Genomic DNA, 115,343 nt, shown 5'->3' on the forward strand with positions numbered 1-115,343 from the left:
ATCTTCTTGGCTTTACCACCTATCCACTTTGTGCCCCTGTGCCTTTGTCACATTTCATCTTCTTGGCTTTACCACCTATCCACTTTGAGCCTCTGTGCTTTTGTCACATTTCATCTTCTTGGCTTTACCACCTATCCACTTTGAGCCTCTGTGCCTCTGTCACTTTGTGCCTACTTTATTACATTCTGTGGCGTTCCGTTCATAAAACCTTGGATATTTGTTTTCAACATTGCTACAATTCGCTGGCGTGCCTCAAAGCTGATCCACGCATTATGAGGGGTGATTAGGCAGTTTGGAGCAGAGAGTAAAGGATTACTTTCGGTAGGGGGTTCTTGTGAAAGTACATCAAGTGCTGCACCAGCTAATATTCCTTCCTTTAACACCTCTGCTAAATCTTTTTCATGAATAAGTTGCCCTCTCGAAGCATTTACTAAATAGGCTGTTCGTTTCATTTTTGCCAGTAATTCTTTGTTGACAAAGCCTATATTTTCGGGTGTTGATGGACAACACAAGGCAATAAAATCGCTCTCTGAAAATAGCGTTTCGAGTGGTACGGCTGAATAAGGCAATTCCTCTTTTACGGTTCTTGAAGCATAACAAACCTTCATTCCAAACGCTTCTGCAATCTTCGCGGTTTGTTGTCCAATTCTTCCCATTCCAACAATTCCTAAGGTTTTTCCTGCTAATTCAATGATTGGAGACAATGAAAAACACCAGTCTTGTGCTGAAGTCCAAGCGCCATTTGCCACCGCCTGACTATTTTTTCCAACATGATTACTCAGTTCTAATATGAGTGCAAAGATATGTTGAGCTACCGAGGCAGTTCCGTAGGCAGGAATATTACTTACTACAATACCTTGAGCAGTGGTGGCTTGTGTGTCGATGATATTGTAACCTGTAGCTGCTACCGCAATCATTTTTAATTGGGGTAAAGCTGCGATAGTTTCGGCAGAAAAAGGCGTTTTATTGGTAATAACTATATCTGCTTCTTTACAACGCTCTACAATGTCAGCAATGGGCGTTCTTTCATAAAAAGTCACTTTACCAAGACTGTTGAAACAATCCCAAGCAAGGTCGCTGCCATGCAAAGTAAAACCATCAGTAATAACAATATTCATAGAAATAGGAACGATATAAGAATGAGTGTTTGTGAGTGCTGAATTGAGAGTGTTGAATTGTGAATTTTTAATGTAAAAACATTGATTATCAGTATTTTAGGTTGTCTGTTCTGCTGAACGCTCATAGCAGATTGCTGAAAGCTTAAAAATACCCACTAACCTATTTCAACTTCTCATTTTCATGATGTCGTGTGGCATCTCTTTGTGTTTTCTTTGCAAGGTTTTTATCTAACGCTGCTGTCAAATCAACACCTGTTTGGTTGGCTAAGCAAATCAATACAAATAATACATCCGCCATTTCGTCGCCAAGGTCTTTATTTTTATCTGACTCTTTTTCAGACTGTTCGCCATAACGACGCGCAATGATACGGGCTACTTCGCCAACTTCTTCTGTTAGCATCGCCATATTTGTCAATTCATTAAAATATCTAACGCCAATGGTTTTAATCCATTGGTCTACGGTTTCTTGAGCTTCTTTGATGGTCATTTTGATAAGGATTTTATTATCTAAACTCCAACGTTTATTGTTTGTTTTTGGAATCAATTACAATAGTCACAGGACCATCGTTGATAAGTGCTACTTTCATATCTGCGCCAAACTCACCTGTTTGGATAGATTTTCCCAATTCTTTTTCAAGTTGAGCAATCATACTTTCATAAAGCGGGATAGCAATATCAGGCTTGGCTGCTTCTATAAAACTGGGTCTATTTCCTTTTTTCGTGGAGGCATGTAAAGTAAACTGACTAATTAATAAAATATCACCTTCAATAGCCTTCAGGTCGAGGTTCATTTTACCTTCTTCGTCAGAAAAAATACGCATACCAACGATTTTTTTAGATAACCATTCTACATCTTCTTGGGTATCGGTATGAGTAATGCCCAGTAAAATCATAAAGCCAGCGCCGATAGAACCTTTTACGTGGTTGTCAATCGTTACGGATGCTTCGGATACTCGTTGTATAACTGCAATCATGAATTTTTAGAAATAGGGATTTAATTAATTGGCTTTAGGCAATAGGCACTAGGCAACAGGCACAAGGCAAAGAGTGTTAAAATGTTTTTTAGTCAGGATAGATATGTTTTTGCCGAATGCCCAAAGCTGAAAGCCGAAGGCTCAAAAATTAGATTTTATTGTACGTACTAACTTAAAAGGTCTTTATATTTTCATAAAAAACACCTTATCTCATTAGCTTAGGGCTTTCAGGCATGGGCTTCTGAAAAAAGTACGTCTGCGGTTGTTAATTTTTTACACTCTTTGCCTAGTTCCTAATGCCTGATAACTTAAGTAATCGTGCACAATTAGATTTAACTTATGAGTTTAGGCACTAGGCAACAGGCACAAGGCAAAGAGTGTTAAAATGTTTTTTAGTCAGGATAGATATGTTTTTGCCGAATGCCCAAAGCTGAAAGCCGAAGGCTCAAAAATTAAATTTTATTTTGCCCACCAACTTATATAAGCATATAAACAATCAGGAAGTACACTCCATAACCTAATAAGTCATTGGTAGTTGTAATAAATGGGCCTGAGGCTACGGCAGGGTTAATGTCAAATTGGTTGAGTACCAAAGGCGTAATTGTTCCCATAAAAGAAGCAAGCATTACAATCGAGAAAATCGAAAGTGACATAACCAATGAAATGGTATTTTCATGTTCTAAAACTAAAGTACCCAAAAACGCAAATGTCGCAGCGATAAGTCCGTTGAGAAGAGATACTAATAAAACCTTTTTTAAGCGCTCTGTCAGCGAGGTATCTATACCTGATTTATCGGCCAAACTTTGTACAATCAATGCCGATGACTGAATCCCAACATTTCCACCCGTTGAACCAATCAAAGGAATGAATGCGGCTAGGGCAGGAGTTCTTGCTACTTCGCCATCAAAAACACCAATGATTTTTGCTGCCAAAAAGCTTCCTGTCATACCTATCAACAACCAAGGCAATCTCGAACGTACCAACTTCCATACCGAGTCATCTTCTTCCACGTCCTCCGATATACCCGCCATGGCTTGTACATCTTCATGCGCTTGTTCAGTAATAAAATCCACCACGTCATCAATCGTAATACGACCAAGCAAGCGTCCTTGAATATTGACAACAGGCACGGCATCCAAATCGTATTTTTGCATAATATCTGCTACTTCTTCGCCCGTAGCCGTCGTTTTTACCGATACAATATCATCGGTAAAAATATCGGCAATTTTAGAACCACGTTTTGCCAAAATGATTTTTTTGAGCGAAGCTCTTCCTAAAAGTGTTCCTTCGTCATCTACCACATATACCGAATACACATTTTCGACATCCTCTGCCTGACGACGAATTTCTTCTACACATTCAGTTACACTTTGTTTTACGTTGATTTTTACCAGCTCTTTTTGCATCAAACCTCCTGCACAATCTTCATCGTAGTGTAAAAGGTCAATAATAAAGCGAGCTTGCTCTCGGTCGCTAACCAAGGCTATTACCTCTTCACGAACATTCACAGGCTGTTCGTTGAGGATATCCACCGCATCATCTGAGTCGAGCAAGTCGACGTATTCCGCAATTTGCTGTGAGGTAAAGTTTTTGAGGAATTTCTTGCGGTCATCTGGGTCGAGATTAATGATAATTTCGGCAGCCAGTTTGGTATCGAGTAGTGTAACCAGATAATGAGCTTCTTCTCCTTCAAGCTCATATAAAATATTGGTAATATCAGCAGGAAATAGCTCTTCCATTTCGGTACGGATAAACTCGTTATTCTGTTCCGAAATGGCTGCCTGTATCTTTTCTAGGTACTCTTTCGTTAGCTCAAAAGGCAGATGTTGATTCGTTAATTCCATTGCTGAAGTGATAAAATGTTTAAATTAAGGGATAAAGAGAACAGATACAAAGAGACAAAGTGGAGGTTTGGGCTATGTATGGGCATTCGGCACTTGGCTATGGGCACTCGGCATAATGTTGCTAAGCTGTTTAGCCTAGCTCATAATGCTTCATGTAGAGCAGATTTGGGCTGTACGAAAGAAAGATATTAGGTTACCCGCGATAGGCATTAGGCTATATGCCATAAGCTAAGAGTATTTCTAATAAAATCATTAATACATCTTTTGCCTAAAGCCTATTGCTTATGACCTAAAGCGTATTAATGCAATTTTGTTTTCAAGACAAAACTAATTTTTCGTACAAGATTAATAGCAGAAATTCCGAAATCAGGAATCTCAAATCCACAATTCTACATTAAGTCCTCGGGGTTATTTTCATCCTTACCTTGAAATTCTTTTCTATAATAAGTACTCAATAAAAGAAAAAGAGAAAAAAGGATTGGCCCAAATATAAGTCCTGTAAAACCCCAGAGTTGTACCCCGACGATTACCCCAAAAAGCGTAATCAAAGGGTGAGTATCGCCTAATTTGTTTTGTAACCAGATTCTAAAAATATTATCTACCGAACCTATAACAAAAAAACCGTAAAGTAGCATAATGAAACCTCTTACATTTTCGTGGCTAGCAAACAATAAGATAGATACTGGAATATAGGCCAATGCTGACCCCAAAATAGGAATCATTGAAACGATACATGTCACCAAAAACCATAAAACTGCATTGGGAACACCCAAAATTAAATAAATCAACAAACCTGTAACGCCTTGAACTATCCCAATCACTGGAATACCGATGGCGTTAGAAAATACCAGTTTGTTGACTTCGCCTAAAAGCTGTTCAGAGTTTTCTTGGTTGAGCGGAAAAATCTTGACAAGTGTTTTATCTAGTAATTCTCTTTCACGCAACATGAAATACAAGATGAGATAACTCAAGAAAATACCCGTTATGCCATTAACAGCCCCATTGAGAAGCTGTGTAGCGCTTTGTGTAAGCCATGAAAAGACTTTGTCGAGCGACTTTTCATCCAATAAGTTCACCTGATATTTGACTTCAATTTGTTCGACAAAACCTTTTACAGCTTTGAAAAACGAACTGTATTGATCCAAAGCAAGTGTATGACTATGGAATAAAACTTGTCCAACAAAGTACAGAGGAAGTAAAAACATCAAGAAAGAACCAAGCATCACAATAACAATGGCGATGATTCTTGAGAGTTTCCATTTTTCCTCCATTTTTTTACCCAACCTCCTAATAAAATATAAAGCGTGTACGCTCCCAACAGCGCTGGAATAAAGCTACCGAGGTGCGTAAACAATAAGCCTCCGAGTAACAAAATACTCAAGATGAGGGCGATTTGTCTTAATAGGGTGTTGGATAAAACGTCAAATTTCATAATTATTCTTGCTCTTCTTCGCCAGATTCTTCTGTTTCAGGACTTTCAATAACCTTTGTGCCAATCATGTTGGTAAGTTCCACAAACTCGGCTACACCCAATTGTTCTGCACGTTTGTTCAATAAAGGGTGGTCAGCGATTTGCATAGCACGCAAGGCATTACGCAAAGTTTTACGACGCTGATTAAAGCCCATTTTTACAACGGCAAAAAACTTTTTCTCATCACAGCCTAAGTCTGTAACGCCATTGCGGCGCAAACGAATTACGCCCGAGTTTACTTTTGGAGGCGGGTCAAAAGCCCCTGGTCCTAAAGAGAAACTGTACTCGATGTCATAAAAAGCCTGAAGCAATACGCTCAAAATACCGTAGTCTTTATTGCCAGGTTTTGACGCAATACGCACAGCTACTTCTTTTTGGAGCATTCCCACAATCTCAGGAATCATATCTTTATTTTCTAAAACCTTGAAAAAGATTTGAGAAGAGATATTGTATGGGAAGTTTCCCACGATTCCAAAAATTTCATTGCCCATAAGTTCGTTCAAATTCAAACGCAAAAAGTCAGCAGAATGAATTCTTGGAGTCAATTCAGGATAATGCACCTTAAGATACTCTACAGATTCTCTGTCAAGTTCGACAACAGATGTTTCGTATTCTTTATGTGTTAGTAAATATTGTGTTAAAACTCCCATGCCCGGGCCAATCTCAAGGACTTTTTTGTATCCTCCGTGGCAAGACATCAGCTCTACGATACGTTGAGCCGCCGATAGGTCGCGCAAGAAATGCTGACCTAGGTTCTTTTTTGCTTTTACCTTGTCCAAATTATATGAGTATCTTTTGGTTGCAGAGAGTGTCTCAAGTACACTACAAGATGCAACTGTAAATTTATTCCATAAAATTACGGCGAATTTTGTACTTTTAAGGTATAATGATACCGAGAAAATCATTTGATTGAATACTTTCCAATCACAATCTCCTAATCTCTAGTCTGATTAATTATGCGTTGGTCTCACAAAACAAAAGAAGAACTCATTTTAGAAATTCGTCATCTCAAAAAAGAACTACACGTTTTAGAGAGTAACGAAAAAGCAAATTCGGCTGCAGGTAATACCGTTTTTGATTTACGAAAAACCGTCGATAGTATGAACCTCTTCGGGATGATTCTGGAAGAAGATGGTACTATTGTTTTTTGTAATAGCTATGCGACCAAATTATTAGGTTATACATCTGAAGAATTAGTTGGGGAAAATTTCTTTGAATTTTTGGTGTCCGAAGGCGAGCGTAATGCTCGTATTTTGGCTTTTGGTACTGCCATGGAAAATGGAGGGGTATTTGACCAAAAAGAAAGAACGATGCTTGCCAAAAACGGGCAAATGCGTCATGTGGAGCTCAACTCCGTGATATTTAATGATTTTGACGAAGCAAAATATCTCACCATCATTGGCGAGGATATTACTGAGCGCAAAAAGGTAGCAGAGGCGCTTTCTCGCTCCAACTCTCAGTTGCAAGATTTGGTAAATAATACCTCCGATTTAATTCAAATCATCAGCATATCGGGTCGTTTCTTGTATGTCAATAAGTCATGGCAAGAAAAAATGGGTTACGAGTCTGACGAGCTGGCGAGTCTCAATCTGCGTGATGTATTGCACCCAGATTTTGCAGACGAAACGCTCAAGAAATTTGAACGAATCAAGAACGGGGAAAAAATTGCCGATTTCGAAACCGTTTTCCGTCGCAAAGATGGTCGCCGTTTGTATTTGTCTGGTTCGGTTAACTGTCGTTTTGAAGGTGATAAAGCTACGGCGTTTCGTTGTATTTTTCACAACTCAACTGCCAAAGTTCGTGCCGAGCGTGCATCCAAACTGTATGCAAGTATTGCTCAAGCTGCGATCAATTCGACCAATTTGGATGATTTGTATTCAAATATTCATAAAGAACTAGGCGAAGTAATTGATGTAAAAAACTTCTTTATTGCTCAATACGACCCACAGCAAAGCTATTTATATTTTCCTTATTATGTTGATGAGTATTTCGACAATCGTGTACATTTTACCAAGCGTAAATTAGGCAATGGTCTGACGGAATATGCGATTGCTGCCAATCGCCCATTGATGTTGTACGACGAGCAAATCGAGGAGCTAGGGCGTTCGAAACAGATTTACCTGTACGGAACAGTGCCGAAGGTCATGCTTTGCGTACCGCTCAAAATTGGTGACAGAACTACGGGTATCATTGGAGTGAAGTCCTATGAGCGCCAAAATAAATATGAGCAACGAGATTTGGAATTGCTCGACTTTATTTCGGGGCAGGTGGCGTTGGCAATTGCCCGTAAACAAGCAGAAGATGCCTTAGCACGCGAAACGGCTCGTTTGAATGCCATTTTTGAAGGTAGTTCGCACTTAATGTGGTCGGTCAATCGCAAAATGTTGCTGACATCTTTCAATCAAGAATATTCTCGTTTGCTTGAAAATCGTATCAAAATTCGCCCTCAATTAACTTTGAGTACCGAAAAATTAGGTTTTCAAATGGTGACCAAAGAAGACCGTAAAATACTGGAAGATAGATATAAAGAAGCTTTTAGAGGCGAGAAACAACATTTTGAGATTCAGCTCGAAACCGTCGAAGGCGAAGAGAAATGGGTAGAAATTTACCTGAATCCGATTTTGCTTAAAAACGGCATGATTGAAGAAGTATCAGGTATTGGACGTGATATTACCGACCTCAAAAAGTATCAAGAAGACATCGTAAAAGCCAAGGATGAAGCCGAGCGTTCCTTGAAGGTTAAAGAACGTTTCTTGGCGAACATGAGCCACGAAATCCGCACACCTATGAACGGTGTCATCGGTATGATTGACTTGCTCAACGACACCTCGCTTGACGAAGAACAAAAGGATTATGTATTGACCATCAAAAAATCATCCGAAACGCTATTACATATCTTAAATGATATTTTGGATTTGGCAAAAATCGAGGCAGGTAAAATGGTCTTGCATGAAGCGCCTATTGTTTTTCGAGATGTATTTGATAGATTATTGGCCTTATTCTCTCAAATCGCAGCTAATAAAGGTAACCGAATTCATTGTAATTTTGGATCAAATATCCCTGAATATGTCATTGCCGACGAAACTCGTTTACTACAGATTTTGTCAAACCTTACTTCGAACGCCTTGAAATTTACCGAAAATGGTACGGTAGATATCAATGTGAGTTTACTTGAAAAACGAGGTAAATTCAATAGGATAAAGGTTGAGGTAAAAGACTCAGGAATTGGTATTACCCAAGAAAACCTTAAAATGCTTTTCAATGCCTTCCAGCAGGTAGATAACTCTACCAAGAAATCATTTGGAGGAACTGGTTTGGGATTGGCTATTTCAAAAGAGCTTTGTCGCTTGATGAAAGGGGATATTGGCGTTATGTCTGATTGGGGACATGGTAGTACTTTTTGGTTTATTATCGAAATTAAGCAGACAGATATTAGTCCTGTTTCGGTGAAAAAGAAAGAAGAGCAATTCCAAGTAGTAAATCATTTTAAAGAATACCATCCTCACTTGTTGTTGGTCGATGACAATGCCACAAACCGTAAAGTAGCCAGTGAAATTTTACGCAAATCAGGTTGTGAAGTGATTACGGCCGATAGCGGTACACGAGCCATACAGTTGGTAGAAGCCTCACACCTCGACCGTGCGTACGATATGATTTTTATGGATATTCAAATGCCAGAAATGGATGGTGTCGAAACTACCCAGCATTTGAGAAAATTATCTATAGATTTACCACCAATCATTGCCATGACAGCTTACGCCATGAAAGAAGACCGTGATCGCTTCTTGGCAGCAGGGATGAATGACTATGTGGCAAAACCCATCAGAGCAGAAATTTTGGTCAGAAAAGTACAAGAATGGATAGACCGAAATGCAAGTAAACGCCCACAACAGCCTAAGGTAATAGAAATAAAACCAGAGCCTGCGGAGGCAAAAGTAGAAGTTCCTGTAATAATTGAGACACCAGCAGCGGAGCATCCCAAAGCAGAAGATGCAACCGTTTCCTTGATTTCAGATTTTCATGTATCAGATATTTTTCCTGTGATAGATACTGAAATCATTAAACAATTGTCTGATAGTGTGGGTGGAGATATGGAATTTGTCGCTTCGATTTTGGAAGGATTTGAAGCTGAAGCTGAAGAACAAATCCAAAATGCGATAGAGGGATATTATGAAAATAACTGCAAAAAAGTACAAGGCGAACTTCATACGCTCAAGGGTAACTCTGGAACACTCGGTGCTTCGCGCTTGCATGAAATAACAAGGCATATTGAAGTCAAAGCTAAAGTTTGTGATTTCCAATATTTTGAGTCAGAAATGAAAATTTTACAAACCGAATTTGAGCATTTCAAAGAAGCCTACAAAAAGCTCAGCTAACAATTATCAAAACTGCACAAGAGCTTAAAGACTTGTGCAGTTTTTTTATTTGAAGCATTGATTATCAAAAGAAGAGTGATTATTCACCCCATAAACCCCAAATTCATCCCAAACCCTATCCTGCCTATGCCTTTGAGGGGCTGGCTGGCGTTATATTTAGAGATAAATCAATTTATCGACTATTCACTTTTATCTCTTGTATAATCATGTGCTTTTCTAATACTCCAATCACTTTTTGCTCAACGCTTTTCAATAATCTTTGCTGCTCTCCAACTATTGAGCTAGTCATTTTACCATCCAACGAGCATTTATTGGCATACATCATTTAATTGTATAACAGTCTTTGAGCAAGGCCTAATTTAGACCTATATAACGGGGCTTGTATTCTTCTGACATTCAACCAATTTTCTGAAGTAACAAACGTTATACTATCGCCAACTATCCATCTTTTTCTAAAGGAAATAAAATAGTGTTTTTTGTCCCAAATCGGAGACTTAACTCTTTGACCTTGAGTGACTCCTGATGACAATATAGCTATTGGTGGATAGCATCTTTTCAATCAAACAAAATAAACTTGGTTCACTTTGTAATAGGTGAAATGTTAAAATTCAAACAGTCAAAATTTATGGGAAATCAAAGAATCACTGCGTCTGATTTATTCTTGGGAGCTTTAGCACTTCTATTGGTAAGTGTAAGTTTTTATCAAACTTGGCAAGGATTAGAGCAGATTTTTGGTCATGCGGCTATCGTTATTTCGCTTGCATTGTCCCTGTTGTTACTTTACTTATGTTGGTTGCTTCGTGAAGCTAAACTTACGGGTCGCCCAACAGGCAAATTGATGGCAGTGTATTCGTTTATTGCGCTATTTTGTTTTATGGCAAACTTCAATGCTTTGTACACACGTTTTATGCGTACCGATATTTATACCGCCGAATTACGTGATATTAATGCTCGTTTCGACAAGCTAGAAGCGGATGTGAATGCCAAATTCAACTATAAATATGATAAAGCGACTGCTCAGAATGTAGAAACTAAGAAAAAGCAATTGATGGAGCAGATTCAGGATAAAGGAAATCCTGGCATGGGAAATCGTGCTCGAATGTTGATAAAGGATTTGGAAAAATTATTGGGTCAAAAAGTTGATATTCTTCGTCCTGTGGGTAATGACTATGCCGATTTGGCCGACCGTATGGGCCGACAAATAGATGGTATCGTTTCTGACCTTTCGCCAGAGGAAGCTAAGTTAAAAACAGATTTGAGTGCAGCTACTAAGAAATGGAGCGATAAGATTCAGGAGATATTACTGTTACCTAAAAAGGACAAAGACGAACAAGCGCAAGGTGTTATTGACCAGTCTTTGGCAGAATACAATAAGCTTGGACAAAAAGCTACGAATATTTTAGGAGAAGAAAAATTCAAATTCGAGCCTAAAGAATCAAATACCCAAGATATTGGTAAAATCGGCTATGCCTTCGACCATGCCGTTCAAAACTTTGGCGTATATCAGTTGGTCGTGTTGTTGGGTTGTATTCTTCTCGATTTTATCATTCCTATTATTTTGCTATTGGTTACCAAACCAGGCGATAATAATAACAATGGCGGAAGTGTATTTACCCACAAAAGAAGTGGAAATGTACTGATTCCGAATAACTAAAATTGCATTCGTCTGCTTTAGGCAATAAGCCGTAGGCATTAGGCAAACCTTCTATTCATGAGAAATACTTTTTGCCGAATGCCCAAAGCTGAAAGCCGAAAGCTAATAGGGGCTATTGCAAATGATTTTAACTTAATTTTTCTCCATGAATAACGATAAAAAAATATTAACTCCCATCAGTACAAAATCGCCAATGGATAACGACAGCGATTTTGTACCTATGGCTCAAACTACTTCTCCTTCTATACAAATGCAGGATAGTAATTTTGTGTTTTTCTTTGGTACTGCCGAAAGTGGGAAGTCGGTGATTTTGTCTTCGATGTTGTATTATTTAAGTTCGCAGGCTGGTGTTTTACGTCCCAAACTTGATACGCCCAATAGCAAAGAAGCAGAGGTTTTACTTTTTGATTTTTTGGATAATATCCGAAAAGGAGTTTTACCCAATCGTACCACCCGTGACCGTGTGACACGTATTGATTTGATTTTTGAACCTAATAATAAATCCAAAAAAGTACCGCCTATCAAGCTAACTTTTTTGGAAACTTCTGGCGAAAATCACTACGAAATTCGTCGTGGAGGCAATTACCATAGCAGTATCGACGAATACTTGAATGCCAATATTCCTCTTAATTTTATTTTGGTAACAGACTACGACACTGCACACAATGACGATGCCTTGATGATGAGCTTTTTGAACGAACTCGAAAGAAAAGGAAAAAGTCTGAAATCAGTCAATGCTATTCTAGTAGTATCCAAATGGGATAAGTCGGGCTCGATGGGTGTGTCGAGTGTCGAACAGCTCGATAATTTTATTCGTGACCGTATGCCTATGACTAGCCAACGAATGGATACTTATGGCTTAAATAAATCTTTTTACACAATCGGACATATCGAGAAGAACTCGATAGGCGAGGAGCGACTTACTAAGTTGAACCTCCAAACCGCAAAAGTATTGTCCGAATGGTTGTATCGTAGCATTGTGGGTGTCGATATCAACTATGAAGGTACATTCTGGGAAAGATTTTTTGGCAAATAAACCACTTGACTATGTCCACTTCGATTGATTTATTGGCATTTGGTACCTTTGGAATTCCTAACGGATTTAAGCAAACCTTCTTTTTAAATAACCCGAATTCTCGCTATTTGAAGTCATTTGACCTCAATACCAATGCGATTACAATTTACCCTCAGGCAAATTTGTATTCGATTAGAAAAGAAGTTGCCAACGGTGCCAAGGCTTTGTCTTATACTCAATATTCGTTTGCACGCGAACAGCACTCCGATAGAGGAGGCACTTTTATTGGGTCGAGTATTACTTTTTTCAACACCAATTGTGAAGAGCCCTTGGTGATTTCATGTCTTGACGAGTTTCATGCTGATATTATCGCCGAACAGCGTAATATTATCAATCATGTGCTTCAAGTAAAGCATTCCGACGAATTGATTGTTCGTGAACCCAAAGACCTCAACAAGCTTGACTTGAATTTTAAAGCTTTAGATGTCACTTTATTTCAAAAAACAAGACATAATTTTCTGGTAGTTTATTGTGATTTGTCCTCAGAATTAAATCTGTTTTTACAGAAAAGTGGCTATTTACTAAGCGATTTTGATACTATTTATTTCACCGACTCGGTCGATATTGCCAATTACGTAATTGAAAAAGGCTTATATACTTTTATCAATTCTGAGCAATTTTTAGCAGAAATAGAAAAACGAAAAGCAGCGAAGGATATAGAGCGTTTTGAACAACAAAAAAGTAAAAACCCTTCTTTTCAGAAAAATAAAAGTACTTTACCTGAGAAGAATACTCCCGAAGAAATCACCCCAAGAAATTGGGATATATCTTTTTTAAAGAAACAAAGCAATCAAAATAAGCTCATTGCCGAACACAATGACTTGGTCAAGAAGTATAATGAGTTAAAAGCACAACTCAAACAATTATCCAACAGTAAGCCCAAAACGGATAATCCCTTCGAATCACCCGATATCAGTTATCCTGAGGAGGAGGATTCCTCCATACTAAGCTCATATCAATTTTGGAGAGGCTTGTCCATCATTTTGTTGCTTACCTGTGCATATGCGGGCTATCGAGAATATGAGCGATACAATGCCGTATCAACGGCTCCAACTATAGCAGTAACACCAGTACTCCCAGCGCCCATTCCGGTAGCGCCTCCAAAGGTAGAAATTCCACCTTTGAATCCTTTGCCGAAATCAGTTTTGAAAGAAAAAGATATAGCCTATACTTTCAAAAATAGTACGATTCAGAATCAAACGGCAGATAGCGTGGTGAATTTGATTTTTGCCAAAAATAAAACAGATATTACTAGCATATACGGGAATCAAAAGCCAGCTTACAAAGCCGAACTTATCAAAAGAAACCCTGAATGTTTTAAGGATGATAAAGTGATTTGTACTTCTTTAAAGAATATTCCGTCTGCTCAATAGGGGAGATTTCCACATCAGATTACGGGTGAATAAATTCACCCGCTAATTGGAAGTATTAAGCGTAACTAGTCCAAGTCCTCAGACTTGGACTTTCTTTTTTATGAGTTTTCAAACTCATAGACCTTCTATCGTTATACATTTCCATGATTCCTGTCTTGTATTCTCCAAATCCATATAAATAAATCGTGCTCAAATCGTATATTTGAAGAATTAGGAGAAACGTGCTCGTACGAGTGTACACCCAATGCCGTCTCCTCTATCCAACAAAAACTATAAAAAAATAACAATGCGTACTACTACAAAAATTCAATTGATGGTTATGATGTTCCTGATGTTTTTTACATGGGGAGCATGGTATGGTCAAATGGGTAAATACCTAATCGTTGGACTTGGTGCTAGCGGTGACCAGACAGGGAATGCCTATGCCACTTTTTCAATTGCCTCTATTATTGCCCCATTTTTTGTGGGAATGATTTCTGACCGTTATTTCTCGGCACAGAAAGTAATGGGTGTACTTAATATCATCGGCGCAGGGATACTTTATTTCTTGATTCAGACAAAAGATCCAGATGCGTTTTTCTGGTACATTTTGGCTTATACCTTGTCTTTTGCACCCAACTTGGCGCTTTCGAGCTCAATTGCCATGAACCAAATGCAAAATCCTGAGAAAGAATTTCCATCGATTCGTGTATTGGGTACGATTGCTTGGATTGCGGTAACCAATATTGTTGGGTATTATGCCATTGGTGACAAGGTTACTATCTTCCAAATTTCAATGTTTACCTCTTTAGCTTTAGGTATTTTTGCTTTCTTTTTACCAGATACTCCTCCAAAAGCAACAGCCAAAGCCTCTTCTTTAGGGGAAATTTTAGGTACAGAGGCATTCGTTTTATTCAAAGACCGTTCGTATGCTATTTTCTTTATTGCATCGGTATTAGTTTGTATTCCATTGTCATTCTATTACGCTCATGCCAACCTTTCGTTGACAGAATCGCACATGAGTAGCGTTGAAAACAAAATGTCCTTAGGGCAAGTATCAGAGGTATTTTTCATGTTGTTGATTCCATTTGCTTTGTCAAAATTTGGTATCAAAAAAATGCTTATTGTTGGATTAGTAGCATGGATTATTCGTTTTGTTTGTTTCGGATATGGCGACGGTATTAGCTCAGAATGGATTTTATATTTAGCTATCGTATTGCATGGTGTATGTTATGATTTCTTCTTCGTAACAGGTCAAATCTATACAGATAACAAAGCAGGCGATAAAATCAAAAACTCAGCACAAGGGTTAATTACCTTGGCAACTTATGGTATTGGTATGGGGATTGGTTCAAAAATCTCAGGTATCGTATTGGATAAATTCTCTACAACAGATGCCTCTGGTGCAGTTACGCACGATTGGACTTCGGTTTGGATGGTTCCTGCAGGAATTGCGGCAGTTGTTTTGGTGTTGTTTATTGTGTTCTTTAGTGAAAACAAAACTAAGGCAGCCTAAAACTTAGTAAGATATAGCAGAAAGCCCTCAGAATCAATGTATTCTGAGGGCTTTTGTTTTGATATTAATCAGCAAAACTACCAATGCTTATCATATTGATTCTCAGTTTTTTGGGTAAAATTTGTTAAGGGAAAAGGAAATAGGAAAGCTTAAAGATTGAGGTGATTTTCTTAATCCAACAAAAGAAACCAAACCGTAACAAAACAAAACACAATACAGCTATGAAAAAGATTCTTGTGCCAACCGACCTTAGTGAAATTTCTTTAAAAGCATTAGATGTCGCTGCCGATTTGGCAAGAAACAATGGTGCTGAGATTACCTTGTTACAAGTCAAAATATTTCCTTCAGCAAGTTTAGGAACGTATTATTCGATGGGTGTGGCGGTTCCTTTTGATACAGCTTGGAAAGGTGTTTTGGACGATGCTCAAAAAGAATTAGATGGACTAATTACTAACCCTAAGTTTTTGGGCTTGAAAATTAAAGCGGTAGTAGAAGAAAGTGTTGAAAACTTCGAATCGACTTTACTTAAGCATCACGCAGATTTGATTGTGATGGGTTCTACAGGCGCTACAGGCATTAAAGAAATGTTTGGGGGCTCACATGCTGAATCTGTCGTGCGTCATGCTAATTGCCCAGTATTGGTCATCAAAGGAAATCAAGAGGAATACCATATTCAAAAAGTATTAGTAGCAACCGATATGGAAAATACTGACTTTATGAAAAAAGCTTTTAAATGGTTGAATATGCCCGAAATAGAGTATCATTTTGTATATGTCGACACCGCCATGCGACAAATCAATTATGATGCACTGAAGGAGGATATGAAGAAGGTAGCTTCGAAACTCAAATTAAAAAATTACCATTTTGAGATTTGGGATGGTGCCAATGTCGAAGAAGGAATTTTGGATAGTGCGCATCAAATCAAAGCAGATTTAATCCTTATGTACACACACGGACGCACTGGTTTGGCACATTGGTTTAAAGGAAGTATTGCCGAGGATGTAGTCAATCACTCTGATATACCAATCATGACGCTTTCATAATCAGTCTAATAACCCTTAGAATACCCATTATACCATTTCCACTATTATTTAAAATTGCTAAAACGGTTTTGAGAAACTAGTTTCTCAAAACCGTTTTTTATTAATTCATTAATTAACAAATGATAAAGCATCGCTTTGCCTGATTTTGTCAATGTATTCTTGTATTTTTAAAAACTCTTAGAATTGTATAAAAATATATGTAATTACATATATCCTTTTTTGTTAAGCAAGTCTCGCTTGATAATATTTTTTTTTATATTTGTGTTCGCCAACGTATGAAAAATACAAGCTACTTTTCCCTAAGACTAATTAGGTAAATAGTTCAAATGGGAGATTGAGATATTAAGAGATAACAATACGTAACTGATTATTTTTCACCACTAATAAAATAGTCATTCTTTAATTCCGAATTCTTATTATACTTATCTTAAAACTTTATTAATGAAAACACACAACGCACTATGAAACGAGTTGAAGATAGAATCAGGGTACTAATCGCTGAGAGGGGGATGACTCTTCTTCAATTAGCTATTCAATCTAATATTACAGAGGCAACACTTCATGCCATTCTCAATCGAAACGATGCAAAATACTCACAATTAATACGCATGGCACGTACTCTAAACGTGACTGTAGCTTATTTGATGGGTGAATCTGAAATCCAAAATATTTCTGACGTACAAGAAACACAGGCAGGATATGTTGTGTTGAAAACCGAAGAGGTTTTGGATATGCAACGCAAGATTATAGAATTGCAAGCCAAGTTATTAGCTAAGTTGACCGAAAGCGAGGTTTAATCCAAGCAATTTTTCTTCATAAGAAAGAAAACCTTCGGTTACTGCCATATTAGAAAGAAAGCTGCTTAAAAGACGTATATCCTTGTAAGTCAGCCAATCATATAAAAAGCCAAACAATATACATTGTTTGGCTTTTTGTGGTTTTAGACAAAATAGCAAATTGGGTGTTAGTTGTAAAAACGGAAAATGCTATTAGTTTTGAGTAAAAAGAAGTTATTCGTTAACTGTATATCTGTTATCAAAATAAACTCATAATCTGAAGTATACTATCACTATACCGCAGATATATTATCAATTTTATTTTTCTTACTACTTCAATTAGTATGCAAAATAAAATTTAAGGTTTTAGCTTTCGGCAAAAAGATATCTGTAGTTAAAAAAACACGTTAAACTCTTTGCCTAGTGCCTGTTGCCTAAAGCACACTTAACACTTAACTGAGGTTAAATTAATAATGTATCTGTCGGTATGTTGTTGATTATAAGAACTTTCAAATAACGAATATACCATTAACCGTTAACGTTTTTTAACCTATTACCAATAAATCGGGCCTGAACCAAGATACTTTTCTGCAATTGGCAAATAGTATTCTTTCATTTCGTCAAGGTTATAGATTTTTGGACATTTAGTATATAAGTCGTACTGATTGAAATCCTTAATCCATTCTTTGTATTGCTCGTCTTTTTTACTTAGTAGTTTTGTATAACTACCTCCTGTATGCCAAGGATAAAACGAGTGGTAACGTACCATTGCCATACCTGCCTCTGGGATCGTATTGTCTTTATGGTTTTGCAAAACTTGAAACAAATACTCATCGTGTCCCCACGCCAAATGTAAGTTGTCAAGCCCACAACCTTCTTCATATACACCTAACTCAGTATTATATCTTTCGTCGTGCATGTCTGGATTCAATTCGTTGAACTCAGGATAAACACAAGAATCAGGGAAGCGACAGCCTACTACAAAAACATCACCAACCAAGCCCCATTGTTCTGCTTGTGAAGTACCATCTTCGTCTGAGCCCCAAAGGTACATAGCTTTGCCAAGGTCATGAATCAAACCAACCAACTGCATCCAGTCTGGGCGACCTTCAGCACGCATACCTTCTGCCGATTGAAGCAAATGTTGTACGTTAGGTAAATTCAAATCTGGGTCACTTACGTCAATCAAGGCATTCAACTTTTCCATAGCTTCCCACAAGTGCATAGGCTTGTCGAAAGTAAGGTATTTCTTTTTCATTGCCTGTACGTAATCGTAAGTTTGTCTGGTGCGCATTTTGCGATAGTGCTCTTTTACGGCAGCAGTAATGTCGCCTTGGTCGTAGTTACGAAACTCAGATTTTTCTTTCACTAATACATCTTCCATGGTATGATATTTTTCTTGTTTATTTACCTATTTTTCATCGAAAAGGAATATTTGATACTAAGCTACTGAAGAAATTTTGAAAAATCATGAAATATTTCGTGAAATCGATTTCAAAATAAAGTACAAATAAAAAGCCCCAAACCATACTTGATTTGAGGCTTTTCTTAGAAAAATACCATGAAATTGGATTACACGTTGATTTCGCCAACCATGTTTTCAGGTTTTACCCACTGGTCAAATTCTTCAGCAGTTAGGTAACCTAAAGCAATAGCCGTTTCTTTCAAAGTTGAACCGTTTTTGTGAGCTGTTTGAGCAATCTCAGCAGCTTTGTAATAACCAATCTTTGTGTTCAAAGCAGTTACCAACATCAACGAGTTGTTTACGTGTTTTTTGATATTTTCGTGTAATGGCTCAATACCCAAAGCACACTTGTCATTGAAGGCAACACAAACATCACCAATCAAACGAGCTGAGTGCAAGAAGTTATAAATCATTACTGGTTTGAATACGTTCAATTCAAAATGACCCATTGAACCACCAATGTTGATAGCTACGTCGTTACCCATTACCTGAGCAGCCACCATTGTCATAGCTTCGCATTGAGTAGGGTTTACTTTTCCTGGCATAATTGAAGAACCTGGCTCGTTGTCTGGGATGTAGATTTCGCCAATACCCGAACGAGGCCCCGAAGACAACATACGAATATCGTTACCAATTTTCATCAAGCTAGCTGCTACAGTTTTCAAAGCACCATGTGCTTCAACGATAGCATCGTGAGCTGCCAAAGCTTCGAATTTATTTTCAGCAGTCACAAATGGCAAACCTGTTAGGTCAGCAATGTGTTTAGCTACGTTTACATCATAACCTTTTGGTGTATTGATACCTGTACCAACGGCAGTACCACCCAAAGCCAACTCTGATAAGTGAGCCAAAGTGTTGTTGATAGCACGCAAGCCATGATCTAACTGAGATACATAACCAGAAAACTCTTGACCTAAAGTCAAAGGAGTTGCGTCCATGAAGTGAGTACGACCAATTTTTACAACATCTTTGAAAGCCTTAGCTTTAGCATCTAGTGTATCGCGAAGTGTTTTGATACCCGGAATGGTTACTTCCAACAAGATTTTGTAAGCTGCAATGTGCATTGCAGTTGGGAAAGTATCATTTGAAGATTGTGACTTGTTTACATCGTCGTTCGGATGAACAAATTTTTGTTCGTCAAGCAATGAACCACCATTTACTACGTGAGCACGGTAAGCGATTACCTCGTTGCAGTTCATGTTTGATTGAGTACCCGAACCAGTTTGCCAAACCACTAATGGGAATTGGTCATCTAATTTACCTTCAAGAATCTCATCACATACTTGAGCGATAAGGTTTTTTTTCTCTTCAGGCAATACACCAGCGTCGAAGTTAGCAAACGCTGCTGCTTTTTTTAGGTATGCAAAAGCCTTGATGATTTCCTTCGGCATCTTGTTGATGTCCTGAGCAATCGGGAAATTCATGATTGAACGTTGGGTCTGAGCTCCCCAGTAAACGTTGGCAGGCACTTGCACCTTACCCATCGTGTCTTTTTCTATTCTATATTCCATTGTCAAATTGAGAATTGGTAATTGGTTTCGCTAAACTTGCGTTATAGGAAGAATAAATCACGCAAAGGTACACTACAAATGAGTTGAATGAGAATGATTTTTATTTTTTTGTGGTAAAAATCGATAGGTACGACAAGAGGGGTGTTTTTCGGGATGTTTTACAAAAAAACTACTTATCAAATGTTTTTACTTAGTAGAAAATCCCTATATTTGAATAAACAAAAATCCCAGGTAACCATATATTTACCTGGGATTATAACTCTTGCTTAATTAAAAACAAGAGAGTGGTGTTCCACTTTTTTCACCTTAACTAAATTAGTTCTTCTGATCTCGAGTTTGCTCGAGGTTCAATATCTTTGAGCGTTGTTGGTTGATTTGTTGCTGCAAATCAGCCACTTTAGCTTTGTTTTCTTCTATTGATTTCTTGTCAGCATCTACTTGTTCTTGCGATTTGGCAATGCTTCGCAATGAACGCTCAATGCGTTTTTCAAGTTTTGTGTTTGCGATTAGGAGTTTGTTGAGACTTTTCTGACTTTTATCTAAAGACTTACTGTCTTCTTGCAAAAGACCAGAAAGGTAATTGTACTGGTAGCGTGATAAGAAGTTTTCTAAATTGCTTGAAAGCTTCAAAACTTCCTCTGGAGTATAGGTTTGACTCGAGGTTTTTTCACTTACTGAGTTTGTATACAAATATACATTAAATATTCCTTTCTCCACTCTACTTTCTTCAACATATAATATACTATTTACAGTAGCAGTAGTAATATCACTAAAAACAACGTTGTCGGCGATAACTTTATTGCTTCTGCGCTTAGTTTTTGCATGATAACTATTTTCTAAATACTCGCACCATGCTTTTAAAAGGCTTTTTTTATCACCTTTTGTACTCGAAGTAAGTACGGGCTTTCCCTCATACATACTTTCGGTCACTTTTTGACTAAAACTTAGATTACTGATAGATATTCCTATAAATAGGACACAAGCAAAGACTGTTCGTTTAATATTCATAAGCTTAAATTTTAATATATTTTAAGTAAAGAATAGTAAACGCTTCAATCATAGGCAATTGTGTTTATTTGTAAAAGTGTAATCGTTTTAAAAACTACTCTAAATTTAGAAGTTTAGACAATAGTTTTTTTCATTACAAACTTACAAGCCAAGTATCAGCAAATCATTAGTAAAAGATTAGAAATTTATTAGAATTGTATAGCACTGTAGCTTTAAGGGGATTCTAATACCTATGTAAGCTGAATGTAATGTAAAATCGACATTTTGAGGAAACAGTTTTATGTCACTTAAAATGAATGATTTATGAAAAATATAAGTGTGATCATTCCTGCGTGGAATGAGGAGGTAACTATTTCGGAGGTAATAAGAAAAGCCTTTAACTCTAAATTAACAAAAGAAGTATTGGTAATTGATGATGATTCAACTGATAATACAGTTTCTGTAGCATTGTTATCTGGTGCCTGCGTGATTGGGAGTGCAGAAAAGGGAAAAGGAATATCTATGCAAGAGGGAGTCAGGTTGGCTACAGGTGATTATTTGGTTTTTCTCGACGCCGATATTCCAACCTATCCTGAAGATATCGTTGATTTGATGGCGAATCCTCTGATGGAAGGAAATATTGATTTTGTGAAATCATGCTTTGATAGGCAGGCTGGCCGTGTAACCGAGTTGCTGGCAAAGCCCTTATTAGATATTTATTTTCCAGAGTTAAATCAATTTTCGCAACCACTCAGTGGGATAGTTTCAGGGAAAAGAAGCTTTTTGGAAAATATTGTTTTTGAAAATGATTATGGTGTAGATATTGGCTTGCTCATAGATATGTACCAAGCTAATGCCAGAATTGCCGAGGTAAATATTGGCTATGTCGAAAATAAAATGAAGCCATTGCAATCCTTAGGAAATATGGCCAAAGAAGTCACCCGTGCTATTATGAACCGTGCCGAAGCAGATACGACTTATCATGCCGTTCCACATCAGTCGGTAATTGGTGGGCTTCGAGCAGAGCTGAATCCCGCACTCAAGCATAAGGTGGTGGTATTTGACATGGATAGGACCATTTTATCGGATAGTTTTATTCAAACTGCGGCACGCCATTTTGGTTTTGAAAAAGCCCTTCGGAAAATTGCCCTTGAGTATGTCAACCCTGTCATTAGAACCAAGGAGATTGCCAAATTGATGAAAGGACATACGATTGCTGAAATTATCGAGGTGTTAGACATGATTCCGATAACGCCAGATTTTGAACAAACAGTGCAGGCATTGAAACAAAGAGGTTGTATAATCGGGATTGTGAGTGACAGTTATAGTTTGGTAACGAATCACCTAATGCACCGATTTCAATTGGATTTTACGATGGCCAATGATCTAGAGTTTTGGAGAGGGAATACGACTGGTGAAGTTAAAATTCCTTCGGCTTTTTTCAGACACCACGAAGCCAAGTGTAAACACGATTATTGCAAAAGCCATGTAATTTCTTACGTGTCAGCTGCTTTGGGATTGACGCTCGATGAAATAATGGTGATTGGAGATGGCGAGAACGATATGTGTATGGTTCAAAAGGCAGGCTTAGGGTTTTCATTTTGTGCCAGCCATCCTGCGTTAGAATTAGTAGCCGATGTGGTGCTTCGAGAAAGAAGTTTTGAACCTATGCTCGCGTATGTAGAGTAGATTATGAACTATTGTGGATTTAGGATTGCTGATTTCGGAAGTGTAATCTTTTATGTTTTGTAAAAAATAGAGGTATTTTACTTTATTTCCGAAATCAAAAATCCCAAATTGCTTACAATCCTTCGTGCAGTACTATCATAAACAAGAAATGCTCCCCAAAGCGGGGAGCACTCTATATTTAGTGGAAGGTAATAAATCGTTCTAGTAATGAATTTTGAGTGCGGAGTTTGGATAACAGTATTTTTCCATATCTCCGAAAACCTCAATCTTCAATCCACAATCGTAAAGCTTCTTCTATTCCTCATTCACTACCATTTCTTGTGGTGTTTTCATAATCATCGTTCTAATTGGGAATGGAATTTCTATAGCTTCTTCTCTGAATTTCTTATGAATATCTTTTATAAACTCATGTTTGATTAGGAACTGGTCGCTGAAAGTTTTGGCTCTCATAATCACGGTCATTTTAATCGATGAATCATCAAAAGAATTAAATCTTACTATTGGAGTAAAATTCTCTACTGCTCCTTCCAATCGACTCATGGTGGCTTGTGCGACTTCGATGGCAATTTTTTCTACATATTCCAAATCAGAATCGTATGAGATGCCAATGCTGACTGTTGCGGGAGTTTCGGTATCAGGGAAATTATAATTTTTGAGAGCATTGGTCGAAATCTTCGAATTGGGAACAATCACAATATGGTTAGAGATTGTTCTAATGGTGGTATTTCGCCAAGTAATATCTTCAATAAAGCCTTCTTCGCCTGTCGAAAGCTGTACATAATCTTGCGGACGAATCTTCTTTGACACTAATAACTGCAAACCTGCAAAAAGGTTTGATAAGGTGTCTTGTAGCGCCAAGGCTACAGCCAATCCACTGACTCCCAGTGCGGTAAGTGCTGGTGCGACTGATACGCCAACGCTTTGTAAAATCATTACTAATGCACCAATATAAATGGCTACTCGAATGATATTAGTAATGATAGAGGACGTTGGCACAGACCCATTTACTTGAGGCATTTTTTGATTCGCCAAGCTGGTGAAAAAATTGGCACAGGCTTTGGCAATACTAAAAATTAAAAAAATATGAGCTATTCTGCCTGCATAGATTTGATAATGTCCTAACTCCGTGTTGTAATATTCCACACCCATTTCCAAGAAAATAGCTGCAAGTAAGGGCACAATATTGTTGTGGATACTTACCAATAAAATATCATTGAAACTCGCCTCTGAGTGAATAGTATCAAAGTTGCCATAAGCTGCCTTTACACGTCCTCGCCAAATGGTCTGAACTGCTTTGGCAATACCCACACCAGCACAAATCCAGCCTAAAAGAAATACTATTATAATCCAGTTTGATTGTATCATCATGTTAAAAATTGTTCGCTTGAGTAGAAAAGCGATAGATTGAAGAATAAAAAATTAGACTCAAGTATTTACCTGAGATAAAATATATACGATAAAATAGTGGAAAAGTTTTTTAATAAGTAGGAGTGATTGGTTTTGAATGCTGTCTTTTGAATTGAACATCATTTTTTGTGATGAATAAAGCTTTTTACACCGAAATAAGCTTCGAAATATGTATTGTTATCAAGTTTATGGTAAACTTGTTCTAAAAATACTAGACACTACTTAGCGTTATACTTCTTTACGTTTGATGATACAAAGGAAATACGCCAGACTTAAAGTCCAATTAATAAATAATTAGAATCGAATTAGATTGTCTAATGATAGAAAACCTTCAGGGCTTTATTTAAAAAAGCCCCAAATCAATAATTTAGCGCATTTTTATACAATTGTAGATTTGGGATTGCTGATTATGGAAATAAACTAAAATGCCTTTATTTGTCATAAAAATAGAAGCTTACACTTCCGAAATCCAACGAATAGGACTTTTGGTCAGATGTGGAATTTGAAATACCTTTGCTTGAATGTATTGTGGTGTAAATAGTTGTTTTTGAGTTGCTTACGATTTGGAAATGGGTTTCCGATAGCCGACACTAAGGTGCGGATAAGTTCCAAAGGTTGAGGTTTATTTCGTTCGCCCCACTTGCCACAACCCCATGTTGGTAGCCGTTATTCTTCTTCGTCCTCTTCGTCAGTTAGTTGAATAAAGTCAATAATTAGTTTTATTGGTTGTCCGTTTTTGTCAAGTCCAACGTACCGAGAATATAAACCGTCTCCCCAACCAGAACCAAACATTATTATGTTGGCATTTGCATTTGACGGTGTGTAATTTATCCAGTCTTCTCCTCTTGAACTCGCTGGTATATTTGCATTTTCTTTAAAATGACTTTCCAAGACATCCCTGTAAAAATTACCTTCCTTGTTTTTTGTGTCAAAATCAGCAATTTCTTGATTGTATAACTTCCAAGTTTCGTAGTCTGCAAAACAGCCAAGTCCGTTTTCAACTGGAAACATTCCATTCATTTTTTTCTCAAAATCGTCTGCTAATAAAGTTTCCGAGATTAGTGACAGTTCCCAAGAAACTGGAATTTCGTCTTTGAAGTTTAGTTCTGCATAAGCAACTCGTCCGCTATAACCCTCATAACCATCATCAATTCCAATGTAAAGGTAAACGGGATATTCGTCTGGCTTTACTGTCCAAGATTGAGGAAGTCCTAATTCTCGAAACACTGGGTCAGCGGAAATGATTTGTCCACTTGTTAATTTAAGATTTCCAGCGAAAAATCTATCATAATTTTTGTTGGTTTTTAGATTTTCAAAGTCTGAATAGTCAAACTCTATTTCTTCGTCAAAAATTGTTTGTTTGACTTTCTTATTCTGTACATCATGTTCGGTCCTCCCGAAAAATTTGTCAAGTAGTCCCATTGGTAATTATTAAGTCAGTTTGTCGATAGTTTCGGTTTTATCTAATGGCTGCCCACATCCCACATCCGAAATGGTTGTTTCTTGATTCCCTAAATCCAGTGTTTGCGTTTAAAAAACCACAGTACTGCGGTAGATGAAAGCATCATTAAAATCAATGCCAAATAAAAACCATAGGGATGCAAAATGGTTGGCATGACTTGATAATTCATTCCGAAAATCCCAGCGATGAGCGTAGGAGGGAGGAAAACGATGGTTACAACTGTAAAGATTTTAATAATCTGGTTTTGTTCGAGGTTGATCAAACCTGTAAATGTATCTTGAAGATACTCCAAACGCTCAAAATTGAAAGTGGTATATTCCGTCAAGGAACTAATATCTTTCAACACAATCCTTAATCTTTCACGGTAACTTTCTGGAAATAATCTACTTCGTTGAATACTCGACAATACACGCTGTTTGTCGATAATACTTTCACGAAGCATCATAGAGTTTTCTTGTAAAGTGTTGATTTTGAGTAGTATTTCTTGTTTTGGCTTTTTTTCGTTGGAAAGTGATTTACTGATATTGGTAATTTCTCGTGACATATTTTCCAGCAAATCGGCATCGGCTTCGATGCGTGTTTCGAGCAATAACAAGAAAATATCAATACCAGTCTCAAAAGGTTCTACATATACACGCATCTTTTTTACAGTATCAGCAAAAGTTTTTGAATCGCCCTGACGATAGGTAAATAAAGTAGTATTTTTTATCAAAAACGAAACAGGATAACTATGATAGCCATGCTGGTCTATTTTAGAAAAATTGGAGTTGGCTACCATCATATCGCCCTGTTCAAAAAACGGGCACTACTTTCAATCTCCACAATTTCTTGCGGAGTCTGAAAACTAACTTGGCATTTGCTTTCTATCCATTCTTCCTCTTCGGGACTTGGCGATTGCAAGTCCACCCAAATCACATTCGGAATTTGCGAGAGCATTCTCACGTCGTTTTCCTTTCTGATTTGTTTTTTCTCCTTATAAAAGATTCTTACCATGTCAGTAGTTGTTTTGGCGTTGGAGTCATATCCAAGACTTGTTCAACACTCGTTGCATTTAGACAACCGAGATATAGTTTATGATTTAGGTTAGCTACTAATGAGCTTCTGAAAATATAAAACATCCTACATTAATACAAGCAATATACGGGTTTTTGGAGGGTACTGTAGGGTATCAACTCAGAAAAATCCTATCTTTTTAAAACTTCACAAAGCTTCATTTTGTGGTAAGTTATTGTGTGTTAGTTGATTATAAAAAATGGTATTGCGCTTAATTTATATATACCATTCACTCAACTTTTGGGCTATTCTCTTTTTGAAGAGAATTTAGTAAATTTCTTTTTCATGTGTAAAACAACAAGTCAAAACCTCGGAGTATGGAGAATCCAAAACTTTTTGAGCTCTTCGGTAAGATAAGACTGGTTATACTTTACCTAAACCAAACTAAATTAACCCTAGTACTCGTCGTACGCTCATCCTCAAACTATGTCTGCAAAGAATAAATTAAATCTGTTTGATACCACCATGCTGGTGGTAAGTCTCATTATTGGAATGGGAATTTTCCGTAATCCAGTCGAAGTAGCCAAATCTGCACAAAGCCCTACAATCTTTTTTCTAGCTTGGATACTGGGCGGAGTCGTTAGCTTTTTCGGAGGACTTACCTATGCCGAAATTGGGTCGAGATATGCCGTAAAAGGCGGTTTTTACAAAATATTTTCGTATTGCTATCACCCAGCTTTTGCCTTTATGGTCAACTGGATGTTAGTAATTTCCAATGCGGGCGCAACCTCTATTGTTGCTATTGTGGGGGCTGAGTACATCAATCCTATCATTATGCCAGCCTCGCTTCAGAATCCGATGGGAATAAAAATCACTTCGATCTCAACGATTGTCATTTTGTATATCATCAATTTTGTGGGCATTAGACTTTCTGCTCAAACGCAAAATCTATTGTCGATGATCAAAATGGTACTTATGGCATTATTAATCCTGACTATTTTTGCTGGTCACCCTGCTCCTGTAAGTCACACTAATTTTGCTATTAGCCAAGAGGCTTGGCAGTTTACCGATTATCTCAAAGCCTTGGCAGTGAGCTTTATTCCTATCTTTTTTACCTACGGAGGTTATCAACAAACTATCAACTTTGGTACTGACATCGAAAATCCTGTACGTAATACACCTAAGGGAATTTTTATTGGTTGTAGCTTGGTCATGTTTTTGTATTTGGCTATCAACTTTGCCTATTACAAAGTTTTAGGAATAGAAGGTATTGCGCAGTCAAAATCATTAACGGCTGATTTGGCGAAGGTTTTCTTTGGGGAAATAGGCTTCAAATTTACTTCGGTATTGCTTTTTATTTCGGTGCTAACTTTTGTAAACTCTGCTATGCTGACTAATCCAAGGGTGTATTTTGCGATGGCAGAAGATGGCGTTTTGCCGCAGGCTTTCAAAAAACAAAATGATAAATCACAAGTACAGGAATTTGCTTTGACAGTTTTTGCTTCGTTTTTGGTGCTATTCCTCTTTTTTGCAGATTCCTTTAAAGAATTATTAAACTATGTAATGTTTTGCGACTCTGTAGGTATGATTACCTCGGCAGCAACAATTTTTTTACTAAGAAAAAAGAGCAAAGAAATACTAGGCGAAACCTATACGATTGGTTTTGGGAAAGTCCTTTTTCCTGTCATTTTTATTATGATATATACCATCGTGGCAATCAGTTCATTGGTCGAGAATAAGGAGAATTTACCAACAGCTATCGGTCTATTTTTAGGTGGGTTACCGCTGTATTATATTCTGAAAAAAGCAATGGATAATTTGAAGATGTAGCGTACAAGGCACAAAGGCACAAAGGCACAAAGGCACAAAGGCACAAAGGCACAAAGGCACAAAGGCACAAAGGCACAAAAATGATATAAAGAGTAAAGTTATCATTAAAAGCGGGGATATTCATGATGTGACAAGTGCCTCAAAAACAAAACTTATGGAAGACATTTCTTTAATTATCAACCAACTTGGCGAGGAGCGTGATTTGTATTATCAGGCTGTTTCTCCGCCAATTATGCAAACCTCTAATTTTGCGTTTAAGGATTTTGCTAGTATGCGCTCAACTTTTGAAGACGAATATGCTGGCGATTATATTTATACTAAAGCCAAAAATCCTACGGTAGATATGCTCAGGCTCAAATTAGCTGCCTTGCAAGGTGCTGAAGATGCGCTGGTGACTAACTCTGGGAGTTCGGCTATTTTTTGTTCGATTTTGGCAAATGTCAAAGCTGGAGATCACATTATTTCGGTTCGCCAGCCCTATTCTTGGGCTCGAAATATGTTTGAGGTTGTATTGCCAAAATTCAATATCACACATACCTATGTAGACGGTAGAGATATCTGCAATTTTGAAGAGGCTTTGCAAGAAAACACCACCCTGATTTATCTCGAATCACCTAATTCGTTTAGTTTTGAGTTGCAGGATTTAGAGGCGGTTGGGAACTTTGCTCGTGCCAGAGGCATTACTACTATTATAGACAACAGTTATTGTACACCGCTTTTTCAGAATCCTCATGCTTACGGGATTGACTTGTGTTTGCATTCGGCAACTAAGTATATATCAGGGCATTCGGATACTGTTGCGGGTGTAATTACTGGCTCGAAGGTTCGGTTGAAAAAGATATTTGATTCAGAACTTTCCAATTCAGGAACAAGTCTTTCTCCATTTAATGCTTGGCTTTTGTTGCGTGGCTTGCGAACTTTGCCTATCCGTTTGAAGCATATTACTGAAAGCACGATGGCTTTGTTGCCATTTTTGAAAAATCACCCGAAAATCGCAAAAGTGATATTTCCTTTCGATACCGATTTTCCTCAGTACGAATTGGCTCGTAAACAAATGACTGGTGCTTGCGGGTTACTAACTATTGTGCTGCCACCTGTATCGTATGAGCAAATTGAGCAATTTGCGACAGGACTCAAACATTTTTTGTTGGCTGTTAGCTGGGGTGGACATGAATCTTTAGTGATGCCCAAGGCAGCAGGAATTCGTCCAGAAAATTATGATTCAAACAATGAGGAGCATCGTATGGTGCGCTTGTATATTGGCTTAGAAAGTGTTGAGGAGCTTCAGGAGGATTTAAACCAAGCCTTAGAGGTGATAAGCTAGTACACAAAAAAATAATTATTGAGCCTCAGGCTTTCAGGTATAGGTTTTCGGCTGTGGGCTTTGGAAAAAAGCTTATTGTTAAAAAACATGTTGAAACTCTTTACCTAACTCCTAAAGCCACAACTTAAATCTAACTGTGTGCAATTACTGATTCACGCTTAAAAACTATTTTTCAATAATGGATAATGCTTTGCTACGACAAACTTATCCCTATCTCTATGAGTACACAAATTGCATTTATTTTTGACATGGACGGGGTTTTAGTTGATAACCTTGAGTTTCATGTAACAGCATGGTTGGAGTTTTGTGCCGATAAAAACATTCCTTTAAATCGTGAGGAGTTTTTTCAAAATTTGAATGGTAAAAACGCACAAGATACCATGAACTATTTCTTCAAACGTGAGGTAGAACCAGAATTGGCACATGCCCTAAACGAAGAAAAAGAAGTCATTTATCGCTCAATTTATTTGCCACATATCAAACCTGCTAATGGCTTGGTGGAGCTTTTGGAATCATTGAAAGCTAAAGGTGTGAAATTGGCTGTTGGTACTTCTGCTCCTCCTGCCAATGTCGATTTTACCTTAGATAACGCAGGCATTCGTCATTATTTTGATGAAATTGTGGATGCTTCGATGGTAAAACATGGCAAACCAGCGCCAGATATTTATTTGAAAGCAGCCGAAAAATTAGGTGTACCAATCGAACATTGTGTAGTAGCAGAAGACGCTATGCAAGGAATCCAAGCTGGTTTGAGTGCGGGAATGAAAGTAATCGGTATCACAACCTCACATACCGCTGAAGAGCTAGCTCATACGCACCTACAAGCACCGGATTTTACGACCATCAGCTACGATACTTTAGTGGAGTTGTTGGGTGTGGAATAATTCTAGATTTGAAAATTTGAAAGTTCTAGGATTGGAGAATCAGACGATTTAGAATTTTGAAAATCTAATAATTGGTTAGCGTTAAAGATAATAACATAACCAGCCCTCGACCAACAATTCCACTTAGTGGGTGAATTTATTCACCCATGACGAAAATGTTGAAATGGCTTTAATCAAAACAGGCGGTTAAAAACGAAGTTTTACCGCCTGTTTTTAATAAGCAGAAGGTTGTAGTCATTGAAATAAAATTATTGTAGTCGCAATCCTTGCGGTTGCCATTTTGATCGCGGCAACTCTTTCAAACTATCCCATCATTAATTCCATTCCCAAATCTTCAAATTTCCAAATCTTCAAATTAACTTCCCTTTTTCCAGTAAAAATAAAAAGGCAGACCAGTTGCCATAAGTCCTAGACCGATTAAGGCTTCGCTTGGGCGCTCCATCAAGGTATTTACCAACAGAACAATACAAAAAAGTATAAAAATCGCAGGGACAAATGGATAGGCGATTACTTTGTATGGACGTGGAGCATCTGGCATTTTTTTACGTAAAATAAAAACCCCAAATGTTGTAGCGCCATAAAAAATAAAGGCGGCAAAAATCAACATATCTGTCAGTTGGTCGAAAGTGCCCGAAAGTACCAATAGCGATGCCCAAACTGCTTGTAATGTCAAGGCTTTTGATGGAGTATTGTATTTTGGATGAATATAGTCCACTTGTTTGAAGAACATTTTTTCGTGTGCCATGGCATAAAAAAGACGCGAAGCCAACAAAATTGTGCTACTCGTACAATTGAAGGTAGTTACCAAAATTAAACACGAAATCAAGACGCCTCCCCATGAGCCAAGAAAATGCGTAACCACCGCCACAGCACCAATGCCGTTTTTGGTCTCGTGAATTTTGATAAACTCGTCAATTGGTAAAATATAGAGGTACACAAAATTCATCATCATATACATTGCAATAATGATAATCATCCCAATGGTCAGTGCCAAGGGAAGATTCCTTTGTGGATTTTTGATTTCGCCACCAATATAGCCCACACTATTCCAGCCTTCATACCCCCAAAATGCACTCAAACATGCCAATGCCAAGGCTTTGAACAAGGTACCGCCTTGCATTTCTTCTGGATTGAATTTGACGCTATTTTGTTTGAGATATTCCCAGTTGCCTACACTCGAAGTAAAACCTAAAATGATAATGCCAATCATAACGATAATCATCAGCGTCACGAGAGTATTACTGAGTTTTTCGCCCAACTTTAAGCCTTTGGTATTAAAATAGGTTAGAAATATGATTAGGGCAATGGCGATAAACTTGATGCCTAAATTATCCAGAAAATGCAGTCCTAAAAAACTCATTTCGCTCATTTCGGGCGACGAGTTAGGAATAGGAACTAAGCTATTCAAAGATTGTGCAAACACATAAGCAATGGACGCAATGGAGGCTGTACGAATCACAGCAAAGTTGGTCCAGCCGAAAAGAAAAGCAAAAAAGCGATTGTAAATTTTACGATAGTACACAAAATCTCCTCCCGAATCTGCCAACATACTTGCTACTTCGGCATTGCTGAGCGTACCTGCTAAGCTAATTAATCCCGCAACCAACCATGCGGTAAGGACAAGTCCTGGCGACTGTAGTTCGGCCGACATAGGGGCAATTTTTTTGAATACTCCAGTGCCGATTACAGAACTGATTACGAGTACAATAGCGGAGGTGAGTCCAATAGAACGTACTAATTTTCCTTGATTATCGGAGGGGTTTTGCATAGTGTGGTTTTGGGGTATTAAGAGGATAAGATTTTGTTTTTAGTGAAAAAAGATTTTTTGATTCTTCAAAAAAGGATACTTCTGCCCGTTTTCCAAAGAACAAGTTTATACAAATTAGTCAATAAGCCTTTTAGTTCCAAATTCTATAGAATACGAGCTACTTTGGTAAGTGCTTTGCTAGAGAAAAACCAAGAGACATTTGTCATTAAATGATTGAAAGGTAAAAACAATCTTGAAATTGTGGAGGTGATTCGAAAAAGCTGGCTTAATTTTGAGGCGTTTACTATGTATTACTACTGATTAAATGATGGATAAGTGAAGAATTATATTTGGAAAAGTGTTTATTTAAATGTTTTTCATTCGAGCTTTAAGTACTTATCCTATGAGTAATTCCCTCATAGAGCATCACACATGTATCGTAGATTTCTGAGTAATTATTTTACCTTTGCTAGATTACCTTAACATTTAACAACAGCTAAACTGTGAAGAAAACGTTACTACTTCTTACTATTCTTTTCATCAACATTTTATCGGCACAAGCCCAAAAAATCAACGAGTCTACTCAATATCATATCAAGCCTGCAACAGGGAAAATCAATATTGATGGTAACCTTGAAGACCCTGCTTGGAAAGATACTGAGTTAGGTGGAGATTTTTGGATGATTACGCCTACCGATACCGCAAAAGCAAAAGGCAAAACTGAATTTCGTTTTACTTACGACGAGAATTTTTTGTACGTGGCCGCTATTTGCCACGAATCCATCAAAAACAAATCCTATATCGTAGAGTCCCTAAAGCGAGATTTTAGCTTTGGAAATAACGACAACCTCTGGTTGATTTTAGAGCCTTTCAATGACCTTACAAATGGGTTTGTGTTTGGTACAAATGCGGCTGGAGCACAATTTGACGGGATTATTTCGGAAGGAACCAATCTCAATGCCAACTGGGATAATAAATGGTATTCATCAACCAAATATATGGGTGACCATTGGGTAATGGAAGCCGCGATTCCTTTCAAAACACTTCGTTACAAAGCTGGCGAAACGCGTTGGGGAATGAACTTTAGTCGTTTGGATTTAAAATCTAATGAAAAATCGTGTTGGGCTCGTATTCCTAAGCAGTTCTTTAGTATTACTTTGGCGTATACAGGTTCATTGGTATGGGATACTCCACCACCAACGCCCAAAAACAATTTCTCGATTATTCCGTATGCCTTGACGGGTGTAAACAAAGACTACGCCAAGGGAACTGATGCGACGATCAGAAAAGACGTTGGAGTAGATGCCAAAATCGCAGTATCTTCGGCACTGAATTTAGACTTGACGGTAAACCCTGATTTCTCACAGGTAGATGTCGACCAGCAAGTAACAAATCTAGATCGTTTTGAGTTGTTTTTTCCTGAAAGAAGACAGTTTTTCTTAGAAAATTCTGACTTGTTTAACAATTTTGGTTTCAAATCTATTCGTCCATTTTTCTCCAGAAGGATAGGTTTAGGTTCACCGATTCAATTTGGGGCTCGTTTGAGTGGAAAACTCAATAATAACTTGCGTATTGGTTTGATGAATATGCAAACCGACCCTAATAGTGCGTTGGGAAAACCTACACAAAACTTTTCGACCTTGGTTCTTCAACAAAAAATATTTTCAAGGTCAAATATTGGTTTGATGTTTTTGAATAAAGAAGCGCTCAATTTTGACGAAAATAAAAATGTAGGATATACCAAATACAACCGTAACCTTGGTTTTGAATATAATCTAGCTTCTGCCAGTAATTTGTGGACAGGTAAGTTTTTGGTGCTAAAATCATTTACGCCAAAAGCTACTAGCATCACGAATACAACTTCGGGTGATGACTTCGTGCAAGCAACTAGCCTCTCGCATAACGGCACACACTGGGTGATACAATGGCAACATGAATACGTAGGCAAAAACTACAATGCCGAAGTAGGATATGTACCTCGTGTGGGTTATTTCAAAATAGACCCAGCTTTGACCTACTTACTATATCCAAAAAGTCCTACAAGTAAGGTATTTGTTCATGGCCCGACTGTAGAATCTGTCAATTACTGGAATACCAGTAGTAAGTTGACAGACTATACCAATATATTTGCTTATGGTATTCAGATGAAAAATAGAAGTGCTTTAACCCTCTGGACTGCTAAAGATTATGTAAAGTTACAATTCAAATTTAATCCATTAAATCCTTATACCTCTGAGTATTACGTCGCCAATCAAAGTGAACACTCGTGGCATTCGGCAGGATTTGATTATGTGTCAACGTCTAAGCGTCTGTTGACTTATACGCTATCTACGCGTGTGGGCGGTTATTATGGCGATGGTACACGTGTGGGTATTACGGGCTTGGTTGGGTATCGTTTTCAACCGTACGTGAGCTTTTCGGTAGGAGCAGATTATAACGATATTCGCAATGTATCTGTAGCAAATAGTGCCAATGATATTATATCTAAACAGTCAGCGAAGTTTTTCTTGATTCGTTCAAAGGTAGATATTACGTTTACTAATAATTTGTATTGGACAACGTATTTTCAATACAACGAACAGCAAAAAAATGTAAACCTCAATACCCGTATTCAATGGCGATATAAACCAGCATCGGATATTTTCTTGGTATATACCGACAACTATGTGCCTAATTCGTTCGGTATCAAAGACCGAGCAATTGTTTTGAAAATGACGTATTGGTGGAATGTGTGATGCCTGCAACAGGCACAAAGGCACAAAGGCAACAGGGGTAAGTGAAAAGTGTATAGTTATAACCAAGGACAGAAAACAATTCCCTTTGTGCCTCTGTGCCTTATGCCTGATCCCTATTAAAAACTAAAATGACAACAATCCGAACAAAACCTCGTTTGTCGATAGAGTATTGTCCGAAATGCAACTGGTTGATGCGTTCGGCTTGGATGGCTCAGGAGTTACTGACTACCTTTGAGGAGGATTTGGGCGAAGTGGCGCTTATCCCTTCCGAAATTGCAGGGCGATTTACTATTATGGTCGAAGATGAAATTCTTTTTGACCGAAAAAGAGAAGGACGTTTTCCCGAAATCAAAGAATTAAAGCAACTGGTGCGCGATAAAGTTTGTCCAGAAAAAAGCCTTGGGCATTCGGATAAAAATAAAAGCTAAAGTAAATAATGGTTCTGTCAGAAGAACGTTAGCAATTGCTGATTTGGGATTGCGGATTTCAGAAATGCTTGAAATACAGTTTCTGAAAATAAGAAAGTAGTTTGTAATTCCGAAATTCAACATCCGAAACCCGCAATCCAATAATTCATCACTTATAAAGAAACTTCCATGAAAAAACTTGTTTTGGGATTTTGCGCACTTGGTCTCTTAGTGGCTTGTTCAGCCAAAAAAGCAGATAAAGAGGAAAAAGAAGAGGTTAAAGGTGAAAGTATTCCCTACAACTTAAACAAACCTGTACAAAAGTATCTATTACCTAGAGCACTCGACGAAATTTCGGGTTTGTCCTTTTATAAGAAAAACCAATTGGCTTGTGTCAACGACGAAGAAGGAACGCTATTCATTTATGATTTTGTCAAAAAAGAAATTGTCAAAAAAGTCGATTTTGGTAAGTCGGGAGACTATGAGGGTGTAGAGGTTGTAGGCGACGAAATATTTGTCATGAAAAGCAATGGTAAAATCCATAGTTTTAAAATAGAAGAACCGTTTGAAAGAGACCTCGATTGTTCGCACAAAGACGTCAAAGAATACGAAGGTTTGAGCTATGATCCTAAAAAGAATTATTTGTTATTGGCTGCCAAGCAAAGAAGCAAAGACAAAGACGATGTAAAGATGATTTATGCCTATAATCTCAACAATCAATCTTTGTTCAAATACATTGGTATCCCCGAAGCTCAAGTAAAAACCGATAAAGGTGGCAAAGAATTTCGTCCTTCAGGGATTGCCATTCATCCTTTGACGGGTGATATGTACATCATAGCCTCACAAGGCAAAAAACTGCTGGTGTTGGCCGAAGATGGTCACAAAAAAGCCATTGTAGATTTAGACCCAAGCTTATACACACAACCAGAAGGAATATGCTTTACGCCTCAGGGTGAGTTATTTATTTCGTCGGAAGGAAATGGGAAGTCGGGTTATATCTTACAATTTTCTCCGAAAAGCGTGAAATAGGTGTTGTTCAGGGAAAAAATCAAAAACTCAGTAAGTTTTTAAAGAACTTTCGACGCAAATTTCGTTAATACCTTAAATGAAATAGCATATTGTACTTTCAATCAAAACCATTTTCCAAAATGAAAAAATTACTTTTCTTATCCTTATTAACTCTTATTGCTTTTGTAGGTAAAGCACAACATGGCGCAGGTGACAAAGCTAAAAGACCATCACCTCCAGCAACTGCTACAGCTACAGTAAACGGCGCTACAATCAAAATCGACTATAGCCAACCATCGGTAAAAGGTCGTAACGTATGGGCTGGTGACTTGGCTCCTTATGGCAAAGTATGGCGTACAGGTGCAAACGAAGCTACTGTTTTTGAAGTTTCGAAAGACGTAACAGTTGAAGGAAAAGCACTGAAAGCAGGTAAATACGCATTGTTCTCTATCCCTGGTGAAAAAGAATGGGTGATTATTTTCAACAAAAAATCAAACCAATGGGGTGCGTATGACTACAAAGAGTCAGACGATGCTTTGCGTGTAACAGTACCAGCAAAAGCAGGTGCTATGACAGAGAAATTCACAATTACTGCTGAAAACTCAGGAAAAGTAACTTTGGCTTGGGATAAAGCTGCAGTAGCTTTTAACGTAAAATAAGAAATCAAGTATCTTGAGAGATAAGCAAAGTCTTTTGTCTGTTTGGCAAAAGACTTTGTTTTTATAGGCTATACCCAAAAATATTTTCAATATTCTACGCTTTACTGTAATTTTGAATAACCTAACTACGACTTGTAGATTTGTTATGCGTTATATAGCCTTTATTTTATATTTCCTTTTTCTTTCAACGTCCGCTTTTGCGCAAACTTTTATGTCGCAAGTGGATCCTCCAACTATTGGCAAAGTTTGCCCCGACTTTGGGGTATCTGTCATTACTCCGACAGGAAATGAGAAAGTAATCAACCTTCATGAACTTCGTGGAAAAGTTGTTATTCTGGAGTTTTGGGCTACCTATTGTGCTCCTTGTATCCCTTCTTTGAGTCATTTTGAACGAATCAAAAAACAATATGGCAATGCTGTCGAAATTATAGCTATTTCGGACGAAAACCGTGATAAGGTAGATGCTTTTATTGCCAAACGCAATATTCATAATGTCCTTTTTGGGATGGACTGGGGGCATAAACTCAACGAACTCTTTTTTCACCATTTTATTCCGCATACAGTTGTAATAGATAAAAATGGTATCGTAAAAGCATTTACTGCTCCTGATGAAATCGATGCTGAAATCGTGGGAAAGTTGATTCGTAATCAAAAAGTGGAGATAGTAATGAAACAGGAGTTTCAAAATACCAACTCGATTGCTTCTGCTACAAGTAATACGAATTTAAACAAGGTTGCTACCGTTTTTTCAAATATTAAAAATACACCCGATGCCAACGAGTTACGCATCAGTTTGAGTCCATACGCTGAAGGGAAATCCACCGAATTTATCAAAGAATCCGAAAAGCATTGGGTATTTACCAATTGTACCTTGCCTTTGATGTATCAGATACTATACGATCAAAAAGAAAGTAGGGTTAAATTAGAAGTGCCTGACGAAAACAAATACGCTTCTGACCCCAATAATCAATATTGTTTGACAGTTCATATACCAGAGAGCATGGATAAAAACGTTCCTGAGTTAGCTTTGAACCAACTTGCGCAATTGTTTCCACTCAAGGCAAAATTTGAGTCAAGAAATCAAATGGTTTTCGTTTTGGAAAAAGCAGATTCGAGCGTTGTTGTAAGTACTAGTGATAGCACGGGAATTATTCAGAAAGGACTTACAATCAAAGATTTAGTGAGCTATTTGGAAAGTAACCCCCACTTAGTCAATAATTTGGCAGTATTAAACCAAACAGGACTTCCTGATACTACGCTGATAGATTTGGACTGGTTTCAAAACTACAACGATGTGGTACCTAATAAGCTGAAAACCTTGGGATTGAAAGGAACTGAGCGAACAGTAGATTTGAACTGTTTGATTTTATACGAAGAAAAAAAGATAACTAAGGACGCACCATAACGGAAAGTTCCTAAATCTTTATTAAATTGGTCAACATTTGGATAAATCTTTACCACAAAAAGAAGTATTCAAAAGCAGCTAAATTCTCTTAAATGGTGTAGCAAATTGCATTTAATTCAAGATAATTTGTCTCAAAAATTGATAGAGAGTTGCATAATAATAAGTATTTTTACATAAATTAAGTCTTTTATAGACAAAAGGAGTAAAATTTCAATTTTGAAGTCGTAATATCTTTACCCCGAAAATAATCAAATATTTATCATAAAAATATGAAGAAAGTCCTCATCGCTGAAGATAGCTCAGTCATTCAAAACCTTGCTAAGAAGATTTTGGAATTCCAAAACTTTGAAATCCATTCTGTGAAAAATGGCCAACAGGTATTAGATGCAATGGAAAAAGAAGATTTTGATATTTTATTGCTAGACATCAACATGCCAGTTATGGACGGAATGGACTGTGCCAGAGCTGTACGTGGGTTGGCAGATGCTGAAAAAGCCAATATCCCAATTATCGCGATTACAGGAAATGCTCGTAATTATACGATGGATGACTTTAAATCTGCGGGATTCAACGATATGTTGGCTAAGCCATTAAACTTCGACGCGCTAGTAGCTCAAGTGAAGGCTCTTACAGAGAAATAATACCAGTTTTTGTAAATAAACAAAACCTCGGTTTTGTCATTATTTACCTAAAATGTTCTGATAAAAAGATGTCCCAAAGGATTGGTTTTCTTGACTAGTCCTTTGGTATTTTTGTTTGATACGGGTTGGTTTTGCCAACTTCCCAACGCTATTCTACATGAAAATTACCTTTCTTGGTACAGGTACCTCACAGGGCGTTCCGGTCATAGCCTGCAATTGTGAAGTGTGTCAATCATTGGACTATCGTGATAAACGTCTTCGCACTGCGATCCATATTGAGGTTGATGGAAAAAGTTTTGTGATTGATGCTGGACCGGATTTTCGTCAGCAGATGTTAAGGGAACGTATCCATAAGCTCGATGCCGTGATTTTTACGCATGAGCACAAAGACCATACCGCCGGACTCGATGACGTGCGGGCATATAATTTTTTCCAAAAAAGAGATATGCCAGTCTACGGTCGTGAGCAGGTATTGGAACAAATCAAAAGAGAGTTTGCTTACGCTTTTGCCGAAATACGCTATCCCGGTATTCCTCAAATTAATTTGTGTCCCATCGAAAATCAACCTTTTGAAATAGAAGGTGTGAATTTTTTACCCATCGAGGTATTACATTACAAACTTCCCGTTTTTGGCTATCGCATTGGTGATTTTGCCTACATTACCGACGTCAATTATATTTCAGCACATGAATTGGCGAAAGTTAAAGGCGTGAAGGTACTGGTATTGGGTGCCCTTCGTAGAGAAAAACATCTTTCACATTTTTCATTATCTGAAGCTATTGAGGTTTTTGAAAAAGTAAAACCAGAGATGGGTTATATTACGCATATCAGTCACCAAATGGGTATGCACTCTGATGTAGAAGAAGAATTGCCTACTAATATTCGATTGGCTTATGATGGGTTATCTCTTGTTCTGTAAACTCAGAAAGTTAAAATATCGGAACACCATTTGATAATCCAAAGAAATTGCTTAACTTTTGTTAATGACTGATTTTACAGTTGTTAACAAACTAATTTGATAGCGATACAGAATGGTTTAATTGTGATATAGACCTTCTAAAATGCAACCAATAATTTATTGTAAGAAATTACTCAAAGCTCTTCCTTGTGAAGGGCTTTTTTTATTCCGAAATGATGGCTCAAAAAGAAATCCTACCGCCAAAGGCAGTAGGATTTACAGTTATTAACAAACTAAAATTGGCAATTGAATAGAACAACTCTTGTTGTTCATGGGGATATTCTCGACCTCAAGCTATTACAATTATCCCTTGTAAAACACCCATTTTGTGATTTCTTTCCAACTTGGTTTTTTACCATACATCAAGATACCTACACGGTACACCTTACCAGCGAGCCAAGTGGTTCCAATAAATCCAAGTATTAAGAGTGTTAGTGATAAGGCTATTTCCCAGTTTGACACACCGAATGGTAAACGCACCATCATGTCGATTGGGGAAGTTAGTGGAATGATAGAAGCCCAGAAGGCAATAGGACTGTCGGGCTTTTGTAAAATAAATTGTGCTAATATAAAAGATAAAATGATAGGAATCGTAACCGGAAACATAAATTGTTGCGCTTCGGACGGGCTTTCGACGGCCGAACCGATTGCCGCAAATAGCGAGCTATACAATAAATAGCCTCCTAAGTAGTAGAGGATGAAGCAGAAAATCATTTTTCCTAAAGATACATTTTCGATAGCATCGCTGATACTATTCAATGGATTTTCAGATTTTACGCTTGCTTCAAACTTCTTGATTTCGTCTTTGCTAAGACCTGCTTTTACTTTGGCTTGTACTTTCTCCTCAATTTTACCCGACATGATGGAAGAGGTAACCGTTGAAGCCGTGAAGGTCAAAACTCCCCACAGCAAAAACTGCGTAAGACCAACCATACCGACACCGATGATTTTGCCAAGCATTAATTGGAATGGTCTTACCGAAGATACTACCACCTCGATGATACGGTTGCTTTTTTCTTCAATAACGCCATTCATTACCTGCGAACCATACAAGAAGGCAGAGAGATAAAGAAGGAATCCAAAGATACCTCCCAAAATCATAGCACCACCCGAATTACTCGATTTTTCGCCGCCATCTTCATTGAGTGTATAAGTTTGAGCATCGACATTGATTTTGTTGTCTTCAAGGACTTTTAGGTCAATCCCTGCATTTTTGAGCTTGATATTTCTTAGCTCATTCTGAATTTTGCCCTGAATGGCATGCTGTGTGCCAATTCCAACGGTTTTTTTACCAAGAATTTGTACACCTTTAGGATTCATCAAAATATCTTTTTCGATATGAACAACAATATCATCATTGCTTTTTTTCAAATCCTTTTTGGCTTCCTCCAAGGTTTTTTCACTGTAGATATAAGTATAATCGCCCTCCGAATTAAGCTTGCCTTTGAACAATTTGCTGTCGTCCAATACGATAACGTTTCTGGAATCATCAGAGTTGACAAATAACAATACTGGAATAGTATATACTGCTGCGATCAGAAAAGGAACCAAAATCGAGGCAATCCAGAACGATTTTTTCTTTACTCTGGTAATATATTCCCGTTGTATGATGAGTAAAATCTTATTCATGATAGTTGAGGTTTAAAATTGTTGTAGGTATAACTGATGGACTATAAAATGGTATTGGCATCTTCGCCCACAACTTTGATGAATATTTCGTTAAAAGAAGGAATATTTTCGTTGAAAGCTTTTAAGTCTACTTGCTGAATCGCTTGACCAAGAAATTGATTGGCATTGGTGCCATCCAATAAGCGCACTTTTGCTTTGGTAATACCTTCTACATTTTTGGCGCTAAGAATCTCAAAAACTCCTTCAATAGGAGCAAGCGCTCCCGAATATTCAAGGTTGAAGGTATTGTCTCTAAAACGATTTTTTACCTCTTTCTTTTCGCCACTCAATACCACTTTAGATTTGTTGATCAAAGCAATATTGTCGCATAGTTCCTCGACAGACTCCATACGGTGCGTTGAAAAAATGATGGTAGTTCCTTTTTCTTTCAAAGCCAAAATCTCATCTTTTAGCAAATTAGCATTGATAGGGTCGAAGCCTGAGAACGGCTCGTCAAGGATAACCAGTTTTGGCTCGTGAACAATGGTAGCAATAAACTGCGTTTTTTGTTGCATACCTTTCGACAAATCCTCAACGTTTTTGTCCCACCAACCTTTAATATCGAATTTGATAAACCAAGCTTTGAGTTTTTCAACCGCCTCAGCTTTAGGCATACCTTTAAGTTGGGCAAGGTACAAAAGTTGCTCGCCTACTTTCATCTTTTTGTAAAGACCACGTTCTTCTGGAAGATAGCCAATTACTTCGATATGTTTGGGTTGGAGTCTTTCACCGTCCAAGATAATTTGACCTTCATCTGGACCAGTAATTTGATTGATAATTCGAATAAGAGAAGTTTTGCCAGCGCCATTAGGACCCAATAGACCAAAGATTGAACCTTGAGGTACCTGAATCGAAACGCCACTGAGAGCAGTATGTCCAGCATAACGCTTAACTACATTTTGCGCTTCAAGTATAATTGACATAAGCTAGGAGGGTTTAGTTTTGGAATAAATGTAGGTTTGAACGAAATTTTCTTTTATCGTTATCCCTATTAGGATACAAAAGAAAAAGAGTTTGTCAAAAGTCGTAATTCTTTTTGACAAACTCTTCGATTCCTGTGATAAAAGGTATTTGTTTCAGTATTATTCTGCTGATTCTGAAGATAGAGCTTCTTCTACGGCTGGAGTTGATGATTTTTTGCTAGAAGATTTTTTGGCAGGAGCTTCAGTTGCTTCTGAGCCTGTAACAAGAGCGATTTTTGCATCAAATGCTGCTTTTTCTGCTTCTTTAGCTTTAGCTTTTGCTACTTTTTTAGATTGTTCTTTAATTTTTTCTGCTGCTTTTTTCTCAGCTTTTTCTTTGGCTTCTTCTTCATCTTTTTGAAGTTTCGCATATTTCTTAGCGATTTCTTCAGAAGCCTTGTCTACAGTTTTTACTAATTTCTTAGCACTTTTTTCATTAAGGCCTTTGAGGTTAGACAAAATCAAAGCCGATATTTCGTCAACGAGTTGCTTTTTATCAGATTTCATGACAGGTTAATATTAAGATATTGTTAAATAATTATTAATAAATCGAAAGTATGAAAATGCCCAAAGCGAAAAAAGTAATTTGTATTAAGTTTTCACTTTGGGCTCAAAATTTAACATTAAAATATTATATTTCTTGGAAATTATTGAACAATAGAGGGTTTTGGCAAGAAAGGTATTTACAAAATCTGTTTTAATAAACGTTTGTAGATATTTTGTAAAAAACTCAAAAATCAACATTCTGAACTCTACACTTATTGAATTCCTGCTACATAATGCCAACAAATAATGCCTGCTGTTACCGAAATGTTTAAGGAATGTTTAGTCCCATATTGAGGAATCTCTAAACAATAATTCGCATTTTTTACGGCTGTTTCGTTCACACCAAAAACCTCATTTCCGAAGATAAAAGCATATTTTTCGGTCTTTTTCGGCTGAAAATCTAACAAGGAGGTACTACCTTCTACTTGTTCAATGGCAATGACTGTATAGCCCTCTGCTTGTAACTTTTCGATTAACTCAACCACATCTGGAGCGTGTTCCCAATCAACGGTTTCGTCGGCACCAAGCGCTGTTTTCTGGATTTCTCTATGAGGAGGTGTTGCTGTAATACCGCATAGATAGATTTTTTCAGCTTTGAAAGCATCGGCTGTTCTAAACACAGAACCTACGTTGTTCATACTTCTGATATCATCCAAAATCAAAATATAAGGCAATTTTTCGATAGCTCTAAACTCTTCGGCAGACAAGCGATTGAGCTCATCCATGGATAATTTACGCATTTTTTTCGATTTAAAATATTATTGCTGGTTCGTAAATTTTTAAAAGGGATTAAGTGAAAAAGCACATAGGCGCAAAGTGAGAAGTTAGCTTAAATTTTGCGTCCGATTGTGCAACAACAATTCATCTTCTTTCTCTTATAAAAATCAACCAGCCATGTATCTGTTTCGTTGTAAAAGCAAAGTTACGACAAGGATATGAAAACCAAAGATTTTTGAACTTCAAGCAAAGATATATTCAAGCTAAAGGAGTTGCTTGCTTGGGCTTGGTTATCCTAATCAGTTTTGCATATGATAAAAATCATTCTGAAGACTTTCGATTCATTTTAGTTTTGAGAGAAAATCATGTAATCAATATTATGACAACGATTAGTCTTATCCAAAAATATAATGTTCCTGGTCCACGCTACACAAGTTATCCTACGGTTCCGTTCTGGAAGGTAGAACAGTTTACAGAAAAAGCTTGGATAGAAAGCTTGCAAAAAAGTTTTGCCGAAAGCAATCATCAAGGAATCAGTCTTTATATTCACCTGCCATATTGCGAAAGCCTTTGTACTTTTTGTGGTTGTAATAAACGTATCACTAAAAACCACTCGGTAGAAGAACCCTATATCGACGCCCTTTTGAAGGAATGGGATATGTACACCGCTTTATTATCCGAAACTCCACGAATCGCCGAAATACACTTTGGAGGTGGTACACCAAGTTTTTTCAAACCAAACAATCTTGCTCGTTTGGTAAAAGGCATTTTAGCAAAAGCTACATTAGCAGATGAAATAGAATTTGGTTTTGAAGGACACCCAGGCAATACCACAGCCGAACATTTGGAGGTATTGCATCAATTAGGTTTTACGCGTGTAAGTTACGGCGTGCAAGATTATGACTTGCGAGTTCAAACGGCAATTCACCGTTTTCAGCCTTTTGAACAGGTAAAACAAGTGACAGAATTGAGCCGAAAATTAGGATATTCCTCTATCAGCCATGATTTGGTATTTGGATTACCCTTCCAGACTTTAGCCAGTATTGAGGATACCATTCAAAAAACAATTGCGCTTAAGCCCGACCGTATTGCGTTTTACTCGTATGCGCATGTGCCTTGGATTAAAGGCAATGGTCAAAGAGGATTTAAGGATGAAGACCTCCCAAGTCCTGCCTTGAAACGTCAGTTATATGAAAAGGGTAGAGCGATGTTGGAGGCAAATGGTTATTTTGAAATAGGTATGGACCACTTTGCATTGTCTAGTGATTCGATGTATGTAGCTCGACAAAATGGTACGCTCAACCGTAATTTTATGGGTTATACCACCACGCAGACCAAAGTGATGATTGGTTTGGGAGTATCTTCTATCAGTGATTCATGGACAGCTTTTGCTCAAAATGTAAAAGAAATTGAGACCTACATGGATAGCATCAATCAAAATAAACTACCGCTTCACCGTGGGCATATTTTGAACCAAGAAGACCTCAAAATTCGTGAGCAAATCCTCAATTTGATTTGCCGTTTCAAAACATCTTGGGATACCGATACTTGGACTTTTGAAGAAAAAGAAGCGCTTTTCGAAAGACTTCAACCATTTATAGAAGACGATTTAATTGTTTTACACGACAACGGCGTAGAGGTTTTGGAAGCTGGTAAAACCTTTATCCGTAATATCTGTATGGCATTTGATATGCGCATGATTAGAGAAAATCCCCAGCACAGACTTTTTTCGCAGACGATATGAGGAGGGACAAAGGGAACAGACACAAAGGCACAAAGTGGAAGAGGGGATAGGGGTTAGGCAAAGAGGCAAAGAGAGAGGGAGTAGAGAGAATGGGCACAAAGGCAAAATAGGGGGTAGAGTGAACAGGTACAAAGGCACAAAGTGAATAAAATCTCCACTTTGTGCCTTTGTGCCTTTTTTCCTCTGTGCCTCTCTAAGTCCTTGTAATATAAGCTATAACTATAGTTTAAAAATAAATTATAGTTTAAATTTATAATTATATATAAAATATCAATTTGATTTATAATTCTCGCATCAGCAATTTTGTCATGTAAACATAACACAACAGTTATTAACAAACACATGAATAAATCCATAAAAATTGCTGCTCTGGCGCTATTATCATCGACTGTAGCAGTTGCCCAAACTCCCCTAACTACTAACAATGGTTCTCCTGTTGGAGATAATCAAAACTCTAAAACAATCGGTCAAAATGGACAAGTGTTGCTAGAAGATATCCATTTGATTGAAAAACTAGCCTCGTTCGACCGTGAGCGTATTCCTGAGCGTGTGGTACATGCACGTGGCGCTGGGGCTTATGGTGAATTTGTCTCAGAAGGCGAATTTTCAAAATATACCAAAGCGGCTTTGTTTGCGGCTAAAGGTAAAAAACACCAGTTTTTGTTCGTTTTTCTACCGTAGTTCATGGAAATGGTTCACCAGAAACCTTGCGTGACCCACGTGGTTTTGCTACTAAGTTTTATACCGAGCAAGGCAATTATGATATCGTTGGTAATAACCTTCCTGTATTTTTTATTCGCGATGCCATCAAGTTTCCAGATATGGTGCACGCATTCAAACCGTCGCCTATTTACAATAAGCAAGACCCCAACCGTGTGTTTGATTTCTTCTCACATATTCCAGAAGGTACGCACATGTTGACACGTGTGTATTCGGACTTTGGTATCCCTGCTAATTATCGTCAAATGGATGGGTCCAGTGTTCATGCTTTCAAGTGGGTAAACGAGGCTGGCGAAGTGAGTTATGTAAAGTATACTTGGAAAACGAATCAGGGTGTGAAAAACCTTACTGCTGATGAAGCTGCCAAAGTACAAGCCCAAGATTTCCAGCATGCTACGGTAGATTTATACGATAATATTAAAAAAGGAAACTTCCCTTCTTGGGATTTATTTGTACAAATCTTAAAGCCAGAAGATTTAGATAAATTCGATTTTAATCCACTAGATGTTACAAAAGTTTGGCCAGAGTCAATTGCTCCGTTGACAAAGGTTGGTAAAATGACTTTAAACCGTGTACCTGATAATTTCTTTGAAGAAGTTGAGCAGTCTGCTTTTGCGCCTGCCAATTTGGTGCCAGGCATAGAGCCATCTGAAGACAAACTTTTGCAAGGTCGCTTATTTTCTTACACCGATACGCAACGTCACCGCATCGGAGGCAATTTTCAACAGCTTCCTATTAATGCACCAAAAGCGGCTGTGAATACATACAACCAAGACGGTGCTTTTAGCAATCGCCACAAAACTTCTGATGTAAACTATCAACCAAGTGTTGCGGCTGATGCTTTAACTGACAATGCACAATATAAATACTCAGTTTCGAAGTTTACCAATGTGACTACAGTTCAGCAAAAAATCACAAAGCCTAATGATTTTAAGCAAGCAGGTGATTTTTACCGCTCTTTGTCCGAAACAGATAAAGCAAGTTTGATTAAAAACTTATCTGGTGATTTGGCGGCTGTCAAAAACAAAGATGTAGCTCGCAAAATGGTTGGCTATTTCTACCTAGCTGATGCTGATTACGGTACTCGTTTGGCTAAAGCTCTCAACTTTAGCCGTGAGGAAGTTGAAGCGTTGTTTAGAAAATAAGTTACAGTAAGTAGGAAAACGTTATTAGTTAACAGTATATTGGTTATCTGAAGGTGCTCATAATCTGAAGGTTATAGTCAAATTTTTCCTCAGTTATACTATTAATTTAATTTTTCCTACTTACTTAATTAGGCCAAAAGGCAATAGGAATTAGTCATCATTTTATTGATAGCTCTTGATTTGCTTTTCTTTATATCAAACCCAATCGGGCAGGATTTAGGAGCGTATTTTGAAAAGTAAAACAATACTGTCAACGAATGTTTAAGCTAATACCTATTGCCTAACCACTAATATAAAAATGATCCATCAAACCATGCCATCTATCAAAGTCATATCGCTTTCATATAAAACTGCTGATGTTGCAGTTCGTGGACAATTACAGTTCTCGGAGGAGGAGGTGCAAACCTTTTTGGCAAATTTTCAAGCTCATGAAGACGTCAAATCCTTGATGCTTCTGTCAACTTGTAACCGAACTGAATTGTATTTCGAGTCTGAAACTACTTCAGCTAAAGACATGATTGAACAGATGTTGACTTTCAAGAATGTATGGATTGGTGGACATTTGCTTAAAGTTATTGAAACTACTCAAGAGTCAGCTCAGTATATGATGGAGGTGGCTACGGGATTACATTCAATGGTTTTGGGCGACAAACAAATTATTCAGCAAGTCAAAAGTGCTTATTTACAGAGTCAAAGCATGGGGCTTATTTCGGGTGCATTTGAGCGTTTGTTTCAACAAGTTTTTCGTTCATTTAAGCGAATTAGTAATGAAACCGCCTTTTTGAAAGGCTCTCAATCTACGAGTTATTTGGCAGTGGAGCACGCCAGAAGACTCGTTGGTAAACAAGCAAAAGTATTGTTATTGGGAGCTGGAGAAATCGCTAAAGATGTGGTCAAATATTTGGTTTCACAAGGTTTTGAAAATGTGGTAATTGCCAATCGCACTCTCGAAAAAGCCCAAGCACTTGCTAAATCGAGAGATTCTTACTTTTACCTTCCTTTTTCGGAAATACCTCAATACTTTTCTGATTTTGATGTGGTTATTTCAAGTATTGGCGTAAAAGATTTAATTCAAGATACCTTTTTCCGTAAATCTACTTTTCCTAAAGTATTGGTTGATTTAGCTGTTCCAGCAAGTATTTCTATATCTGAAGAAACAAAGCAGTCGGTTCAGTTAATCAATATTGATACTTTGGTTGAAAAAATTCAAGTGAACAAGACCGAAAGCCAAGCAGCAGTAAACGAAGTTCAAACGATTATTGAGCAAGAGTTAGCACAATTTATGAAATGGCATGATTCATTACCTATCAATCAGTTTTTAGCTTCACTGAAACAACATTATAAATCTACCATTCAAGAAAAATTACAACAACATAAGCAAGAGCTACCAGACGGAGTTATTGATTCTATCGTGGCTTCTTTGCTCAAAACACCAGCTGTAAGTCTGAAGAATATGAATTTACCAGAATCTGTTTCATCGGTTCAACAGCTCAATAATATTTACCACTTTTAGGCTTTTATTACTATGAAGAATATACTTTTTATATTGTGTTTCACTCTCATCATACATACAGCACAGGCACAACAATCTATTTGGAATGCTTGTCGTGAAGGCGATAAAACAACCGTAGAATCTTTGTTAAAACAAAGGGTTTCTATTGACGCTCAAGACCATAAAGGCTTTACACCCTTAATCTTGGCAGTGTATAACCAACAAACAGATTTAGTAAAATATTTATTAGAGAAAGGTGCAAATCCTGATATTGCAGATACCTCTGGCAATACGGCCTTGATGGGAGCTAGTTTTAAAGGATATACCGAAATCGCACAATTATTATTAGAAAAAAAGGCGAATCCTAATATTCAAAATGGTAATGGCGCTACAGCTCTGAGTTTTGCAGCTACTTTTGGGCATCTTTCTTTAGTCAAAGTATTATTGCAGGCAGGAGCCAACAAGCATCTCCAAGATCGTTTTGGGAACACCCCTCTCAAAAATGCATTGATGCAGGAAAATGCCGAAATAGCAGAGCTTTTGAAGTAAAATAGAGTTTAACACACATGAGTCATTATTGTGAAAATTTGTATGCCTTCAGTAGAGACACAATACTTTGCGTCTAAGGCTGAGTCACATATCAAAAAAAGGGGTCGGAAAATAAATTCCAACCCCTTTTTTGATACTATATTTCAGAAGGATACCTCTCAAGACGCAATCATTGCGTCTCTAATGATGGAATTCGATTTTTACAATCACTCAATTTATACCTTCATCGTTCTCCAGCGACCTTTTTTGAAGAAATAAATGCCCATCAGTGCCAAAATAGATTCGGCAATGGCGATGGATAAGAATACCCCAAGTGGTCCCCAATGCCAGTATTGTGCCATCAGATAAGCCAAAGGTATTTCGATAAGCCAGAAACAAATAAAGTTCATAATCGTTGGCGTGCGAGTATCGCCAGCACCATTGAGTGCTTGTCCGATGACCATTCCGTAGCCGAAAAAGAGATAGCCCGCACTCATGATTTGCAAACATAACACACCTACTTCTACGACTTTGGGATTATTGTTGAAAATTGAAATGAAGTTCTCCGCAAAACCTAAAAACAATAAGCCTACCAACAATAGAAATATCATATTGTAAAAAGCGGTTCTCCAAACAGATTTCTCAGCTCGGTCAGGCTGATTAGCCCCTAAATTTTGTCCCATCAAGGTGGCGGCGGCATTCGCCATACCCCATGCTGGCAAAATCGTAAACACGATAATTCTGATAGCAATGGTATAACCTGCCACGGCGTCGCTTCCGAAACTTGAGATAATACGCGTTAAGAAAATCCAGCTTGCCGACTGAATCAAGAACTGCCCTGTACCACCCGAACCAATGGTAATCAAGTTTTTGAGGACAGCCCAGTCTGGTTTGAGTAATCTCAATTCTAAGCGAAGGTTGCCTTGCCCTTTTTGTAAAGACCATAATTGGTACAAAACACCAATGGTTCTGCCTGTGGTAGTGGCAATGGCAGCGCCTTCGACCCCGAATTTTAATCCCATAATCAAGAGGGCATCGAGTGCCATATTGATTATATTGGCCAAAATAATCGAACGCATTGCCGTAGAGGCATCTCCTGCACCACGCAATGCACCGCTGAGTGTGTAAAGTAAAATGATGGAAGGACTACTAATAAACATCAAGCGAGTAAACAAGGCTCCTTGTTCAATCAAATGAGGTTCGCCTCCCATAAGTGCGAGAATTTGTTCAGCAAAAATAGCCCCAGGAATTCCCACGAGAGCCGATAAAACCAAGGAAATAAGAATAACCTGAGATACGGCATGAGCGGCCGCTTCGGGGTTTCCTTCGCCTGTTCGGCGCGAAACAATGGCAGTAGCTGCCGAGCTAAGACCAATAGCAACCGAATAAATCAGGGTAAGTACCGATTCGGTCAACCCAACGGTAGCGATGGCTTCTATGCTAATTTTAGATACAAAAAAGGCATCAACAATCGCGAAGAGGGATTCTCCAATCATTTCTAATATCATAGGAATAGATAAAAGAAAAATCGCTCGATTAATGCTCATTTGCGTATAATTCTGTTCTTCTCCACGAATAGCTTCGAGGAATAGTTCAATGTATTTTTTCATTGAGAATTGCGATACGATAAGATAATGGTAAAATAATATAGCTTTTTATAAAGCAGAAAAGCCTAGTTTTTGACTAGGAAAATAAGAGGGGAAAATAAAGTACCACGTAGGGACTAAAAATTACAAAATCATGGGCATTTACGGCTTAAAGCCTGTTTGAGGTTGGTGTTGCAAAGGTAATAAGATTTAGGACTTTTTATAGAATGTTCTAAAAAATCTTTTCAGAGAAATAAAGAGTATTTTGTCTTTCTCTACACAGCTAAATGATTTGAAATAAAGGATTTACAACCTAAAACAAGTCAAGATAGTGAAGAGTTTCCTTGAAAAATGGCGTTTAAATAAAATTTAGCAGGATTTTAATAAAAAATTAAACATTCAGGAGTACTTTATACATCCAATCTATTCGATATGGCGTAAGTTTGGTACGAACGAAAAATCCTCAGTATTTATACCTATAGATATTTAGCGAAATTTCGCTTAGAATTAATATTCCGCCATCTTACTTTTGTATCAAGATTTGTCACAAATCTTTTCTTATAACAAAACAAACCTTGAAACGAGTAAATCATGATACAAGAATCTATTTATGAGCAAGAACTGAGTCATTGGATTGAAGATGAAAAAGCAGCGCTGGAATTGGTAAATGTGGTAGGTAAACTTTGGTTTGAAAAATCGGTAGAATTGCTACTTTTTAGAAACCAAATGTTTGATGTGAGTTCTTCGGGCTTGTTAAGTTTACATGATTACGCACAGAATTTTATTGGTCAACCTATTACAGTACAAGTAACATTAGAATTAGCACAAGCTATTCATGAAATAGAGATTTCGCCATCACGAATAGATATGGGACGTTTGGGAAGTGAGTGGTTGCAAGAATCTGTATTATACGATAATGCCAAGCAATTTGTCGTAACTAAGTTGGGCGATTTTATTGGAAAAGATAGACTTTGTTTGACGCCCAAAGATGTGGTTTTATATGGTTTTGGACGTATCGGACGTTTGGCGGCACGTATGTTGGTAAGTATGGCAGGAAAAGGTGAACAATTACGTTTGAGAGCCATCGTAACCCGTGACCGTTCGGCAGAAGATATTTACAAACGTGCTGATTTGCTCAGAAATGACTCTATTTATGGTCCATTTGCTGGAACAGTTGCCGTTGACGAAGAAAATAGATGCTTGATTATCAATGGACAACGTGTACAAATGATTAACGCCTCTTCGCCTGAGTCGATTGATTATACACAATATGATATTGATGATGCTTTGGTGATTGATAATACGGGTGTAAAACGAGACCGAGAGGGGTTGAGTAAACACCTTCTGGCAAAAGGAGTTAGCAAAGTATTATTGACAGCTCCAGGCAAAGGCGATATTCCGAATATTGTAGCTGGGGTCAATAATTTGGCGTATGAAGAAGGTGAAAATATATTTTCGGCTGCTTCATGTACCACAAATGCCATCGTTCCGATTTTGTCGGTTATTCATCAAGAATTAGGGATAGAAAGAGGACATATCGAAACGGTTCACTCTTACACTAATGACCAAAACTTGTTGGATAATTATCATCCAAAATCAAGAAGAGGTCGTTCGGCAGCACAAAATTTGGTCATTACCGAAACAGGTGCCGACAAAGCAGTTGCCAAAGTAATTCCTGAGTTAGCTGGCAAATTGACTGGAAATGCTATTCGAGTGCCAACGCCTAATGGTTCTTTGGCCGTATTGAACCTACAAATAGGACGCACGGTAACAAAAGAGGAGGTAAATGAAGTAATTCGTAAGGCTTCACTCAAGGGAGATTTAGTTGAGCAGATTCAGTACTCTATGTCCGAAGAATTAGTTTCTTCTGATATTATCGGAAGCCCAAGTCCTTCAGTATATGATAGTCAAGCGACGATTGTGTCAAAAGATGGGAAAAGCGTTGTGCTATATGTTTGGTACGACAACGAATATGGTTATACAAGACAAACTTTGAAAGTTGCTAAGAATATTTCTGGTGTTTTAAGGTTAATGTATTATTGAGTTAGTTTGATGGTTTAGGTTGCTACAATGAGACCTGTATCATTTGTTTAAGTAAAAAGGGATAGATAAGTAAAAAGCCTTCAAGATATTTCTTGAGGGCTTTTTTGTGGGAAATATCAGACAAAAGAACAGTAGAAGGAGGTGGCCAAACCAATGCTTAAAACCCTCGCTCCCCCTAAAGTCTCCATTTTTCCCAATTTATATGAATTTTCTCTTTACTGGACAAAATTGAAGTTTCTAGTCGTTCCTAGTTCAAGACTTAGTCTTGGACTCACCTTTTAAACAGTTTAAAACTGTTTTCATAAAATTCAGTGGTGAAGTCCAAACATCTGAATGTCCCTTACTCATTTTGTCCTATAATCAGATAAATCACACATTTTCTCAACCACCAATTCACTCAATACCTTTAGTAACCAGGGTTTTGTTTGTATAGCCCATTGGTAAAGGTAATTTCTGCTTGTGGAATAGGTAAGTACTCATCACGACCTGCGGTAAATTTGGCAGTATTCAAGAAGGTACGTCTGGTTTTTTCCTTATTGATATAGGCATTCAACGTAGGTTCGGCAATACCCCAACGAACTAAGTCAAAGAAGCGAGGACCTTCAGTAGCAAACTCCATACGACGTTCCCACTGTAAAGCTTTGCGTGCATAAGCTTGTGTCCAGCCTGTGGTGGTGTATTCTTTTACCAAATACTTCGAAGCAAAAGTTCCATCAGCCTTTTTCAGTCTACCAGTACTTTCTGCGGCACGTTTTCTTACTATATTGATAAGAGGCAATGCGCTTGCTTGTTGTCCCAATTCGATATAGGCTTCTGCTTGCATTAACAAAATATCGTCGTAGCGCAAAATATCGTAGTTTTTAGCAGTTCCCATAAATGGCCCAAGTTTGAAATACGAGGAACTACTTGCCAACTGTTGAGCACGCATCGAGTGAAAATTTCCGTAAACCCCTGCATCACGCACCCAACTATTACTAAATGGCTTGGTGTTATCGTATTTGTACGGGTGACCATCGATACCTACGGTGTGGTCAAGACGAGGGTCGACTGTAGCGGTGGTCAAGTCAATATTCGAATCGTTGAAAGTATCAAACTTTGGCAAACCATTTTCGTCTGTGGCATGGGCATTTACCAAGTTTTGACTTGGCGCATGGAATCCGCAACAGCCATACTGAGGTGCTCCGTGAGGATAATTTAACCCATCTTCAAAATTCAAGCGTCCAGAAGTCGTACCGTCATTTATCGTAAACTGAATAGCAAAAATCGATTCAGAACCATTTTCGGTTTCTGCCAAAAAGTTATCAGCAATATCTTTATTCAAACTGTATTTACCTGAAGAAATTACTGCTTGTGTTAAAGTAACCACTTCTTGCAAACGAGTTTTATTGATGTTTACAACTTGGTGATTTTCATTTTGTTCATAAGCTTGGTACAAACGCAATTTTGCCAAATAGGCCTGAGCCGCCACTTTATTGGCACGACCCAATTCTGGCTGAGAGCTTGGAAGGTTATCAATGGCAAACTGAAAATCTGCCGCAATTTTATTCCATGATTCCTCATTACTTAGGTTATTTGAAACCTTTAAGATTTCTTCTGCTGAAGCATTTTCGTCAAAAATGGGAATATTTTTATACAAAAGCTTCATTGTAAAATAGCTATGTGCACGTAAGAAACGAAGTTCGGCCAAGCGAGTCTTTTTGTTAGGATAGCTAGCTTCGCTAAGTGAGTTTACCGCACGCAATGCCACATTACATCTTGAAATCGACTTAAATAGATTTTGCCAAGTACGAGTTACAAAAGCATTGATAGAAGGCGTAACGAGATTATAATGCTCAATGGCATCGATTTCGCCAACGTCACCTGTACCGCCACCGCCTTTGTAGGCATCATCGGAGCGTACACTTCCGTAGACCCAGTTACTATAAATCGGTCCAATCATGTCGCCATTGCCGATAGCGGCATAAGCGGCGGTTACTAAGCCTTCCACAGCTGTAGGAGATGTTAAATCAGATGAGGACAGCACACCTTTTGGTGTATAATCAAGGGCATCTTTACACGAGTTCATGGTAAGTAAGCCAGTGACAAATAAGAGGGAAAATATTTTTCTTTTCATGAGTTTTGTAGGGGGATGGGCTATCAGTCTTGAGCTATCAGCTATTTAATTCATAAGCTCATGGCTGAATGCCTATGGCTGAAAACTAAAACGATGCATTTACACCGAATGTGAATGTTTGTGGAATGGGTACAGGGTTGATGTCGATACGCTCAGGGTCTGGACCTTGGTAGCTTTTGCTTTTGAACCAGAATAAGTTTTCGCCCATTACGTACACACGTAGCTTTGAGAAAACAGCTTTTGGTGTAAGCGTATAACCCACTTGAACATTACGCATTTTGAAGTACGAAGTATTTACCATAAAATAGTCCGAAGTACGAGTCTCGTTGTTGTTGTCCTTCAAGGTAAGCGCTGGCACTGTTGTATTGGTGTTTTGAGGTGTCCAAGCATCGAATACACCAGGGCCTACGTTTTCACGGCTACGCATGAGATTGTTATAAGTCGTGTACACATCAAAACCTGTACGTCCCGCTATACCCGAACCAAACAAGGACAGGTCAAAGTTTTTGTAAGTCATGTCAAAACGAATACCGTATTCCAATGCTGGCAAAGTAGTACCAATCCAAGTGCGGTCAAGGTCGTCGATTTTACCATCATTATTAATATCTACATAGCGAATACGTCCTGGGGCAGCACCTACTTGCTGTGGCGCAGCATCTACCTCAGCTTGCGACTGGAATAAACCCGCAGTTTTGTATCCAAAAATATCAAATTGTGAATGTCCGATAATAGTGCTTACTAAGTTACCGGGATAGGCTGGGCGAACTTCTTCAGGTAATTCAGTGATTTTATCTCTAAAATGAGCAAAGTTGGCTGATACATTATACTTCAAACCGTTGTTTACTTCACCATGATAACCCAATACCAATTCCCAACCCTTGTTTGATTTAGAAGCACCGTTTACTGCTTTGGTTTGACCTTCACCAAGCGTTGCTGCTACTGGAGGAGTAATTAAAATACCTGTAGTTTGACGAGTAAAGTAGTCGATTGAACCAAAGAATTTATTGTTTAAAAAGGCAAAGTCGACACCTGCGTTTACTTCGTCTGTAGTTTCCCACTTCAAACCTGCGTTGGCTGCTTGTGTTTGTACAAAGCCCGATGGCAAAGTACCTGTATTAGCTCCAGACAAAGAGTACGCCGTTCCAATGTTCATGTATTGCTCCCAGAAACCACCTACCAATTGGGCTTGCGTAGTACCATAGCGAGTGTCAAACAAACCAAAACGAGCAATATCTCCAATTTGTTGATTACCTACACGACCAATGCCTGCACGAAGTTTTAGTTCAGAAACAGTATTATTATTTTTCAAGAAATCTTCTTTATCCAATTTCCAACCCAATGATGCCGCAGGGAAAATACCATAGCGGTTGTCAGTACCAAATCTTGATGAACCGTCACGACGAACTGTCAATGCTGCCAAATATTTATCGCTGTAAGTATAATCTACACGACCGAATTGTGAGAAAAGGATATTACCTGTTACGTTACCCGTAAGTGTTGTGTTACCAGTACCAGCACTTAAGGTAAAATAGTCTTCGTTTTGTAAGGCATATCCTTCTTTTTTCAAGAATTGCGTATTGAGTGTTGTTTTGATATATTCTGTACCTAATAAGAATTTGAATTGATGTTTGTCATTCAAATCCCAGTTATAGCGAAGGGTATTTGACCAAGTTAAACTCAAATATTGGTTTTGGTCAAAGGTCAAACTATTTGTAGTACGGTTAAAAGCTCCTTCTGAGAATGTTGGCGTAATAATCTTGTTTTGGTAACTAGCGTTATCTGCTCCTAAATTGGTTTTGAAGAACAAGTTTTTGATAGGTTGTACTTCAATAAAGATATTACCGAAAGTACTCAAGCGATTAGCATTGTTCCATTTCGCAATATCCTGCATGTGGAGTGGGTTGTTACGGTCAGAATAACCACCACCTGAAGCACCTGCATACGTCACACCGTCTTTTTGGTACACAGGAATAGTTGGTACCAAACTCACAGCCAAACCTGTAGTAGTTGCACCACCCAAGTCAGTAGCCGTTAGGGTCTCGTTAGAATTAGCCACGCGAAGGTTTAAGCCAATACGAACTTTATCGTTGAAGGCACGAGTCATGGCGTTGATACTTCCGCTCAAACGGTCATAATTGGTAAAACGAAGCATACCAGTGTTTTTTAACTGACCAAAGTTTACCTCCAACGATGACGTTTTATTACCTGTCGAAATGGTAAAGTCGTTGCGAGTTACTACGCCCATTTTGTACATCACCGACTGCCAATCTGTATCGCCAACAGGTGTGTTTGGGTCGCCGCCCACGAAAGGTTTTGGCGTAACGCTATTGAGTATAGGATTGCTAAAGTTTTTGTTCCAATCAAAATTATAAATCTCACCATATCCCGAAGCAGGATCTTGTCCATCGTTGATGGATGCTTGCCAAAGGGCTCTACCGCGGTCAACGGCATTGAGCATTTTGAAGCGCATTGCTTTTTCTGACTGGAAAGAAACACTGCTGTTGAACTGAAACTCTACTTTTCCATTGGTATCTCCACCATTTTTTGTCGTTACGATAATTACCCCGTTGGACGCACGAGCACCATAGATAGATTCAGCCGAAGCATCCTTCAATACCTGTACCGATTCGATATTGGTTGGGCTAATATTCTGAAAAACTTCTGGACGTGTTGTCGGAATACCGTCGATGATGTACAATGGGTCATTATTGCCCAAGGTATTAGCACCACGAATCAAAATACGGCTGTTTGAGCCATTAGGCGAGCCATCTTTTTCGATATACAAACCAGCCACACGGCCTTGCAAAGCTTGCATTGGGTTACCAGAACTAATATTTTTGAGCGGTTTCATATCTACCACTGCAACCGAGCCTGTGAGGTCCTGCTTGCGTGAAGATGTATAACCTACCACAACAACTTCGTTGAGCTGATTGCTAGATTCAAGGGCAATAACCAAACTGCTTTGTGTGCCAATAGTAACTGTTTGTGCGGTATAACCAACATAAGAAACCGTCAAACTTTTGGCTGTTTCAGGAACCGTCAACGTAAAATAGCCCTCTGCATTGGTAGAGGCTCCTTTAGTAGTGCCTGTGATTTGGATATTGGCTCCAATGAGCGCTTCTTTGGTGTCGGCAGCAATGACTTTACCAGAAATACTGCGCTGTTGTGCAAGCGATTGCTGGGAAAGTCCCAACATCGACAAGAGGAAAAAGAGTAATAAATTTTTTCTCATTATTTTAGGATTTATTAGTTAAAGATTTTTGAGGGACAAAGTGGCAAAGGCACAAAGTCATCGAGTGTTTCTATGTCGAAGAGATACATTAGTCCTCTATCACATAGTCACATTTATTTTATTGGTTTGCGCCTTTTTCGTTAAACATTTTTCAATACTTTCTTCAGAAATAAATGGCGTAGCACCGTGATGCGTAGCTACCAAAGCTCCCACTGCACAGGCTTTTTGTAGGGCATATTCGTAGTTGTCATTTTGTAAAAAACTAGAAAGAAAACTCGCCAAAAATGAATCGCCACTACCGATGGTATCACATACCTCTACAGGAAAACCTTCGCTTCGATAATACAAACCTTGATGATAAAGCACTGCACCGTCGGCACCCAGTGTGACACATATTGTCTTGAGTTGAAAATGTGTCGCTAACCTTGAAATTTGTTCTTCAATAGTATTTTCTACAAAAAACCAAGAGCAGATTTCGGCTAACTCATGATGATTGAGCTTGACCATATCAGCTTGTGTCATCAGATACGAAAGCGTAGTGGTATCATAATACGGCGGTCGGAGATTCACATCTAGTACTTTGAATTTGGCTACTTGTAAAAGCTCTTTTAGGGTTTCAAAACTCTGAGGTGAGCGGGCAGATAAACTTCCAAATACCAAACAATCAGCTTGAACAACAGTGTCTAAGGCAAGTGGTTCAGACTGGATGTAGTCCCATGCCACAGGTTTGACGATTTTGTAAGTCACATTGCTTTTGTCATCCATATTGACTTTTACAACACCTGTCAAATGGGTATTCCCTTGTTGAATGAGTTGACAGTTAAGTTCTTTACTTTTGACAAATTCGATTAACTCTTTGCCTAGGTCATCGCTCCCGATACGACTGATAATAGATACCTGATGACCAAAATGTTTGAGGTGAATAGCTACATTCATAGGAGCACCACCAGGGATTTTTCCACTCGGAAGCATATCCCAAAGCATCTCGCCAAAGCATACAAATTGTTTCATTTGAAATAGGGTTTAATGAGCTAAAACGATTATTTCAGAATTTTCGAGACTCGTTCCTTTGGTTTCAGGCATGATTTTCCAAGCAAAAAATCCTTGAAGTACCATCATCAGAGCAAAAAAGCTAAAGGTGATGCCTCCGCCGAGGGTTTCGGCCAAATAGGGAAAGGTAAAGGTGATGATGGCTGCCAGTATCCAGTGGGTGAAACTCCCAATGGCTTGTCCATACGCTCGAACCTCGTTGGGAAATATTTCGGCAATGAATACCCAAATCACAGCGCCTTGCGAAAAGCCAAAGAATCCAATAAATAAGAAGAGGTAAAAAGGAACCCAAAGGCTATTGCCTCCCAAATAGAAAGACTGTGCCACCAATACTAAGGCTACTACCAAGCCAATGGAACCCCAACGCATAAGCGCTCGGCGTCCGAATTTATCGATTATGGCAATGCCTAAAAGCGTTGAAAGCAAGTTGACTAAGCCTATTCCTGCCGATGATAGGAGAGAGGAGTCTTTGCCCAGTCCCGACATTTCGAAAATGCGGGGAGCAAAATAAATAATAGCATTAATGCCAGAAACTTGATTAAACACCGCAAATAGTACCGACAAGGTCAGCGGACGACGATAAGCAGGTTGCCAAAGTAGGCTGAATTTGCTTTTGCCTTGTGATTGAGCATTTTCTTGAATTTGGGCTAAAATTTTATCTGCATTTTGTGCATCGATTGTTTCAAGAATCGTTTTGGCTGTTTGAAAATCCTTTTTTACCAATACCAACCACCGTGGACTTTCAGGAATGAGTAGAACCGTAACGATGAATAAGATAGAAGGTAAAGCTTGAATACCGAGCATCCAGCGCCAAGCTTCTGTAAATACTTCGGATAAAAGAAAGTTGGATAAATACGCCATTAGGATGCCCAGTACCACATTGAACTGAAACATGGCAACCAATCGACCTCTTTTGCTAGGAGGTGCAATTTCGGAAATATACATAGGGGCTACCACCGAAGAAATCCCTACGCCCAGCCCGCCTAAAAATCTAAACAACAAGAAGATACTCCAATTGGGCGCAAAAGCAGTACCTAAAGCGGCAACCAAGTAAAAAATAGCGATTAATAATAAGGTAAAACGACGACCGTATTGTTGTGCAGGAATACCCCCCAACAATGAACCCAATACGGTTCCTATTAAAGCAATCGAAACCGTAAGTCCATGCTCAAATACATTGAGGTTCCAGAGGTGTTGGAGGGTTTGTTCTACGCCCGAAATAACTGCAGTGTCGAAGCCAAATAGGAAGCCTCCTAACGCAGCAGACAACGACCATAATACTAGTTTTAAATTCTGATTCATGATAGACTGTTGAATTTTGATGAACCAAAATTAGACTAAACTATAGGCCTTTATTGTCAGTTTTCTTTCAAAGAGTTTTATAATTGATACATTGGTGTAATGTATTGATAATTAGATATTTATATTATTTTTTAAAAATAAATTTATTGCTTATGTTGCATAGATTCAAATAATGTTACATCAACTATTTCGCCATTCTGATGGCGTTTGCTGGGTCTTTTGCTTGAAGAAAGTCGTGAAGTAACTAGGGTTGTTAAATCCAAGTTCGTAGGCGATTTCAGAGATGGTTTTATCTGATTCTTTGAGTAGTGCTTTTGCTTTTAGGAGTTTAAAGTCGGCAATATAATCTGTTACATTTTTGTTGGTCAAAGCAGAAATTTTTCTAAAGAGTTGTACCCTCGACATTCCCAATTCTCGACTGAGTTTTTCGACCGATAGGGTGCTTTCTGTGAGGTGTTTTTCTAGTAATAATTCAAACTCTACTAAGAATTTTCGTTCACCTTTTTGGATTTGGCTAGGGTTGGTAATTTCTCCCGAAAATCTTCTACGCATTCTGTCACGATTGTCGAGGAGGCCTTTGATTTTTTCTTCCAAAAGTTGTTGATTAAAAGGTTTTGGAATATAAGCATCTGCACCTGCACGAGTTCCTTCGATTTGGTTCTCGGTTTGGCCTTTGGCTGTCAACAAAATCACAGGAATATGCGAAGAACGAAAATCATTTTTGATTTTTTGTGTCAATGAAAATCCATCCATGCCTGGCAGCATCACATCGCTAATAATCAAATCGGGGATATTGCTCAGTATTTCTGTCCAACCTGCTTCGGCAGTTTCTACACTTACGACATTATAGAATTGTTGTAATTTTTGTTTCAAGAAAAGTCGTAAATCGGGGTTGTCTTCAATCAAAACAAGCGTATTTTCATGGTGCTCTGCGGCGGGCGTATCCGCCACTACCGTAGGTTCGATATCTTCTTTGGTATAATGAGGCATCTGAGAAATGCCTTCGGTGTCTTCCGAAACGAGTATTGGTAAAGTTATTTTGAAGGTTGTCCCTTTGCCTTTCTGAGATTCTACCTCGATTTCACCTTGGTGTAAGGTCAAAAATTCCCTAGAAAGTGCCAAGCCCAAACCTGTTCCCAGCGAAATATTTTGATTGCCTCGATAAAACAAATCAAAAGCTCTTTCTTTTTCTTCTTGGGTCATCCCGATACCATTGTCAGCAATCAGAATTTCTAACTTTTCCACATTTTTTAATAACGAAATGTGGATAGCACCACCATCGGGCGTGTATTTGAAAGCATTGGATATGATATTGAAAAAGACTTTATCCAACTTTTCGGCATCAAACGAAAAAGGCAAGGTTTTGAATGGACAAATAAACTGTAAATCAATTTGTTGACTTTTAGCTTTTACCTGAAAATCGTTGACGATATCTTTGATAAAACTCACTAAATCATGTTGTTGACGATTCAATTCCATTTTTCCAGAATCTACTTTTCTTAATTCTAGCAACTGATCGACCAACCTCAAAAGGCGATTAGCATTTTTCTGAATCAATAAAAAAGCTTGTCTAGTTTCTTTGACATCCAAGGTTTTTCGGTGAAGAATATCTTGCGTTGGTGTCAAAATAAGACTCAGAGGCGTTCGAAACTCGTGAGAGATATAGGAGTAAAAACGAAGTTTATCTTCAGTAGCTTGTTTGGCCAATAGCGAAATACGTTCTATTTCATTTTTTTGATTCAAAATAGCCTCATTTTGCTCTGACAAGCGAACATTGGATTCCTGACGGTCTCTGAAAAGGTAAAACAGCACAGCTCCCAGTAGCAATAGTAAAATCAAGAAGAAAAAGGATAGATACAAAACTGCTTGTTGGGAAGAAAATATCTTGGTCAAATCGTTGATTCGAGTAGCTTGTCGCTCAATATCAGCGTGTTGCTCCTTTAACTTGTTGAGTTGCGCCAACATGATATTCACATTTTGGCCATCGATAACGCTTGTAAAAAGCTGATTTTCTTTTTCAAAAGCTTGTTTGCGTAATATTTTGGCTGCAACACGGATAGATTCTTCGCCACCTGTAGGGTACAGAATGGTGGCATTGATGATACCTTTTTTTACCAAATCTAACCCTAGATTATCACCAACCAAACCATCTACACCAATGAATTTCACCTTTTTTTCTATACCTAATTCTTTACAAACATGATAGGCGATTAGAGCACATCGGTCGTTATGAGCAAAAATTAAATCGGTCAAATTGGGATTGGATTTGAGTTTTTGGGTCAGCGCTTCTTTCAAATCCTTATCAGCCCAATCTTTATTCAAATAATCAACATATTGAATACGAGGATATTTTTGAATCACTGAATAAAAACCATCATGACGTCCAATGGCAGGAGTTGTTCTTGGGCCAAATCCGATTTCTATTACTCGTCCATGCCCGTTGAGGAGAATATTGGCATATTCGCCTGCATGCTGGCCTACCACAAAGTTATTTGCCCCGACAAAGGCCGTATATTGGTTCGAAAAAACGTGACGATCGACTACCAGCACGGGGATTCCTTTTTGATAAGCTTTGGAAATAGCAGGCTCTAGAAACTTACTATCGTTGGGCGATACAATGAGTAAATCCACAGGGAGGTTGATAAGCTCTTCAATTTGAGCGTATTGTGTTTGGTTATTCCATTTGGAGTCTTTCAAAATCATACTCAGCTCAGGGTAAAAACTGAGTTCTCTGTTCATGCCTTCGACCATTTCTTGACGCCAACGGTCGTCCATTCCACATTGTGAAAAACCGATACGAAAATGCTGTTTCTCGTTCGATTGGCAGGCACTACAAATCAAGAGAATCAGGACAAAAAGCCAGCAATGGGAAGAAGTATATTTTTTCATATTGATGAAGAAATGCGTTATCCCTAAATGACAAAAAGATAAACAATGTTTGGAAAAACACAGCTTATCTTTTTGAGAAAGGGTCAGGTTGAGATGCTTGGAGCTTTAGTTCAGATATTTAAGTTACCAAGTTTTTTTCAAAGCCCAGATTTTCAAAGTTTTTACTTTTACTCCTGCTTCGGTGGATTGAATACTAAATTGGTTAAAGTTTTCGCTTGGGAAGAAAATATCAGTCATGACAGTTTTGCCATTGTCTGCAAATAGTTCGGCCGAAGCCACGTCAACAAACAAATGTAGTTTAACCATTTTGTTTTCGGTAAAACGAGGAGCAATATCTATTTTCTCAAAAAATTCTTTCGAAAAACTATGGTCACCAGCTTGGCTTCTATCGCTGAAAAATTGATTAGACTCACTATCGTATCCTATGCTATATTTTTCTCCTTTGGTGTTTGAAAAAACTAATGACACTTTTCCAGAACGAGGTTTTTCAAATTCTATTTCTAGTTCTGATAAAGTCGGTTTGAAACCCAACTTTGGTGTCCACGATTCGGAGGTTAATGTTTTTGCTTGTGATAAAACAAAGCTTTTTTGAGGAACTCTCAAGGCTTGTAATTCCTTGACAGGCTCAGAAATTAAGCGGTATCCTTGGGTAGTTTTTTGTAATGACAATACACGTGGGAGTGTAGCCGCACTACGCCAAGCTTCTGTTGGCACATTTTGGGCATATTGCCAGTTGCTCATCCAGCCAATCAATATTCTACGACCATCTTTTTGTGGTACATCCGACCAAGTTACACCTGCGTAGTTGTCACGACCATAGTCCATCCACAAACCTTGATTATTTTGAATATAAGGTTTAATAGAATCATCAAGAATAAAGTTTTTCCCGTCAAAATCTCCTAAAAAATACTGTGTGCCCGAACCGCCGTTTGGAGCGCCAGGGTTGATATTGATGATAAGCACCCATTTTTTACCTTCAGGAGTTGGCAATTGGAAAAAGTCTGGGCATTCCCACACACCACCATGATTGCCCCATTCTTTGCCAAAGCTACAAGCCAATTTCCAGTCTTTTAAGTTTTTTGATGTCCATATCTCAGCGTGGTCTTGTACAGCCAATGTTACCAACCATTGCTGATGTTGCTCGTCCCAAGTTACTTTTGGGTCTCTAAAATCACGAATTCCAGGGTTTTTGATGACTGGATTTTGAGCATATTTTATCCAAGTACGTCCGTTATCGTTGCTGTAGGCTATTCCTTGTGTTTGAAAATCTATGGCGCCTGCTTTTTCACCAGCCATATTATGGTAGGTAAACATCGCAACCAACGGAGGCTTGTTGTTTTTACCCAAACCACTCGTATTTTTCCAGTCCACTATCGCACTTCCTGAAAATATATAACCCAAAGAATCGGGATATAAACCAATAGGAAGATTTTTCCAATGAGTCAGATTTTTACTGATGGCATGCCCCCAGTGCATAGGTCCCCATACATTTTTATCAGGATAGTGCTGATAAAACAAATGATATTCGCCTTGATAATAAACCATACCGTTGGGGTCGTTCATCCAACCTTTGGGTGGTGAAAAATGGTATTGAAGACGATGAGGCTCATCATATTTGGCATCAGGAACAGCTTGCTGCGCCTCGGCTGACAAAATTGGAAGTATGCCTAATGATAAATATGTGACGATAGCTTTTGCAGACATAGTTTTGTTAGAAATATGGAATTTGAATGTTTGATTATCCAAAACTACTATGACCTTTTTTATCCTTCTTTTGTAAAATGTACAGATACCTTTAAAAATGTTACATTTTTGTAATTATCTGATATATAGTTGATTAGTATTTCGTGTAGAAGTGGAAATATCAAAAATGTTACATGACTATCAAAATCGTTACAGATCTGGGTCTCCAAGTCAACTAAACACCTTTTTGAGTTGTGCGGTTTTTAGCTTCATCAGTAAGAGCGAAACTTTCTCGACGAGTAATTTTTTGACAAAAGCTACATCTCTAAATCGTAATGCACTCCAATCTTCATCAATGGCTACCATACGAACAGTTTCGAGGTTATGTGCTGCAACAGCAGCCCAGCCAGTATCTCGATTGAATTCACAGCGATATTTCTTAGATGTTCCCTTGGGATAGCAAAACCAAACGACAGCATCTTTACCCAACTTAGGAGCTATGGCATTGATGCTTTCTTCAATTTCTTGTAAAGTCATTACAAAACTGAGGACAAAATCGATGACTTCGGTATCTTCAACAGCGGTTATGATTTGAGCTTGTCCAATAATTTCATCCAATGCCTGCTCAAAGGATTCAGGTGCGCTGAGCACCAAAACCGTATTCTGACCTTTGTAATTAAGTTTTGAAAAAAGGCTTGCCATAATTGAGTATAAGTTATTTGTGTATTCGTTATTAGGATGTGCTACACTTTTGGTTAGTGAGACACTCGCCATGAATTACTTACGTTTTCTCTTATTACTGGTATCCTCTTCGTCCTCTTCTTCGTCCTCATCTTCTTCCTCGTCCTCTTCTTCGTCCTCATCTTCTTCATCGTCCTCCTCTTCATCACCTTCTATACTGTAGTCATAACCGTCTTCGTCACCATATTCGATGGCTAAATCTTCCAAATCAGACAGGAAATCCTCTTCATTTTCGGTATAAAGATAAAATTCGGTTAATTGTACATAAGTGCCATTGTCATCCTCATCAATTTCATATTCGAAGTAATAGTTTTCTTCTTCCTCGACATATTCATCTAATAGACTTTCCAAATCTTCAAGAAAAGCATCTGTATCTTCGGTATATACATAAAAGTCATTGATGACCAGATAATCTTCATCATAGAAATAAGAAGAGTCGTCTTCTACTTCTACGCCTTCGCTATAATCAAGGTTTTCTACAGACTTAATAATCCAGCTATCTTGACCATTGAACTCTTCGTTCATTACATAGTCGTAAGGAATATAGCAATAGCCTTTGTCGCCCCATTCAAGGCCCCACGAGTTTCGAACAATAAACACTTTATCAATATCCGAATATCCTACGCAGAGCATGGCATGCCAACCATGTTCTTCTCGAACATTATCGGATTTGCGAGGCATAGGAACGCGTCCTTTATTTTTGGAAGCCTCATCAAAAGAGTTAAAAGTATTGAGTGCAAAAGCTATAGGATAACCATCAGCCAAAGTTTCACGCCAAAGATTGAGATCAGTTTCGATAAATTCTGCATCCACAATTTTGAAATTACCGCCTTGGTCATAAGCCTCAGAACTTGGTTCATCGTTGACGTAGTCATACTCGTTTGGCCAAAGGTTTTCGGCACAAGCGCCATATTCTTTCAAACCTTGAATAGCATATTCCATGTACGAACCTTCATCTTTATCGTGATTATCACCAATATATCGAGCATTGAAATAGATAAATAAACGACTAACGTCCTCAGAGTCACCTAATTCTCTTTTGGCAAGATATTCATACGCACCCGCCAATGCATTGGCTACGCAACTGTTGCCGACTTGTTCCTCAATTGAGGTTAAATAGGGGCGTAAATCTACCTTTTGTGGTAAGGCTTTTTGACTTTTAGCAATTCTTCTTTTGGCATCGGCAGGGACTCTTCCTGCCAAATAACCACCAGTTCTTTTAGACATATGTTAGTTTGGGCTTTGGGCTTTTGGTAATTGGCTTTGAGCAATCGGTTTTCGGCAATGGGCAAGTTCCTAGTTCAAGACTTAGTCTTGGACTTACTTTTTAACCAGTTTAAAACTGTATTATTAAAGTTTAGTGAAGAAGTCTAAACACCTGAATGTCTCTTACTCGTTTTGTCCAGTAACAAGAAATTCAGTACGCCACTTGTTGTATATTGCTCCTAAATTATTTTTGTCAACTTAATTATGACTGATTTTGAAGTTGGGGTATTACTCACATCGGCAACACTGTCGATAGGCACGAGTACATTGGCTTCAGGAAAATAAGTTGCAACATTTTGGCGTGGAATATTGTAAGTAACCACAATGAATTTTTCTGCCAGACGATGCACGCCTCCATGATAGTTGTGTAAATCTACTAAGTCATATTGTTGTAAACCAGCCGAAGCAATATCTTCTTGATTCATCAATATCACCCGTCTTTCGTTAAAAATACCTCTGTAACGGTCGTCCAAGCCATAAACGGTCGTATTGAACTGGTCGTGAGTACGAATCGTCATCATCAGGTATTCATCAGTTGCTAACTGGATTGTTTCGAGAGGACAAATTTTGAATAAGGCTTTTTGTTCGGTATTCGTAAAAATGCCTTTTCGTGGTCCATTGGGTAAATAAAACCCTCCATCTTGGCGAACTCTTTCATTATAATCTTCAAAACCTGCAATCGTTTTTTCGATTAAATTCCTGATAGAATCATAGTGATGTGTCAACGAAAGCCAGTCTAATTGAGTACGCTTTCCAAGGGTACGTTGTGCTATTTCGGCGATAATTTTGGGTTCACTCCAAACCGTTGAGGCAGGAGGGGTAAGATTTCCTTTCGACATTTGAACTACCCCCATCGAGTTTTCGGTAGTTACAAACTGGGCTCCACCAGCCTGACGGTCTTCGTCAGTACGTCCCAAGGCAGGCAAGATAATAGCGGTTTTACCATGAATTAAATGACTACGATTGAGTTTGGTCGAAACCTGTACAGTAAGGGTGCAGTTACGTAAGGCCTGTGCCGTAAACTCAGTATCAGGTGTAGCAGAAAGGAAATTACCTCCCATGCCTATAAATACCTTGCCACTGGATGCTTGCATGGCTTTTATGGCTGCTACTACATCGTGACCATGTTTTTGAGGCGGCGTAAAGCCAAAATTTTCTTCTATTTTTGTAAAAAAGCTTTTGATGGTCTTTCAAAAATCCCCATCGTGCGATCGCCTTGTACGTTGGAATGCCCTCGTACAGGACAAGTGCCAGCGCCTTGCTTGCCGATACTGCCTTTGAGTAACAACAAATTGACTAACTCCTGAATGGTTACTACTGAGTTTTTGTGTTGGGTTAGTCCCATTGCCCAGCAGGCAATAATACGTTGAGAATTTGCTAATAAATCTGCTACTTCTTCTATTTGTTCAAGACTTATGCCACATTCTTTGACTAAATCTTCGAGTTTGTATTGACTCAAATCTGCCAAGAATTCTTCGAATCCAAGGGTATTGTTTTTAATAAAATCATGGTCAAATACATTACCGATGGTAGCTTCTTTTTTGACCAATAACAACAATAAAGCTTTGATGAGCGCAATATCCGAATTGATTTTTATCTGTAAATAGTGGTCGCTCAATTTGGTGCCACTACCAAGCATATCGCTCAAATGCTGAGGGTGCTTGAAAGCCAGTAAACCAGCCTCAATCAAAGGATTGACAGATACGATTTTAGCACCATTTTTCTTGGCTTCTTCCAATGCTGTGAGCATTCGAGGATGATTTGTGCCAGGGTTTTGCCCCAAAATCATAATCACTTGAGCATGATTAAAATCTTCGAGGGTTACCGAGCCTTTACCCAAACCTAACTGCTCACCTAATGCCGAACCACTCGATTCGTGGCACATATTGGAACAATCGGGAAGGTTGTTAGTGCCTAACTGTCGAGCAAATAACTGATACAAAAACGCCGCCTCGTTGGAGGTTCTGCCAGAAGTATAAAAGATGGCATCGTCGGGTGTAGGTAATGCGTTGAGATGTTCAGCAATTAGGTCGAGCGCCTCATCCCATTCGATTTTATGGTAATGAGTTTCTCCTTCTCGAACAATCATAGGATGCGTCAAACGTCCTTGTTGCCCGAGCCAATAATCAGATTTTTCGGAAAGTTCTTGAATGCTATATCTTTGAAAAAATACGGGGCCAGTCTTTAGTGTCGTTGCCTCTTCGGCTATGGCTTTGGCGCCATTTTCACAATATTCTGCAACAGATGAACGCTCGCCGTCGGGGTCAGGCCAAGCACAAGAAGGACAATCTACGCCACCCTTTTGATTGAGTGTCAATAATATCTTCGTGCCTCTAGCTACGTTCATTGCACCAAAAACATGTTTGATTGCATTACTTACCGCCTTAAAACCAGCCGCCACATGAGCAGGTTCAGTTTGCTGTAATCCTGTCAAATCCTGTGGAGGTTGTGCAGAAGGTTGTTGATCTATTGTATTCATAGTAATGGCAAATTGTTAAGGATTTTGGAATATCTAAGATGACGTTATCAGTATATTGGTTATCAGTGTATCTGTTAGTAGTTATTTGAAAATGCTCGTAATTAGAATAATACTTTCAAATAAAGTCGTACTTGGATATTCGTGGTATATGTATTTCTAATACTACATTTTTAGATTACTATAGGATAAGTATTTTGTACAGAAACAATATGGACAAACAGTAGAAATGTAATACTTTTGCCCACTGCCCACTGCCCACTGCCCACTGCTATTGTACTCTATATTCATGCGAATAAACATTAAACTTTCCTTTTCGTAAAAATGCAATCAAAGTAATGCCAAATTGTTGTGCCAACTCTACCGCTAAACTTGATGGCGCGCCTACTGCAACTATAATAGGAAATTGTGCCATAATACTTTTTTGAATCATCTCATAGCTGACCCGACTGCTAAGCACAAGGATTGGGGCAATAGCTTGTTTTTCTAATCCTAATTTAGCACCGATTACCTTATCTAAAGCATTGTGTCGACCTATATCTTCACGGAGTAAAACCAATTCGCCAGTATTTTCATAAATAGCTACCGCATGGGCGCCTCCTGTGTAAGAAAAAAGTGTTTGATTTTGGGTGAGTTTTGCCTCTATTTCCCATAAAAATGTGGGAGAAATATGATATTCCCAATTGTTGAGAGTAAGACACTGTTGTTGTTCGAGCGATTCAATTTGTGCTTTCCCACAAATCCCACAGCTCGAAGATGCCATAAAATTACGCTCATATAGGGTTTGACTCAAATCTAAATCAGGGCTTAATTCTACTCTAACAATATTTTCATGTTCTTCTTGTCGTTGTAATTCAGTGCAGTAACGAATAGATTGGACTTGCGAAAGATGTTGAATAATCCCTTCTGAATACAGAAATCCTAACGTTAGTTCAAAGTCATGCCCTGGGGTTCGCATCGTAACACTGAGGTTTTTCTGTAATCGTTGATGAATAGCTCCATACCCAATTCTAATGGCTAATGGTTCTTCAATGATTACTAAATCATCCATCTCTTTTTCGGGAGTTTGACTACTATATTTTATCACCTGAACAGGCTTTACTCTTGGCTGCATACTTTAGTTGGTTGATAAATCGACGCTTAAAAATAAAGAAATACAAAGTGTTTTCCCATTTTGAATAATATTCTTAAATTGATACAATTAAGTAGGAAAACGTTATTAGTTAACAGTATAGTGGTTATTTGAAGATATTCATAATCAAAAGGTTATAGTCGAATTTTGTCTGAGATATACTATTAATTAAATCTCTCCTTTTACTTAAGTAATCATGCAGAATAAGATTTAATTTATGTGTTTTAGGGAACAGGCAACAGGCACAAGGCACATAGTGTTAAAATACTTTTTAATAACCACAGTCATGCTCTTTTTACAAAGCCCACCGCCGAAACCCGTTATCTGAAAGCCTAAGCACAATCTTAAATTTTATTTTGCCCACTAACTTAAAAAGTTAGTAAACAGGTACAAAGTAGCAAATGTGTTAGCTATAAAGACTTTACAAATAAAGTATTCATCGCAATTTTGTGTCTTTGACATCAAACCATTATTTAACAAAACTCTTCAGATTATGAACAAACAACGTATTCTTATGGGTATTGCTGTATTGGCAGTAGCTATTCAATTTATTCGTCCTACCAAAAATCAGTCTGAAGGCGTAAGTGCCAATGATATTACGAAGCATTACGATGTACCCGCAGACGTACAAAAAGCCTTAAAAGTATCGTGTTATGATTGTCATTCCAACAATACCACCTATCCTTGGTATAGCAATATTCAACCAGTAGGTTGGTGGCTTAATCATCATGTAGAGGAAGGAAAAGATGAATTGAACTTCTCAGAGTTTGCGAGCTATCCAAAGAAAAAGGCTGCACATAAATTAGAAGAGGTAGCCGAAGCCGTAACCGACCACTGGATGCCCCTCGACTCATATACTTGGATTCATAAAGATGCAATTTTGTCAGATCAAGACTCCAAAGCCATCGCTACTTGGGCAAAAGCCTTACAGGATAGTTTAGCCAAATAAAAGTTACTTGTTATATGTGTATCAGTTATTAGAACTTGTTTTGAATAATGACTTTTCTATTAATAGATAAATTTTACCATCAGTAAAACAGATTTTTGCTGGAACGTCATGTCCTTGTTCGAGATAAGTAACATAAAAGATTAAGTTAATAATCCTTTGTGCGATTTGATTGTATGTGTTTAATTCTGACTACAATCTAAAAGCTGATATACTATTAACGAATAACTGATACACAATTAACAAATAACTCAAATTATATCCCATATCCCCTCAACTCATTTCTCACTTCCATTCGCCAGCGTTCTTGGTCAATCATGTTGATGGAGTGATTGGTTTCGGCATCATATTTTTTCTGAAGTTTATTCATGAGTCGATACATATCAATAAAGAGTAGTTGAATTTCGCTGTCATAATCTTCCACCGAAGTAATTTGTCGTGCCTTTTCTTTAAATTTCTCAATGATGGTTTTCGTAATATCAAAATGCAACTGCTCATGGTCTAATGCTGATTCGCTATTACCAGCATGGGCATTCCAAGAAGAGGATTTGAGGACATAGGCCTTAAATTGTAAATTGGCAGTAAGGACTCCTTTACTAAATTTTACATCGCCAATATATTCAAAGTTTGAAAAAACCTGAGCCGAATACGACGTAAAAACGGGAGGTTTTCCATGAAAATCACTCCATCGTAGTGGTCTTGAAGGACTCCAAAATAGGGTATCGCCTTTGTCGGGGTTATCGATGCGATAATCAGGGAGAATATTTATTACAAGAGACCTTGCAAGGATTGGATTTTTGTCATAGTTTACAGACATCCATTGATTCAGATGCTCGGCACCTCTTCTGAATAATCTCTCAAGCATTTTTGATAATTATCATACTCGCCAAATGAGCGTTTGAAAAGCGTTTTACTTTTGAAGCTAGTAAATACAACATCCGTTCCTGCTCTAGTAAAAGAAAAAGCCAGCTCGATACTACATTCGCCATGAATCATATTATCCTTAATTTTCTCCTGTATATCCAGATTTTTGATATGAATCGTAATGGCATAGTCAAGCGTGTCTCGACGTACAGGATTATGGAAAAAACTACGACCGTACTTGCTTAACGAAATACTTGGCTTGAGCTGTAATAACGTATTATCAGCCCCGAAGGCATGACCAATTCGAGAAGCGTTGTTTCGAATATCTGATACTTTTTCGATATAGAAGTACGTAGGCGTAAGAGGAGGTTCGCTTGTTTGTAAGTGAACAAATTTTACGAGATTTTGTCCCAAATGACAAAATGGCGACACAAAACACATCATAAAAAAGAAGAGATGTTTCATCGTAATTTTTTTTAAGTAACAAGAAAGCGTAAACGAATACTATTACAACGGTGAATATTGAATATATCCTTTTGATTACAAGTTCATTCTAGTAACAGATTTAAGGTTAACTAATAACTTTCTTAAGTAATCGTGGAGAATAGGATTTGAGTTATGTGTTTAGGCACTAAGCAAAGAGCTTTAACCTGTTTTTTTAATAATCACAGTCATGCTTTTTCCCAAATCTCACCGCCGAAAGCCGTCACCTGAAAGCTAAAAGATTAATTTTTTTTGCCCACTAACTTATACTTACATTAAGATAAATAAAAATTAGGAGGAATAATTCAAATTGGTTATATTCAATAAAAAATATAAACTATTGACTAAGACTATGGGAAATTCACATCATTCACAAGAAGTAGAAAACGATTTGTCAACATTCGAACTCATTGCGTTGTTCGTTGTTTTTTGCGTAATTTTAATTTGGTTAGGTGATACCTTCACCGCTACAGTTGGAATTATATTGGAAGGACTTGTATTTGCTGTTGCTTATAATTCGAAGAATAATCAGATTGATTGACAGATGTGATAAATTTAAAGAGGAATACACGATTATTTAACCAAAATAAAAAGGGAATAAAGCATTGCTTTATTCCCTTTTTATTTTGAAAACCTTTGCTGATATTACTCTACAAGCATATTGTGATACACGTTTTGAACATCATCATCTTCTTCTAATTTATCGATAAGCTTTTCAATATCAGCAGCTTGTTCTTCTGTGAGCTTTTTGAAATCAGTAGGAATACGTTCAAAGTCTGCACCTTGGATTTCGTAACCTTGCTCTTCTAAGTATTTTTGAATAGCACCAAAAGCAGTAAAGCCACCATAAATATTGATTTGGTTAGCTTCTGTATCTAAGAAAAGCTCCTCTGCACCAAAGTCAATAAGTTCTAACTCTAGTTCTTCGATGTCGGTAGTGCCATTATTAGCAATTTTGAAAATACACTTACGGTCAAAAATAAAGTCAAGCATGCCCGATGTACCTACGCTACCACCGCATTTGGTAAAGTAACTACGAACGTTGGCAATACTACGGTTAGTGTTATCGGTAGTACATTCTACTAAGACTGCTACACCGTGTAGTCCGTATCCTTCATATACAATCTCTTTGTAATCCTCTTGGTCTTTCGAAGTGGCACGTTTGATTGCGTTTTCGATATTGACTTTTGGCATGTTTACCGCTCTAGCATTTTGCATGATAGCACGCAAACGAGAGTTAGAGGTAGGGTCAGGACCGCCTGATTTTACAGCGATTGTAATATCTTTACCGATTTTGGTAAAAGTTTTGGCCATTTGGCCCCATCTTTTAAACTTTCTGGCTTTACGGAATTCAAAGGCTCTTCCCATTTTATTTGGTCATTTGAAATTGATGTGGGTCTAGAAAAATACAATTTTCAGACTTTTTCGTATGTTCAGTAATTTATGTATCAAGAAATTAGGTCATGGTTTTATTCCCAAAAATAAAGCAGACCTAAAGGGTGATTTTTTGCGAATGCAAAGGTACAAAAGTAGTTGGGAATTTCAGAATGGAATAAAATGATTTTAGTAATCTAGTTCATCTGTTCTATGCTTGGAGTCATTTTTTGAACAATTTTAAATTGTCAAAAAATAAAAAAGGTAACTAAGCTATGCCTAGTTACCTTACTATCTATTTCAGCGCTTGAAGATCAAGTAGGTGTTGGAAAACTAAAAGCTGTCAGCTCAAAGCCTATAGCCCTAAGCCCCAATACTACCAACCATCATCAGCTTTTGGTTTTACATTTGCACTTGATTTTTTCACTACTGGAGGTTTTGGCGCAGCAGGAGCACCACCAGCACTTGGTGCAGCAGCTGTACCTCTTACGGTAGCGTCCAAATCGGTACGGCTAAATACACGGCTTACAATTTTCCAATTGTCACCAAACTTCAACATACTCAATAAATCTACATATTTGAAGTCACCAAAGCGCAATTCTACTGTGGCTACCGCTGATACGCCAATATATGAGTAAGAAATCAATTTGGTAGAGCCTCCTCTACCTTGAATACCACCAGCAGGAGTTGTAGCAACAAATTTGCGTACCGAAAGATCTTGTAATGCTCCTGTATTGGTGTTGATGCTACGAAGCATCGCTGTAGGGTGGAACGCACGGTTAAGTCGAGCGGTATCACCTTGCATCACTCCATCAAGGTAATTGTTGACACAGGCTTTAATGCCTTCATCTTCCGATTGCGCTTGCACTTTGATTTGAAATCCTACCAGCATTAATAAGCCGAGAAGTAATGATTTAATCTTCATGATGTTGGAAAAATTTGATTATTGAAGCTTTTGGGAAATCAGTAGCGAAAAGAATGCCACGAATGCCTAGGGCTGTAAAGATATGTAATTTTTAAAGTTTTGTACACTTTATGCGATTAAACTTTACTATAAACGTATAGTTAATCCAAATAGTGTACAAGGAGAGAATAAGCTTTCTGGATTTATAGACCAACAAAATGCTGGGAGTCTTTGTCTCTTTGTCGGTTTTCTGCTAAATTACTGATAGTCCTGTCTTAATCCTCTATTTATGATACTTCGTAAAAGCATTTCTTTCTTACTTTTATTGCTCGTAATTACCTCAGCAGTAAAAGCGCAAGACCTACCTATTATCAAAGAAATACACTTAAGTCCTGACCTCGATAGGTCGGGTAAAGCCGTAGGTTTACATGTAAATTATTCGGTGCAATATAATATCGATAAGAGTCACGATTTAAAGTTACTATTCAATTCGCTACAACCTTATTTGGATAGATCAACCGATGTCGTAACTCGACTTTCCGTCATAGATACCCAAGGAGCTGTAAGTTATCGAGCCTATCCCGACACCAATATCAATGATTTAAGTCTGCAAGTTTGGAAAGGAAATCGACCAGTAAAGGGAAAAAATATCAAGATTGATTACCATATACCAGTAGCCGTATCTATTCCCAAACGCCGAGGACCACATATTGATTTACAAGCCACAGGAGGGGGATTAGCGGGGGATTTTACGAGCTTTTTATTATATCCCGAAATGCTTAACTCCGTTGACTTATCCTTAAAATGGTATTTGCCCAAAGGCTTTATGGCGGTTACTTCAAAAGGTGAAAATGATTGTCAAATCAAAGCTGATTTAAGTGAATTGATGTTTTGTCAGTTTATTGTTGGAAAAATGTTTGCCTATCCAGAAGGACGCCGAGGCAAAGGATTTAGTTTGTATGCTTTGGGTAGAAAATCAGATGAAATGAATCAAGCTGCTGTTTGGGTCGAAAAAGTATATGCTCATTTGCGTAACCGACTAAATGGAAAGGCTGAAAACCCTTTTCGAATTTTCATCCGCTCTTACGAAGGTGGACCTCTCGCCAGTGGTGTCGCTGTAATGGGGGGATACACCTTGTATTTACCTCCCTCCGAAGATGCCACCTCCGCCGATATACACTCCTTGATTGCTCATGAAACGGTACACGCTTTTGTTGGAAGTCTTCATGCTCAAGAAGGTGAAGATGATTGGTATAGCGAGGGTATTGCAGATTATTTATGTATGGTATTACCACTGGAAGCAGGCTTATACACACCAGCAGAATTTGGTAAACTTATCAATGAAGAGGCAGCGCTTTACTACACCAATGCGATTCGTGAGGTTTCAGAAAAGGATATTCCTAGTGTAAAGTGGTCGGGGCGAAATGCGTGGTCGATTGGGTATTCGAGAGGGGCGATGTATTTTGCTAACCTCGAAGCCAAATTAAAGCGTATACATAGTCAGGTGACAGTTGTGGCTTTAATCAATCAAATAACCCAACAAGCTCAGGCGGGTGAATATGTTACAAAGCATACATGGGAAAAGCTCTTAGCCACCTCAGTTGGACAGTGGGCAGTAGAGGATTGGAAGGCTATGCTTAGTGGAAAGTTAATTGTCCCAGAACCTGATATTTATGAAGGATATACTGTAAAAAAAATCACAACTGGGGTATTTGATTTGGGCTTTGCCAAACCTATGAAAGTGCAAAAAGGAGAATTTGTTAAAGGACTAGATCCCAATTCTGCAGCTGCCAAAGCTGGTTTGCAAGAAGGAGACGAAATATTGACTTCTATCAATATCAACAAAACTTATACAAGCTATTCAAATACGCTTTCGATTCCTGTTTTGAGAAAAGGGAAAAAATATACCATTACTTTTCAGCCAAGAAAAGGAAGTTTTGAGGCATACGAGTTTGTGAAAAAGAAATGAGTAATGTGGGGATTTAGGACTGCAAGTAGGATTTATAACTATTGCAGATTTGGGATTTCTGATTTCGGAAGTGTTAAAAATTAAATTTTACTTCCGAAATCCCAAATCCGATATCCGAGATGATTAAATTCATCACTCAAAACTACTCATGTCCGCCTTCGACTTCTTCTTGTATGGATTCTCCTTTCATGAAATACCAAGCTTTATCGGGATATAGAATAGACTGAGCAACCTTCACACGCGCCAAAGCATGATTGGCTACGTTTTGAAGAATTATAATGGAAGAATTATCTTTTGGGTTGTGGAGGTAGTAATTTTTGAAACCATGCCACCAACCTGTATGAAAAGTTAGCCACGAACCATCGTCCATCAATTGCAAACGCCAGCCATAGCCATAGTTTTTATTAATCAAGTTTTTGAAATGATGCGCTGGCGCAAATGCTTCCTGCAAAGTACTTTGTTTTACGAGCTTTTCACTATTCAAGGCCATATCCCATTTAAACATATCGTCGACCGTTGAGTAGATTCCTTTGTCACCTACAGCACCGTCTAGGTGGTCGAACGGAATTTGCCAGTAACCACCTCTTCTTGGGGTATGTCCTAGCGCTGCGTTGGCCACTAATGCTGTTTTGGTAGGATCATAAATAAAGGTTTTGGACATTCCCGCAGGCGCAAAAAGATACTTTTGTGCATATTCTCTGAATGACATTTTTGAAAGCTTTTCAACAATATAAGCTAGCAAAACATAATTAGAGTTATTGTAGTTGAATCGAGCATTGGGTAAATAGTTGATGCCAGGTTTGTACTTGGCAAATAGGTTTACAATTTGCTCGTTCGACATAGGTTCTTTTTTATTCACCACTTTGTCGAGGGCGTAGGCATAATTAGGAATACCAGAACAATGCGTCAGTAAACTGCGTATCGTAATGCTAGGGTCGTAGGGAAAACTTGGGATATATTTGTAAACTGGGTCGTTATAATTGATCAAACCTTTTTCGTGCAGTTGCATGATAGCAACCGACGTAAACTGCTTAGATACCGAAGCTAATTGAAATAGCGTCTCGGTGGTGTTTGTATCTTTCGTAGAGAAGTTTTTGTAGCCAAAAGCTCCTTTGTAGATAATTTTTCCGTATTGAGATACTAAAACAACACCATTGAATTTGGCTTTCTTTTGGAGGTTTCTGAAAAATGTATCTAGCTTGGCTGCTTTTCGAGAAGCAACAGTCGCATCAAAAAGTTTGGCGATACTGTCGTTTCGTGATGAGGTACTATTGGTGGTTGTATCTCCCCATTGGTTGGGTTGATGTGAACAGGCAACTAGGCCCAAAATGATTAATAAGGTAAAATAAAAAAACTGCTTCGTAATCTGCGTCACAACTCTGAAAATTAAGGATGTCTTATATAATGTTGTTTAGTGGGGAAGAGATTTCTTGAAAAATGCGATTTTTTGGCGGTTCAATCTCATTTTTAAAACTTCTAAGAGCATTTTTTAAAAGTTTTACCCAAAACTCTACTGCAATTTACATTACTAAGGAATGTTTTTCAATATTTCTTCAGAAAAAACTAAGTTAAAAAAAGTTATAAAGTAATCGTGCAAAATAAGATTCAAGTTATGTGTTTAGGTACAAGGCAAAGAGTATTGAATTGTTTTTTAGTAACGATAGATATATTTTACCGAATGCCCATAACTGAAAGCCGTAAGCTAAAGAAAAAAAGGTTTTAACAACACCTGTTAAAACCCTTTTCAAAATTACTATTTATTAATAGCTCAATCCATATTGCTTCAAGACTTCATCTGGAACGCCATCCCATTGGTTAGGGCGGTTACCTTCGTAGCCAATGTCTTTAATACCCATTTCGCTTGAGAAAAAGCCCGTTGCTGTTAAGTTTCTCATTAAAGAAAAAAACGAAACACCTTGAGAAAACTCAGGTTTAGACTTTTCAGGATAGGCAATGTCATCCACTATTGCAATACGTTGTTGTGGCGTAATGCTCACAAAATCTTTACTGAAACGCTTGAGTGATTGCGAGTCTAACCAACGTAAGCCACCTCTCAAAGGCGTCTTGAATTCATTGGGTCTATCTTTAGCAATAAATTCGATAAAAGCTGGTACACCTGCTTGAGAAGCACTTCCTGATTTGTCATCGGCTGGAATGATAATATCTACCAAAATGGTGATAGTTTTCATTTCATGCTCATTGAAGAACTTCTCAGCCATCAATTTGGCATCACGGATGGCCTCGTCTTTGGTACGACCGCCCGGGATTTTGATGTCGTCCGATTTGGCAGATGCTGCTTTTGCGCCTTTTTTAATGGGCTTTTGTTGTTCGAGCAACTCAGCGGCTTTTACTTCTGGACTAAGCACTGCCATTCCCAACGAAGTAAAACCAATATTTTTAAGATAATCTCTTCTTTTCATCTGAATAAAAGGTTTGAATAAGTAAATAACAGTTGGTTTAATTTGTTGTAAATCAATTGTTTGTATTGATTTTGATTGATTGGTGAGATGAAATGCTGATAAATAAAATTTACACTCACAATTCACAACTCATAATTCAGCACTGCTACCCACTCATGTCCTATAGATTTTTCTTTTTCACTTCATTGATAATGTATTCCGAAGTACGCATCGAAAGCGCCATGATGGTCCAAGTGGCATTTTTGTCACCCTGCGAAACAAATGGTGCAGCATCAGCAACAAAAAGGTTTTTCACGTCATGTGCTTGGCAATGCTTGTTCAATACCGACTTGTTAGGGTCGTTACCCATACGAGCAGTACCCACTTCGTGAATGATTTTTCCTGGGTCTTCCAAACCGTAGTTTCTGTCGGCGCCTGGTTTTGCTCCCAAAGCGATACCTCCTAATTCATGGATAATTTGCTCGAAAGTATCTTGCATGTGCTTAGCTTGCTTGATTTCTTGATCACTCCATTTGTAGTGAAAACGAAGCACAGGAATACCATATTTATCAACCACATTCGGGTCAATTTCACAATAATTACTTTCCAAAGGAATAGGCTCACCACGACCTGCCATACCTACATAGGCACCATAGAAACGACGATAATCGTCTTTCAACGATGCTCCATAACCACCCGCAGCTTTAGTAATACCTTCGCGAGTAGGGAAGCGACCGTTGATACCTTCGATACCCCAACCGAAGCCATAAGCTGGCATACCCATACCGCCCCAATATTCGATGTGATACCCACGTGCGAAATCGAGTTTTTTGTTGTCACCCCACCAAGGTGTGTACACGTGCATACCGCCAACACCGTCTTCGTTGTAACGTTTTCTGTCAAACAAAGTAGGAATAATAGCAGAGCGAGATGCCCCTGTTGAGTCGTTGATATAACGACCTACAATACCACTAGAGTTGGCTAAACCTTGTGGGAAACGAGCTGATTTTGAGTTGAGTAACAAACGAGCCGTTTCACCTGCCGATGCAGCCAAGATAACAATCTTACCCCTAACTGTATGCTCTTGCATATCTAGCGTACTTACGTATGATACACCAGTAGCCAAACCTGTAGCTGGGTCGGTCAATACCTCACGAGCCATAGCGTAGGTAATCATGGTTAAATTACCCGTTTTGAGCGCTGGCTTAATCAATACCGAGGAACTTGAGAAATCGGCATACGCTTGACAAGAACGTCCGCATTGGTTACAGTAAAAACACTGTCCACGTTCGTTATTGATAGGTTTCGTCAAAATTGAAAGGCGCGAAGGGATGGTTGGAATACCCAAGCGTTTGTTACTTTTTTGTAACATCAACTCGTGCAGACGTTGCTTAGGAGGAGGTAAGAAAATACCATCTGGCTCATTTCTCAAACCTTCAACAGAACCGAAAATACCCACTAAGCGGTCTAGTCTGTCGTAATAAGGCTTCACATCGTCATAACCAATAGGCCAGTCGTCGCCCAATCCGTCGATACTTTTTCTACGGAAGTCATCTGGTCCAAAACGAAGAGAGATACGTCCCCAGTGGTTGGTACGACCACCCACCATTCTCGAACGGAACCAGTCGAATTTTGTTCCTGCTGCACGCGTGTAAGGCTCTCCTTCGATTTCCCAGCCACCATAAGCAGCATCAAAATCACCAAAAGGACGGGTGGTTCCTGCACCACGGCGCGGAGATTCATACGGCCATTTGAGTTGAGTAATGTTTTTAGGATCGGCAGGGTCGAAGGGCTGACCTGCTTCCAAAACGCAGACTTTTGCTCCTGCTTTGGTAAGTTCGTGTGCAGCCATACCACCACCAGCACCTGAACCAACAATCACCACGTCGAATACGGTGTTGTTTTCTTTGATTTGAAAATCAAACATAGTTTTTATAGCTTTTTAGGTAATTATTTCGCTTTGTGATAATCCTTTACTTGATTATCAAATTAAATGTTTTCAAAAATTGGATGAAATCTAACCCGAAGGTTAAAGGTTTAAGCGTATAAAATTATGATAGGGGAAATTCTCTTTCAAGCGCTGAGGCAGTTTATACGAAGAATTGGCTCAATTCTATACGGTCTGTTCATACTTTTTAAAGACAATTTTATCATTCTAATTTTCAATTGCAAAATACGACATTTTATAAAAATTTCTATCCCATATTGTCATATTCCTTTAATTCAATGATTTGTGATTTAGTAATTAGAAATGCTTCTGTCTTCGCCTTAGACGCAAAATATTGCGTCTCTACTGGAAAAACATTCACTCAATAAACAACTAACTCATCCACAATCAGCCATGCCTTGGCACCAGCGCCGTATTCGCCTACTGGAATCGTACCTTTATTGATACCGATAACCTTGACAAATCGGGCGGTTTTGTTTGGTACTTTGACCGAAACCGTATTGATGGCATTTTCTGGAAAATCTTTTACACTACCTACTTTTTCATAAGCTTTACCATCCTCCGAAATCCAAAACGAAAGTTCTGTAGGTTCCCACATACGTTGCCAGTGATATTTGAGAACACTGATGCCTATTTCTTTAACACTTTGACTTTTACTTAAATCAACCACTACTTCTAAATCTTCACCCTTAAAACCGAGCCACTGACCAGTATTATAACGATGAGTACCGATAATTCCATTGCTCAAAGCATATTGATCTACAGGTATATAAGGAGCTTGAGGGGTATTTTTGAAAGTAATATTTTTACCCGTTGCCAAATTGACATTCACCCATTGTTCCCAAACCTGTCCATACGCCCCATTTTTATCAAATAATTGTGCTTTGATAAGGGTAGGTTTAACAATAGAAAGCCCGTCTTTCCAAATATTAGACTGCGTATTGGGCTGACTACCATCTTCGGTAAAACGAATAGTGGCATTTGGTAAAGAACTTGTCAGATAGATAGACTCCGAACCGTTGGTATTGGTTTGAAAGCGAGCCTGAATTTCTTCATATCTCGTAAAATAATGTACATTTTGCTGTTGCAATACTTTTTCCTGAATCCTTAACCTTTTGAGAAAATCAGTATAATCTTTCAGTACTTTTGGTGACCAAGCTGTTTCGGCAATCGCCAAAGCCCTTGGAAAAAGCATATATTCGGCTTGTGCCTCAGATACCAAATATTCCGACCAAGTATTTCCTTGAATTCCTTTGATATAAGTTTGTTCTGTTGGATTCAATATGGCTGGAATAGGCTCGTAACGATATACCTTTTCAAGAGGCGTAAACCCCGCCGTCGCAATTGGTTCGGATGTTTGTAAAGACTGATAATAATCCAAATAATAATGACTTTCTGGACACATTACGACATCATGATGCTGTTGGGCTGCTGCAATACCGCCAGCTTCGCCTTGCCAACTCATTACCGTAGCTTTTGGACTTAAGCCTCCTTCTAAAATTTCGTCCCAGCCAATTAGGTTTTTACCTTTTGCATTCAGGTATTTTTCCATTTTTGGATAAAATAACTTTGTAATTCATGCTCATCTTTTAGATGATTTTCCTGCATGCGTTTTTGACATTTTGGACAAGTTTTCCAACGCACTTTCGGACATTCATCGCCACCGATATGCACGTATTTACTTGGGAACAGGGGCAAGATTTCATCTAAAACATTTTGCAAAAAAGTAAACGTACTATCATTTCCTGCACAAAAAACATCATCGAAAACACCCCAAAAAGTGGCAGTTTGATAGGGGCCTCCAGAACAACCCAATTGCGGATAGGCTGCTAAAGCCGCCCGTGCATGACCGGGCATCTCAATTTCTGGAATAACCGTAATATGACGTTTTTGGGCAAAAGCTACGATTTCTTTTACTTCTTCTTGGGTATAAAAACCACCATAAGGCTTGCCATCGAAGCGATGAGGAGAGTCTTTTTTATGCCCAATAATGGTTTCGTTTCTATAGGCGGCTACACTTTGTAATTTGGGATAGCGCTTGATTTCAATGCGCCAACCTTGATCTTCGGTAAGGTGCCAGTGAAAGGTGTTGAATTTGTAAAGCGCCAATAAATCAATGTATTTTTTGAGAAATGTAACTGAGAAAATACGTCGTCCAACGTCTAGGTGCATACCTCTGTAACCAAATCTTGGATAGTCTTTGATTTGGACAAAAGGAAGATTGCTTTGTAGGTGAATGAGTTGTAAAAGCGTTTGCGTGCCATAAAAAACACCCGCAGCATCATGGCCTATTAGTTTGATACCTGTTGCGCTGATAGAAAGAGAATAACCTTCTTTTTGTACTACATGATTGCTGTCTATTGCTAGAGAAATGCCCTTTATTACATTAGGAGTGCTATTTTTTATACTTACAGAACTCGGGCGGATTCGTTGTATTCCTAATCGAAGTAACTGTGCAGTTTCTTGCAAAGCAGAGTTTTGCAAAGAGATGGTAACATTTTTTTCTAACCTAAAATAACCCTTCGAAATTTGCATTTCAACAGGTTTGGGAATGATAGAAATAGTATTTTGGGCAGAAGTTTTTCCCAAAAATAAAAAAGCCAAGACAATAGAAAGAAGCGTTTTGGAGCACATAGTAGTGATGTGTCAATATGGTTGACGAGGTTGTTGTATGAAAAAAAAGTGCAAGGGTAAAGCCCCTTGCACCTGCTATTTCCAAGCATTTCTTAAAAATCTTAACCAGTTACCGTGCATAACCTTCTCGATATCTTCTTGAGAATAGCCTCTTTTAAGAAGCATATCTGGGATTTTTTGAAGGTCGGCGATGGTTTCCAAATCATAAGGACTTTGCTCTTTTCCAAAAGCCCCATCCAAATCAGAACCAATACCAATATGGTTGGCATTTCCAGCGATTTGACAAATATGGTCGAGGTGATCGAGCATTACTTCCAGATTACAATTCATGTTTTCTGGCGTAGATATACCTCTCACCCAATTAGGTACCATCATCCACGCGTCCAACGCACCACCTATTACAGCACCACGATTGATGAGTTCCTTGATTTGTTCGTCGCTAAATTGGCGATTATGATTTACCAAGCTACGGCAAAGGTTATGGCTTGCCCAAATATTTCCATGAAAATGGTCTAATGCTTCCCAAAAGCTATCATCGCATAAGTGTGTAGCATCGAGAATAATATTGAGTCGTTCCATTTCTTTGAGTAAATCGCGCCCCTGAGGTCCTAATCCACCCGTAGCATCTGTACCATTCGCATAACGCCCAGGGCCATAATGAGCTGGTCCGATGGCTCTTAAGCCGTATTCGTAGGCTTTGGCTACATGCTCAACCGTTACGATAGAGTCAGCACCTTCCAAACTTAGGATATAGCCAATTGGCTTCTGTTCGTTTGGAATCGTGGTATCCGACCAAAGGGCAAGGTGTTTTTCTAGGCTAGCCAAATCGTTGATTTGTACCATTTCGCCACAAGCTTCCATAGCTTGATACCAAGCCACTTGACCTTGAGTTTGTGCCCACGCTTGTTCGGGCGATGCCCAGCCTGGGAGTGGGTTGTTGGGCGCAACATATCGTGCGATTTGTGTAGCAACAACCAAACCTACATTTCCTTTGCGTAATTCAGGAAATGCGACAGTACCTTTAGCACGATCGGGCTTATCGGAAAGACCTTTTTCTCTTTCACGAATTTCAAATACAGTATTTCTTAAATCTCGATTCCATTCCATAGCATTCATGCTAAGGTCGAGATGGGCATCTATAGTGAACATGGGAGTTTAAGGCTAAAGGGGTATCGGCTTTCGGAAATCGGCTATCGGCGTTACCTAAGTTGTTGTAGGAAAATAGCCGAAGGCTGAAACCTGAAAGCCTAAAGCATTATTTTTCTATCTCTTGCAATAATTTTCCAGTACTTATTGGTAATAAATTGGTTTTCTGCTAGATAGGCTCTTTCGTAAAGAGCTACCGTTGGACATACATGGATTGGTACGCCATATAAAACTTTACCAATCGGAAAGTCTTGTATATCTGACACTTCCAACACTAAATGCTCTTCACTTTGCCCGATAAATTGCGCATCGGGAGCATTCAGAAAATGTACTCTTCGGCTCAAGTCGTTTTCGGCAGCGACAGATTTGTGTCCTAAATCAATACAAATTCGGTTGGTACTCGGATGAGAAATAACTCGACTCAAGACCAAGGCAGCAGGTTCGAAAGCTTGTTCTGGAAAAGCATCCTTATAGCCTTTATCCCAAAGAGGAAAAGTGCCTGGGCTACATTCTACCTGTGGATTTTGAGCATGAATCGGAAAAGTTGGAGAGCCTCCCGCTACAACTTGAAACGTTTGTCCTTTTTCGGAAAAGGTTGACACTAAATCAAAGACAGGAATAAAAGCTTTGTGGCAATTTTCAGTTCTCAATGCTAAATCTTGATCTCGAATATGTCCGTCGTAGGCATGAAGTCCTTTCACCGAAATACCGTTTAATTCAAGCAGTGCATTGATAAGTTCTTCAGCTTTTTGTGGTAAGATACCAGTTCTGTTCATTCCGACGTTGAGGTCGATATAAACATCTATCGTTATCTTATGTTGCGTCGCCGCTGTGGCGATGGCTTGTGCAACTGACAAGTCATCGACCAAGCAGGAAAATTGGGTAGTAGTATAAGTTTGAATTAGGGTTATAAAACGTTGCAACTTCGTAGCCACAGGCTGATACGCCAGCAACACATCAGGTGCTTGACTCATGGCAAGCATTTCGGCTTCGGCAATGGTAGCACATTTGAATTTAGTAATTCCTTTAGCTAACATCAATGCCGTAACTTCCTGACATTTATGTGTTTTGATATGTGGACGAAGTCGATTAACCTCTGGTAGCATGGTTACCAAGGTTTCGATATTTTGAGTGATACGCGATGGATACCACACCAAAGCGGGGGTATCCAAGGTATCTAAATCTTGTAAGTTGTACCAAGCAGTTTTATCCATGGTGGATTTTTGATTTTTGATTTCGGATATATTGCTCTGTAAGATTAAAGGAAGTGTAACCCAATTTTTGAATCATATTTTACAAAAAATTAAGTAGCCTTTTATATTTCCGAAATCAGAAATCCCCAATCAGCAATTGTTTGAAATCTTTCGAACACTACACTTCGCTCATTCATAATTCACCAATTATTCGCTTTCTAACTCAAACAAGGCCTCGATTTCGACAGGAATATTGTCTGGCAATGAACCAAAACCTACTGCACTGCGCACACCAATACCATTTTCTTCGCCCCAAACTTGCGCAAACAACTCACTGCAACCATTGATAATGTATGGATGTCTTTCGAAAGTATCTACACAATTGACCATACCCAACACTTTGATTACTCGCTTCACACGGTCGAGACTTCCTAAATGTGTTTGGATGGTTGATAAAATAGTCAAACCCACTTGACGAGCAGCCAATTTGCCTTCTTCCATGTCTAACTCACGACCAATGCGTCCAATAATAAGACTTTTGTCATCCTGCACAGGCCCATGACCCGAAACATATAAGTATTTACCGTCGATAAGGTATGGTTTGTACACGCCCAATGGTAGTGGGGCAGGAGGTAATGAAAGTCCTAATTTTGCAAATGCCTCTGAAGGGGTTAATTGTTCTACCAACTGTTCCATAAAATAGTTTTTATTGAAAATGTAATATTAATTAAATGTAAAATTCAAAATTGAGTGTAAGTAAATAAGGTTTTTGAGAAAAAACAAGGTTATTAAAGAGTTAAATGTCAAGCCTCTATTTGGCTCCGTCCAAAGTTGATTGTGTTACTTTGGTATGAGTTAATTTTCTAAACTTCGCATTTTCGATTTTGAGAACCACCGCATTGGGCCATTGATTATTGGTATAAAAACGTTGTCCATTCACCGCACTTACCACCAATCCAATAGATGTTGGCGCAACATAAGTGCTAGCATCGAAGCCATCTTTGTATTCAACCAATTCGCTTTTATAGCCTAGAATCGAAACTTTAGTTTGAGCGTTGCCTTCAAGGTGGGTCAATACCAAGTTTTTGCGAGTGCCATATTTCCAATCTTGCCAGTTAGCTCTTCTTACGATAGCATAGATATACTTTTCGTCATTTGACTGTGTGTACCAAACATTATCTTCACGCACAATTGGTAAAGGTTTTACGGCGTAAATAGCCTCTGAGTTGGCAAAATTCCAAAGGGCTACTTCTTGCAACAAGGCTTCTTGTTCTATCTGAATTTCACCATCTTGTTTTGGTCCGATGTTCAACAAAAAGTTTCCTCCTTTAGCACGCATTTCAACCAACATATTGATGATTTCTGCACCAGATTTATGTGGGTCATTTGTAGGCTTATATTGCCAGTCAGTCCCCATAGTATAGCAAGCCTCCCACGGGCGAGGAAGGGGTTCGTCGGGCGTATTTTGCTCTGGAGTATTCATCAAATCACGTGTAATGACCAATTCAGGATTGAGTGTCCAAGCATATTCTCTCAAACCATCACCTGGACCATCGATAAATAGAATGTCGATTTTGCCATATTTGGTCAACAATTCCTTCAGTTGTTCCTTGTCGTAAGCCATCAAACTAGGGTTTTTGGCAGGAAAATGCTGTGGCAATTGCAAGCGACCAATAGGAATATTGTTTTTATGAAAAAAGTAAAAATCTTCAGGGGAGAAATACAGACCAATAGCGATACCTTCCTTACGAAAAGCCTCGATGAGTTCTTTGGTAATGTCTCTTTTCAGAGGCGTATTCATCACATTGAAAGGCGTAGTTTTGGTATCGAACATACAAAAACCAGAATGGTGTTTTGCGGTAAATACCACATATTTCATGCCCGCCAATTTGGCCATTTTAGCCCAATCTTCAGGTTTGAATTTGTAGGGGTTAAAGTATTTAGGAAGCTCATTGATGTACTTTTCGACATATTCGGTGGATGCCCCAGCCAAAGAGTGGCTAATCACTGCGCCGAGTGTAACGTCTACATTCCAGTGGATAAACATGCCAAAGCCAAGGTCTTGAAACCAATTGACTCTGTCAGGATGATTGGTAACTTGTTGTTTTTGAGCCTTTCCAATTGGTGAAAAACTCAATACGAGTAAAAAAATAACTAATAACTTTTTCATAATATGTGCTTTAAAAATCTTCTCTATAAGTAATAAGAAGTTATTGGTTAATAGTATATCTGTTATAGGGTTGTACTTATAATCTGAAGAGGTAAATCCCTAGTTCAAGACTTTGCCTTAGACTTATTTTTTTAAGTAATAAGAAAGATTATATTAATAATATATCTGCGGTACATAGTGATAGTATCCTTCTAATTATGAGTTTATTCAGATAACTGATATACTGTTAACTAATAACATCCTTGTACTTACAGTTTATCAACTGAAACAAACACTAGTCCGAGACTAAGTCTCGAACTAGGAAAAACCTATAAAAATGAGTTAATGATAAGTACACCAATGAGCCCCACAACCGCTACAAGCGTTTCCATCATCGACCACGAGCGAATGGTATCTTTTATACTAAGGTTAAAATATTCTTTGAACATCCAAAAACCAGGGTCGTTTACATGCGAAAACATTAAACTACCTACACCAATGGATAATACCATTAAGTTAGGGTCAACCTGTAATGATTCTATCATGGGTGCCATAATACCTGCGGTAGTTAGGCCAGCTACTGTAGCAGAGCCTAGGCACACACGAATAAAAGCGGAAATCAACCAGCCAAGAATCAAAGGGTGAATATTTATGTTTTTGAGTAGTGAAGCCATAACATCGCTCACACCACTTTCCATAAAAACTTGTTTGAGCGCTCCTGCTCCAGCGATGATTAAGAGTACCATTGCTACATCTTTTACCGCTTCAGAATAAGTATTCATCGTATTGGATAGCGCCTGACTTGTCAGTCCTCCCAAAGTAGCAGTTGCTACCAAAACAGCTAAGAGCATTACCATAGCAGGGTCACCAATCAGTTTACAGACTGGTATCAATGCCGAATCACTTGGTAAAATACTAGTAAGAATAGTGGTTCCTGCCATCATAAAAACAGGAAATAATGCCGTAAAAAAGCTCAGAAAGGTACTAGGTAAAATTTGATTGGGTTCGGAAGTAGTTGCAAAACTCAAGTTGGGACTTGAGGAAATATTTTTTAGGGTTAGAGCATAAAGCGGGCCAGCAATAATAATGGTCGGAATCGCAATAATGATTCCGTACAGTAAAGTTTGCCCCATGTCTGCATGAAACTGCGCTACCAAAGCAGCAGGCGAGGGGTGAGGAGGTAAGAAACCATGTGCCACCGACAAGGATGCCAGCATGGGTAAGCCAATATACACAGCAGGCAATTTGTATTGATACACCACCGAAAAAATCAAAGGAATCATCAGTACAAAACCTACATTATAAAATAAGGGTATTCCGATAATAAAACCTGTACAAACTAAGCCCCATTGAATGTATTTTTCGCCAAAAAGTCCCATCATGACGGAGGCAATACGTTGTGCCGCGCCACTTTGAGCCACCAATTTGCCTAGCATAGCTCCTAAGGCAATGACCCCGACTAACGAGCCCAACATGTCGCCTATTCCTTTTTGAATAGATTTACTGATGAGTTCGAGAGGCATTCCCATACTGATACCAGCTACCAAGGAGGTAATCAAAAAAGCCAAAAATGGATTGAACTTAGCAACGGTAATCAGTAACACCAATAGTCCAATACAAACAATTACAAGCAATAAAATCATAGGAGTTAAAGCAAATTGCTTTCGGGTGTCGGCTGTGGGCTTAAGGCAAAAAGTATTGTTTAAAGTTATGCTCTATTCAATACAATTTTAATAATTTTTCTCCTGTAAGAATGTTGATAATTAAATGAGTAGCTTTTCTTTTGGCTATACAATTAATTAAACCATCCTATATTTTACCCTAAGCCCAAAGCTGATACCCGAAAGCCAAAATTTATTTTTAATTTTTATCCCACCAAATACGAGTTGTCAGCGTATTAGCACCTTGACGAGAGATAGCCTCTTTGAGGTTTGGTCCGTTGAGGTTTTCTTCAACAATTGGATATATCAATCGTCTTGGGATTGTACCATTGGTCAAGTTACCCGTAATGTTCACTGGCGTTAATTTAGGATAACCAGTTCTTCTCCAGTTAGAATATACCTCTACTTCATCTGGGAATAAAGATACCCACATTTGTGAGTGAATTTGTTCCATCTGCGCATCGAAACTTGCAGGGAAAGTATGAGTTGCCAAATAGGCATTGATTTTAGCAGTAGAAATAGCCGCTGCATCACCATAGATAGCCATGTTGCGCATCGAAGCAGATATACCACTTTGGTAGTAACTCGCTGCGTCGCCAGATGCCCAACCTCTAATAATAGCTTCTGCCATCAAGAAATTCATTTCGGCATTACTAATTACCACCATTGGCGCATCCAATTTCAACACGGTGTTGATATTTGGCTCAGAATAAGTGATAAAATCAGCAGGTTTTTGTAACAAGCCATTTGGCATACCTTTTTGCACGGTAGCAGTAGTATCTTGTTTCTTGTCTACCCAAACAACCGAAATTGAACTCAAACGAGGGTCTTTATTAGCTTTCAAGAAAGAAATAAAAGTATTTGAAAACTTACCACCTTCAGTATTATTGTTACCATCTGCCACAGCATAGTTGTTGCCACGCATAGCCAATGAAACAGGGTTTTTGTTGATGTCTTGACCGTTAGCAATGTACTGTACTTTTGCCAAATCTTTATCATCCAATATGATGCCTCCAGCGATGGCTTTTTGTGCCCAAGTCTTAGCTGTTGCAGCGTCCACTTTTGTCATACGCATCGACAAACGAAGCATTAATGAATACGCAAACTTTTTCCATTTCGTCACATCTCCGCCATACACAATGTCAGCACTTGCGTAGGATGATTTAGTGGCGTCCAAACTCGTTGCAGCTTGCTCCAATTCTTTCAACATATCCAAGTAAACACTTTGTTGGGTGTCATATTTGGGTGTGAATTTTGAAGAAGTATAACCTTGTCCAGCATCCGAATATGGAATATCGCCATATAAATCTGTAATGCGGTGGAAAGTATAAGCACGCCAAATACGAGCAATCGCATAAAGGTTTACTTGCGCAGGATCATTTTTAACAGCATTGATAACTGTCTGAACTTCGTTTACGCTTAATGGGTAAGCGTTGTTGAAGAAATCATACGGGTAAGTGCCTTGTGAGAAAAAATATTTATCTCCAATACCTGGCACATCTTTGTATGTCGAAAAATGTTGAATCGAACCTCCCGCTGCAAACTCATACGTACTAGCACAGCTATTGTTGAGCGCATCGTATTGTGCCTTGCTAAACATGTAAGATGGCACAATGATGGGAGAGGTATCTGGGTTGATATTGAGTTCTTCAAAACCGTTGTCGCACGAACTGAAAAGTGCAACACCAGCCATAAAAAGAAGGGTTTTGAATGTATGTCTCTTTTTCATAAGTCTCAGGTAATACGCTATTGAGCGGACTCTTTAGCACAAGTTTTTGAATTTATCCTAGTTGAAAATGCTACAGTTTGGGGTTTACTGAAAAAGGAAAAAGGGATTTGAAAAATGAGTTTTCTTACAGAATAAGATATAATTGATTATTGAAAATTTATATTCACAACTCACAATTCCTCATTCAGCACTCTCTCTGAATTAGTGGGCGAAAAGATTCGCCCCTAAAAACACATCCCGATTTTTCATCAGTTCATCACATCCTAGAATTTCACTGTTAAGTTGATACCATAGCTACGTGCTCTTGGCAAACCAAATGCCTCGAAACCCTGTGCATTACTGTTTGTGTAACTTGATTCTGGGTCAAAGTTTTCAGTCTTTTTGTACAACACAAATAAGTTACGTGCTACAAAAGAGATAGACGCCGACTGAATCTTAGCAAAGCCTAGGTATTTCGCTGGAATTTTATATCCTAAAACGATTTGACGTAACTTGATAAAGCTTCCATCGTACACAAATAGGTCTGAGTAGTTTTTCAAGTTGTCGTAGTAAAGACGTAGCTGAGATACTGGTACTGTACGAGTGTAAGAATCGCCGTTGGCAGTTACACCGTTCAAAACCAAACCATTGTCACGACCAGGTAATGTACTTTTTTGTAATCCAAAACGAACAGCATATACGTTCATTACCGAGAATACATCGTTACCGAATTTACCGTCTAGCAAGATATCCAAGTTCCAGTTTTTGTATGTAAATGAATTGCTAAAACCTGTTGTCAATGGCGCTACACCTTGTCCAATCTCTTTGATTGGTCCTTTTACTGGATAACCTGTAGAAGTATCATAAACGATATTGCCTTTTGAGTCAGTAACCATCGTATAACCTTTGATGATACCATAAGGACGACCAGCATCAGTATTCACAAAAGCCCAAGAACCTACCGAAGTGGCTAATTGGATGGTATTTACACCTTCTGTTAATTGAACTACTCTGTTTTTGTTGTAAGCCAAGTTGAAGCTTGTATTCCAGCTAAAGTTTTTCGTTTTCACCAAAGAACCCGTCAACAATAATTCGATACCTGAGTTGTCTACTTGCCCTACGTTTACATAAGTATTTTGGTAACCACTTGTTCCAGAAATAGCTGTTTTAACAATATCGTTAGTCGTACGACGCAGATAGTAAGTCAAATCTACCCCTAAGCGGTTATTGAATAATTTGGTATCAAGACCTGCTTCCCAAGTAGTAGAAGTAAATGGCTTCAAGCTTGGGTTGTTAAGAAGATACTCGCCATTTGTCATCGTGATTTGTTGCAATGGCTGTCCGCTACTTGTTACCATGCTATAACTCTGGTTCAAAGTATATGGATCTGGCACACCACCACCTACTTGTGCCCAAGATGCTCTCAATTTAGCATAGTTGACAAAAGAAGGCATTTCTGTAGCTTGTGACAATACAAAGCTGGTTCCGACTGCTGGATAAAGAATTGTATTGTTTTTGATACCCAAAGTAGAGAACCAATCCTGACGAGCTGAGGCATTTAAAAATAAGACACCTTTGTAATCAAGGTCTAATGAACCAAATACCGAGTTGGTCGCCAAACGTTGCGTTACTGGACGAGTCGTCGCTGTAGTCAGGTTGGTAAAGCTGTAAAAGTTCGGAATAATGAATTGTGTACCGTTAGTGTAAATTTCTGAACGTTCAAAAGAGCGTTGGTTACCGCCCAACATTGCATTCATATGAACTGGTCCCAAATCTGTATTGTAGTTCACCGTCAACATAGAGTTGTTTTCTGTAACTGTCGATTTGATACCTTGATATTCACCTGCTGCGTTTGTAGTATAAACTGTTCCAGTAGGGATAATACCTGTAAAGTCATAGCTATAGAAGTCGCGGCTGATATTACCTTTTACAAAAAGGTTTTTCAAAATATCGTACTTCAAACCAAACTGCCCAATAAAACGGTTTTTGGTATCATCATTTCTAAATTTATTAACAACAAAGTAAGAATTCGAAGCATAAGGAGTTTCGTTCCATTGAACCTCGCGACCTGTTGCGTCATAGCCTGGGTCCATCCAGCGAATGTCTACTGTATTGGCAATCATGTAGTTTGCCCAGTTAGGGTTACCCGGAGCATCACCAGCACTCGGACGATTGTGCGCTTTTTCTAAGTTGTATTGTGCCAAAGCCTCCATCGAAATACGTTCGCTTAATTTAGCATTGATGCTTAAGTTTGCGACTTTACGATTGAAAGTAGAATTTGGCAATACACTCTTATTATTGATGTCTGCTACCGATGCTCTAAAGTTCAAGGCTTCTGTACCACCACTAAATGAAATGGTATTACTCAAAGTTGAACCAGTGCGATAAAAGTTCTTAATATTGTTTTGTTGTGGAGAATAAGGATGTTCTTTTCCGTCAAAAGCAATATAAGGCTGTCCGTCCATTTTGGCACCCCACGAACGACGTCCCCAGCTTACAGCTTGCGCTTGTGAAGTTGGTTTCACGCCACCGTCTCCTTGACCGTACATATATTGCCAGTCAGTAAAGTCAACAACATCGTCGATGGTAGCAGTAGCGTTGTATTCTACACCAATACCTTTGCGTACGGTACCTTTTTTCGTAGTAATCAAAATAACACCATTGGCAGCACGTGAACCATACAAGGCTGCTGCTGTACCACCTTTCAAGACTGAGATACTTTCAATATCGTCAGGGTTGATACCACCAATACCATCACCACGGTCAACGTTGTGTCCACTACCACCTGTAGTTGGGCTACCCCCAGGCGTACTGTTGTCGATAGGCATACCGTTGATTACATACAAAGGTTGGTTATCGCCTGATAATGAACCATTACCACGAATCACCACTCTACTTGAACCACCTGCACCTGTTGCCAAACTTGTTGCATTTACCCCAGCGATTTTACCAGAAAGAGCATTGGCTAAGTTGGTTTCACGAGCTTGTGTAAACTCACTACCACTTACTTCTGTTACCGAGTAAGCAAGGGCTTTTTTGTCTTTTTTCACACCCAAGGCAGTCACCACCACTTCTTGAATGTTTTGAACACTTTCTTTTAGGGTAACAGACACCGTCGTTTGACTAGCAGAAAGTACCACAGTTTGTGGCTCATAGCCAACCATCGAGACCACCAAAGTGATACTTGTTATGTTATCAGGAACTCCTAATTTGAATTTCCCTGAGGCATCAGTTGAAGTACCAATTTTGGGGTTTCCTTTTACAAAAACAGAAGCTCCAATAATTGGGCTACCATCTTTGGCAGAGGTAATAATACCTGACACAGGAAGTGTGCCAAGCATGTTGAAAGTAATATTGCTCTTATGAGCCAGACGGAGCTCTGCAAGCTCAGTTGCATAACCTTGAAAGGTCATGCTTCCTAGCACAGATAACCACAGCAACCTTTGTGAGCGAGGTAATAGTCGAGTTTTCATCATAGCTTGTTTAGTTGGAGATTTGGGTTTTGCAAAATTTGCAAGCTTTATTTCGCTATTTCTGTACAAACTTAGCATAAATTTTAAATAATGTTGCATTTGTTGCAATTAAATTCTGCAAATTTTTCAAATAATGAGTATTTATTCTCAATTTTTGCAAATTTTAAATACTTTGTGCCTACTGAAAAGGATATATAACCTTAGTCTTTTTGCTATATTTGCAAACGATAACCAACAACCTTCCTTGAATATGTCAGTTAACCTCCTCAAAAAAGAGCGAAAAGATTTGATCCTAAAAGAAATCAATGTGCATACCCGTGTAACCTTTGCGGAGTTAGTAGATGTATTGAATGTTTCGGAGGATACCATTCGAAGAGATTTGAATGAGTTGGCCGAGGAGGGGGAGATTATTAAAATTCGGGGTGGAGCAATGTCAAAAGCCTATCATTATTCTTCTCAAGTAAAGGAAACCTATGCGCACAACTCCAAACAGGAGATTGCTAGAAAAGCGTTGGGATTATTGAAAGAAGGAATGCTGGTGCTAGTAGGAGGGGGAACCACCATCAGAGAGTTGGTCAAACTCATTCCTGATACGCTTCGTATTACTTTTATGACAGTAAATCCCTTGACCGCAGTAGAGCTGCTGGACAAGCCCAACGTTGATATTATTATGGTGGGCGGTCAATTGTCCCGTTATAGTCAGATGGCAGTAGGAGGTGAGGTCCATCAGCGCTTATCCGAAATGCGTGCAGATTTATGTATTATGGGGAGCAATGCCATTGACACACAAGGAGGATTTACTGACTCAGACTGGGAGACTGTGTTGGTAAAAAAGGCTATGATTAAGGCCTCCAAAAAAGTTGCGGTATTATCGATTGCCGAAAAGCTCGATTCTGTTATGAAGATGAAAATTGCAGATTTATCAGAAATCAATTACTTGGTAACCGACCTCGACCCCAACGATGCCAAATTAGGACCCTACCAAAATAAAGGAGCAACGCTTTTGTAAGAAAGCATCAAAAAAAATGGACATTCCAATTTTAGTGATTGAGCGATTATTTTAATTTGAATTTCATTTGAAGAGACACAATGCTGAAATACAACATCAAAAAAGTGGTACGAAAAATTATTTTCGACCACTTTTTTGATGTTACTATGCTAGATATGACTTGGCTTGAGACGCAATCATTGCGTCTCTACTGCGAGAATACAAATGTTAAAATAATCACTCATTCGCACAATCCCTCAATTAGGGATGATTGCATAAAAAACTACACGTTCTCCACCTTAGATTCAATTTTCTCTTTGACCTGTTTCAAATTTTCTAACAAATGTTCACGCATTTGCACAAACTGCATAATTTCGGTGTGATTCTCCGAGTATTTTAAGTTTGGAAAAAACAGTGATGGAAAAAGGATAAACTCATGTACTTGTGATTCGGGCTTCTTTCCTTGTTTTTTTACTGCAAGAGTAATTTTGGGAGCACTAAAATCACGATGTTGACTCGAAGAATCGATATGGATAGATTCGATGTGTTCGAATGGAATTTCTTTGGTAGAGGTTACCGACGTCCCAACGGTATGAATATGATATAACTTTTGGTCTGAAAGCGCTACATAAACGGCTCTTTTCTTCTTGAAAATACCATTGATACTGTCTTGTAAGTTTTGCAAACCACTTAATTGAGGGTATTGAACCGAAACTAACGCATGAATGGGAGCACTAATAGAGTTACTAATGTGTGAAAACGAATCTAATACCTGAAATCTTTTAGCCATGTGAATACGTATGATTTATTAGGGTTGATTGTAAACGAAGTAAGTAATGCCCAAATGTTTGTGAATAGATGATTCCTTTAAGAAGAATGAATACTATGACAACGGACAATGCTATTGATTTATGATAGTCAACTGAAAAATAAGCTTAAAATTACAACTAATGTGCCAAAATTTGTCTATCTGTTTAGAGAAAGAATTGTCTTAATTTTTATTCTAAAAAAATCAATAGAGCTCAACAATAACTATAATAATTTAACAGTTTTTAAGAATATATAATCAAAACAAATCTGTATCTTTACGACCAGCAACTATAAACTTCTTTAAAAAATCAGTAAAGACCAGTCAATTTTGCGTACCATGAAAGCTTTTCGTTTATTCAAATGGATGTTACCACTCATGCTATGGACCATAGCAGCAAGTGGCTATGCCCATGATGGAAAAACTAAAGTTAGCTATACCAAGGTAAGCAAAAGTGTTTCAAAGTTTAGTAAAAAAAGAACTTTTGGTCGTCATTTTGAAGTTGAAAACAATGTCTTACTTGATAATCAAGAAGAAAAAGATGAACGCTCGGAGCGCTCTCACGCATTAACTTCTGCTTCTGATTTATCAAGTATCGAGCGTGCAATTATTCAAACCTTGCAACGTTCGGATGTTCCATTTGTACCTCATTTATCCTTTTCGAAAAAACTATTTATCCTTCATTGTGTCTATTTAATTTGAGAATAGCACAAACTCACTCATTATATTTCCCTAAAAACTTTTTTTTAAATCAACATTAGCCCTTTGAGGTGCCAACAATGCAAGGATAAGTCCGTATAATCATTATACTGACAGATTGATTTTGCATTGGTCTAAAAAGCTTAGATTGCTTAGGTAATTAAGGCTTGATAGAGAAGTGTAACTTTGCTTAAGGTGTTGTAAAACAAGTATGTAATGTGGTATAAAACTGCATTAATTCTATACGTACGTTATTTTGCTGACATTCTACTCAAATTTATTACTTCTGTTCACTTCAATACTCTTTCCAGAAATCGGGCTGATTGTATGACGCTTTCGTTTTAGAGACCAGCGTTGTTTCTGAATCGATAAGCATAATAAGAAATAGTGCTAGTTAGGGTAGGTTTATATAATAATCTACCTTCTTGGTATAAATATCAAGAAAATGCTAACAAGATATAAGTGCTTTGCCAAATAATCGACAGTGTTAGTCCGTCGGATTTTACAAAAAATGCAAATCACTCAATATTCGTTGGTTTTGTACTATTGCTTAATGTGTATGCGGGGGCATGCACAAGGTTTTGTCCGTTTCATTTTAATCACTTGACTCAAAATTATGAAATCCTATTTGGTATGGATTTTCGGCTTGATGTGTAGTGCCAATGTGGCTTTGTCTCAAAGCCGTGATACATTGCGCTTAAACGTAGACGAGGCCGAACAGCAGTTTGTTAAAAACAACCTCACTTTGCTAGCTCAGAAGTACAATATCGAAGCTTCTAAAGCAGCAATCATTCAGGCGAAACTTTTGCCTAACCCTAATATCAACTACGAACAAGGGTTGAACACCATGAAGACTATCGCCAATGACGCGCCAATTGGGGCTTTTGGTGAAAGAACTTTGCAGATTCAACAGTTGATTCTATTGGCGGGAAAGCGCAACAAGCAAGTCAATGTTGCTAAAATCAATGCTGAAATCACAGATTATCAGTTTTTTGAAATCGTAAGAGGTTTGACGTATCAGCTACATGCTAGTTTTTATACAATCCATTATTTGCAAAAAACATTAGCCACATACGAACAAGAAATAGAAACACTTAACAAACTTTTGAGTGCTTATTCGGATCAAGTTGCCAGAGGTAATGTCCCTCAAAAAGAATTGATACGCTTACAGTCTTTCTTAGTGAGTCTCGAAACAGAACGTTCTAATATCATTTTGGAAATTACTGATAATCAAGCCGTACTCAAGGTACTTTTATCAGATACTTCTACCAAAACGGTACATCCAATCGTAGATGATAATGCTTTGGAACAAAAAAGCGCAGCAGGCTTACAGCTCAGTGAGTTGATTAATAGTGCCACTGATAATCGTTATGACCGTAAGATTCAAGAAGCAACAGTACGATTAGCTTCAGCAGACTTGGCTTTGCAAAAAGCAATGGCTACACCCGATTTGACCATTGGTTATAGCTATGACCGTGCAGGTAGTTACCTCAACAATTACCATGGCTTAACGATTGCAATGGATTTGCCAGTGTTTAATAAAAATCAAGGAAATATCAAGATCGCTGAAAATACGATTCAAGCCAACAAACAGAATTTAGCACAAACCGACGTACAAATTAACAATGACGTTTTGCAAGCTTTACTCAAAGCACAAGAAGCCGAACGTTTATATAAGACACTTGATAAAAACTATTTGCCAAGCTTTAATAAGTTGATTGATGGAGTAGTGCAAAACTACCAAAAGCGTAACATCACGTTACTGGAGTTTATGGACTTTTTGGAATCGTATAAAATAACCGTTACGCAAATCAATACGCTTCAAAACACAAGAATGCAGACATTCGAAAATCTCAATTTTGTAGTAGGCAAAAAAGTTCTTTAAGATTTAAACAGACATCACAATGAAAAAGCATATAAAGTATCTTTCAATTCTTGCAATCTCAACTTTGGCTACTGCTTGTAGCTCTTCTCAGGCTGATAACGAATCAAAGGCAGAAGATCAGCCTTTTGAACTATCGCAACGCCTAAAGCAAGAATTGAGCTTGGCACCAGCTACGCTAGAGCCTATTCAAACACAATTGCAGTTGACAGGCAAAGTAATGCCCTATGAAGATAAACAAGTAAAAGTATCTCCTTTAGTAGATGGCGTTATCGAAAAAATCCATGCCAATCTAGGTGATTTTGTTAATAAAGGACAAACACTTGCGGTAGTACACTCATCGGAGGTGGCAGATGTTGAAAACCAAACGGTAGGTGCAACCTCCGATTTGTTATCAGCTCAAAAGAATTTGCAAGTACAAAAGGATATGTACAAGGCGGGTTTGGCATCTGAAAAAGACGTGACTTTTGCTCAAAACGATGTGTTGAAAGCCCAAGGTTCATTGAAACGCGCTAAAGAAGTATCTAGTATTTATAGTGTAAAAAATGCGTTTTACACCCTAAAAGCGCCAATTTCAGGTTATGTAATCGAAAAAAATAATGCTATTTCTGATAAAATGTCCTTCCACGAAGGTGAAACGGGAGCATTTTTCACTATCGCAGACTTATCGCAGATTCAAGTGGTGGCAAATGTGTATGAAGCAGATATTGCCAAAGTACATGTGGGTTCTCAAGTACAAGTAAAATTGATTTCTTATCCAGATAAGGTTATCAAAGGGGTGGTAAACAAAATGAGTAACGCCCTAGATCCTGAAACACGTACCTTACAGGTTCGTATCAATATGCCAAATCCTGGCTTTTTGATGAAACCAGAAATGTTTGCGCAGGTAGACGTAAGTTATAGCTCGTCAGACAGAAGCATTGCGATTCCATCGTCGGCGGTCATTTTTGATCAAAACAAAAACTTTGTGATTGTTTATAAGGATGCTAAGCATTTGGAGGTAAGAGAAATCCAGATTGCAAAACAAAACTCTACGAAGACTTATGTGATTTCAGGGTTGAAAGAGGGTGAAAATGTAATGAACAAAAACCAATTGTTGGTGTACAACGCTTTGGTAAACTAATTCGCGAAGTAAAGAATAGTGTTTTTCGACTGAAAAGTACTACTCAACTTATGCTAAAATTGTTCAAAACAGTATTCTTATAAATCACTCATTCGGATGAAAAAGCTATTAGCGTTATCGCTCAAATATAAATTTGCAGTATTCTTTTTTACTGCTGTCGTAGTGATTGGAGGTATCTCAAGTTTTATCAATACCCCAATCGACGCCTTTCCTGATGTTACCAATACTCAGGTTACTATTATTACTCAATGGTCTGGACGTAGTGCCGAGGAGATTGAAAAGTTTGTAACCGCTCCGCTCGAAATCTCGATGAACGGGGTGCAAAAGAAAACCACTGTTCGTTCTACAACGCTATTTGGCTTGTCGGTTGTAGTGGTGATGTTCGACGATGGTGTAGACAATAACTTCGCTCGTATTCAGGTAAACAATGCCTTGATGGGCGTTGAACTTCCCGATGGCGTTGAGCCTGAAGTACAACCGCCTTATGGCCCAACAGGCGAAATCTTCCGCTATACCCTAGAAGGTAAAGGAATGACCTCTCGCCGTTTTAAAGAAATCCAAGACTGGGTAATTGACCGAAATTTGCGCTCAGTACCGGGTGTGGCAGATATTGTAAGTTTTGGTGGTGAAGTAAAAACGTATGAAATTAGTGTAAATCCAAATTTGCTTCAAGACTATAAAATTACACCCTTAGACGTATTTACGGCTGTTGAGAAAAGTAATATCAATGTTGGAGGTGATGTGATTACCAAAAACAATCAAGCCTACGTAGTTCGTGGTATTGGTTTATTGAAAAATATCCAAGACATTCAAAATATCTTGGTCGATAATATCAATGGTGTACCTGTTTATGTAAAAACTGTGGCAACCGTAACAGAGTCGGCTTTACCTCGTTTGGGACAAGTGGGAAGAGGTAATGATAATGATGCTGTTGAGGGCATCGTTGTAATGCGTAAAGGAGAAAACCCTTCAGAAGTAATTCAAAATCTGAATTTGAAAGTAGAGGAGTTAAACTCAAAAATTCTTCCAAATGGAGTAAAGATTAAAACGTTTTATAATCGCCAAACGCTCCTGAATTTTTGTATCGAAACCGTAACTCACAACCTTATCGAAGGGATTGTTTTGGTAACCCTAATCGTGTTGATTTTCTTGGCTGACTGGCGTGCATCCTTGATTGTATCGATGATTATTCCTTTGGCTTTGCTATTTGCTTTTTGCTGTCTGAAGCTTCTCGGAATGAATGTGAACCTACTTTCGTTAGGTGCCGTAGACTTCGGGATTATTATTGATGGTACTGTAGTGGTAGTCGAAGGTCTGATTGTAGTGTTAGCTCATCAAGCTGAGCATGTGGGTATGGAGCGCTTTAATAAATTGGCTAAAATGTCAATCATCAAGCGTACTGGTACAAGTATGGGTAAGGCGATTTTTACTTCAAAAATCATTATCCTGATTGCATTGTTGCCCATTTTCGCATTCCAAAAAGTAGAAGGTAAAATGTTTACCCCATTGGCATGGACATTAGGTTCGGCCTTGTTGGGTGCATTGATTTTTACTTTGACCTTGGTGCCAGTAATGGTGAGTATCTTGATGAATAAAAACGTAAGAGAGAAAAGTAATTTCTTAGTAGATGCTGTAATGAAGTACTCTATGAAGCTGTTTAGTTACTGTTTTTCTCACAAAAAATTTACTTTCATTACCACTGCTATTATTACTGTTGTTGGTTTTTGGACTTTGACAATTCATGGTACAGAATTCTTGCCACAGCTTAATGAGGGTTCTATCTATGTGCGTGCTACGATGCCACGTAGTATCAGTTTGGACGAATCTGTGCGCTATGCCAACGATATTCGTAAAGTATTTGAAGGCTTCCCCGAAGTTCGTCAGGTATTATCACAAGCTGGTCGCCCGAACGATGGTACTGACCCAACTGGTTTCTATAATGTCGAATTTCACGTAGATATTTACCCGCAAAAAGAATGGGCTAGTAAGCTAACCAAAGCGCAACTGATTGAGAAAATGGAAAACAAATTGAGCATTTTCCAAGGAGTTGTATTTGGTTTCTCACAACCAATTATGGATAACGTAGAAGAAGCGGTATCAGGGGTAAAAGGCTCTATTGCCGTAAAAATCTACGGTAACGATTTTGACTTTTTGGAAGGTGAAGCCGAAAAAGTAGAAAAGGTTTTGCGTCATGTAAAAGGTATCGAAGATTTGGGAATTATTCGTAACCTCGGTCAACCAGAATTGCATATTGAGCTCGACCAACAAAAAATGAACTTCTATGGTGTACAAACGGCCGATGCCGATGCCGTAGTAGCTATGGCGATTGGTGGTCAAACTGCCAGTCAACTGTACGAAGGCGAACGCAAATTTGATATTCGTGTGCGTTTCCAATCGGAGTTCCGTAAGTCAGAACAAGAAATTCGCAACTTGATGGTGCCTTCGATGAGCGGAACCAAAATACCTATTAAGCAAATTGCCGAAGTGAAAACGTTGACAGGCCCAAGCTTGATTTTCCGTGAAGACACCAAGCGTTTTATCGCCGTAAAATTCTCTGTTCGTGGTCGTGACATGGGTAGCACCATTGCCGAAGCACAACAGGAAGTGAAAAAAGTCATTCCTAACCTACCAAAAGGATATGACATGAAATGGAAAGGTGATTTCGAAAACCAGCAACGCGCTTCTAAACGTTTGGCACAAGTAGTTCCTATTTCGATGATTGCGATTTTCTTTATCCTATATGTAATGTTCGGAAGCTTGAGAGATGCAGGCTTGGTATTCTCCAACGTGCCATTTGCGATTATTGGTGGTTCGGTAGCCTTGCTAGTGACGCATACCAATTTCAGTATTTCGGCGGGTATTGGTTTTATCGCTCTATTCGGTATTTGTATCCAAAATGGGGTAATTATGATAGAAGTATTCAAGGAAAATCTCCATAAGAAAATGTCACTGCTCGACTCGATTACCGAAGGTGTAAAATCGAGGGTTCGTCCGGTAATGATGACCGCTATGATGGGTATTTTTGGGATGTTGCCTGCAGCCACTTCCTCAGGTATCGGTTCGGAATCTCAAAAACCATTAGCTATTGTAGTAATTGGTGGGATGATTGGCGCAACAATTTTGACGCTCTTTATTTTCCCATTATTCTACGAAAGAGTGTATAGAAATAAATAGAAGTGAGGAAAGGATACATTTTCCTAATTCTCCTAAAAATATAACAAGCAATTTAGCTTAAAGAGTAAATAATCTATTTGTCTGTTTAGAATCGCTGCCGGCAATGCTGGCAGTGATTTTTCTTTTTTACAAAACAATATTCCTTTAAAAACTCTAATTTTGTAAGCTTGAATAGGAAATGGCTGTATACCTCAGACTGTATTAGGACAATAAATCAGATAAAACATAGTGCAGTGCGTGCGTATCTACTTACAAGCTATTCTTGATTAGTAAATTATGAAACTTTGGGTATCCTAATACTCAATAGCATTCCCAAAATCTAGCAATTACATCAATACCATAATGGCAAGACCTTCTAAAAATACAGATACAGACCATAAACCCGCTAAAAAAGCAACCGAAACACCTCTTTCGAAACAATACAATCAAATTAAAGCCAAATATCCGGGAGCCTTATTGCTGTTTAGGGTAGGGGATTTTTATGAAACTTTTGGAGAGGATGCTGTAACAGCTTCCAAAATTTTAGGTATTGTTTTGACTCGTCGCAACAACGGGACTGCCGATGACCAATTGGCAGGATTTCCACACCACTCATTAGATACTTACTTGCCAAAGTTGGTGCGTGCGGGGCAACGTGTGGCTATTTGTGACCAATTAGAAGATCCTGCTTCTGCCAAAGGAATTGTAAAACGTGGTGTTACTGAACTAGTTACCCCAGGGGTGTCCTTCAACGACAATGTACTTGATGTAAAGCAAAATAACTATTTAGCTTCTATTTCTTTTGCAGGGTTTTCGAAAGATGTTATTGGTATTTCTTTCTTGGATGTATCAACAGGTGAGTTTTTGTGTTCACAAGGCAATTCGGCATATATCGAAAAACTTTTACAAAGTTTTATGCCTTCGGAGGTACTATATTGTAAAAAATACCGTCAGGAGTTTACACAACTCTTTGGTGATAAGTTCAACACTTTTGCTTTGGAAGAATGGGTGTTTACCTATGATTTCGCTTATCCTTTGTTGATTAATCATTTCAAAACCAATTCATTAAAAGGCTTTGGTGTTGAAACACTCAATGAAGGTATTATTGCCGCAGGTGTTATCCTCCATTATTTGGCCGAAACCGAGCACCGCGAAGTTGGACATATTGTACGTATCAACCGTTTGGAGGAAGACAAGTATGTGTGGCTCGATAAATTTACGATTCGTAACCTTGAGCTCGTTCATCCGCAGCAAGAAGGTGGTGTCCCTTTGATTAATATCATCGATCAAACCCATACACCAATGGGTGCACGCTTGTTGCGCAAGTGGTTGGTATTGCCTCTCAAAGAAAAATCCTTGATTCAGGAAAGATTAAATACCGTCGCATTTTTCAAAAAACACCTTGAGCTTAGAGAAACCTTACAACAGCATTTGAAGCAAATTGGCGATTTGGAACGTTTGATTTCGAAAGTGGCGGTGCGTCGTATCAATCCTCGCGAGATGTTGCAATTGAAAAAAGCCTTAGCGCATATCGACCCTATTAAAGGACATATCCAAGAAGCGCTTTTGGATTTTGGTAACGACTTAGGCGCTGACGTTCTCAGACGCTATTCTGACCAACTGAATCCTTGCCATTTTTTACTAGAAAAAATCCAGAAGGAGCTCCGTGACGAAGTACCTATTGTGACCAATCAGGGAAATATGATCCGTGAGGGCGTCGATTCGGATTTAGATGCCTTGCTAAAGGTGGCTTATTCAGGAAAAGATTTCTTGATTCAGTTACAAAATCGTGAAATAGAACGCACTGGTATTACTTCACTTAAGATTTCTTTTAATAAGGTATTTGGGTATTATTTGGAAGTAACCAATTCGCATAAAGATAAAGTACCTATCGACTGGATTCGTAAGCAAACCTTGGTAAATGCTGAGCGCTATATTACGCCAGAATTAAAGGAGTATGAGGAAACAATCTTAGGAGCAGAGGATAAAATTTTTGTTATCGAACAACGTATTTTCAATGATTTGGTAAACGTAGCCAATGAATATGTCTTGCAAATTCAACAAAATGCAAGAATGATTGCAGTGTTGGACGTATTAACCAATTTTGCGAAAGTTGCGGAAAAAAATAACTACGCTCAACCTATCGTTACCGACGCAAAAGTATTGGAAATCAAGGAAGGTCGCCACCCTGTTATTGAACAGCAATTACCATTGGGTGAAACTTATGTACCAAATGATTTGCATTTGGACGATGCCGAGCAACAAATTATTATCATCACGGGTCCAAACATGGCGGGTAAGTCTGCCTTGTTGCGCCAAACAGCCTTGATTGTGTTGATGGCACAAATTGGTTGTTTCGTTCCAGCCCAAGCCGCCGAAATCGGGATTGTCGATAAGGTATTTACCCGTGTAGGAGCAAGTGATAACTTGAGCAAAGGGGAATCTACATTTATGGTCGAAATGACTGAAACGGCTAGTATTTTGAATAACCTATCGGATAGAAGCTTAGTTTTGATGGACGAAATTGGACGTGGAACAAGTACATACGATGGAGTTTCGATCGCTTGGGCGATTGCCGAATATTTGCATAATCACTCGCATTTCAGACCAAAAACGCTATTTGCTACACACTATCATGAACTCAATGAGTTGACCACAGATTTTAAACGTATCAAAAACTTTAATGTTTCGGTAAAAGAGGTGGGAAACAAAATCATCTTCATGCGTAAGTTGATGGAAGGTGGTTCAGAGCACAGTTTTGGTATTCACGTGGCGCAATTGGCAGGTATGCCTGTAAGTGTGGTGCATCGTGCCAACGAAATTTTGGCAGAATTGGAGCGTAACCGTTCGAAAGAACAACATCGCACGACCATCAAGGAGATGCCAAAACAGAATTATCAAATGAATATTTTTGAGGCCAGTAATCCAAAACTTGAGAAGATTCAAGAGGCACTGAAGAAATTGGATGTCAATACACTTTCACCAATCGAAGCCTTGTTGAAATTAAATGAGTTCAAAAAGATGCTTGAATAAATTGTGCGTTAGGAAACAGTCGTTCCTGATTGAGTGGGTGAGCGATTTAGTGATTATTTTGATTAACGGTCAAGATACTTCATCATTACCTAGTTCGAGACTTAGTCTCGGACTAACTTTTGCTTCAGTTTATAAACTGTATAAAAATAAGTTCAAGACTAAATCATGAACTAGTAACATCTTAGCAGTTAATCAAAAAGGCATTCGAAAAACTAATTTCGAATGCCTTTTTGATACTATATTTCAGCATAAAACCTCTTTAGACGCAATCATTGCGTCTCTACAAATGTATTTCATATTTAGACTAATCACTCATTCACACAATCGCTAAATCATTCAATATGGTACATTAATAGACAATTTCAAAACAAACCACATCGTTAGTTTTAAAAACAACCCCACAAAACTATGCTTAAATACACATTAATTTTGCTTTTCTCTATCTTTCAAATCACACAATCCAATGCTCAAAGTATTATCGTTTGGAGCGGAGAAAGTCCATTGAAAATCAGTGATTTTATGGCAAAATCTCCTTCTAATAGTGGTAATTTGTATGGTTGCCAAGCTAGTTGCAGTATCGATTTTGGATTTCGTATGAGCGCAGCTTCGTTTATGTTGACCAAAAATTTTAATAATAAAGTCAAAGCCGTTTTTACGAGAAATACCTCTTACTTGGTTGCCAATACGGAGGAGCAAAAACAGCAGTTAGTTGCTTATTCGCAATGTATTTTTGATGTGACTGAATTGTATGCTCGCAAATTTAGAAAGCGCCTTTTTGAAGAAAAGAAAGCATTTTCCAATAGCGAGTTTCATGCCAATGCACAAGAAGAACTCCAGAAAGAGCTTCAAGCACGCGAAAACTATATTCAAACCACAACCAAGCTAGGACAAAACACCGAAGAGTTGAGCAAAATCAGAACCCAAGTACTAGCCGAAATCGCTGAACTATCGGATTATTGTTACGATTGCAAGCCCAAGAAATAGTTGAAACGCCATATAGTAGGAGGCGCAATGCCTTGCGTCTCCCGAGAAACACACCTTCATAAATTTTTCATATAGATTTAAACCGAGGTAAAGCTCGAAAAACGTAAATTTGGGCTAGGCGAATACGTAAAGCCTCAAATTTTACTCGTATGAAAATCGATGCATACCAAATATCCGAAGTCTTTAACCTCAAGAAGTTTAAACAAGACTATACCAGTGAACCCTCTCTTTTCAACAATTCCGAACTATTCTATAAGCGCGAAGACGATACCTATATCTATTTATTGAGTTATGGGGTGGTAGTTTTTGCGGGTGTGGGTGATTTGGAAAAAAGTGAATTTTTGAAATTTATCAAAAACTACGCTGAAGGATTGATTGAAGAAAAGTTTGAAGACGATTTTATTGTCCAAACAGACCCCTCTATTTCGGTAGTGCTCAAGCATAATTCTATTACTGTTTCAGAACTAACCGATGACTCTATCCGCATCATCATGCTCAATATTGGTCAGTCTGTGGCATTGGATTATTATGAGGCGTTGACGTATAAAATTGCTACGAGCACCAAGCAAATGACCGACGAATTAGAGCATCACGGGCGTCTCAAAAGCTCGCAAAGTGAACTCCTGAAATTTATTGGCAAAACTATCAATATCAAAAACAGTATTATCGATAACCTTTATATCTTCGACTCACCAGAAGAGGCTTGGGAAAACGAGCATTTAGAGCGCATAGACAAAGGCTTGAAAAAGACCTTCGACCTCAAAATGCGTTACCAAGATATAGAATATAAACTCAAAATCGTTCAGGAAAACCTTACCCTTTTCATGGAGCTTGTCCAAAACCGAGAAAGCACCCGCCTCGAATGGGTTATCATTATCTTGATTTTGATAGAAGTGTTTGATTTGATATTTACGAAGATATTTTGACGATATAAAAAGCAAAGGAAAAAAGGGACAAAGTGTTTAAGTGCTTTGTCCCTTTTTGATTTTTATAATGATTCCCAAAACCCATAAAAAAGGAGACCACCACACACACCAACTCACAACCCCGTAGTCTCCTTTTTTCTCCTCAACCAACTATTTGACTTAAACCTCGACTGGTACGTTCGAGAATTTTAATGATTTATCTTCGCCTAATTCCATCATTACAATAGAATCTTTGCTTACGTAATGTCCAAGAATTTGTTTTGATAGTTCGTTCAAAATTCTTCTTTGCAATACACGCTTGAGTGGACGAGCGCCCATGGTTGGGTCATAGCCCTCTTCTGCTAAGAATGTCAAGGCTTCGTCGGTAGCTTCGAGTGTGATGCCTTGTTCTTTCAAACGGTCTTGGATTTGTTTGAACTGGATTTCGACAATCTTGTGAAGGTTGTTTTTAGAAAGTGGTTCAAACATCACAATTTCATCTACACGGTTCAAAAACTCTGGACGAACCACTTGCTTCAATAAGCCCATTACCTCTTCTTTGGCTTTTTCAAGGACAATATGGTTGTTCCAACCTTCCATTTCTGCCATTTTTTCTTGAATAATATGACTACCAATGTTTGATGTCATAATAATGATGGTATTCTTGAAATTGGCAATACGACCTTTGTTGTCAGTCAAACGACCGTCATCGAGTACTTGCAAAAGGATGTTCCAAACGTCTGGGTGTGCTTTTTCGATTTCATCGAGCAAAATAACACTGTAAGGTTTGCGACGTACCGCTTCGGTCAACTGACCACCTTCATCATAACCTACGTATCCTGGAGGTGCTCCAATCAAACGGCTTACCGCATGGCGCTCTTGGTACTCCGACATATCGATTCTGACCATCGCATTTTCATCGTTGAAGAGATAATCTGCTAGCGATTTGGCTAATTCGGTCTTACCAACCCCTGTTGTACCCAAGAATATAAATGAACCAATCGGACGGCGAGGGTCTTGCATACCAGCGCGCGAACGACGAACTGCATCTGAAATAGCCTCAATCGCTTCTTCTTGCCCTGCTACACGTTTGCCTAATTCTTCTTCCATATGCAAGAGCTTTTCTTGCTCGGCACGCATCATTTTTGAAACTGGAATACCTGTCCATTTTGCTACCACCTCAGCGATATTCTCTGCTGTTACCTCTTCCTGAAGCATCGTGTTTTCTTCTACCTTCGGCGTTTGTAGCTCTTTGAGTTTGTTTTCCGCCTCTAGTAATTTGCCATAGCGGATTTCTGCTACTTTGCCATAATCACCAGAACGTTCGGCTTGTTCTGCCTCTAATTTCAAACGGTCAATATCTTCTTTGATTTTGCGAACATTATCAAGCACCGATTTTTCAGATTGCCATTTGGCCATTAAGCCCGATTTTTTTTCGGTCAATTCTGCCAATTCACGACTGATAATGGTTTCACGCTCCTTATTATTTTCACGACGAATCGCTTCTCTCTCAATTTCGAGTTGCATAATACGGCGTTGTAAGTCATCAATCTCTTCAGGAACAGAGTCAATCTCCATACGCATTTTTGCGGCAGCTTCGTCCATCAAGTCGATGGCTTTGTCAGGCAAAAAACGATCTGAAATATAGCGGTTTGACAATTCTACGGCTGCAATTACCGCATCGTCCTGAATACGCACCCCGTGGTGAAGTTCATATTTTTCTTTGATACCTCTCAAGATAGAAATGGCATCAGTTACATCTGGTTCGTCTACCGTAACAGCTTGGAAACGACGTTCGAGGGCTTTATCTTTCTCAATATATTTTTGGTATTCCTTAAGCGTAGTCGCCCCAATAGCATGCAATTCGCCACGTGCCAAAGCTGGTTTTAGCAAATTGGCCGCATCCATAGCACTATCACCACCACCTCCTGCGCCAATCAAGGTATGGATTTCATCAATAAACATGATGATTTCGCCTTCTGCGTCGGTTACTTCTTTGATAACAGCCTTCAATCGCTCTTCAAACTCACCCTTGTATTTGGCGCCCGCAATCAACAAGCCCATATCGAGAGTATAAATCGTTTTGCTACGAAGGTTTTCGGGTACATCGCCCAATACAATTCTTTGAGCCAAACCTTCCACGATGGCGGTTTTACCAACGCCAGGTTCACCAATCAACATCGGGTTGTTTTTGGTACGGCGAGAAAGAATTTGTAAAACACGACGAATTTCTTCATCACGACCAATCACAGGGTCGATTTTTCCTGACTTGGCTAATTCATTTAGGTTACGAGCATATCGTTCCAACGAACGATAGGTTGCTTCTGCATTTTGGTCTTTCACGTTGGTGTTACCTCTAAGTTCTTTAATCGCTGATTTGAGTGTATTTTCTTTGAAGCCACTATCTTTTAATAGAGTAGCTACGGAGTCTTTTCCTAAAAATAGGCCCATCAAAAGTAATTCTACGCTGACAAACTCATCGCCAAAATCTTTCAATAGATTTTCGGCCTTGGTGAGAGCAGCGGCGGCATCATTGGCCAAATAAGGCTGTCCGCCCGATACTTTTGGATAGGAGTTAACAATGCTTTCAAGTTTGGTTAAAAGGATATTTTCATTCACACCCATTTTTTTCAACAAGAAGCCCGAAGTATTGCCGTCTTCCTCAAGAATAGCTTTCAGCAAGTGCCCCGCTTCGATGGCCTGCTGACCATTACCCGAGGCAATCGTAGCTGCCTGCTGGATAATCTCCTGGGTTTTGGTGGTGTATTTATTAAAGTTCATATCAGTAGTTTTGTTTTGTCCTGATTTGTTTTATTTGTTAATTATTTATCAAATATGAATCCAATCGGCACAATCGGAAAAAATGTCTTGTTTTAAGCGATTTAGGGAATTTTTATCCGCCAAAATTTCAGTAGAATCCCTCCAAATCAGCATTTATAATGTCATATTGTCTTTAGATTTGTAGAGGAATAAATTTTAGAATTAAAGCTGAATTGCGATTGTATTTTGTAATATCTGTATTTTACAATAAAAAATTACTAGCTGTTATTTGGCAAGATTACTCATGATTATAAGCACTGGTAATTAACTGAAAATTTACATTCACAATTCACCATTCGCTCATTCACAATTAAACATTATCACTAAATCATTCATTCACAATTGAAAATCATGCAACTCAGAAAATTTCAAACAGAACTTATTAGCGAAATCGGTCTTGGTACTTGGCAACTAGGCAGTGCCGATTGGGGAAATGTTACAGAAGAAGCTGCTATCGAAATCCTCAATCGATTTGTGGATTTAGGAGGTAACTTTATCGATACGGCCGATGTCTATGGTGGAGGTATCAGCGAAAAGGTTATCGGTAAATTTTTGAAAACTCGTTCTGAAAAGCTTTATGTTGCTACCAAACTCGGAAGAAGAGGCGATAATGGAAACGGTTGGCCACAGAACTTTACGTATGAGGCTATCAAACAGCACGTGGAAGACTCTCTTCAAAATCTTCAATTGGAGCAGTTGTATTTAGAACAGTTACACTGTATCCCAACGGAAGAATTACAAAAAGGTGATGTTTTTGACTCGCTTAGAAAACTTCAAAGCGAAGGTTTAATCAAATACTGGGGTGTTAGTGTCGAAACTGCCGAGGAAGCGCTTATCTGTTTAGAGCAAGAGGGCTTGGCTTCTTTGCAAATTATTTTCAACCTATTCCGTCAACATTTAGCCGACGAAATTTTTGCGAAGGCTCAAGAAAAAGGCGTTTCCTTAATCGTTCGTGTGCCCTTAGCGAGTGGACTATTGAGTGGGAAATATACCAAGGATACCGAATTTGCTACTACAGACCATCGTAACTATAATGCTAATGGAGAGTTTTTCAACGTTGGCGAGACGTTTTCGGGAGTAGCTTTTGCACAAGGTGTAGAGTTTGCTCAAAGTTTGGGAAATCTTATGCCCGATGAGCGTTTGGCACAATGGTCATTACGTTGGATTTTGGATCATCCTGCTGTTACTACAGTGATTCCTGGAGCTACCAAAATTTCTCAAGTTGAATCCAACATGGGTTCTAGTAATTTGGAGCCATTATCCGCCGAAATTCATACGGCTTTGAGAGAGGTGTATGATAACCAAATTAAGCCTGCAATTCGTGGGAAATACTAGTCGGAATAGGTGAAAAAAATGTTAATATTTGTTAAAATTGACTTTTTTGAAATTTTTTTTCTGAAAAAATAAGAGATTCTTGCCACTGAAAAAGTGCTGGCTAGATTTCTTTAAAAAGTGGGCTATCTCGACAGATAGCCCACTTTTTTGTATTAATCCAAGAAGTATTGCAAATTGAAAAAACTAAAATGTATATCAATAAAGTACAAAGCCGTAAACTCATAAGTATTGTGCAAGCTTGTAAATGACAGGATTTTACCGTAATTTTGCACTCCATCATCCAAAAAATAGACATGGTAAAATCCATTTTATTGCTTATTTTTTGTAGTGTAATTTCACTCTCAATTGTAGCAAAAGATGCACGGTCATTTCAGGGTAAAGCTTCGTTTTATGCACGTAAATTCAACGGCAGACGAACTTCAAGTGGCGAACGCTACAAAAATAATGGCTACACAGCAGCTCATCGTAGTTTGCCTTATGGTACCTTGTTGGAAGTAACCAACAAGTCCAATGGTAAGAAAGCTGTGGTACGTGTAAACGACAGAGGCCCGCATAGAAGAAAAGTACTTTTAGACTTAAGTTATGCGGCTGCCAAAAAAATTGGAATAGTTAGAAGAGGTATAGGTAATGTACGTGTTAGGGTCCTCTCTAAACAGGAAATTCCAAATGCACTTTATGCAAGTGCACGCAATTAGGAACAATCTTTTCCTTATTATGAATCCTCATATCTTCGGGTATGAGGATTTTTTTAGGTTCAAAGGGGATAGGGGTGAGGGGTTAGTTTTTTAAGGTTCAAAGGGATCAGGCACAGAGGCACAAAGTGGTTTTAGGGTTTAGGTGAGGAGTTGTTGTGAGGGGGCTTTTGGGGGATTTTGACATGGATAAAATTCCTTTTCCTAATTTTCAAATTATCAAATCTTCAAATTTACAAATTGCAGCTATTCTTTATTAAATTTAGGAAGGATTTGACTTGGTACTTTCCAAAACACTAAGATAAAACACTTTGTGCCTTTGTGCCTTTGTGCCTTTGTGCCTTTGTGCCTTTGTGCCTTTGTGCCTTTGTGCCTTTGTGCCTTTGTGCCTTTGTGCCTTTGCCAAGCCAGAACCTTCTTACCTCAAACGCTCCAAACTATAATGCAAAGACGCAATTTTCTACAAAACCTTATGTTAGGCACAGGAGGCTTATCTGCCTTGCCGTTTACCAGTCAAGCGACCAATCAAAATCTACAACGCATTCTTGGTTATGCTCCTCAAAAGGATGTTACTACTGACGAGGATTATTGGGCACAAATCCAATGGGCATTTTCTGCTTCACCCAATTTGATTAATATGAGCAATGCAGGGGTAAGTCCACAACCAATTATGGTACAGGACGCCCTTACACATTATAACAAGCTTTGTAACGAAGCGCCAACG

The 115,343-nt window shown here is 38.5% G+C and carries 85 protein-coding genes and 2 pseudogenes (1 of these 87 running past the window's edge); 38 read left to right on the top strand and 49 right to left on the bottom strand.

What is annotated here, in order from left to right; genetic code table 11:
- Window positions 1-170: 170 nt before the first annotated feature.
- From BWI92_RS23225 to rsmA, 7 genes are all read right to left on the bottom strand, one after another.
- Window positions 171-1,118 carry a D-2-hydroxyacid dehydrogenase gene (locus tag BWI92_RS23225; protein ID WP_095167338.1) on the bottom strand — a complete coding sequence of 316 codons (948 nt, stop codon included), beginning with the start codon at window positions 1,116-1,118 and terminating at the stop codon, window positions 171-173.
- Window positions 1,119-1,278: 160 nt separating this feature from the next.
- Entirely contained in the window at window positions 1,279-1,605 is a 327-nt protein-coding gene (locus BWI92_RS23230; protein WP_095167493.1) for a nucleotide pyrophosphohydrolase, read from the bottom strand.
- 34 nt (window positions 1,606-1,639) lie between these two features.
- Complete coding sequence (gene dtd / locus BWI92_RS23235) at window positions 1,640-2,092, bottom strand: D-aminoacyl-tRNA deacylase (RefSeq protein ID WP_095167340.1); 453 nt, start codon at window positions 2,090-2,092, stop codon at window positions 1,640-1,642.
- 476 nt (window positions 2,093-2,568) lie between these two features.
- Window positions 2,569-3,915, bottom strand: coding sequence for a magnesium transporter (mgtE, locus tag BWI92_RS23240; RefSeq protein WP_095167495.1), 1,347 nt, complete (start codon window positions 3,913-3,915; stop codon window positions 2,569-2,571).
- Between the two features lie 410 nt (window positions 3,916-4,325).
- Window positions 4,326-5,207: an AI-2E family transporter gene (locus BWI92_RS23245; protein WP_095167342.1), complete on the bottom strand. Its 882-nt coding sequence runs from the start codon at window positions 5,205-5,207 to the stop codon at window positions 4,326-4,328.
- Entirely contained in the window at window positions 5,159-5,368 is a 210-nt protein-coding gene (locus tag BWI92_RS27080) for a hypothetical protein (RefSeq protein ID WP_141234894.1), read from the bottom strand. The genes BWI92_RS23245 and BWI92_RS27080 overlap by 49 nt, the downstream gene beginning before the upstream one ends.
- Before the next feature lie 2 nt (window positions 5,369-5,370).
- The gene (gene rsmA, locus BWI92_RS23250) at window positions 5,371-6,186 is read right to left on the bottom strand and encodes a 16S rRNA (adenine(1518)-N(6)/adenine(1519)-N(6))-dimethyltransferase RsmA (protein WP_229363498.1); all 816 of its coding nucleotides are present in this window, start codon (window positions 6,184-6,186) and stop codon (window positions 5,371-5,373) included.
- 177 nt (window positions 6,187-6,363) lie between these two features.
- On the opposite strand from rsmA, the gene BWI92_RS23255 reads away from it, so the two are divergent.
- The 7 genes from BWI92_RS23255 to BWI92_RS23285 all read left to right on the top strand — a co-directional run bounded on the left by BWI92_RS23255 (window position 6,364) and on the right by BWI92_RS23285 (window position 17,220).
- Window positions 6,364-9,783: a PAS domain S-box protein gene (locus BWI92_RS23255; RefSeq protein WP_095167346.1), complete on the top strand. Its 3,420-nt coding sequence runs from the start codon at window positions 6,364-6,366 to the stop codon at window positions 9,781-9,783.
- A gap of 625 nt (window positions 9,784-10,408) precedes the next feature.
- Window positions 10,409-11,437 (top strand): hypothetical protein, encoded by a 1,029-nt coding sequence (locus BWI92_RS23260; protein ID WP_141234895.1) that lies wholly within the window; start codon window positions 10,409-10,411, stop codon window positions 11,435-11,437.
- A gap of 145 nt (window positions 11,438-11,582) precedes the next feature.
- A complete protein-coding gene (locus BWI92_RS23265) occupies window positions 11,583-12,473 on the top strand; it encodes a hypothetical protein (RefSeq protein WP_095167352.1) in 891 nt (296 codons plus the stop codon).
- Between the two features lie 11 nt (window positions 12,474-12,484).
- Entirely contained in the window at window positions 12,485-13,885 is a 1,401-nt protein-coding gene (locus tag BWI92_RS23270) for a hypothetical protein (RefSeq protein ID WP_095167354.1), read from the top strand.
- A 286-nt stretch (window positions 13,886-14,171) separates the two neighbouring features.
- Entirely contained in the window at window positions 14,172-15,380 is a 1,209-nt protein-coding gene (locus BWI92_RS23275) for a nucleoside permease (protein WP_095167356.1), read from the top strand.
- A gap of 221 nt (window positions 15,381-15,601) precedes the next feature.
- Window positions 15,602-16,423 carry a universal stress protein gene (locus tag BWI92_RS28375; RefSeq protein ID WP_095167358.1) on the top strand — a complete coding sequence of 274 codons (822 nt, stop codon included), beginning with the start codon at window positions 15,602-15,604 and terminating at the stop codon, window positions 16,421-16,423.
- Between the two features lie 461 nt (window positions 16,424-16,884).
- Complete coding sequence (locus BWI92_RS23285) at window positions 16,885-17,220, top strand: helix-turn-helix domain-containing protein (RefSeq protein ID WP_095167360.1); 336 nt, start codon at window positions 16,885-16,887, stop codon at window positions 17,218-17,220.
- A gap of 532 nt (window positions 17,221-17,752) precedes the next feature.
- Here BWI92_RS23285 and BWI92_RS23290 read toward each other — a convergent pair.
- The 3 genes from BWI92_RS23290 to BWI92_RS23300 form a co-directional block, all read right to left on the bottom strand.
- Complete coding sequence (locus BWI92_RS23290; protein WP_095167362.1) at window positions 17,753-18,583, bottom strand: inositol oxygenase family protein; 831 nt, start codon at window positions 18,581-18,583, stop codon at window positions 17,753-17,755.
- Between the two features lie 188 nt (window positions 18,584-18,771).
- The gene (fumC, locus tag BWI92_RS23295) at window positions 18,772-20,175 is read right to left on the bottom strand and encodes a class II fumarate hydratase (protein ID WP_095167364.1); all 1,404 of its coding nucleotides are present in this window, start codon (window positions 20,173-20,175) and stop codon (window positions 18,772-18,774) included.
- 315 nt (window positions 20,176-20,490) lie between these two features.
- The gene (locus BWI92_RS23300) at window positions 20,491-21,183 is read right to left on the bottom strand and encodes a hypothetical protein (protein ID WP_141234896.1); all 693 of its coding nucleotides are present in this window, start codon (window positions 21,181-21,183) and stop codon (window positions 20,491-20,493) included.
- 303 nt (window positions 21,184-21,486) lie between these two features.
- Between BWI92_RS23300 and BWI92_RS23305 the strand changes: the two genes are divergently transcribed.
- Entirely contained in the window at window positions 21,487-22,851 is a 1,365-nt protein-coding gene (locus BWI92_RS23305; RefSeq protein WP_095167368.1) for an HAD-IB family phosphatase, read from the top strand.
- A gap of 294 nt (window positions 22,852-23,145) precedes the next feature.
- Here BWI92_RS23305 and BWI92_RS23310 read toward each other — a convergent pair whose 3' ends face one another.
- From BWI92_RS23310 to BWI92_RS28380, 4 genes are all read right to left on the bottom strand, one after another.
- Complete coding sequence (locus tag BWI92_RS23310; RefSeq protein ID WP_095167370.1) at window positions 23,146-24,219, bottom strand: mechanosensitive ion channel family protein; 1,074 nt, start codon at window positions 24,217-24,219, stop codon at window positions 23,146-23,148.
- A gap of 705 nt (window positions 24,220-24,924) precedes the next feature.
- Window positions 24,925-25,680, bottom strand: coding sequence for a DUF4241 domain-containing protein (locus tag BWI92_RS23315; RefSeq protein ID WP_095167372.1), 756 nt, complete (start codon window positions 25,678-25,680; stop codon window positions 24,925-24,927).
- 89 nt (window positions 25,681-25,769) lie between these two features.
- A complete protein-coding gene (locus tag BWI92_RS23320) occupies window positions 25,770-26,501 on the bottom strand; it encodes a CorA family divalent cation transporter (protein ID WP_229363500.1) in 732 nt (243 codons plus the stop codon).
- Complete coding sequence (locus BWI92_RS28380; RefSeq protein ID WP_229363502.1) at window positions 26,498-26,713, bottom strand: hypothetical protein; 216 nt, start codon at window positions 26,711-26,713, stop codon at window positions 26,498-26,500. Before BWI92_RS28380 ends, BWI92_RS23320 begins: the two co-directional genes overlap by 4 nt.
- Before the next feature lie 486 nt (window positions 26,714-27,199).
- Between BWI92_RS28380 and BWI92_RS23325 the strand changes: the two genes are divergently transcribed.
- The 3 genes from BWI92_RS23325 (at window position 27,200) to BWI92_RS23335 (ending at window position 30,751) form a co-directional block, all read left to right on the top strand.
- Window positions 27,200-28,543 (top strand): APC family permease, encoded by a 1,344-nt coding sequence (locus BWI92_RS23325; protein WP_095167375.1) that lies wholly within the window; start codon window positions 27,200-27,202, stop codon window positions 28,541-28,543.
- 154 nt (window positions 28,544-28,697) lie between these two features.
- Complete coding sequence (locus BWI92_RS23330; RefSeq protein ID WP_095167377.1) at window positions 28,698-29,867, top strand: PLP-dependent aspartate aminotransferase family protein; 1,170 nt, start codon at window positions 28,698-28,700, stop codon at window positions 29,865-29,867.
- A 218-nt stretch (window positions 29,868-30,085) separates the two neighbouring features.
- Window positions 30,086-30,751, top strand: a complete 666-nt coding sequence (locus BWI92_RS23335) for an HAD family phosphatase (protein ID WP_095167379.1) — start codon at window positions 30,086-30,088, stop codon at window positions 30,749-30,751.
- Between the two features lie 355 nt (window positions 30,752-31,106).
- Here BWI92_RS23335 and BWI92_RS23340 read toward each other — a convergent pair whose 3' ends face one another.
- Window positions 31,107-32,519 (bottom strand): APC family permease, encoded by a 1,413-nt coding sequence (locus tag BWI92_RS23340; protein WP_095167381.1) that lies wholly within the window; start codon window positions 32,517-32,519, stop codon window positions 31,107-31,109.
- Window positions 32,520-33,001: 482 nt separating this feature from the next.
- Between BWI92_RS23340 and BWI92_RS23345 the strand changes: the two genes are divergently transcribed.
- From BWI92_RS23345 to BWI92_RS23375, 7 genes are all read left to right on the top strand, one after another.
- Window positions 33,002-35,233, top strand: coding sequence for a carbohydrate binding family 9 domain-containing protein (locus tag BWI92_RS23345; protein ID WP_095167383.1), 2,232 nt, complete (start codon window positions 33,002-33,004; stop codon window positions 35,231-35,233).
- A 128-nt stretch (window positions 35,234-35,361) separates the two neighbouring features.
- Window positions 35,362-35,661, top strand: a complete 300-nt coding sequence (locus BWI92_RS23350; protein WP_095167385.1) for a SelT/SelW/SelH family protein — start codon at window positions 35,362-35,364, stop codon at window positions 35,659-35,661.
- A 168-nt stretch (window positions 35,662-35,829) separates the two neighbouring features.
- Window positions 35,830-36,669: an SdiA-regulated domain-containing protein gene (locus BWI92_RS23355; protein ID WP_095167387.1), complete on the top strand. Its 840-nt coding sequence runs from the start codon at window positions 35,830-35,832 to the stop codon at window positions 36,667-36,669.
- A gap of 119 nt (window positions 36,670-36,788) precedes the next feature.
- Window positions 36,789-37,307 (top strand): DUF2911 domain-containing protein, encoded by a 519-nt coding sequence (locus BWI92_RS23360; RefSeq protein ID WP_095167391.1) that lies wholly within the window; start codon window positions 36,789-36,791, stop codon window positions 37,305-37,307.
- A 211-nt stretch (window positions 37,308-37,518) separates the two neighbouring features.
- Entirely contained in the window at window positions 37,519-38,712 is a 1,194-nt protein-coding gene (locus BWI92_RS23365; protein WP_176464517.1) for a TlpA disulfide reductase family protein, read from the top strand.
- A gap of 269 nt (window positions 38,713-38,981) precedes the next feature.
- On the top strand, window positions 38,982-39,353 hold the full coding sequence (locus BWI92_RS23370) for a response regulator (protein ID WP_095167395.1): 372 nt from the start codon (window positions 38,982-38,984) through the stop codon (window positions 39,351-39,353).
- A 157-nt stretch (window positions 39,354-39,510) separates the two neighbouring features.
- Complete coding sequence (locus tag BWI92_RS23375) at window positions 39,511-40,272, top strand: MBL fold metallo-hydrolase (protein WP_095167397.1); 762 nt, start codon at window positions 39,511-39,513, stop codon at window positions 40,270-40,272.
- Between the two features lie 342 nt (window positions 40,273-40,614).
- Here the strand turns inward: BWI92_RS23375 and BWI92_RS23380 are convergent, their stop codons facing one another.
- The 4 genes from BWI92_RS23380 to BWI92_RS23395 all read right to left on the bottom strand — a co-directional run bounded on the left by BWI92_RS23380 (window position 40,615) and on the right by BWI92_RS23395 (window position 44,227).
- Window positions 40,615-41,940 carry an ABC transporter permease gene (locus BWI92_RS23380; protein WP_095167399.1) on the bottom strand — a complete coding sequence of 442 codons (1,326 nt, stop codon included), beginning with the start codon at window positions 41,938-41,940 and terminating at the stop codon, window positions 40,615-40,617.
- A 41-nt stretch (window positions 41,941-41,981) separates the two neighbouring features.
- Complete coding sequence (locus BWI92_RS23385; RefSeq protein WP_095167401.1) at window positions 41,982-42,902, bottom strand: ABC transporter ATP-binding protein; 921 nt, start codon at window positions 42,900-42,902, stop codon at window positions 41,982-41,984.
- A gap of 159 nt (window positions 42,903-43,061) precedes the next feature.
- Entirely contained in the window at window positions 43,062-43,448 is a 387-nt protein-coding gene (locus BWI92_RS23390) for a hypothetical protein (RefSeq protein WP_095167403.1), read from the bottom strand.
- Between the two features lie 251 nt (window positions 43,449-43,699).
- A complete protein-coding gene (locus BWI92_RS23395) occupies window positions 43,700-44,227 on the bottom strand; it encodes an RNA methyltransferase (RefSeq protein WP_095167406.1) in 528 nt (175 codons plus the stop codon).
- A 212-nt stretch (window positions 44,228-44,439) separates the two neighbouring features.
- On the opposite strand from BWI92_RS23395, the gene hemN reads away from it, so the two are divergent.
- The 5 genes and pseudogenes from hemN (at window position 44,440) to BWI92_RS23415 (ending at window position 49,854) form a co-directional block, all read left to right on the top strand.
- Window positions 44,440-45,948, top strand: a complete 1,509-nt coding sequence (gene hemN, locus BWI92_RS23400) for an oxygen-independent coproporphyrinogen III oxidase (RefSeq protein WP_310588951.1) — start codon at window positions 44,440-44,442, stop codon at window positions 45,946-45,948.
- 342 nt (window positions 45,949-46,290) lie between these two features.
- A pseudogene (locus BWI92_RS23405) lies at window positions 46,291-47,438 on the top strand (catalase); the annotation flags it as partial.
- A gap of 120 nt (window positions 47,439-47,558) precedes the next feature.
- Window positions 47,559-47,813 carry a catalase-related domain-containing protein gene (locus tag BWI92_RS28570; RefSeq protein ID WP_304529117.1) on the top strand — a complete coding sequence of 85 codons (255 nt, stop codon included), beginning with the start codon at window positions 47,559-47,561 and terminating at the stop codon, window positions 47,811-47,813.
- A 313-nt stretch (window positions 47,814-48,126) separates the two neighbouring features.
- A complete protein-coding gene (hemA, locus tag BWI92_RS23410) occupies window positions 48,127-49,326 on the top strand; it encodes a glutamyl-tRNA reductase (protein WP_176464518.1) in 1,200 nt (399 codons plus the stop codon).
- Window positions 49,327-49,338: 12 nt separating this feature from the next.
- Window positions 49,339-49,854, top strand: coding sequence for an ankyrin repeat domain-containing protein (locus tag BWI92_RS23415; RefSeq protein WP_095167409.1), 516 nt, complete (start codon window positions 49,339-49,341; stop codon window positions 49,852-49,854).
- A 215-nt stretch (window positions 49,855-50,069) separates the two neighbouring features.
- Here the strand turns inward: BWI92_RS23415 and BWI92_RS23420 are convergent, their stop codons facing one another.
- On the bottom strand, window positions 50,070-51,443 hold the full coding sequence (locus BWI92_RS23420; RefSeq protein ID WP_095167411.1) for an MATE family efflux transporter: 1,374 nt from the start codon (window positions 51,441-51,443) through the stop codon (window positions 50,070-50,072).
- A 567-nt stretch (window positions 51,444-52,010) separates the two neighbouring features.
- Here BWI92_RS23420 and BWI92_RS23425 point away from each other — a divergent pair.
- Entirely contained in the window at window positions 52,011-53,462 is a 1,452-nt protein-coding gene (locus BWI92_RS23425) for a glyceraldehyde-3-phosphate dehydrogenase (RefSeq protein WP_095167413.1), read from the top strand.
- 406 nt (window positions 53,463-53,868) lie between these two features.
- On the opposite strand, the gene BWI92_RS23430 is transcribed toward BWI92_RS23425, so the two are convergent.
- The 11 genes from BWI92_RS23430 to fdhD form a co-directional block, all read right to left on the bottom strand.
- On the bottom strand, window positions 53,869-55,575 hold the full coding sequence (locus BWI92_RS23430; RefSeq protein WP_095167415.1) for a RagB/SusD family nutrient uptake outer membrane protein: 1,707 nt from the start codon (window positions 55,573-55,575) through the stop codon (window positions 53,869-53,871).
- Window positions 55,576-55,660: 85 nt separating this feature from the next.
- Window positions 55,661-58,807: a TonB-dependent receptor gene (locus tag BWI92_RS23435; RefSeq protein WP_095167417.1), complete on the bottom strand. Its 3,147-nt coding sequence runs from the start codon at window positions 58,805-58,807 to the stop codon at window positions 55,661-55,663.
- Window positions 58,808-58,906: 99 nt separating this feature from the next.
- Entirely contained in the window at window positions 58,907-59,818 is a 912-nt protein-coding gene (locus tag BWI92_RS23440) for a carbohydrate kinase (protein WP_229363504.1), read from the bottom strand.
- A gap of 12 nt (window positions 59,819-59,830) precedes the next feature.
- Window positions 59,831-61,159, bottom strand: a complete 1,329-nt coding sequence (locus BWI92_RS23445) for a sugar porter family MFS transporter (protein WP_095167419.1) — start codon at window positions 61,157-61,159, stop codon at window positions 59,831-59,833.
- A gap of 180 nt (window positions 61,160-61,339) precedes the next feature.
- Window positions 61,340-64,048 carry a substrate-binding domain-containing protein gene (locus BWI92_RS23450; protein WP_095167421.1) on the bottom strand — a complete coding sequence of 903 codons (2,709 nt, stop codon included), beginning with the start codon at window positions 64,046-64,048 and terminating at the stop codon, window positions 61,340-61,342.
- Window positions 64,049-64,171: 123 nt separating this feature from the next.
- Window positions 64,172-65,752 carry a glycoside hydrolase family 32 protein gene (locus tag BWI92_RS23455; RefSeq protein WP_095167424.1) on the bottom strand — a complete coding sequence of 527 codons (1,581 nt, stop codon included), beginning with the start codon at window positions 65,750-65,752 and terminating at the stop codon, window positions 64,172-64,174.
- 210 nt (window positions 65,753-65,962) lie between these two features.
- A complete protein-coding gene (locus tag BWI92_RS23460) occupies window positions 65,963-66,433 on the bottom strand; it encodes a hypothetical protein (RefSeq protein ID WP_141234897.1) in 471 nt (156 codons plus the stop codon).
- Window positions 66,434-66,508: 75 nt separating this feature from the next.
- Entirely contained in the window at window positions 66,509-67,699 is a 1,191-nt protein-coding gene (locus tag BWI92_RS23465) for a C1 family peptidase (RefSeq protein ID WP_095167428.1), read from the bottom strand.
- Between the two features lie 218 nt (window positions 67,700-67,917).
- On the bottom strand, window positions 67,918-68,832 hold the full coding sequence (locus BWI92_RS28775) for a molybdopterin dinucleotide binding domain-containing protein (RefSeq protein ID WP_310588952.1): 915 nt from the start codon (window positions 68,830-68,832) through the stop codon (window positions 67,918-67,920).
- A gap of 65 nt (window positions 68,833-68,897) precedes the next feature.
- Window positions 68,898-70,217 carry a molybdopterin-dependent oxidoreductase gene (locus tag BWI92_RS28780; protein ID WP_310588953.1) on the bottom strand — a complete coding sequence of 440 codons (1,320 nt, stop codon included), beginning with the start codon at window positions 70,215-70,217 and terminating at the stop codon, window positions 68,898-68,900.
- Window positions 70,218-70,485: 268 nt separating this feature from the next.
- Window positions 70,486-71,328, bottom strand: a complete 843-nt coding sequence (gene fdhD / locus BWI92_RS23475; RefSeq protein ID WP_095167430.1) for a formate dehydrogenase accessory sulfurtransferase FdhD — start codon at window positions 71,326-71,328, stop codon at window positions 70,486-70,488.
- 511 nt (window positions 71,329-71,839) lie between these two features.
- Here fdhD and BWI92_RS23480 point away from each other — a divergent pair.
- A complete protein-coding gene (locus BWI92_RS23480; protein WP_095167432.1) occupies window positions 71,840-72,295 on the top strand; it encodes a heme-binding domain-containing protein in 456 nt (151 codons plus the stop codon).
- A 253-nt stretch (window positions 72,296-72,548) separates the two neighbouring features.
- Here BWI92_RS23480 and BWI92_RS23485 read toward each other — a convergent pair whose 3' ends face one another.
- Together BWI92_RS23485 and BWI92_RS23490 are read right to left on the bottom strand one after the other, a co-directional pair.
- Window positions 72,549-73,157: a hypothetical protein gene (locus BWI92_RS23485; RefSeq protein WP_141234898.1), complete on the bottom strand. Its 609-nt coding sequence runs from the start codon at window positions 73,155-73,157 to the stop codon at window positions 72,549-72,551.
- Window positions 73,118-73,621: a hypothetical protein gene (locus BWI92_RS23490; RefSeq protein WP_141234899.1), complete on the bottom strand. Its 504-nt coding sequence runs from the start codon at window positions 73,619-73,621 to the stop codon at window positions 73,118-73,120. The genes BWI92_RS23485 and BWI92_RS23490 overlap by 40 nt, the downstream gene beginning before the upstream one ends.
- A 370-nt stretch (window positions 73,622-73,991) precedes the next feature.
- Here BWI92_RS23490 and BWI92_RS23495 point away from each other — a divergent pair, with 370 nt between their 5' ends.
- Window positions 73,992-74,180, top strand: coding sequence for a hypothetical protein (locus tag BWI92_RS23495; RefSeq protein ID WP_095167438.1), 189 nt, complete (start codon window positions 73,992-73,994; stop codon window positions 74,178-74,180).
- Between the two features lie 104 nt (window positions 74,181-74,284).
- Here the strand turns inward: BWI92_RS23495 and BWI92_RS23500 are convergent, their stop codons facing one another.
- Window positions 74,285-75,007 carry a YebC/PmpR family DNA-binding transcriptional regulator gene (locus BWI92_RS23500; protein ID WP_095167440.1) on the bottom strand — a complete coding sequence of 241 codons (723 nt, stop codon included), beginning with the start codon at window positions 75,005-75,007 and terminating at the stop codon, window positions 74,285-74,287.
- Between the two features lie 382 nt (window positions 75,008-75,389).
- Complete coding sequence (locus tag BWI92_RS23505; protein ID WP_095167442.1) at window positions 75,390-75,938, bottom strand: nuclear transport factor 2 family protein; 549 nt, start codon at window positions 75,936-75,938, stop codon at window positions 75,390-75,392.
- A 268-nt stretch (window positions 75,939-76,206) separates the two neighbouring features.
- Here BWI92_RS23505 and BWI92_RS23510 point away from each other — a divergent pair, with 268 nt between their 5' ends.
- Window positions 76,207-77,886, top strand: coding sequence for a hypothetical protein (locus BWI92_RS23510; RefSeq protein WP_095167444.1), 1,680 nt, complete (start codon window positions 76,207-76,209; stop codon window positions 77,884-77,886).
- 142 nt (window positions 77,887-78,028) lie between these two features.
- On the opposite strand, the gene BWI92_RS23515 is transcribed toward BWI92_RS23510, so the two are convergent.
- From BWI92_RS23515 to BWI92_RS23565, 12 genes and pseudogenes are all read right to left on the bottom strand, one after another.
- Entirely contained in the window at window positions 78,029-79,261 is a 1,233-nt protein-coding gene (locus BWI92_RS23515; RefSeq protein ID WP_166579524.1) for a serine hydrolase, read from the bottom strand.
- A gap of 385 nt (window positions 79,262-79,646) precedes the next feature.
- The gene (locus BWI92_RS23520; RefSeq protein ID WP_095167448.1) at window positions 79,647-80,306 is read right to left on the bottom strand and encodes a gluconate 2-dehydrogenase subunit 3 family protein; all 660 of its coding nucleotides are present in this window, start codon (window positions 80,304-80,306) and stop codon (window positions 79,647-79,649) included.
- A 160-nt stretch (window positions 80,307-80,466) separates the two neighbouring features.
- Complete coding sequence (locus BWI92_RS23525) at window positions 80,467-82,212, bottom strand: GMC family oxidoreductase (protein WP_095167451.1); 1,746 nt, start codon at window positions 82,210-82,212, stop codon at window positions 80,467-80,469.
- Between the two features lie 382 nt (window positions 82,213-82,594).
- On the bottom strand, window positions 82,595-83,428 hold the full coding sequence (locus tag BWI92_RS27810) for an FN3 associated domain-containing protein (RefSeq protein ID WP_409024761.1): 834 nt from the start codon (window positions 83,426-83,428) through the stop codon (window positions 82,595-82,597).
- Between the two features lie 12 nt (window positions 83,429-83,440).
- Window positions 83,441-84,867, bottom strand: a pseudogene (locus tag BWI92_RS27815) (beta-N-acetylhexosaminidase); the annotation flags it as partial.
- Between the two features lie 75 nt (window positions 84,868-84,942).
- The gene (locus BWI92_RS23535; RefSeq protein WP_095167454.1) at window positions 84,943-86,016 is read right to left on the bottom strand and encodes a dipeptidase; all 1,074 of its coding nucleotides are present in this window, start codon (window positions 86,014-86,016) and stop codon (window positions 84,943-84,945) included.
- 98 nt (window positions 86,017-86,114) lie between these two features.
- On the bottom strand, window positions 86,115-87,227 hold the full coding sequence (locus BWI92_RS23540) for a D-TA family PLP-dependent enzyme (protein ID WP_095167456.1): 1,113 nt from the start codon (window positions 87,225-87,227) through the stop codon (window positions 86,115-86,117).
- 186 nt (window positions 87,228-87,413) lie between these two features.
- Window positions 87,414-87,902, bottom strand: a complete 489-nt coding sequence (locus tag BWI92_RS23545; RefSeq protein WP_095167458.1) for a RidA family protein — start codon at window positions 87,900-87,902, stop codon at window positions 87,414-87,416.
- Between the two features lie 115 nt (window positions 87,903-88,017).
- A complete protein-coding gene (locus tag BWI92_RS23550; RefSeq protein WP_095167459.1) occupies window positions 88,018-89,376 on the bottom strand; it encodes an alpha-L-fucosidase in 1,359 nt (452 codons plus the stop codon).
- A gap of 308 nt (window positions 89,377-89,684) precedes the next feature.
- On the bottom strand, window positions 89,685-90,998 hold the full coding sequence (locus tag BWI92_RS23555; RefSeq protein ID WP_095167461.1) for a gluconate:H+ symporter: 1,314 nt from the start codon (window positions 90,996-90,998) through the stop codon (window positions 89,685-89,687).
- Window positions 90,999-91,215: 217 nt separating this feature from the next.
- The gene (locus BWI92_RS23560; RefSeq protein ID WP_095167463.1) at window positions 91,216-92,745 is read right to left on the bottom strand and encodes a SusD/RagB family nutrient-binding outer membrane lipoprotein; all 1,530 of its coding nucleotides are present in this window, start codon (window positions 92,743-92,745) and stop codon (window positions 91,216-91,218) included.
- 263 nt (window positions 92,746-93,008) lie between these two features.
- Window positions 93,009-96,200, bottom strand: a complete 3,192-nt coding sequence (locus tag BWI92_RS23565) for a SusC/RagA family TonB-linked outer membrane protein (RefSeq protein WP_217903466.1) — start codon at window positions 96,198-96,200, stop codon at window positions 93,009-93,011.
- 247 nt (window positions 96,201-96,447) lie between these two features.
- On the opposite strand from BWI92_RS23565, the gene BWI92_RS23570 reads away from it, so the two are divergent.
- Window positions 96,448-97,206, top strand: coding sequence for a DeoR/GlpR family DNA-binding transcription regulator (locus BWI92_RS23570; protein WP_095167504.1), 759 nt, complete (start codon window positions 96,448-96,450; stop codon window positions 97,204-97,206).
- 262 nt (window positions 97,207-97,468) lie between these two features.
- Here BWI92_RS23570 and BWI92_RS23575 read toward each other — a convergent pair whose 3' ends face one another.
- Window positions 97,469-97,975, bottom strand: a complete 507-nt coding sequence (locus BWI92_RS23575; RefSeq protein ID WP_095167467.1) for a hypothetical protein — start codon at window positions 97,973-97,975, stop codon at window positions 97,469-97,471.
- 357 nt (window positions 97,976-98,332) lie between these two features.
- Here BWI92_RS23575 and BWI92_RS23580 point away from each other — a divergent pair, with 357 nt between their 5' ends.
- From BWI92_RS23580 to BWI92_RS23610, 7 genes are all read left to right on the top strand, one after another.
- Window positions 98,333-98,695 (top strand): hypothetical protein, encoded by a 363-nt coding sequence (locus tag BWI92_RS23580; protein WP_095167469.1) that lies wholly within the window; start codon window positions 98,333-98,335, stop codon window positions 98,693-98,695.
- 613 nt (window positions 98,696-99,308) lie between these two features.
- Window positions 99,309-100,577: a TolC family protein gene (locus tag BWI92_RS23585; RefSeq protein WP_095167471.1), complete on the top strand. Its 1,269-nt coding sequence runs from the start codon at window positions 99,309-99,311 to the stop codon at window positions 100,575-100,577.
- Window positions 100,578-100,596: 19 nt separating this feature from the next.
- Window positions 100,597-101,697, top strand: coding sequence for an efflux RND transporter periplasmic adaptor subunit (locus BWI92_RS23590; protein WP_095167473.1), 1,101 nt, complete (start codon window positions 100,597-100,599; stop codon window positions 101,695-101,697).
- A gap of 96 nt (window positions 101,698-101,793) precedes the next feature.
- On the top strand, window positions 101,794-104,871 hold the full coding sequence (locus BWI92_RS23595; RefSeq protein ID WP_095167475.1) for an efflux RND transporter permease subunit: 3,078 nt from the start codon (window positions 101,794-101,796) through the stop codon (window positions 104,869-104,871).
- A gap of 342 nt (window positions 104,872-105,213) precedes the next feature.
- On the top strand, window positions 105,214-107,883 hold the full coding sequence (gene mutS / locus BWI92_RS23600; protein WP_095167477.1) for a DNA mismatch repair protein MutS: 2,670 nt from the start codon (window positions 105,214-105,216) through the stop codon (window positions 107,881-107,883).
- Between the two features lie 408 nt (window positions 107,884-108,291).
- On the top strand, window positions 108,292-108,867 hold the full coding sequence (locus tag BWI92_RS23605; protein ID WP_095167479.1) for a hypothetical protein: 576 nt from the start codon (window positions 108,292-108,294) through the stop codon (window positions 108,865-108,867).
- A gap of 149 nt (window positions 108,868-109,016) precedes the next feature.
- Window positions 109,017-109,793, top strand: a complete 777-nt coding sequence (locus tag BWI92_RS23610; RefSeq protein ID WP_095167481.1) for an RMD1 family protein — start codon at window positions 109,017-109,019, stop codon at window positions 109,791-109,793.
- 159 nt (window positions 109,794-109,952) lie between these two features.
- Here BWI92_RS23610 and clpB read toward each other — a convergent pair whose 3' ends face one another.
- Entirely contained in the window at window positions 109,953-112,553 is a 2,601-nt protein-coding gene (clpB, locus tag BWI92_RS23615; protein WP_095167483.1) for an ATP-dependent chaperone ClpB, read from the bottom strand.
- Between the two features lie 390 nt (window positions 112,554-112,943).
- Here clpB and BWI92_RS23620 point away from each other — a divergent pair, with 390 nt between their 5' ends.
- From BWI92_RS23620 to BWI92_RS23630, 3 genes are all read left to right on the top strand, one after another.
- The gene (locus BWI92_RS23620; RefSeq protein ID WP_095167485.1) at window positions 112,944-113,927 is read left to right on the top strand and encodes an aldo/keto reductase; all 984 of its coding nucleotides are present in this window, start codon (window positions 112,944-112,946) and stop codon (window positions 113,925-113,927) included.
- A gap of 293 nt (window positions 113,928-114,220) precedes the next feature.
- Window positions 114,221-114,622 carry a septal ring lytic transglycosylase RlpA family protein gene (locus BWI92_RS23625; RefSeq protein ID WP_095167487.1) on the top strand — a complete coding sequence of 134 codons (402 nt, stop codon included), beginning with the start codon at window positions 114,221-114,223 and terminating at the stop codon, window positions 114,620-114,622.
- 439 nt (window positions 114,623-115,061) lie between these two features.
- Window positions 115,062-115,343, top strand: the 5' end (the start) of a protein-coding gene (locus BWI92_RS23630; protein WP_229363506.1) for an aminotransferase class V-fold PLP-dependent enzyme. 1,026 nt of this gene lie beyond the right edge of the window; only the first 282 of its 1,308 coding nucleotides appear in the window; its start codon is at window positions 115,062-115,064; its stop codon lies beyond the right edge, outside the window.

Source organism: Flectobacillus sp. BAB-3569 (assembly GCF_002270355.1).
Lineage (GTDB): Bacteria > Bacteroidota > Bacteroidia > Cytophagales > Spirosomataceae > Flectobacillus > Flectobacillus roseus.

Excerpts from the sequence above, each read along its gene's own strand:
- BWI92_RS23225 (WP_095167338.1), bottom strand. The coding sequence starts at position 1,118 with ATGAATATTGTTATTACTGATGGTTTTACTTTGCATGGCAGCGACCTT.
- BWI92_RS23230 (WP_095167493.1), bottom strand. The coding sequence starts at position 1,605 with ATGACCATCAAAGAAGCTCAAGAAACCGTAGACCAATGGATTAAAACC.
- dtd (WP_095167340.1), bottom strand. The coding sequence starts at position 2,092 with ATGATTGCAGTTATACAACGAGTATCCGAAGCATCCGTAACGATTGAC.
- BWI92_RS23245 (WP_095167342.1), bottom strand. The coding sequence starts at position 5,207 with ATGGAGGAAAAATGGAAACTCTCAAGAATCATCGCCATTGTTATTGTG.
- BWI92_RS27080 (WP_141234894.1), bottom strand. The coding sequence starts at position 5,368 with ATGAAATTTGACGTTTTATCCAACACCCTATTAAGACAAATCGCCCTC.
- BWI92_RS23255 (WP_095167346.1), top strand. The coding sequence starts at position 6,364 with ATGCGTTGGTCTCACAAAACAAAAGAAGAACTCATTTTAGAAATTCGT.
- BWI92_RS23260 (WP_141234895.1), top strand. The coding sequence starts at position 10,409 with ATGGGAAATCAAAGAATCACTGCGTCTGATTTATTCTTGGGAGCTTTA.
- BWI92_RS23265 (WP_095167352.1), top strand. The coding sequence starts at position 11,583 with ATGAATAACGATAAAAAAATATTAACTCCCATCAGTACAAAATCGCCA.
- BWI92_RS23270 (WP_095167354.1), top strand. The coding sequence starts at position 12,485 with ATGTCCACTTCGATTGATTTATTGGCATTTGGTACCTTTGGAATTCCT.
- BWI92_RS23275 (WP_095167356.1), top strand. The coding sequence starts at position 14,172 with ATGCGTACTACTACAAAAATTCAATTGATGGTTATGATGTTCCTGATG.
- BWI92_RS28375 (WP_095167358.1), top strand. The coding sequence starts at position 15,602 with ATGAAAAAGATTCTTGTGCCAACCGACCTTAGTGAAATTTCTTTAAAA.
- BWI92_RS23285 (WP_095167360.1), top strand. The coding sequence starts at position 16,885 with ATGAAACGAGTTGAAGATAGAATCAGGGTACTAATCGCTGAGAGGGGG.
- BWI92_RS23290 (WP_095167362.1), bottom strand. The coding sequence starts at position 18,583 with ATGGAAGATGTATTAGTGAAAGAAAAATCTGAGTTTCGTAACTACGAC.
- fumC (WP_095167364.1), bottom strand. The coding sequence starts at position 20,175 with ATGGAATATAGAATAGAAAAAGACACGATGGGTAAGGTGCAAGTGCCT.
- BWI92_RS23300 (WP_141234896.1), bottom strand. The coding sequence starts at position 21,183 with ATGAATATTAAACGAACAGTCTTTGCTTGTGTCCTATTTATAGGAATA.
- BWI92_RS23305 (WP_095167368.1), top strand. The coding sequence starts at position 21,487 with ATGAAAAATATAAGTGTGATCATTCCTGCGTGGAATGAGGAGGTAACT.
- BWI92_RS23310 (WP_095167370.1), bottom strand. The coding sequence starts at position 24,219 with ATGATGATACAATCAAACTGGATTATAATAGTATTTCTTTTAGGCTGG.
- BWI92_RS23315 (WP_095167372.1), bottom strand. The coding sequence starts at position 25,680 with ATGGGACTACTTGACAAATTTTTCGGGAGGACCGAACATGATGTACAG.
- BWI92_RS23320 (WP_229363500.1), bottom strand. The coding sequence starts at position 26,501 with ATGATGGTAGCCAACTCCAATTTTTCTAAAATAGACCAGCATGGCTAT.
- BWI92_RS28380 (WP_229363502.1), bottom strand. The coding sequence starts at position 26,713 with ATGGTAAGAATCTTTTATAAGGAGAAAAAACAAATCAGAAAGGAAAAC.
- BWI92_RS23325 (WP_095167375.1), top strand. The coding sequence starts at position 27,200 with ATGTCTGCAAAGAATAAATTAAATCTGTTTGATACCACCATGCTGGTG.
- BWI92_RS23330 (WP_095167377.1), top strand. The coding sequence starts at position 28,698 with ATGGAAGACATTTCTTTAATTATCAACCAACTTGGCGAGGAGCGTGAT.
- BWI92_RS23335 (WP_095167379.1), top strand. The coding sequence starts at position 30,086 with ATGAGTACACAAATTGCATTTATTTTTGACATGGACGGGGTTTTAGTT.
- BWI92_RS23340 (WP_095167381.1), bottom strand. The coding sequence starts at position 32,519 with ATGCAAAACCCCTCCGATAATCAAGGAAAATTAGTACGTTCTATTGGA.
- BWI92_RS23350 (WP_095167385.1), top strand. The coding sequence starts at position 35,362 with ATGACAACAATCCGAACAAAACCTCGTTTGTCGATAGAGTATTGTCCG.
- BWI92_RS23355 (WP_095167387.1), top strand. The coding sequence starts at position 35,830 with ATGAAAAAACTTGTTTTGGGATTTTGCGCACTTGGTCTCTTAGTGGCT.
- BWI92_RS23360 (WP_095167391.1), top strand. The coding sequence starts at position 36,789 with ATGAAAAAATTACTTTTCTTATCCTTATTAACTCTTATTGCTTTTGTA.
- BWI92_RS23365 (WP_176464517.1), top strand. The coding sequence starts at position 37,519 with ATGTCGCAAGTGGATCCTCCAACTATTGGCAAAGTTTGCCCCGACTTT.
- BWI92_RS23370 (WP_095167395.1), top strand. The coding sequence starts at position 38,982 with ATGAAGAAAGTCCTCATCGCTGAAGATAGCTCAGTCATTCAAAACCTT.
- BWI92_RS23375 (WP_095167397.1), top strand. The coding sequence starts at position 39,511 with ATGAAAATTACCTTTCTTGGTACAGGTACCTCACAGGGCGTTCCGGTC.
- BWI92_RS23380 (WP_095167399.1), bottom strand. The coding sequence starts at position 41,940 with ATGAATAAGATTTTACTCATCATACAACGGGAATATATTACCAGAGTA.
- BWI92_RS23385 (WP_095167401.1), bottom strand. The coding sequence starts at position 42,902 with ATGTCAATTATACTTGAAGCGCAAAATGTAGTTAAGCGTTATGCTGGA.
- BWI92_RS23390 (WP_095167403.1), bottom strand. The coding sequence starts at position 43,448 with ATGAAATCTGATAAAAAGCAACTCGTTGACGAAATATCGGCTTTGATT.
- BWI92_RS23395 (WP_095167406.1), bottom strand. The coding sequence starts at position 44,227 with ATGCGTAAATTATCCATGGATGAGCTCAATCGCTTGTCTGCCGAAGAG.
- hemA (WP_176464518.1), top strand. The coding sequence starts at position 48,127 with ATGCCATCTATCAAAGTCATATCGCTTTCATATAAAACTGCTGATGTT.
- BWI92_RS23415 (WP_095167409.1), top strand. The coding sequence starts at position 49,339 with ATGAAGAATATACTTTTTATATTGTGTTTCACTCTCATCATACATACA.
- BWI92_RS23420 (WP_095167411.1), bottom strand. The coding sequence starts at position 51,443 with ATGAAAAAATACATTGAACTATTCCTCGAAGCTATTCGTGGAGAAGAA.
- BWI92_RS23425 (WP_095167413.1), top strand. The coding sequence starts at position 52,011 with ATGATACAAGAATCTATTTATGAGCAAGAACTGAGTCATTGGATTGAA.
- BWI92_RS23430 (WP_095167415.1), bottom strand. The coding sequence starts at position 55,575 with ATGAAAAGAAAAATATTTTCCCTCTTATTTGTCACTGGCTTACTTACC.
- BWI92_RS23435 (WP_095167417.1), bottom strand. The coding sequence starts at position 58,807 with ATGAGAAAAAATTTATTACTCTTTTTCCTCTTGTCGATGTTGGGACTT.
- BWI92_RS23440 (WP_229363504.1), bottom strand. The coding sequence starts at position 59,818 with ATGAAACAATTTGTATGCTTTGGCGAGATGCTTTGGGATATGCTTCCG.
- BWI92_RS23445 (WP_095167419.1), bottom strand. The coding sequence starts at position 61,159 with ATGAATCAGAATTTAAAACTAGTATTATGGTCGTTGTCTGCTGCGTTA.
- BWI92_RS23450 (WP_095167421.1), bottom strand. The coding sequence starts at position 64,048 with ATGAAAAAATATACTTCTTCCCATTGCTGGCTTTTTGTCCTGATTCTC.
- BWI92_RS23455 (WP_095167424.1), bottom strand. The coding sequence starts at position 65,752 with ATGTCTGCAAAAGCTATCGTCACATATTTATCATTAGGCATACTTCCA.
- BWI92_RS23460 (WP_141234897.1), bottom strand. The coding sequence starts at position 66,433 with ATGGCAAGCCTTTTTTCAAAACTTAATTACAAAGGTCAGAATACGGTT.
- BWI92_RS23465 (WP_095167428.1), bottom strand. The coding sequence starts at position 67,699 with ATGTCTAAAAGAACTGGTGGTTATTTGGCAGGAAGAGTCCCTGCCGAT.
- BWI92_RS28775 (WP_310588952.1), bottom strand. The coding sequence starts at position 68,832 with ATGCAAGCATCCAGTGGCAAGGTATTTATAGGCATGGGAGGTAATTTC.
- BWI92_RS28780 (WP_310588953.1), bottom strand. The coding sequence starts at position 70,217 with ATGAATACAATAGATCAACAACCTTCTGCACAACCTCCACAGGATTTG.
- fdhD (WP_095167430.1), bottom strand. The coding sequence starts at position 71,328 with ATGCAGCCAAGAGTAAAGCCTGTTCAGGTGATAAAATATAGTAGTCAA.
- BWI92_RS23480 (WP_095167432.1), top strand. The coding sequence starts at position 71,840 with ATGAACAAACAACGTATTCTTATGGGTATTGCTGTATTGGCAGTAGCT.
- BWI92_RS23485 (WP_141234898.1), bottom strand. The coding sequence starts at position 73,157 with ATGCTTGAGAGATTATTCAGAAGAGGTGCCGAGCATCTGAATCAATGG.
- BWI92_RS23490 (WP_141234899.1), bottom strand. The coding sequence starts at position 73,621 with ATGAAACATCTCTTCTTTTTTATGATGTGTTTTGTGTCGCCATTTTGT.
- BWI92_RS23495 (WP_095167438.1), top strand. The coding sequence starts at position 73,992 with ATGGGAAATTCACATCATTCACAAGAAGTAGAAAACGATTTGTCAACA.
- BWI92_RS23500 (WP_095167440.1), bottom strand. The coding sequence starts at position 75,007 with ATGGGAAGAGCCTTTGAATTCCGTAAAGCCAGAAAGTTTAAAAGATGG.
- BWI92_RS23505 (WP_095167442.1), bottom strand. The coding sequence starts at position 75,938 with ATGAAGATTAAATCATTACTTCTCGGCTTATTAATGCTGGTAGGATTT.
- BWI92_RS23510 (WP_095167444.1), top strand. The coding sequence starts at position 76,207 with ATGATACTTCGTAAAAGCATTTCTTTCTTACTTTTATTGCTCGTAATT.
- BWI92_RS23520 (WP_095167448.1), bottom strand. The coding sequence starts at position 80,306 with ATGAAAAGAAGAGATTATCTTAAAAATATTGGTTTTACTTCGTTGGGA.
- BWI92_RS23525 (WP_095167451.1), bottom strand. The coding sequence starts at position 82,212 with ATGTTTGATTTTCAAATCAAAGAAAACAACACCGTATTCGACGTGGTG.
- BWI92_RS27810 (WP_409024761.1), bottom strand. The coding sequence starts at position 83,428 with ATGCTTTTTCCAAGGGCTTTGGCGATTGCCGAAACAGCTTGGTCACCA.
- BWI92_RS23535 (WP_095167454.1), bottom strand. The coding sequence starts at position 86,016 with ATGTTCACTATAGATGCCCATCTCGACCTTAGCATGAATGCTATGGAA.
- BWI92_RS23540 (WP_095167456.1), bottom strand. The coding sequence starts at position 87,227 with ATGGATAAAACTGCTTGGTACAACTTACAAGATTTAGATACCTTGGAT.
- BWI92_RS23545 (WP_095167458.1), bottom strand. The coding sequence starts at position 87,902 with ATGGAACAGTTGGTAGAACAATTAACCCCTTCAGAGGCATTTGCAAAA.
- BWI92_RS23550 (WP_095167459.1), bottom strand. The coding sequence starts at position 89,376 with ATGAAAAAGTTATTAGTTATTTTTTTACTCGTATTGAGTTTTTCACCA.
- BWI92_RS23555 (WP_095167461.1), bottom strand. The coding sequence starts at position 90,998 with ATGATTTTATTGCTTGTAATTGTTTGTATTGGACTATTGGTGTTACTG.
- BWI92_RS23560 (WP_095167463.1), bottom strand. The coding sequence starts at position 92,745 with ATGAAAAAGAGACATACATTCAAAACCCTTCTTTTTATGGCTGGTGTT.
- BWI92_RS23565 (WP_217903466.1), bottom strand. The coding sequence starts at position 96,200 with ATGATGAAAACTCGACTATTACCTCGCTCACAAAGGTTGCTGTGGTTA.
- BWI92_RS23570 (WP_095167504.1), top strand. The coding sequence starts at position 96,448 with ATGTCAGTTAACCTCCTCAAAAAAGAGCGAAAAGATTTGATCCTAAAA.
- BWI92_RS23575 (WP_095167467.1), bottom strand. The coding sequence starts at position 97,975 with ATGGCTAAAAGATTTCAGGTATTAGATTCGTTTTCACACATTAGTAAC.
- BWI92_RS23580 (WP_095167469.1), top strand. The coding sequence starts at position 98,333 with ATGAAAGCTTTTCGTTTATTCAAATGGATGTTACCACTCATGCTATGG.
- BWI92_RS23585 (WP_095167471.1), top strand. The coding sequence starts at position 99,309 with ATGAAATCCTATTTGGTATGGATTTTCGGCTTGATGTGTAGTGCCAAT.
- BWI92_RS23590 (WP_095167473.1), top strand. The coding sequence starts at position 100,597 with ATGAAAAAGCATATAAAGTATCTTTCAATTCTTGCAATCTCAACTTTG.
- BWI92_RS23595 (WP_095167475.1), top strand. The coding sequence starts at position 101,794 with ATGAAAAAGCTATTAGCGTTATCGCTCAAATATAAATTTGCAGTATTC.
- mutS (WP_095167477.1), top strand. The coding sequence starts at position 105,214 with ATGGCAAGACCTTCTAAAAATACAGATACAGACCATAAACCCGCTAAA.
- BWI92_RS23605 (WP_095167479.1), top strand. The coding sequence starts at position 108,292 with ATGCTTAAATACACATTAATTTTGCTTTTCTCTATCTTTCAAATCACA.
- BWI92_RS23610 (WP_095167481.1), top strand. The coding sequence starts at position 109,017 with ATGAAAATCGATGCATACCAAATATCCGAAGTCTTTAACCTCAAGAAG.
- clpB (WP_095167483.1), bottom strand. The coding sequence starts at position 112,553 with ATGAACTTTAATAAATACACCACCAAAACCCAGGAGATTATCCAGCAG.
- BWI92_RS23620 (WP_095167485.1), top strand. The coding sequence starts at position 112,944 with ATGCAACTCAGAAAATTTCAAACAGAACTTATTAGCGAAATCGGTCTT.
- BWI92_RS23625 (WP_095167487.1), top strand. The coding sequence starts at position 114,221 with ATGGTAAAATCCATTTTATTGCTTATTTTTTGTAGTGTAATTTCACTC.